This is a genomic window from Actibacterium sp. XHP0104 (assembly GCF_025751515.1).
Classification (GTDB): Bacteria; Pseudomonadota; Alphaproteobacteria; order Rhodobacterales; family Rhodobacteraceae; genus Actibacterium_D.
Genome location: NZ_JAOWLE010000005.1, coordinates 109,998 through 222,246 on the forward strand (window position 1 = coordinate 109,998; position 112,249 = coordinate 222,246).

The window sequence follows — 112,249 nt, forward strand, 5'->3', positions numbered from 1 at the left end:
CATCGGATTAGCCGGCTCCTCTGACGCCCAATCCTTCGCCGAGATCCGCAAGCGCAAGGACAGGTTTTGATCCGTGCTGGGCAACAATAGCGGCAAAAGAGTCGCAGAACCGCACGATGTGACACAGTTGCGCGATTTTCCACAGAAACTCCTTGATGCGCGCCAATAAAAACCAAACCTTAAAGATATGAGGCAACTGTTGAGACCGGGCCTCTGGCCCGTCTCCGCCGAGAGGAAAGGAGCACGCCCGTGCCTTCGTTTTCGACCACACTAGAGCAGTCCATCCATGCGGCACTGGCTTTTGCCAATGCGCGCCGACACGAACTTGCCACGCTAGAGCACCTGCTGCTGGCCCTGATCGACGAGCCCGACGCCGCCAAGGTGATGCGCGCCTGTTCGGTTGATCTGGACGAGCTGCGCGCCACGCTGACCGATTTCATAGACGAGGAGCTTTCCACCCTCGTCACCGAGATCGAAGGGTCAGAGGCCGTGCCCACCGCCGCCTTCCAGCGCGTCATCCAGCGCGCCGCGATCCATGTTCAAAGCTCGGGCCGAACCGAGGTGACAGGCGCCAACGTCCTGGTCGCCATCTTTGCCGAGCGTGAATCGAACGCCGCCTATTTCCTGCAGGAGCAGGACATGACCCGCTATGACGCGGTCAATTTCATCGCCCATGGCGTGGCCAAGGATCCGTCCTTTGGCGAAACCCGCCCCGTCACCGGCGCCACCGACTATGAAGAGGCCCAGCACGCCGAGACCCAGCCCAAGGAAGAGGTCGACAAGAAGGAATCGGCGCTGGCCAAATATTGCGTCGACCTGAACGCCAAGGCCCGCAAGGGCGATGTCGATCCTCTGATCGGGCGCGAGCTCGAGGTTGAGCGCTGCGTGCAGGTGCTGTGCCGCCGCCGCAAGAACAACCCGCTGTTGGTGGGCGATCCGGGCGTTGGCAAGACCGCCATCGCCGAGGGCCTGGCCCGCAAGATCGTCAACGGCGAAACGCCCGAGGTTCTGGCCAAGTCCACGATCTATTCGCTGGATATGGGCGCGCTGCTGGCCGGCACCCGCTATCGCGGCGATTTCGAGGAACGGCTCAAGGCCGTCGTGACCGAGCTTGAAGAGCATCCCGACGCGATCCTCTTTATCGACGAGATCCACACCGTGATCGGCGCCGGGGCCACCTCGGGCGGCGCGATGGATGCGTCGAACCTGCTGAAACCCGCGTTGCAGGGCGGCAAGCTGCGCTGCATGGGCTCGACCACCTACAAGGAATTCCGCCAGCATTTCGAAAAAGACCGCGCCCTGTCGCGCCGGTTCCAGAAAATCGACGTGACCGAGCCGTCGGTGGATGACGCGGTGAAAATCCTGCAAGGCCTCAAGCCCTATTTCGAGGAACATCACCACATCAAATACACCGCCGACGCGATCAAGACCGCGGTCGAGCTGTCGGCCCGCTATATCCATGACCGCAAGCTGCCCGACAAGGCGATCGATGTGATCGACGAGGCCGGCGCGGCCCAGCACCTGCTGGCGGCGGGCAAGCGGCGCAAGACCATCGGCGCCAAAGAGATCGAGGCCGTGGTTGCCAAGATTGCCCGCATTCCGCCCAAGAATGTCAGCAAGGACGATGCCGAGGTTCTCAAGGATCTCGAGGCCAGCCTGAAACGGGTGGTCTTTGGCCAGGACGCCGCGATCGAGGCGCTGTCGAGCGCGATCAAACTGGCCCGTGCCGGTCTGCGCGAGCCGGAAAAACCGATCGGCAACTACCTGTTCGCGGGCCCCACCGGCGTCGGCAAGACCGAGGTTGCCCAACAGCTGGCCAATACGCTCGGGGTCGAGCTGCTGCGTTTCGACATGTCGGAATACATGGAGAAACACGCGGTTTCCCGCCTGATCGGCGCGCCTCCGGGCTATGTCGGCTTTGACCAGGGCGGGATGCTGACCGACGGCGTCGACCAGAACCCGCATTGCGTGCTGCTGCTGGACGAGATCGAGAAAGCCCACCCCGATGTGTTCAACATCCTGTTGCAGGTGATGGACCACGGCAAGCTGACCGATCACAACGGCCGCCAGGTCGATTTCCGCAACGTGGTTCTGATCATGACCTCGAACGCGGGCGCCGCCGAACAGGCCAAATCGGCCATCGGTTTCGGCCGCGACCGGCGCGAGGGCGAAGACACCGCCGCGATTGAGCGGACCTTTACCCCCGAATTCCGCAACCGTCTGGATGCGGTGATCAGCTTTGCCCCGCTGCCCAAAGAGGTCATCCTGCAGGTGGTCGAGAAATTCGTGCTGCAGCTAGAGGCCCAGTTGATGGATCGCGGTGTCAGCATCGAACTGACCCATGCCGCCGCCGAGTGGATCGCCGACAAGGGCTATGATGACAAGATGGGCGCGCGGCCCCTGGCCCGCGTGATCCAGGAACACATCAAGAAACCGCTGGCCGAAGAGCTGTTGTTCGGCAAGCTGGCCAAGGGCGGCCTGGTCAAGGTCGGCGTCAAGGCTGGCAAGCTGGATCTGCGGGTCGAAGAGCCCACGAAACGGCAGATCTCGTCGCGCAAGCCTCCGCTGCTGACAGCGGACTGAGAAATCCCAAACCCCCGCCACCGGCGGGGGTTTTTCTTTGGGTCAACGCTCTGTCAGTTTCAGCTCGATCCGCCGGTTCTGGGCGCGGGCCTCGGGCGTGTCTGCCGGGTTGACGGGGCGGTATTCGCCGAACCCCGTGGCCGCCAGCCGCTCGGCCGGAAAGCCCAGCCGCTCGGTCATGTAGCGCACCACCGACAGGGCGCGACCCTGGCTCAGTTCCCAGTTGTCGCGAAACTGCCCGGTGCCTGACAGCGGCACGTTGTCGGTATGGCCGTCGACGCGGATGATCCAGTCGATGCCGGGCGGGATCTCGTCCGACACGTCGCGCAACAGATCGACCACGCGGGCGATCTGTTCGCGGCCCGCGGGCGACAGATCGGCCGAGGCCGGTTCGAACAGCACCTCGGACGAGAAAACGAACCGGTCGCCGACGATCTGCACGCCTTCGCGCCCGGCCAAAATGGCACGCAGGCGGCCAAAGAATTCCGACCGATAGGTTTCCAGCTGCGCCGCCTCGGATTTCAGCCGCGCGGCCTCTTCCTCCAGGCGCTTGCGCTCGGCCTCTTCCAGCGCGGCGCGGGCGCGCTGCTCGCTGGCCACCTGCGCCAGGGCCGAGTTCAACTGACTGCCCAGCGCCTCGATCTGAACATTGGCGGCGGCATCCTTGGCGGCGGCCTCGTCCAGCAGTGATTGCAGCGCGGCCAGCTGACCGCGCAACGCCACGACCTGCTGGTTCAGCAATTCAACCTTGCGCTGGCTTTCCTCGGACAGGGCCTTTTGGGTTTCCAGCTCACCCCGCGCCACGGCCATCAGGGCCGCGTTCTTTTCCGCCTCGCTCAGCTGTGCGGCCTCGGCGGTCTCGGCGCGCAGCCGCGCGGCGGCCAGCAGGGTCAGGGTATCCTCGGCGCGCTTGCGCTCGGCGTCCAGCGCGAGGGTCAGCGCGGTCAGATCGTCATCGGCCTGCGCCAGCTCTCCCCGCAGCGCGGCGGCGGCGGCGGCCTCGGCGGCCCGGGCGGCTTGTTCATCGGACAGCGAGGTTTCCAGCTCGGCCTGCCGCGCCAACAGGGCCGCGACCTGAGCCTCGAACCCCTCGATGCGGCCTTCGGCGGCCGAGACCTTGGCGCCCAGCGATGCCACAAGCGCGGCCTGCGCATTGGCCTCGGCGCGGGCGCGGGCCAGGTCATCCTCCAGCCCCGCGCCGCGGCGACGTTCCAGCCCCAGCGCATCGGCCAGCGCCGACAGTTCCTGGTTCAGCTCGTTCAGCTCGGTCTTTTGGCCCGAGATGGTTTCGCGCAGCACGAATTGCACGATCATGAAGATCGACAGCACGAACATCAGCACCAGCAGCAGCGCGGTCATGGCATCGACGAAACCGGGCCAGATCGAGCCCTGGAACCGCTGCCCGTTGCGCCGCGTGAGGGCCATCTAGCTGTCCTCGTCCTGCCCGGCGGCAACCCGCAAGACATGGGTCAGCTCGGCCAGGTCGGTGCGCAGATCGGCCAGGGTTTCCTGCCGCCCGGCGGCGATTTCCTCGAGGATGCGCAGCAGCTGCACATCCATCGACCGCAGGCGCATCCGGCTTTCGGCATCGGCGAATATGCCCTCTTCGGGGCGGTCGGCCAGCAGGGTGATCATCTTGTCCTGGCCCTCGGCGATGCGGGTCAGCGCCGCGCGGGTGCCGTCATCGCGGCCGACCTGTTCCAGCGCGGCGGCCACGTCGGCCAGGCGCTCTTCGGCGAGGGTCGCGCGGCGTTCGGACGCCTCGAGCAGCGCGGCCATCTGATCGAGCACGCCGGCCAGCACCCCGGTTTCGCCGCCGTCGCCATCGCCGGCGCCAAAGCCCAGCCGGGTGATGGTCGACAGCCATTCCTCGAGTTCACGGTAGAACCGGTTCTGGCCGTGGCTGGCAAAGAGTTCCAGCAGCCCCACCACCAGCGACCCGGCCAGCCCGAGCAGCGAGGATGAAAACGCAGTGCCCATGCCGCCCAGCTGAGCCTCTAGCCCGGTCATCAGCCGGTCGAACACCTCGACCCCGCCTTCACCGTCCGAGGGCGCCAGCGACCTGATCGTATCGACCACCGCCGGCACGGTTGTGGCCAGCCCGTAGAACGTTCCCAAAAGTCCAAGGAAAATCAGTAGGTTGACGATATAGCGCGTGATATCACGGGCTTCTTCGATGCGGGTTGCGACGGAATCGAGGATCGACCGGGCCGAGGTCGCGCCGATCTGCATCCGCGCGCCGCGCGCCCGCAACAGCGCCGCCAGCGGGGCCAGCAGGCGCGGTGCGCCCTGGGGCGCAGGCCCGCCCTTGTCGCGCGCGAATCCCACGATCCAGTTGACCGAGCTGATCAGCTGCACCACCTGCAGGAAACAGGCCAGCACCCCGATCGCAAAGACCAGCAGAATAACGCCGTTCAGATAGGGGTTGGCCAGAAACACCGGGGCCACGCGCGGATAGGCGACATAGGCCCCAAAGGAAAACAGCCCCACCACCACCAGCATCATCAGAATCTGACGCACGGGTTGCGAGAAATGCGGCTCGGCCTCGCGTTCGGTCATGTCCATCAGACGGCCCCGACCCTGTTGTTGTTGGGCCAAGCTTAGGGGAAGCCCCCGAACGCGACAACTATCAACTTTGCGGTTGGCCCTGCATCAGAATTTCGCGCACACGGGCATCCAGCCAGTCCAGTTCATCATCGGCGATGCCCAGTTCGTGCAGATGGGCGGCGGTGTTGAACAGGTATTCACTGTTGGGACCACGGCCACCATGGGCGGCGGCAATGATCTGCGCCTGTTCTTCCAGCGGCAGACCGCCGCAATACTGCACGTGATCGGGGTCGATGATATAGGTGATCGCCCGCACCCGCCCGCCGCCGCGCAGATCAATGGCCAGGTCGACCTCGAGATAGGCGGCCGAGACCAGCTCGCGCTCGCGCAGTTCGGACAGGCTTTGTTCCTCGGCGCCGGGTTCGACCCGAAAGGCCAGCCCCTGGCAGGTGCCGTGTTGCAGCGCGTCCAGCGCCAGAACCAGGCCGGGGCGCTGATGCGTTCCCCGGTGATGCAGCGATCGCATGCAGAACGAGCGGTGAAACCCGTCAAGCCGCGCGATCTTGCGCTCGGCCACCGGAAAGCCGGGGTTCCACATCAGCGATCCATAGCCGAATACCCACATCTGCTTTGTTCCCATTTGACTGGCCCTCCGTCTTGGGCCCCTGTAAACACCAGCCGCACGCCAAGGGAAAGGGTCTGTCATGCGCAAGCTGATCGTATTGGCCATCATCGGGGCGCTCTTGTGGGGCGGCTATTGGGTGCTGGCCAAGCAGGGGCTGGAAACCGCGTTGGATCAGGGCACCGCCGATGCCCGCGCCGACGGCTGGGTGGTGGATTACGCCGAGCGCAGCCTGCGCGGCTTTCCCAGCCGGCTGGATACCAGCTTTACCGATCTGACCATCGTGTCGCCTTCGGGCGAGGTCACCTGGCGCGCGCCGTTCCTTCAGGTGCTCGCCCTTAGCTATCGGCCCAATCACCTGATCGCGGTCTGGCCGCAGGAACAGACGCTGCGCGTGCCGGCAGGACAGTTCGCGCTGAGCACCGATGACATGCGGGCCTCGGCGGTGTTCCGGCCCGACAGCAGCGTCGCGCTGGACCGGGCCAATATCGCCATCGAGGGCGCACGGCTGAAACAGCCCGACGGCGGGGTATTGGCCGCGCAGGCGATGCGCGGCGCCATTCGTCAGATCAACGACGACGCCCACCAGCATGAGATCGCGATTGAACTGACCGGCCTGGCCCTGCGGCCCGAATGGCTGGCGGCCTGGGGCATCGCGCCCGAGGCCCCCGACGCGCTGGCCCTGTTGCGGGTGACGGCCGACCTGCGCTTTGCCGCGCCGCTGGACCGCACCGGGGTGGCCACGGGCCTGCCCCCGGTCACGGACACGCAAATTACGGCAGTGCAGATCACCTGGGGCGATATGGTGCTGGATCTCGGCGGCGCGATGACCGTTGGGCCAGACGGCATCCCGCGCGGCGAGGCCGTGATGCGCGCCACGGGCTGGCAACGGTTCCTTGAGCTGATGCCGATGCTGCCCGACGACCGTGCGCGGCTGATCCTGGCGTTGAATGCCGTGGCCGATCCTGACGGCACGGTCGAAATTCCCTTTACCGCCCGCGATGACCAGATCTTTGCCGCCGGCCTGCCGATTGGCCCGGCTCCGCGGCTAGTGCGGCCCCGATAGGGTCTAGCGGCAGTACGGCCCCGACCGGTGCCGGGCCGTGTCGAAATGGAAATGATCCTTGTGGAACCGGTCGGCCTTGGGGCCAAGCACGGTGCCAAACGGGCCACAGGCCTTTTTGTGCATCTTGCGCAGCATCTTGCCCTTGGCGCCTTTGCCCCAGTCGTTGAGCACGCTCAGCCGCGTGCCGTTGCTTAGCGTGATGGCCGAGATGTCGATCGCCTTGCCTTTACCGTGTTCGGATATCTTGGCGCCGGCCTGGTTGTTGCGGGTGCGGCAGGAATAATGCGCCGCCACGCTAAGCACGGCCACACCGCCGCCCTTGCGGCCAACCACGGGCTTTACCCCGTCATTGATCCATTTTTTCAGGGCCTTGGCCGTCTTGCAATCCATCACCGAGGGCTGCGACAGTTGCACTCCGGCCACCTGCGTGACCTCGACCGGGTTATCGACGCCACAGCCGCGCAACCGCCCGGCAATGGGCGAGACCTTGCGGCCGCGAATATTGCTGTCGCCGCAGACCGGGCCGTGCTGGCCGCGGGCGGTGACCGTGGGCTGAGGGCGTTGCGCGTAGGTGGCGGGCTGAACCGTGGCCGCGCCACGCGGGCGGGCGCGCGGAACGGGCGACACGGCAATCGCGGCATAGGCGGCCATTGGCAGCGGCGCGCGCTGGGTCACGACCGGGCGGGCGGCCTCGACCACGCCGCGCGGACGGGCGCGCGGGCGCATGTCGCTGGCCGAGGGGCCAAAAACGGGCAGCCAGCGGGTCACGGGGGCGGGGGCGCTGTCGGTCACCGGGCGGGCACGCGGCAAGGTCGAGGTCTGATACCCCGCGCGGGCCATCTCGCTGCCCGCAAGCACACAGATCAAGGTGCAGAATGTGGCTGTTGCTGCCCTCATGCCTCTTTCTTTTTGACGCCGCGCCCGAAATCGGGTGCGTCGGTATCTTGCCCTGCCTGAATGATACCACGTCTAATGGCGCGTGTCCGGGTAAAATAGTCGAACAGGTGGTCGCCCTCGCCGGTGCGGATCGCGCGCTGTAGGGCAAAGAGTTCCTCGGTAAAGCGGCCCAGGATTTCCAGCGTCGCCTCTTTGTTGTTCAGGAACACGTCGCGCCACATGGTCGGGTCGCTGGCTGCGATCCGGGTGAAATCACGGAAACCCGCGGCCGAGTATTTGATCACCTCGCTGTCGGTCACGCGACGCAGGTCATCGGCCACGCCCACCATCGTATAGGCGATCAGGTGCGGCACGTGGCTGGTGACGGCCAGAACCAGATCGTGGTGATCGGCGTCCATCACATCGACATTGGCGCCCATGCCCTGCCACAGCGCCTCAAGCCGTTCGGTCGCCGCCGTATCGGTGCCCTCGACCGGTACGACCAGGCACCAGCGGTTGTCGAACAGCTCGGCAAAGCCCGAGCGCGGGCCGGAATGTTCGGTGCCCGCCAGCGGGTGCGCCGGGATGAAATGCACGCCCTCGGGGATATGCGGCGCGACGGCGTCGATGACCGCGCGTTTCACTGACCCCACATCGGTGACGGTTGCGCCGGGCGCCAGATGCGGGCCGATCTCGGCCGCGACATCGCCCATTGCGCCCACGGGCACGGCCAGCACGACCAGATCGGCGCCTTTCACGGCCTCGACTGCGGTGTCGGTCACGCGGTCGACCAGCCCGATCTCGGCCGCGACCTTACGGGTATCGGCCGAGCGCGCGGTGCCGACGATTTCACCAGCCAGCCCGGCCCGGCGCATCGCCAAGGCCATCGAGCCCGCGATCAGCCCCAGGCCGATCAGCGCAACGCGGTTGTAGATTACGCTCATGTCGCCTGTTCCTTGAACTTGCGCACGGCATGGGCCACGCGGCGGCAGGCGGCCTCGTCGCCCACGGTGATGCGCAGGCAGTTGGGCAGGCCATAGCCCGCCACCATCCGCACGATGATGCCCTGCGATTTGAGGAAAGCGTCACAGGCCTCGGCCTCGGCGGCATCATGGAACCGGGCCAGAATGAAATTCGCGGTCGAGGTGTCCGACGGCACGCCCATCTCGGCCAGCGACTCGGCCAGCCAGGCGCGCATGCGGGCGTTTTCCAGCCGGCAGCGTTCGACGAATTCCACGTCGCGCACGGCGGCCTCGGCCGTGGCCATCTGGGTGTCCGACAGGTTGAACGGCTGACGCACACGGGTCATCACGTCGATCAGCGCCTTGGGGCCATAGCCCCAGCCCACGCGCAGCCCGCCCAGACCGTAGATCTTGGAGAAGGTGCGCGTCATGATCACGTTGTCACGCGCATCGACCAGCGCGGCGCCGCCGTCGAACCCGTCGACATATTCGGTATAGGCGCCGTCATGCACCAGGATCGCGCCCTTGGGCAGCCCGGCAGCCAGGCGCGCGACCTCGTTCCCGCCGATCATGGTGCCGGTGGGGTTGGCGGGGTTGGCGATGAACACGATCTTGGTGCGCTCGGTGCAGGCGGCCAGAACGGCGTCGACATCGACGGTGCGCTCGCGCTCGGGCACGCAGACGGGCGTAGCACCGACCATATGCGCCAGGATCGGATACATCGAAAAGCCGTGCTCGGTATAGATCACCTCGTCACCGGGGCCGGCAAAGCAATGCGCCACGAATTGCAGCACCTCGTCGGACCCCGCGCCGCAGATGATGCGGTCGGCATCCAGCCCATGCACCTGGGCGATGGCCGTGCGCAGCGGGGTGTGATCGGTGTTGGGATAGCGATGCAGCGAATGAACCGAGCGGGCAAAGGCCTCTTTCGCCTTGTCCGAAGTGCCGAACGGGTTTTCGTTCGACGACAGTTTCAAAACGTCGGTCTGGCCGGCAATCTGGGACTGCCCACCTTGATAGAGCTTGATCTCCATGATCCCCGGCTGGGGGGTAATGTCAGACATCGGTCCACTCCTGCTTTCAGGCCTCAATACCGGCGGCGCATCGCCATTGCCAGATGGAATGATCCGCGCCCCGCGGGCTGTTGCGAAAAAATCCGTGAGTGATAGACCGCAGGGACCAAGCGTTTGAAAGGACATGGCCATGGCGCTGTTGCCGGATCTTGAACATGACTGCGGCAGTTGCGCGGCGCTGTGCTGTCTGGCGCTGGCCTTTGACAAGGGTGACATGTTCGCCTTTGACAAGCCCGCCGGCCTGCCCTGCCCCAACCTTGATGCCTGCGGCGACTGCCTGATCTATGACGAGCTAAAGCCGCAGGGCTTTGCCGGTTGCACGGTCTACAGCTGCAACGGCGCGGGGCAGCGTGTGACGCAAGAGCTGTTCGCCGGCGCCACATGGCTGAATGATCCGAAACTGGCCGCGCCGATGATCGACGCGTTTCGGGTGATGCGACAGGTGCATGACCTGATCGCGATGCTGATGGCGGCGGGCAACCTGCCGCTGGAGGATGACCAGCAGGAAGAGCTGGAAGACCTGCTGGAAGAGCTGGTGCCCGAGGACGGCTGGACCACCGACACATTGGCCGCGCTCGAGGCCGGGCCCCTGCCCGCCCGCGCCCAGGCGTTTTTCCGCGGCCTGCGCGATCTGGTCTGACCCAAAGAAAAAGCCCGCCGAAATGGCGGGCTTTCGCAATCTTGTCTGGTGCGGCGAAGATTAGTTCTTCGCGTAGAATTCCACGACCAGGCTCGGTTCCATCATCACCGGGTAGGGCACATCCGCCAGGGTGGGGGTGCGGGTGAAGGTGGCGGTCAGCTTCGAGTGGTCGGCCTCGATGTAGTCCGGAACATCACGCTCGGCCAGCTGGGTGGCTTCCAGGATGAAGGCCAGCTGCTTGGAACGGTCACGCACTTCGATCACGTCACCCTCTTTCACGCGGTACGAAGGGATGTTCACGCGCTGGCCGTTCACGGTCACGTGGCCGTGGTTCACGAACTGGCGGGCGGCAAAGATGGTGGCGACGAACTTGGCGCGGTAGACAACGGCGTCCAGGCGGCGCTCCAGCAGACCGATGAGGTTTTCACCGGTGTCGCCCTTCACACGCTCGGCTTCGGCGTAGATGCGGCGGAATTGTTTCTCGGTCAGGTCACCATAGTAACCCTTCAGCTTTTGCTTGGCGCGCAGCTGGATACCAAAGTCCGACAGTTTGCCCTTGCGGCGCTGGCCGTGCTGGCCGGGGCCGTATTCGCGGCGGTTGACGGGGGATTTGGCGCGGCCCCAGATGTTTTCACCCATCCGGCGGTCAATTTTGTACTTGGCAGACGTGCGTTTGGTCACGGCTGATCTCCTTCGTTGGTCGAGGCCTTGCGGCCACTATGAAGGGCGTTGTCCTTTCCCTTGCGGGAGACAGGCTTCCCCTTGCGGGGGCCACCAACACCAATGAAAACCCGGCCTTTGTGGGGCCGGGAATGCGGGGCTTATACAGCCCGAAAGCCCAGAGTCAATGCCTCAGCCCGACCTCGTGCTGTAAAATCGCCGCCTCGGATGTGCTGAGGTTGCGGCGCGCGAAATCGCCATAGACGAATGGGTCGCGATCCATGCCGGGGCAATGCGCCAAGAGGCCCTCGCGCTGATCGGGATGAATCGAGGCCAGCGAGGTATTGGCGGGGTGAAAGCTTTCGGTTTCGACGCCATTGGCCCAGACCACCTGGTGCCGGTCCAGCATGACATGCACATAGGTGACGCTGCGCAGCTTGTAATCCACCAGGATCGTGCGGTCGTTGATCAGGTCTTCGGCGGCAACCAGAACCTCGGAGGCCTGGAACAGCATCTCGGCGGCGCGGCCCCGGATCAGCAGGCGATGACGCGGCGAGACGATCAGGTCGTGATCGGGGCGGTATTCGTCCAGCGCACCGGCCCGTACCCGGATGGGGCGCAGATGCGGCATGGCGTAAAGCCGGGCGCCGGTCATGACGCGACTGCCGGTCCACAGCACCTCTTGGGCGCCGTTATCCTTGGTCAGAACGTGATCGCCGGGGGCCAGATCCTCGACCGGGCGTTGGCCGGTGGGGGTGTCGATCAGCGTGCCAGCGGCGAAACAGATCACCCCGTCGGGGGCATCGCGGCGGCGCGGCTGTGGGGTGATGTCGTCGCTCAGCGTGCGCACGACCCACAGGTCGCGCCCAAGCGGTGGCAATTCATTGACGAACATCAGCAGGGGCTGTCGCCCAGGCCCGGTGGGCACTTCGGTGGCGGTGTAGGTGTCCTGCCCGTCGGTGACGACAAAGCCGCGATCGGGCATGTCGTCATCCAGCGGATCAGACAGTGTTTTCTGCGGCTCCAACGCCGCGCCGATCAGGCGGTGCACGCTTTTCGCGGCCCGCCTGCGAAGATCTGCCTCGCCCTGCGCACGGTTCAACAACAACAGATCGGCAGGCCCATCAACCCGCGTGGCCTGACCCACGCGACGCCATGTCGACCCAACCTTCAGCACGGCCATGGGGGCCGAGCGTGTACCGTCTACTTCTGTGTGCGACCAGGGGATGACAAACGTGCCTCGAAAGCCCGTTTCCATTCCTGTGCCTGCCTCAATATTTTTTTATTAGCCGGACGTTAGCACACGCAGTTGATCCATGCAAACCCGGTTTGCATGGATCGAACCTTTATTCAATCAGGGGTTGTTTCAGGCTTTCCCGAGAGTCAGGTAAAGCACTTTTCGATGCGATCCAGCGTGCGCATCGCATCCAAAACCTGTTGGGCCGATCCGTTAGGCTCGCGCCCTTCGGTGATGGCGGCGATGAACTCGCGGTCGATCAGCTCGATCCCGTTGCTCGAGACCGCCACGCCCGACAGGTCGACCGGTTTGTCATAGCCATCGAACAGGTCGTCATAGCGGGCGATATAGGTGCCGTTGTCGCAGATATAGCGAAAGAACGTGCCCAGCGGGCCGTCGTTGTTGAACGACAGTGACAGGGTGCAGATCGCGCCCGAGGGCGTTTTCATCCCGATCGACATGTCCATGGCGATGCCCAGTTCGGGGTGATGGGGGCCTTCGAGGCCGAACGCCTCGCTGACAACTTCGCCGGTCTGATACTGGAACAGGTCCACCGTATGGCAGGCATGGTGCCACAGCAGGTGGTCGGTCCAGCTGCGCGGCTCGCCCTTGGCATTCATGTTCGAGCGGCGAAAGAAATAGGTCTGAACGTCCATCTGCTGAACCTTCAGCTCGCCCGCAGCGATCTTGTTGTGAATCCACTGGTGCGAGGGGTTGAAGCGGCGCACCTGCCCCGCCATGCACAGCACACCGGTTTCCTCTTGCACGCGCACGATGGCCTCGCTGTCGGCCAGGCTGTCGGCCATGGGGATTTCCACCATAACCGGCTTGCCCGCGCGCATGCAGGCGATGGCCTGTTCGGCATGCAGCTGCGTGGGCGTCGCGAGGATCACCGCGTCCACGTCATCTCGGGCCAGGCATTCGGCCAGGTCGGTGGCGGCGTGGCCGATGCCGCGTTCGGCGGCCAGGGCGTCGATCTTGGCGCGGGTCGGGCCCATGACCGATGTGATCTGCACCCCCTCGATGGCGGCCAGCGCATCCAGATGCTTGATCCCGAACGCGCCATAGGCGCCTGCTACGCAAATTCGCATGACTGTTCCCTACCTCGGTTTGTTTTCAAGAATGATATGCCCGACCGCCGTGTTCGAGGCGGGCACGTGATAGTGGCGATGCACCTCGGTCACCTCGTCATCCAGCGCGCCGCGCATGACATGCCACATGACCATTTCCACGCCCTCTGATCCGGCCTCGCGCAGGTAGTCCACATGAGGCATCTGCGACAGCCCGACAGGGTCGGATGTCAGCCGGTCAAGAAAGGCCTTGTCCCATTCGGGGTTGATCAGCCCAGCGCGCTTGTATTGCAGCTGGTGGCTCATGCCGCCGGTGCCAAAGATCACCACGTTCAGGTCTTCGTCAAAGCTGTCGATCGCGCGGCGGATCGCCTTGCCCAGGTTGTAGCACCGGTTGCCAGTGGGCGCGGGGTATTGCACCACGTTGACGCACAGCGGGATGACCAGCGCGGGCCATTCGTCGACCTCGCCGAACATCACCGACAGGGGCACGGTCAGGCCGTGGTCGACCTCCATCTCGTTCATGATGGTCAGATCGAATTCATCCAGGATCAGCGACTGCGCGATATGGCTGGCCAGTTTCTGGTGGTTCTTGACCACCGGCACCGGGCGCGGGCCCCAGCCTTCGTCGGCGGGCTGAAACTCGGCCGCGCAACCCAAGGCAAACGTCGGGATGCAGGATGCATCGAACGCGGTGCAGTGGTCGTTATAAACCATGAAGATCACGTCGGGATTGTTCTGCCTGATCCATTCGCGCGATTTTTCGAACCCTTTGAACACCGGCTGCCAATAGGGCTGATCGGTGATGTGGGTATCCATCGCGACACCGATTGCGGGCACATGGCTGCACCCCACGCCTGCGGTTATCCGAGCCATCAGTCCTCTTCCCCCCATTCCGATTTATAGCGATTGCCCTCGATCGAGCGGCCACCGTTCAGCATCATCTCGCGATAGGCGTCGCGGCCCATGCCGGTCATGATCCCGGCCAGATCCTGAAAGTTGATGCCGTCATTCGCGGCCAGCTTGCTGGTGTAATAGATGTTCCCGCCCAGCTCGAGCATGCGGTTCCATTCGCGGTTCAGCACCGCCTGACGCTGATCGGCTGTCATGGGAAAGCGGTCCAGATAGGCCTCTTCACCGGCGTTGAACAGATCGCGGTTCTTTTGCAGGCGCAGGGATATGCAGAACTGGTTGAGGTGATAGCCCTCGCGCCCGCGATCCGCGTCGAAGACGAAGGTGCCGGGAATGTCCTCATAGTCTTTCTTCATGCCCATGGGGCGGTCCTCCTGTCAGGCTTTGCCGGCCTTGATCGCGGCCAGCATTGCATCGGTCAGCGCAGCCAGATCACCCGCGCCGATCGCGTCGGCATTCAGGCCCAGCGCACCGGTGTCACGCTGGCGCGTGGCGGTGGCCTCGGCCATGGTGGCGGCCAGGCCGAGGTCGCGCACTGTCTTGGCGACCTCGTCCATCTCGGCGGCGCGGCGGGTGCCATGGGTGATCGCGCGTTCGATCATGTAGGGCGCGCGCTCGGCCCAGTTGATGCCGGGAAACGTGTCGGCCAGCGAGGCCAGCACCGCCTCTTCGACCCCGGCCTTGCGCGCGGCCAGCATGCATTCAACCGTCAGCGCCTCGATGCCCTTGACCATGATCGAGCGCACCATCTTGCGGGTCGAGGCCAGCCCGACCGCGTCGCCCGCGACCTGCGTGGCCATCGACAGGCCGTTCAACCGCGCGGCCAGTGCCGTGGCGTTGGCCCCCGACAGCAGGCAGGGCGTGCGATGCAGGCGCGGATGCACCGGCGCCATCACCGCCATGTCGAGGTATGTGCCTCCCGCGGCATTGATCAGCGCGGCATTGGCGCGTTTGGTCTCGGGCGCGCAGGAGTTGCAATCCAGCACGCTTACCCCCGCCAGATCCGCCAAGGCCAGCGCCCCCGCCGCCGCGCCCGCCTGATCAGCGGTCACCAGCGAAAATACCAGATCGCACCCGGCCAGATCGCCCGCGCGCTCATGCGCCCGCACCCCCTGCGCCGCCATCCGGTCCAGCATGGCCGGGCGGGTGGCGGGGTGGTCGGTCTTGATGTCATAGGCGCAGATCGACAGGCCGGGGTTGTCACCCATCAGGCCACGGGCAAAGGCCAACCCGGCCTCGCCAAAGCCCAGAAAACCGATGGTCTGCGTTTTTGCATCGCCCGGCATGAATGGCTGCGCCCCTGTTGCTGCTTGTCCAATACCTAGCACCGCCACCGCCACCGCGCCCAATTGAAAAGGCCATGGGGGTATTGAAAAATACTATACCCCCTGCCCGACACCCAAGATCACCCGGCCCGTTCGCGGGCGTATCGGCGCAGGAATTCAATGAATCGCGCCTGCGCCCCGGTCGGGCGCCAGTTGCTGCGATAGGTCAGGCCGATGCTGCGCTGACTGCCCTCTAGCCGCAGCGGCAGCACTCCGATATGGCCGGCGCGCGCATCGACGCTGATCTGGTGGCGCGAGGCGATCGAGACATAATCGCCCTCGGCCAGCAGCCCGCGCAGAAACACCAGCGACGACGACACCACCCGAACCGGGGTTTGCGCGCGTTCGTGGATCCGCAGCGTGTCATACAGATATTGCCCGGCGGGAGTTTCGCGGGGCGGCGCGATCCAGGGATAGGCCAGCGCGTCGTCCAGCGTTGGGTTGGGGTGGTAAAACAGCGGATGACCGGGCCGCGCGACGATCGACAGGTCGTCATCGAACAAAGGCTCTTGGGTCACGTCGTCAGCGGGCGCGGGGTTGCGCATGGCACCGATCAGACAATCGAGGTCGCCCTCGCGCAGGCTGCGCAGCAGTTCGCCATAGCGGCCCTCGACCACGCGGATCTGCACGCTGGGATCGGCCTGCACCATGGCATTCACGGCGCCCGGCACGATCAGCGTGCGCGCCAGCGGCATCGAGCCCAGAACGAAACTTGACTGCCCCTGCCCCAGTTCGACGCCGATTTCCTCGACGCCCTGGCGCAGCTCGGCCTGGGCCAGCTTGGCGCCCAGAACAAAGGCCTGGGCGGCGGCGGTCAGTTCGACGCCGACCACCGTGGCAGTGAAAAAGGGCACGCCGGCGATGACCTCAAGCCCGCGCGCGGTGCGGTGGATCGTGGGCTGCGACAGGCCCAGCGTGCGGGCGGCGACGGCAAAGCTGCCGGTATTGGCGATGGCGATCAGCGCCCGCAATTGCGCCGCCGTGACCAGTTGGTCGAACGGGTTGCGGGCGCGCGCGCCCTCGCCACCGCCCATCCGCACCGAGGCCCGCGCGGCCCGATGCAGATGTGTCAGGGCCGCCTCGGCCCGCGCAGCGAACAGTTCGCCGCTGGGCGTGGGCGACAAATGGCGGCTGCGCCGGATCAACAGGGGCGTGCCCAGGTCCTGTTCCAGCCGGGCGATGGCCTGGGTGGCGGCAGGTTGCGACACGTGACAGGCCAGCGCCGCAGCCGAGACCGAGCCGCTGCGCAGGGTTTCGATGAACACCCGCATATGTCTGATGTTTGGAAAGCCTGACAGCATCCCATTCCGCCGAGGGTATAGCCTAAACTTATTCTAGAAGCTTCATTCGAAATAGGCAATCGCCGCAGCTTGCGGCATGGTCTGGTCAAGACCGGCCCAGATCAAGGAGACCCCCATGTCCGACAGGAAAACCGCCCTCGTCATCAGCGCCCATTCGGCCGACTTTGTCTGGCGGGCCGGGGGGGCCATCGCGCTGCATCAGGCGCGGGGCTATGACGTGACCGTCGTCTGCCTGTCTTACGGCGAACGCGGCGAAAGCGCCAAGCTGTGGAAACAGGACGGCATGACGCTGGAGCGGGTCAAGGCCGCGCGCCGCGACGAGGCCGAGAACGCCGCCGCCGCGCTGGGGGTCAGTGACATCCGGTTTCTTGACCGGGGCGACTATCCGCTGGATCTGGGCCGCGAGACCCTGGAGCAGATGGTGGACATCATCCGCGAGGTGCAGCCGAAGTTCATGTTCTCGCATTCGAAATGGGACCCCTACAATACCGACCACATGCGCACGACCGATTTCGCGCTTGAGGCGCGGATGGTGGCGCAGGCCTGGGGGCACAACCCGGGACAAAAGGTTCTGGGCGCGCCGCAGCTGTACCTGTTCGAGCCGCACCAGACCGAGCAGATGGGATGGAAGCCGAACGTGTTTCTCGACATCACGCCGGTGTGGGACAAGAAATGGGCCGCGATCCAGTGCATGCAGGGCCAGGAACACCTGTGGCATTTCTACGAAAACGTGGCTGAAAACCGCGGCAACCATTTCCGCCGCAACTCGGGCGGCATGTCGGGCGGGCGCGATTGCCGCTATGCTGAAGGGTTCGAGGCCGTCTTCCCCCGCACCGTGGACGAGTTGGACTGATGAGCTATCAACCGGGAACAACGGGCGTCGTCGTCCAGAATATCGAGCGCGTCGACCAGGCGATTATCGACGGGCTGGCCGCCTGTGGCGTGGCCACGGTGCACGAGGCGCAGGGCCGCAGGGGTTTGCTGGCCGCCTATATGCGGCCGATCTATCCGGGCGCGCGGATTGCCGGCTCGGCCGTGACGATCCTGGCGCCGCCGGCCGACAACTGGATGCTGCATGTCGCGATCGAGCAGGTGCAGCCGGGCGATATTCTGCTGCTGGGCACGATCACCCCGTCGGATGCGGGCTATTTCGGCGACCTGCTGGCAACCTCGGCCATGGCGCGGGGGTGTCGGGGGCTGATCATCGACGGCGGCGTGCGCGATGTGCGCGACCTGACGCTGATGGGCTTTCCGGTGTGGTCAAAGGCCGTGCATGCGCAGGGGACGATCAAGGCAACGCTGGGGTCGGTGAGCGTGCCGGTGGTCTGTGCCGATGCGCTGGTCAACCCGGGCGATGTCGTGGTGGCCGATGACGACGGCGTCTGCGTTGTGCGGCGTGAAGAGGCGGCGGAGGTTCTGGAAAAGGCCCGCGCCCGCGAGGCGAACGAAGAGGCCAAGCGCGCCCGGTTCGAGGCCGGTGAGCTGGGGCTGGATATGTACCAGATGCGTGACGAGCTGGCTGCGATGGGGTTGAAATACGTCTGAGCGGCCCGCGGGTGGCGGGTTCGGGAATGGGGGCGCTGCCCCCACACCCCCGGGATATTTGTACAAAGAAGAAATGGGAAAGCGGCCATGTCTGACGGTGTGCGGTGCATGTGGATGCGGGGGGGAACCTCGAAGGGCGGGTATTTTCTGGCCGGGGATCTGCCGGGCGACGTGGCGGCGCGCGATGCGTTTTTGTTGCGTGCGATGGGGTCGCCGGATCTGCGTCAGATTGATGGGATGGGCGGGGGTGATCCGCTGACCTCGAAGGTAGCGGTGGTGCGCAAATCGGCGCGCGAGGGGGTGGATGTGGATTACCTGTTCTTGCAGGTTTTCGTGGACCGGCCCCTTGTGACGGACGCGCAGAATTGCGGGAATATTCTGGCGGGTGTGGGCCCTTTTGCCATTGAGCGCGGGCTGGTTGCGCCCCGGGGGGATGTGACGCCGGTGGTGATTTACATGGAGAACACCGGGCAGGTCGCCGAGGCGCGGGTGGCGACGCCGGGGGGCGTGGTCAGCTATGTGGGCAACGCACGCATCGACGGTGTGCCGGGCAGCGCGGCGCCGGTGCCGATTGAGTTCAGGGACACGGCCGGGTCGTCTTGTGGGGCGTTGCTGCCCACCGGCAATGTGGTGGATGTGGTCGAGGGCATCGAGGTGACGATGATCGACAACGGCATGCCCTGTGTGGTGATGCGGGCCGCTGACGTGGGGATTTCGGGCGGGGAAAGTCCTGAAGAGCTGGAGGCGATAGCCGATTTGCGCGCGCGGCTGGAGGCGATCAGGCTGGCCTGTGGCCCGCTGATGAACCTGGGTGATGTGCGCGAGAAATCAGTGCCCAAGATGGTGATGGTCAGCGCGCCGCGTGCGGGTGGCGCGATTTCGACCCGCACGTTCATTCCGCATCGCTGTCACAAGACGATCGGGGTTCTGGGTGCGGTCAGCGTGGCGACGGCCTGTTTGCTGAAAGGGTCGGCCGCCTATGATCTGGCCGTGCGCGGCAAGGGCGCCGAGCGGGCCCTGCCGATCGAGCACCCGACGGGCGAGATGACCGTGGTGGCGGGCTTGGATGAGGTGGGCGTGGTGCGCTCGGCCGCGATCTTGCGCACGGCGCGCAAGCTGATGGACGGAGAGGTATTCGCATGACTGACGCACAAAAGATGGATGCGGATTGGCTGGTCTTTCATCCCAACCCGAAGACGCCCGATTTCAAGCTGCCTGCGGGCGCGGTTGATGCGCATTGCCATGTCTTTGGCCCCAGCCCGGAATTTCCCTTTGCGCCCGAGCGCAAATACACCCCCTGCAACGCCGGCAAGGATCAGCTCTTTGCCCTGCGGGATCACCTTGGGTTTTCGCGCAACGTGATCGTGCAGGCCACCTGTCACGGCAAGGACAACCGAGCCATGGTCGATGCCTGCCGCGCGGCGGGTGATCTGGCGCGCGGGATTGCCTCGGTCGGGGCGGACATCACCCGCGATGAGATTGCCGAGATGCACGCGGCCGGGGTGCGCGGCGTGCGGTTCAACTTTGTCAAACGGCTGGTCGATGCCACGCCCAAAGAGGTGTTCCTGTCGATTGCCGACAAGATCAGCGAATTCGGCTGGCATATCGTCGTCTATTTCGAGGCGCAGGACCTGGAAGAGCTGATCCCCTTTCTACGGCAGCTGCCGACCATCATCGTGGTCGATCACATGGGCCGCCCCGATGTGGCCAAGGGCGTTGATCACCCCGATTTTCAACGGTTCATCACCTTGATGGCCGACAACGACACTATCTGGACCAAGGTCACCTGCCCCGAGCGCCTGTCGCTGCAAGGCCCGCCTTACGACGATGTGGTGCCGTTTTGCCAAGCTATCGTCGAGCGCTTTCCCGATCGGGTGCTTTGGGGCACCGACTGGCCGCATCCGAACATGAAATCCCACATGCCCGATGACGGCGCGCTGGTCGATTTCATACCGAAAATCGCGCGAACGCCCGAGCAGCAGCAAAAGCTGCTCGTGGACAACCCAATGCGCCTTTACTGGGCGTGACAACAGGAGGAACGGCCATGGAACTAGCTGAGTTCGACCATCACGCCGACATCCCCGGCACCACGATCTTTGACGGCAGGATGGCCATGAAGGGCTATGCCCTGAACAAGATGTGCTATTCGTTCAACGCCGCCGAGGCGCGCGCCGAATATCTGCGCGACCCCGAGGCCTATTTCGACAAGTTCGGCCTGAACGACGAACAGAAGGCGGCCTGTCGCGCCAAGAACGTTCTGGCGATGATCGCGGCCGGGGGCAACATCTATTACCTGGCCAAGTTCGCCGGGATCTACAAGCTGTCGGTTCAGGATGTGGGGGCCCAGCAGACGGGCGTGACCACCGAGGAATTCAAACAGAAACTCTTGGACGCGGGGAAGAAATAGATGGCCAGGATCATCGGAGGCATCACCACCTCGCATATTCCCGCCGTGGGCAACGCGATCGCCCAAGGTCTGTTCGAAGACCCCTATTGGAAGCCGTTTTTTGACGGCTATCCGCCGGTGCATGAGTGGCTGGCCAAGAACAAGCCCGACGTTGTGATCAACATCTACAATGATCACGGGCTGGGGTTCTTTCTCGACAAGATGCCGACCTTTGCCATCGGCGCCGCGCATGAATACCGCAACGAGGACGAGGGCTGGGGCATTCCGCAGCTGCCGCCCTTTCCCGGCGCGCCCGAGCTAAGCTGGCACATCATCGAGGGCATGGTCGCGGACGAATTCGATATCACCTCGTGCCAGGAACTGGCGGTCGATCACGGCTTTACCGTGCCGATGCAGCTGTTCTGGCCGGGGCTGACCGACAACCCCGACATGCCGCCGGCGATTCCGATTTCGGCCAACACGGTGCAGCACCCGATTCCGACGCTGAACCGGGCGCTAGCCTTTGGGCGCTCGCTGCGCCGGGCGGTTCTATCCTACCCCAAAGATCTCAAGGTGGTGGTGCTGGGCACCGGCGGGCTGTCGCATCAGCTGGACGGCGAGCGCGCCGGGTTCATCAACCGTGAATTCGACGAATACTGCATGGACAAGATCGTCACAGACCCCGATGCGCTGACCAAGATCTCGCGTATGGAGCTGGTGGAAAAGGCAGGCGCGCAGGGCACCGAATTCCTGATGTGGATGATGATGCGCGGGGCGTTGGGCGACAAGGTGAACCTGCTGCACAGCAACTATCACATCCCGATCTCGAACACGGGCGCGGGCACGATGCTGTTGGAATGTGTCGACTGAGCTGAGAGCCTACCACAGGCCCGGATTGTTCAGCGCCGGCACGCAGCGCGCTGGCCCGGCAAAGGGCGCGGGGGCGGTCTCGGACAGGGATTGCCCCAGCCAGCCTATGGGCTGGCTAAGCGGTAGCGGCGCGGGGGCGAAATCTTGGGTGATCTGGGCGAACCCGACGCGGGCATAATATGCCGGGTCGCCATAGGTGATCGCATAATCGACACCGCTGTCGCGCAGCGCATCCAGCCCGTGGGTGATCAGCCCCTGCCCCACGCCCCGGCCCTGATGCCCCGGCAGAACCGCAACCGGCGACAGGATGAACACCGTGCGGGTGTCATTATACCGCAGGCGCGAGAACAGGATGCAGCCCACCGGCGTGCCCTGATCAAGCGCGGTGAAAACATGCAAGTCAGGCGTAGGGGTCGTGGCCAGCATCTCGGCGACAAAGGCGCGGATCACCGCGCCCTCGTCCGCACCTTCGGATGCGGCAAAGGTTTCGGCGAACAGGGCGGCGATGTCGTCGTCGGCAATGACGCGGCCTGACAGATACTGCATATCGGATCTCGGGTTGCGACGCGGGCCGCCCATGAATAGCAGGCCCTGCCGACCTGTGCGACCATTCTTCCCTTGCCCCGCCGCGCCTTCCCGCCTAAAGGGGCGGCTTGTTGTCCTTTCCTTTGGCCCGGGGGAAACCGATGATCCAGACGCCCTATTACCTGATCGACAAGGCACGCCTGCTGCCGAACATGGAAAAGATCGCGCATCTGCGCGAGGCGTCGGGGGCCAAGGCCCTTTTGGCGCTGAAATGTTTCGCCACATGGTCGGTCTTTGATTTCATGTCCGAGTATATGGACGGTACGACATCCTCGTCGCTTTACGAGGTACGGCTGGGGCGCGAAAAGTTTCCGGGCGAGACGCACGCCTATTCGGTGGCCTATGCCGATCACGAGATCGACGAGGTTCTGGGCCATTCCGACAAGATCATTTTCAACACCATCGGTCAGCTGCAGCGGTTCGATACCCAAAGCGCGGGCCATATCCGCGGGCTGCGGGTCAATCCGGGCGTTTCGACCTCGGGCTTTGATCTGGCCGACCCGGCGCGGCCCTTCTCGCGGCTGGGCGAGCATGACCCCGAAGAGATCGCCAAGGTCGCCGATCAGATCAGCGGCTTCATGTTTCACAACAACTGTGAAAACGCCGATTTCGACCGGTTCGACGCCATGCTGGGCCATATCGAACAGCGGTTCGGTTTCCTGATCCGTCAGATGGACTGGATCAGCCTGGGCGGCGGCATTCATTTCACCGGCGAGGGCTATCCGATTGATCGCCTGGCCGAGCGGCTGAAACGTTTTGCTGGCGAAAACGGCGTGCAGGTCTATCTGGAACCCGGCGAGGCCGCGATCACCAAATCGACCACGCTGGAGGTCACCGTTCTGGACACGCTTTTCAACGGCAAGAACCTGGCGATCGTCGACAGCAGCATCGAGGCGCATATGCTTGATCTGCTGATCTATCGCGAAAGCGCCAAGATGAATGAGGCCGGCGATCATGAATGGATGGTCTGCGGCAAATCCTGCCTGGCGGGCGATATTTTCGGCGAATTCCGCTTTCCCGCCCCGATCAAACCGGGCGACCGACTTAGCATTCAGGACGCCGCCGGTTACACAATGGTCAAGAAAAACTGGTTCAATGGCGTGAAAATGCCGGCGATTGCCGTTAAAGAATTGGATGGAACCACGCGTCTTGTGCGTGATTTCGGATATGACGAATTCGCGGCAGCCCTGTCGTGATGCAACGCCTGCGGGCACTCAACGGAATACCAAAGGGGGTCTTTTGAGTTGAAAAAGAACGTTCTCATCATCGGCGCTGGCGGCGTCGCTCAGGTCGTGGCGCATAAATGCGCGCAAAACAACGATGTGCTTGGCGATATCCATATCGCCAGCCGGACGCTTTCCAAATGCGAAGCGATCCTTGAGTCGGTCCGTGAAAAAGGCGCGATGAAACAGGCGGGCGTTCTAAAGGCCCATCAGGTGGATGCGATGGACAGCGCCGCCGTGGCCGATCTGATCCGCGAAACCGGCGTGCAGATCGTGATCAACGTGGGCTCTGCCTTCGTGAACATGACCGTGCTGGATGCCTGTATCGAAACCGGCGCGGCCTATATCGATACGGCCATTCACGAAGACCCGACCAAGATCTGCGAAACCCCGCCGTGGTATGCCAACTATGAATGGAAGAAACGCGATCTTTGCGCAGAAAAAGGCGTGACCGCCATTCTGGGCGCGGGGTTCGATCCGGGCGTCGTGAACGCCTTTGCCCGCTTTGCCATCGACATGATGGACGAGGTCAAATCGATCGACATCGTCGATATCAACGCCGGCTCGCACGGCAAGTATTTCGCCACGAATTTCGACCCCGAGATCAATTTTCGCGAATTCACTGGCGTCGTCTACTACTGGGAAGACCAGCAGTGGAAAGAGAAGAAGATGTTCGAAACCGGCCATGACTGGGATCTGCCGGTCGTGGGCACCTGCCGCGCCTATCAGTCGGGCCATGACGAGGTGCATTCGCTGGCCACCAACTATCCGCAGGCCGATGTGCGGTTCTGGATGGGGTTCGGCGATCACTACATCAACGTCTTTACTGTGCTGCAAAACCTGGGCCTGCTGTCCGAGCAGCCGGTGAAAACCGCCGAGGGCCAAGAGGTTGTGCCGCTCAAGGTCGTCAAGGCCGTGCTGCCCGACCCGTCGTCGCTGGCGCCCGACTATACCGGCAAGACCTGCATCGGTGATCTGGTCAAAGGCACCAAGGACGGCCAGCCGTTTGAGGTGTTCGTCTATAACGTCGCCGACCACAAAGAGGCCTATAACGAGGTTGGCAGCCAGGGCATCAGCTATACCGCCGGCGTGCCGCCCGTTGCTGCCGCGATGCTGGTCGCCAGCGGCGAATGGGATGCCAAGACGATGAAAAACGTCGAAGAGCTGGACCCGAAACCGTTCTTTACCATCCTCGACCAGATCGGCCTGCCGACGCGGATGCAGCTTGGTGGTCTGGGCGGCGAAGACAAGGCCTGGAACGAATAAGGCCCCTGCCTGTGAAATTGAACCGGCCCCCGCAGCGATGCGGGGGCCGTTTTTGTCAGGTCTTGAAGATGCGGTAGATCGCCGGGATCACCAGCACCGTCAAGGCGGTGGATGAGGCCAGCCCGAACAGCAGCGAGATTGCCAGCCCCTGAAAGATCGGGTCGGCCAGGATCACCACCGCGCCGATCATCGCCGCGATCGCGGTCAGCAAGATCGGCTTGAACCGGGTCGCGCCGGCCTCGATCAGGATGTCGATGCTGACCTTGCCGTCGGGGTCGGCGTGGCGAATAAAATCGACCAGCAGGATCGAGTTGCGCACGATGATCCCCGCCAGCGCAATGAACCCGATCATCGAGGTGGCCGAGAACGGCGCGCCGAAGATCCAGTGCCCCAGCATGATGCCGAGGAATGTCAGCGGCACCGGCGTCAGGATCACAAGCGGCAGGCGGAAGCTGCCGAATTGCGCCACCACCAGGATGTAGATCCCCAGCAGTGCCACGCCAAAGGCCGCGCCCATGTCGCGGAAGGTTACCCAGGTGACCTCCCATTCGCCATCCCACAGCAGGGTGTTTTCGGCCTCGCTGAGCGGTTGGCCGTGCAGGCTGATCACGGGCGGGGTCAGATCGCCCCAGTCCATCGCGTCCAGCTTTTCCTGCACCGCGATCATGCCGTAAAGCGGGGCCTCGAAATCACCGGCCAGCTCGGCGGTGACCATCTCGGCATAGCGGCCGTTATGGCGGAAAATCGGGTGCGAGGCCTCTTCCTCGACCAGGGTCACCACATCGCCCAGTTCGACCACGCCGCGCCCGCCCGGCAGGGCGTTCGCGGGCACAGGGGTCGGCAGGGTGGTTTCGTCCATCACCCGCATCGCCCGGTCACGCGCGACCACGATCGGGATCGGCGCGCGGCCCTCGCCGCGATGCGAATAGCCCACCGTGGTCTGGCCGTTCAACAGTTGCAGCGTCTGCAACGCGTCGGCCTCTTGCACCAGGTAGAAATCCAGGTCCGAGGGGTTCAGCTCGGCCCGCAGGCGACGGGGCTGTTCGCCGAAACTGTCATCGACATCGACGATGAAGGGCACGTCCTCGAACGCTGCGCGCACCTTGCGCGCCACGGCGCGGCGGGTTTCGGCGTCGGGGCCATAGATTTCGGCCAGCAGGGTCGAGATCACCGGCGGGCCCGGGGGCGGCTCGACCACCTTGATATTGGTGCCCGGCGGCACGTTCAGGTCGGCCAGCATCTCGCGCAGCTCCAGCGCGATGGCGTGGCTGGCACGGTCGCGGTGGTGCTTGGGTTCAAGGTTCAGCTGCACCTCGCCCAGCTCGGGCGTCTGGCGCAGGAAATAGTGCCGCACAAGGCCGTTGAAATTGAACGGCGCCGCCGTGCCCGCATGGGTCTGGGCCGAGATCACCTCGGGCAGGTTCATCGCCACCAGCGCGGCGTCACGCGCCACGGCATCGGTGGCCTCGACCGAGGCACCCTCGGGCAGGTCGATGACGATGGCCAGCTCCGATTTGTTGTCAAAGGGCAGCAGCTTGACGGTCACGTGTTTGGTGTAAAGCGCGCCCAGCGACCCGAAAGACAGCACCACCACGGCCAGCAGAAAGATCCAGCTGATCTTTTTGGTGCGCAGCACCGGGCGGGCGATGCGGGCATAAAGCCTGCCCAGCCGACCGCCCTGCCCGGCATCGCCCGCGTCGTGATGCAAGGGCGCGCGGCCCGCGATTTTCAGCATCAGCCATGGCGTGATGATGACGGCCACGAAGAACGAGAAAATCATCGCCGCGCTGGCGTTGGCGGGGATCGGGCTCATGTAGGGGCCCATCAGCCCCGACACGAACAGCATCGGCAACAGCGCCACAACCACGGTCAGCGTGGCAACGATGGTGGGGTTGCCTACCTCGGCCACGGCGGCGATCGCGGCCTCTAGCCGGGTTTTCTGCGGGTCTTTCGCCCAGTGGCGGGCGATGTTCTCGATCACCACGATGGCGTCATCGACCAGGATGCCGATCGAGAAAATCAGCGCGAACAGCGATACCCGGTTCAGCGTATAGCCCATGATATGCGCGGCAAAGAGCGTCAGCAGGATCGTCACCGGGATGACCACGGCGACCACGACCGCCTCGCGCCAGCCGATGGCGAACAGCACCAGCGCGACGATCGACACGGTGGCGAGGCCCAGATGGAACAGCAGCTCGTTCGCCTTTTCGGCGGCGGTTTCGCCATAGTCGCGAGTGACCTCGACGGCGACGCTGTCGGGGATGATGCGGCCCTTCATGTCGTCTACATGGTGCAGGATCTGCTCGGCCACGGTCACCGCGTTGGCCCCGGCGCGTTTCGCAAGGGCAAGGGTCACGGCGGGCGACAGAATGATGTCGTCGTGGGTTTCGCCGCGGGTCAGGCTAAAGACATGGCGTTCGTCCAGATCGCTGACAAAGCCCACTTCGGCCAGGTCACGCACATAGACGGTGCGCCCGTCGCGGGTAGTGACCTCGAGGTTGGCGATCTCTTCGGGGGTTTTCAGGGTCTGGCCCAGCATCAGCCCGATCTGCTGGCCGCCGTCACGGATGGTGCCCGCCGGCGCGGCAGAGTTCGCGCCCTGCACCTTGCCCGCCAGCTGTTGCAGCGTCACGCCATAAAGCGCCAGCTTTTCGGGGTCGGGCGACACGCGCAGCGCCTGCGTGGTTTCGCCCACCAGATAGGTCAGGCCCACGTTGTCGATCTTGGCCAGCTCCACCTCGACCTCGCGGGCGATGCGGGTCAGATCGGCGCCGGATACGGCGGTGTTGCCGGGCGCCTGGCTGAAGGTCAGCGCCACGATGGCCACGTCGTTGATGCCGCGCCCCACCACCAGTGGTTCGGGGATGCCGGTGGGGATACGGTCGATATTGGCCAGGATCTTGTCGCGCACCCGCAAGATCGCGGTGTCCGCGGACAGGCCGACCTCGAACCGGGCGGTGACCATGACCTGATCGTCGCGGGTCGAGCTATAGACATGCTCGACCTGGTCGATGCCCTTGACGATGGTTTCCAGCGGCTCGGTGATCAGCTTGACCGCATCCTCAGCGCGCAGGCCCGCGGCCTGAACGTGGATATCGACCAGCGGCACGGAAATCTGCGGTTCTTCTTCGCGCGGCAGGGCGATCAGCGCGATCAGCCCCACGGCCAGCGACGCCATCAGAAACAGCGGCGTCAGCGGCGACGAGATAAAGGCCTTGGTCAGGCGCCCGGCAAGGCCCAGCGCGCCGCCGGATTGTGCGTCGTTACTCATGGTCGGTCACCACCTTGTCACCGGCGGCAAGCCCGCTGAGGATTTCGACCATCGCCACATCGCCCATCATCACGCGGCTGCCGGGCACGACGGTGCGCTGCACGGTGTGATCGCCGGCCTGAATGGTCACGAAATCCAGCCCCGCCTGCTGGCTAAGCGCGGTTTCCGGCACCAAAAGCGCCTCATGTTCGCCCACCGGCACACGCACCGGCACGCGGCGGCCGATAAACCGGCCATCAAGGCCGTCGACCTCGACATCGGCCAGAACCCGGCCGCCCGCAATCTGCGGATAGACCTTGACCAGCTTGCCCTGCTGACCGGCGTCTGAGCCGATTTCGATCGTGTCGCCCACGGTCAGGCGGCCGGCAAAGCGTTCGGGCAGCGCCAGGCGCAGGAACACGCCGCCGCCGCCGATCTGGGCCACCTGTTCACCCGGGTTGATGACCGAGCCACGCGCCACCGGCACGGCCAGCACGACGCCATCCACCGGAGACAACACGGCGCCCTCGGCCACCTGCTGTTCGATCACCAGCCGCTGCGCCTGGGTGCTGCGGATCTGGTTATCCAGCACGTTCACCGCGGTGCGCAGCTGATCAAGGTTCTGCACGGTGATCACGCCGCGCTCACGCAGGGATTCTCCGCGCTCCAGGTCGGTGCGGGCGGTGTCCAGCTGGTTTTGCAGCGCGCCCAGCTGGGCGTCGATTGCTTCCAGCTGAAAGCTCAGCTTGTCGTCCTCGACCACCGCGATGCGCTGCCCGGCGGCGACGGCGTCGCCCTCGGTCACCTCAAGCACCATCACCGTGCCGCCAATCCGGGCGCGGGCCGGGATCAGATCACGCGGTTCGACCTCGCCATAGACCGCTTTCCAGTCGGTCACGCGGACCGGGGCAAGCTCGATCACCTCGGCGCGGGCCAGACCGGCGGCCATCAGCGCGGCCACGAATATCAGTATCTTGTTCATCGCGTGTCTCCTGAAGCGGGCTGCGTCAGAGTAAACATGCATGACGCGCGCACCTTGACCCAGCGCAAAGCTGGCGGCTTTGCACACATATATTCGCGATTACGAATGTGTCTAGGGGCCGCCCCCCGGTGAAAACCCGACTGTGGCCCGAAAACCTCGACGTAAGCCCTGTTAAGGTTGTATAAGCGCCCCGATAGTGCCGCGCCACGGGGCGGCTGTACCAGTATACCGGTTGCCCCATGCCGTTTGCCCTGATCGACGAGATGACCGAAGACGCGCTGCGCGGCCTGTTAAGCGGCGCGCAGGGCTGGCGCGGGGTGGTCCGCGATCTGGCCGCACGTTTCCCCGCCGCGCCCCCTCAGGCGATGATATTCGCGCTGACCTCGGCCGGGTCGGGCATCGAAAGCAGCTTTGCCCCCGACAGCGCCGCGCATCCGGCCTCGAACCGGGCCTACCGGCTGGCGGCGCTGGTGGCGGCCGATCTTTACGCCATGCAGATCGTCGGGGCGCGGGCTGAAACGCTGGCCGACTTGCTGGCCTATTGGCGGCGTCATGACGACTATTTCCTGACGCTCTGACGCGGCGGCGGCGCTTGCCAAATGCGGGCAGGGCGTGCACCCTCGGGCCCGTCAAGACAGGGGGCAAAGAGTGCAGACCGAACACAGCCTTACGGGTGCCGTTACAGCACTGCCGCAGGTGACCCACAGCCGAAATCCGGGCATGGCGCTGGATATGGACTGGGTGAAATCGGTGCAGGCCAATACCTCGGCGATCGAACGGCGCTGCGCGACCCTGCCGGGGCGCCGGTCGGTGAAAAAGGATTACCAGGCGGCCTGGCTGCTGCGCGCCATCACCTGTATCGACCTGACCACCCTGTCGGGCGATGACACGGTCGGCCGGGTGCAGCGCCTCTGCGCCAAGGCGCGGCAACCCGTGCGGCAGGATATTCTCGATGCCCTGGGGATGGGCCCTATCCATACCGGTGCGGTCTGCGTTTATCACGATATGGTGCCCACGGCCGTTCAGGCGCTGGCGGGCACCGGCATTCCCGTGGCGGCGGTTTCCACGGGCTTTCCGGCGGGGCTGTCGCCCTTTCCCCTGCGGGTGCAGGAAATCCGCGAAAGCGTCGCCGCCGGGGCCGAGGAAATCGACATCGTGATCTCGCGCCGCCACGTTCTGACCGGCAACTGGCAGGCGCTTTATGATGAAATGGCCGAGTTCCGCGCTGCCTGCGGCCCGGCCCATGTCAAGGCGATCCTCGCGACCGGAGAGCTGGGCACCCTGCGCAATGTCGCCCGCGCCAGCCTTGTCTGCATGATGGCCGGGGCCGATTTCATCAAGACCTCGACCGGCAAGGAAAGCGTGAACGCCACCCTGCCCGTCAGCCTGACCATGATCCGCGCCATTCGCGACTATCACCAGCGCACCGGCCACCGCGTGGGCTATAAACCGGCGGGCGGGATATCAAAGGCCAAGGACGCGCTGGTTTACCTTAGCCTCATCAAAGAGGAACTAGGCAACCGCTGGCTGTTGCCCGACCTTTTCCGCTTTGGCGCGTCCAGCCTTTTGGGCGATATCGAACGCCAGCTCGAACACCATGTCACTGGCGCCTATTCCGCCGGCTGGCGCCACCCGATGGGATGATGCGATGACCGTTTCCGAGATCTTTGACACCATGGATTACGGCCCCGCCCCCGAAAGCGCGGCCGAGGCCTTGGCCTGGCTGGTGGATGGCGGCGACCGGTTCGGCCATTTCATTGACGGCAAGTTCACCGACCCCGCCGACGGGTTCGACAGCCGCAACCCCGCCACGGGCGAGGTGCTGGCCACGCTGACACAGGCCACCCAGGCCGATGTGGATGCGGCCGTTTCGGCGGCCCGGCGCGCGCAGGGAAAATGGGCGAAACTGCCCGGCCATGCGCGGGCGAAATACCTCTATGCGCTGGCGCGACTGGTACAGAAACACGCGCGGCTGTTTGCCGTGCTGGAAACGCTGGATAACGGCAAGCCGATCCGCGAAAGCCGCGATATCGACGTGCCCTTGGTGGCGCGACATTTCTATTACCACGCCGGGCTGGCGCAGCTGATCGACAGCGAATTGCCCGGCCATGTGCCGCATGGCGTCTGCGGCCAGATCATCCCGTGGAACTTTCCGCTATTGATGCTGGCGTGGAAGATCGCGCCCGCGCTGGCGGCGGGCAATACGATGGTGCTGAAGCCCGCCGAATACACCTCGCTAACCGCGCTGCTATTCGCCGATATCTGCCGCGAGGCCGGCTTACCCAAGGGCGTGGTCAACATCGTTACCGGCGACGGCGCCGTGGGCGAGATGATCGTGGCCCATCCCGGCATCGACAAGATCGCATTCACCGGCAGCACCGAGGTCGGCCGCCGCATCCGCGCCGCCACCGCCGGCAGCGGCAAGGCGCTGACGTTAGAGCTGGGCGGCAAGTCGCCCTATATCGTCTTTGACGACGCCGATCTCGACAGCGCGGTCGAGGGACTGGTCGATGCGATCTGGTTCAATCAAGGGCAGGTCTGCTGCGCCGGGTCGCGCCTGTTGGTGCAAGAGGGCGTGGCGGAGCGGTTCTACACCAAACTGCGCGCCCGGATGGAGACCCTGCGCATCGGCAACCCGCTGGACAAATCCATCGACATCGGCGCGCTGGTCGATCCGGTGCAACTGGCCACCGTGAGCCGGCTGGTGGATGAGGGCGCCGAGGGCGGCCAGGTCTATCGCGCGCCCGGCCCGCTGCCCGATCAGGGCTGTTATTATCCGCCCACGCTGATCACCGGCCTGTCGCCCGCCGCAACGCTGATGCAGGAAGAGATCTTTGGCCCGGTGCTGGTCGGCACGACATTCCGCACCCCTGCCGAGGCGGTCGAGATCGCCAACAATACCCGTTACGGGCTGGCCGCGACGGTGTGGACGGAGAACGTGAACCTGGCGCTTGATATCGCGCCGAAACTGGTGGCGGGCGTCGTGTGGGTGAATGCCACCAACCTGTTCGATGCCGCCGCCGGGTTTGGCGGCGTGCGCGAAAGCGGGTTCGGGCGCGAGGGCGGCTGGGAAGGGCTGCATGCCTATCTGAAACCCGACCACGCCACCAAGGTGCTGAAACCCGCGCCCGCGCATAAAAAACCGGATGAGCCGCAGGTCACCGACCCGCTGGATCGCACCGCCAAACTGTATATCGGCGGCAAGCAGGCCCGGCCCGATGGCGGCTATTCGCGCGCCGTGCACGGGCCGCGCGGGGCGATGCTGGGCCATGTCGGCCTTGGCAACCGCAAGGACATCCGCAACGCGGTCGAGGCCGCCCATGCCGCCAAGGGCTGGGCCAAGTCCACCGCGCATCTGCGGGCGCAGATCCTCTATTACATCGCTGAAAACCTGTCTGCGCGAAGCGATGAATTCGCAACCCGCATCCGCTTGATGACCGGCCAGAACGCGGGCCTTGCACGCGCCGAGGTCGAGGCCGCCATCGCGCGCCTCTTCACCTATGCCGCCTGGGCCGACAAGTTCGACGGCGCGGCGCATTCGGTACCCATTCGCGGTGTGGCGCTGGCAATGAACGAACCGGTGGGCGTGATCGGGGCGCTTTGCCCGGATGAGCTGCCGCTCTTGGGGCTGGTGTCGGTGATGGCCCCGGCGATTGCCATGGGCAACACCTGCGTGCTGGTGCCGTCGCAGCCGCACCCGCTGGCCGCGACCGATTTTTATCAGGTGCTTGATACATCCGACCTGCCCGGCGGGGTGGTCAATATCGTCACCGGCGACCATGCCGAGCTGGCCCCCACGCTGGCCAGCCACCTGAATATCGACGCTGTGTGGAGTTTCTCGTCCACCGACCTGTCACGGGTGATCGAAGAGGCCTCGGCCGGGAACCTGAAACGCACATGGGTCAACAACGCCCGCACGCGTGATTGGCTGGGCACAGCGGGCGAAGGGCGCGAATTCCTGCGCGCCGCGACCGAGGTGAAAAACATCTGGGTGCCCTACGGCGAGTGATCAGCGCGCCAAGAGTTCGGCCAGCGTCAGCGCCATGACCTTGGCGCTGTCGACCATATCGTCGATGCCGACCCATTCGTCGGGCTGGTGCGCCAGATCCAGAATGCCCGGCCCATAGGCGATACAGTTCTTCAGCTTGCCGATCCGGTCGATATGTTTCTGGTCATAGGTGCCGGGCGACACGACGTATTCGGGCGCGCGGGCCAGCACCTTTTCGATGGCCTGCGCCACCGTGGTGACCACGGGCGCATCGGGGTCGGTCATGGTGGGCTGCACCTCGAAGAGGTCGCGGATTTCATAGTCGAAATTCGGGCGGGTGGCCTTGATGCGCTCCATCATCCGGGCGACCTCGGCCTTGACCTCGGCAATGTCCTCTTCGATCAGGAACCGCCGGTCCAGCACGATGCGGCAGCGGTCGGCGACGCAGGGCGCGGGCAGGCCGGTGTAATCCTCGTCCTGCTCGGCCTCGCCACCATGGATCGAGTTGATGTTCAGCGTCGATTGCCGCGCGCCTTCGGGCACCACGGGCATGGCCGTGGTTTTGCTGGCCAGCAGCGGGTAAAGCGTGGCCTCCATTTCCTCGAGCACCGCGCCCATGTGGCGAATGGCGCTGTCACCCAGAAACGGCATCGACCCATGCGCGATGCGGCCCTTGGTTTCAACCTCGGCCCACCAGACGCCGCGATGACCCAGGCAGATGCGATCCTTGTTCAGGGGCTCGGGGATGATCACGTGCTGCACGCGGGAGGGGTCGAACCAGCCTTTTTCAGCCAGATAAGCCACGCCGCCATAGCCGCCCGATTCCTCGTCGGCGGTGGCGCTGATTTCGACGGCCCCGGCGAAATCGGGGCAGGTTTCCACGAAAGCCTCGGCGGCGATGATGCTGGCGGCCAGACCGCCCTTCATGTCGCAGGCGCCGCGACCATAGACGCGGCCATCCTTGACCTCGCCGCCAAAGGGATCGACCGTCCAGCCGTGGCCCACCTCGACCACGTCGTGGTGGCTGTTGAAATGCACGCAATCGCCGGGGCGCGTGCCCTCGCGGCGGGCGATGATGTTCCAGCGCGGGTATTTCGCACTGTCGGCGGGGGCGCCTTCGGCCCGCACCAGGTCGATCTTGAAGCCCGATTTGGCCAGCCGCTCGGCCAGGTAGCCGCAGATCTCGCGGTAGTTGCGGCCCGGCGGATTCAGCGTGGGAATACGGATCAGATCGGCGCAGAGCGCGGTCAGATCATCGCGCCGGGCATCGATCGCGGCGGCAAGGCGGGTGTCGAGGGACGTGTTCATGGCGAAACCCTAGCCATAGCGACAATTCGGGGCAATGCATCAGTTGGGCCTTGAGCTTGCCCGCAGACCCCGGCACCATTGCTGCACCTGCAACACAGAGGCCGTCATGCTGGGTTTCATCCGCCTGTTCATCATCGTCATCGTCGCCCAGGCCATCCTTTACGTGGTGGTGTCGGTCTATTCGCGCTCGGTCCGGCGCGAAAAGATGGAAGACAGCGCCGATGAAAAGATTGCCCAGGGTGACCTCGACCCCGGGCTGCGCGATGCCTATATCGAGGGCGGCATGCTGGACTATGAGCAGTCGCTGCGAAAGAAACTGATCTGGGGCGTGATCGTGCTGCCGATGGCGGCGGTTCTGGTCCTGATCTATGTGACAAATTTTGGGTGAGGGCCGGGTTATGCGTTACGTCAAGTGGACGATCATCACCGTTCTGGTGCTGCTGGTATTCGGGTTCTTTCACTACACCCTGCCCCAGCGCGACATCGTGCGGATCGTGAACACCTATGAGGAACGGCAGGATCTGAACGGCTGGACACGCATGTTCTGGTCCAGCCCCGATGACAATTCCGACACGCTTGCCAATCGCGATGTGCAGTTCATCCAGGCGATTCAGGCCAACGGCAAGACCATGGTCTATCGCAACGAGGATACCGGCTGGGGCTGGCCGCCCTATTTCAAGTTCGACACCGCGAACCTGTATGCCGAGGCCAATGACGCGATTTCCAGCAAGGACGCGCCCGAATGGTATGCGATCCGCCATTATGGCTGGCGCAATGAATTCCTGTCGATCTTTCCGAACGCCGTTGGCCTCAAACGCGTCGATGGCCCCGATGTGCGGCTGATCCCTTACGGCAATATCGTCATGCTGACGCTGCTGGCGCTGTTCGTGGGGTTCCTCTACCGGGTCTGGGCGCAGTTCCGCGAACGCACCATCGACCCGTTGCTGGAAGATGCCGGCGAAACCTGGGATGCGGTCGATGAACGCGCCGATGCCGCCCGCGACAAGGCGCGCGGCATGTGGGGCCGTTTGAGGGACCGGATGCGCCGTTAAACGGCGATATTGTCGATCAGGCGCACACCATCCAGCCAGGCCGCGGCCAACAGGCGCGCGGGTTCGCTGTGGGTGCCCAGCGGGGCCAGCCCGTTTTCGGCGCGCAGCTCCAGGTATTCGACCTCGGCGAAACCGGCAGCCAGGATATCGCGCTCGGCCTCGGACAGGGCCTCGTGCACGGGCGTGCCTTGCTTGATCGCCACGCCCGCCGCCTGCATCGCGGCGTAAAGCGCGGGCGCGATCTTGCGGCCGTTTTCCGTCAGGCGCACGTTGCGCGACGACAGGGCCAGCCCGTCAGCCTCGCGCACGGTGGGGCAGCCGGTGATCTCGACCGGGATGTTCAGGTCAGCGGCAAGGCGTTTGACCACCTGCAACTGCTGAAAATCCTTTTCGCCGAAAAAGGCGCGGTCGGCGCTGGTTTGCAGGAACAGCTTGGCCACGATGGTGGCGACCCCGTCGAAATGACCGGGACGCTTGGCGCCGCACAGGCCCTCGGACACGCCCGAAATGGAAATCGTGGTCGAGAACCCGTCGGGATACATCTGATCGACACCGGGCGCATAGATCACGTCGACGCCAAAAGGCGCCAGCTGGGCCATGTCGCTGTCCAGCGTGCGGGGATATTTGTCCAGGTCGTCGGCATTGTTGAACTGGGTGGGGTTCACGAAGATCGTGGTGATCACCCGGTCGGACCCGGCCTTGGCGGCGCGCACCAGGCTAAGATGCCCCTCGTGCAGGGCGCCCATGGTGGGGGTGACGCCGATCACCTCGCCGGCGTTGTGCCAGGCGTCGGTGATCTCTCTCAGCTCGTCCAGCGTATGGACCAGCTTCATTTCTTTTTCTCCGGCGCCTTGTCGGCAAAGATGTGTTCGGGCGCGGGGAAGGTGCGGGCGCGCACCTCGGCGGCATAGGTGGCGATGGCGGTATCGGCATCCTGGCCCAGCGAGCCATAGCGTTTGACGAATTTCGGCTTGAACGCGGTGAACAGGCCCAGCATGTCATCGACGACCAGAACCTGCCCGTCGCATTTCGCGGACGCGCCGATGCCGATGGTCGGAATCGACACGCGATCGGTGATGTCATCGGCCAGGCTGGCGGGGATCTTTTCGAGAACCACGGCAAAGGCGCCGGCCTCGGTCACGGCGTCGGCATCGGCCAGGATGCGCTGCGCGTCCTCGCCCCGGCCCTGCACCAAATAGCCGCCAAGGGTGTTGATCGCCTGGGGCGTCAGACCGATATGGGCCATCACCGGAATGCCGCGCTGGGTCAGAAAGCGGATCGTTTCGGCCATGGCAACGCCGCCTTCCAGCTTGACCGCCGCACAGCCGGTTTCACGCATCACGCGCGCGGCATTGGCAAAGGCCTGCTGGGGGCTTTCCTCGTAGCTGCCGAACGGCATGTCGACGACCATCATCGCCCGGCTGAGGCCACGCGCCACGGCCTGGCCGTGCAGGATCATCATGTCCAGCGTCACGCTAAGGGTCGAGGGCAGGCCATGCAGCACCATGCCCACGCTGTCGCCGACCAGAACGATATCGCAATGCTCGTCGACAAGCTGGGCAATGGGGGTGGTATAGGCGGTCAGCGTCACCAAAGGCTCGGTGCCCTTGCGGGCCTTGATGTCCGAGGGCGTGGGTGCGCGTTTCTGTGCCGTGGCGCTCAAAGGTTGTCCTCCCCTGCGCGAAGTGTGGTTTAGCCTATATAGCGCCGCGCCGCAGAAAAACCAGCCTTTACAGCATAGCCTTGCCGATTCCGCCTATCCGACCACGTTGAAGGCGGGCCCATAGGGATAGCCGGTGATGTTCTCGGCGCCGTCTTCGGTGATGATCAGAATGTCATGTTCACGGTATCCGCCGGCGCCGGGCTGGCCCTGCGGGATGGTCAGCATCGGCTCCATGCTGATGACCATGCCGGGTTCGAGAACGGTGTCGATATCCTCGCGCAGCTCCAGCCCGGCCTCGCGGCCGTAATAGTGGCTGAGCACGCCGAACGAGTGGCCATAGCCGAAGGACCGGTATTGCAGCAGGTCGCGCTCGGCGAAAAAGGCGTTCACGCCTGCCGTCACCTCGGCACAGCTGACACCGGGCCGCAGCAGCGACATGCCCAGCTCATGCGCGCCGACATTGGCCATCCAGATCTCCATGGACGCATCATCGACCGACCCCACGAACAGCGTGCGTTCCAGCGCGGTGTAATAGCCCGAGATCATCGGGAAGGTGTTCAGCGACAGGATATCGCCGCGCTGCAACTGCCGCGAGGTGACCGGGTTATGGGCGCCGTCGGTGTTCAGCCCCGACTGGAACCAGACCCAGGTGTCGCGATATTCGGCGTCCGGGAAACGCGCGGCGATATCCAGCTCCATCGCGTCGCGGCCGGCCATGGCCACGTCGATCTCGCGCGCGCCCTCGCGCACGGCGTCGCGGATGGCATAGCCGCCCACATCGGCCACGGCGGCCCCGGCGCGGATCAGGTCAATCTCGGCGGGCGATTTGCGCATGCGCTGCTGCATGGTGGCGGGCGCGATGTCGATCGTCTGCGACGGGCGCAGGAATGTCTTGAGCTTTTCGGCCTGTTGCAGGGTCAGGTGATCGGCCTCGAACCCGATGCTGCGCCCGATGCCGGCCACATGGGCCACGGCGCGCCAGAAATTGTCGCGCGCCCAGTCGGTATAGGTCAGGTTGTCGCCATGGCAACGCCGCCAGGGCTGACCCGCGTCAATGCCCGCGCTGATCGTGACGCATTCCGTTGCCGTCACCACCAGCGCATAGGGTCGGCCAAAGCTGCAATAGAGAAACCCCGAGTAATAGGCGATGTTCTGCATCGAGGTCAGCACGGCCACATCGGCGCCGGTGCCGTCCATGGCGGTGCGCAGGCCCATCAGGCGGTGATCGTATTCCTCGGCCGAAAAGGGCAGCGGCACCTTGTCGCCATTGTGAAAGCGAAAGAATTCGGGGCGGTCGGACTTGCGGGTCATGCTAGATCTCCAGGCAATGGCCCGGACCTTGCCGGACCAAGGATATCCCGGCGTTCAGGACGGCAGGCGGAGGCTCCGCCAAGCGCGGGGCTGCCCCCGTGGCGACGCCATCGCCAACGCTCGGATCAAAGGATGGCAAGACTGCCGCTGCGGCGCAAGACGGTTTTGCGCGTCGCGCCCCTTGCCGCCCCGGATTTGGCTGCGCAAGATGGGGCCGAACCGAAAGGAAGCCCTCATGCGCCCCGGCGCCCTGAACCTGATCACCGATGTGCCCGGATTGCGGGTCGGCAATGCCGAGGATCACACCGTGAAAACCGGCGTCAGCGTGCTGTTGGGCGATGTGCCCTTCACGGCCGCCGTGCATGTGATGGGCGGCGCGCCGGGCACGCGCGAAACCGATCTGCTCGCGCCCGACAAGCTGGTGCAAGAGGTCGACGCGCTGGTGCTGTCGGGCGGGTCGGCCTTTGGGCTGGATGCGGCCTCGGGCGTGGCGGACGGGCTGCGCGCTATGGGGCGCGGTTTCGCCGTGGGCGATCAGCGCGTGCCGATCGTGCCGGGGGCGATCCTGTTCGATCTGCTGAATGGCGGCGCCAAGGATTGGGCCGAGAACCCTTACAAGGGCCTGGGCCGCGCCGCGCTGGCGGCGGCGGGAACGGTGTTCGATCTTGGCACCATTGGGGCCGGAACAGGTGCCACGGTGGCGGGGCTGAAAGGCGGGCTGGGCTCGGCCTCGGTGGTGCTGGACAATGGCGTGACCGTCGGCGCGCTGGTCGCGGTCAATGCGCTGGGGGCGGTGACGATGGGCGATGGGCCACAGTTCTGGGCCGCGCCCTTTGAGCTGAATGCCGAATTCGGCGGGCTGGGCATGGGCGCGCATGACCCCGCCGCCCGCCCGCGCACCAAGCACGGCCCCGGCGCCAACACCACCATCGCCATCATCGCCACCGACGCGGCGCTAAGCCAGGCCCAGGCCACCCGGCTGGCCGTTGCCGCCCATGACGGCATGGCGCGGGCCATCGTGCCCAGCCACACACCGCTGGATGGCGATCTGATCTTTGCCGCCGCCACCGGCGCGCGCGCCCTGCCCGACCCGGTGTTCGACGCGCTGGACCTGGGCCATGCCGCCGCCACCTGCCTGGCCCGCGCCATCGCGCGCGGCGTGCATGCCGCCCGGCCCGCGCCGGGCGATCCCTTCCCCACCTGGGGCGACACATTTGGCTGAGCGCGCATCCGCGCACCTGGAGGAGAGACCATGTCAGCGACCGATCTGAAATCACGCCTTGCCGATCCGACCCTGCTGGAAACCCGCGCCTATGTGGCGGGCGACTGGATCGCGGCCGATGATGGCAAGACCTTTGCCGTGACCAACCCCGCGCGCGGCGACGTGATCTGCGAGGTGCCCGATCTGGGCCGCGCCGAGACCGCCCGCGCCATCGAGGCCGCCCGCGTGGCGCAGATCGCCTGGGGCCAGCGCACCGCCAAGGACCGCGCCAATATCCTGCGCCGCTGGTTCGACCTGATGATGCAGCACCAGACCGATCTGGCCACGATCCTGACCGCCGAGATGGGCAAGCCGCTTGCCGAGGCCAAGGGCGAGATCGCCTATGGCGCCAGTTTCATCGAGTGGTTCGCCGAAGAGGGCAAGCGCATCTATGGCGAGACCATCCCCGGCCACCAGCCCGACAAGCGCCTGATGGTGATCCGTCAGCCCGTCGGCGTGGTCGGCGCGATCACGCCGTGGAACTTTCCCAACGCGATGATCACCCGCAAATGCGGCCCGGCGCTGGCGGCGGGCTGTGGGTTCGTGTCGAAACCGGCGGCCGAAACGCCGCTGTCGGCGCTGGCGCTGGCGGTGCTGGCCGAACGCGCGGGCGTGCCGGCGGGGCTGTTCTCGGTGGTGACCTCTTCGCGGTCGTCGGACATCGGGATGGAGTTTTCCGAGAACCCGACCGTGCGCAAGATCACCTTTACCGGCTCGACCAATGTCGGGCGCATCCTGTTGCGCCAAGCCGCCGATCAGGTCAAGAAATGCAGCATGGAACTGGGCGGAAACGCGCCCTTCATCGTGTTCGACGATGCCGATCTGGACGAGGCCGTGACCGGCGCCATCGCCTGCAAGTTCCGCAACAACGGCCAGACCTGCGTCTGCGCCAACCGCATCTATGTGCAGGCCGGGGTCTATGACGCCTTTGCCGAGAAACTGTCGCGCGCGGTGGCGGCGATGTCGGTGGGCGACGGGCTGGCCGAGGGCACCGATCTGGGCCCGATGATTACTGAGAAGGCGATTGAAAAGGTCGAGGCCCATATCGCCGACGCCACCGCCAAGGGCGCCACCGTGATGCAAGGCGGCCACCGGATCGACGGCGCGGGCTGTTTCTTTGAGCCCACCATCATCACCGGCGCCACACAGGCGATGGATTTCGCCACCGAGGAAACCTTTGGCCCGCTGGCGCCGCTGTTCAAATTCGACACGGTCGATGACGTGATCGCCATGGCCAATGACACGATCTTTGGTCTGGCCAGCTATTTCTATGCCAAGGATCTAAGCCGCGTCTTTAAGGTGGCCGAGGCGCTGGAATACGGGATCGTGGGCGTCAATACCGGCATCATCTCGACCGAGGTCGCGCCCTTTGGCGGGGTCAAGCAATCGGGGCTGGGCCGCGAGGGGTCGCGCCACGGCATCGAGGATTACCTCGAGATGAAATACATCTGCATGTCGGTCTAGGCGGGGTCAGTCCTCGGGCGTCAGATCCCAGTACCAGGTGCGGTTCTGGCGCCCGCGGCTGGCGTCTTCGACCACCTGCTGGGCGTCGTCGGGCTGCACCTCGCGGCTGAGGCCCTCATAGCTCCAGCGTAGGGTCAGAAAGCCCCCGGCGCTGTCCTCGGCCGTGAATTCATAGCGGAATGCGGGGTTCTCGATGACCACGGGATCGGGGGCGGCAAACTCGATCGGGGCGTTCTTGATCCGCACCACATGTTCGCGCCGATAGGGCGTGCCCAGCGCCAGAGGCAACTGGCGGGGCTGATCCAGACCGCGCGGCAGGTCGGGCAGCAGATCCTCGGCGCCAAAGGGGAAATCGGTGCGCAGCGCCTCGGCATTCAGCGCATTGGGCGGCAGCAGATAGGCCTCGCGCACGGTGACGACGTTTTCGTCCTCGTCATCGAAATAGCGCGGCGGGTGCATCTGGATCAGGCCGGGATAGCGCGACTGGAAATAGCCCATGTAGCGCTCGCCGATATCAGACAGCGAACGATGCGCCCATTCCGACCGGCGGCGGTTGGCAGCGGCGCCGCGATTGTTGGTAACAACATCCAGGCGCACGCCCAGCAGGCCGAAATTATAGGTCTCTTCGACCTCGACCACATAATCCGAGGTGGGCGCGCGGTCGATGGGTTCCAGTTGCGTTTGGCCGGGCCGGATCGGCAGCACATAGCCGTAATCGGGGGCCACCAGGTTTTCATATCTGCCCGCCTCGAAGTTGCGCGTCGGATCGACCCAGCGCGTCTGACCGTTCAGCATCACCCCCACGATCATGTGGTCGAACCGGTTCGAGGGCATGGCCTCGGGCAGGGTATGGCCCTTTTCGGTATGGGCCAGCGCCAGAACGGCCTCGATCCCCATTTCGCGCAGCAGGGTCTGCAACAGCACCGACTTGTCCTTGCAGTCGCCATAGCCGCGCGCGATCACGTGTTCGGGGGTGCGCGCGATATAGCCGCCCGCGCCGATCTCGATGCCGACATAGCGGATCTCGTCCTGCACGATGCGCAGCGCGGCGACGGCCCGGTCCTCGGGGCGGGTGTGATCATGCATGATCTGCTGCATCCGCGCCTGCCAGTCGGTGGGCAGCGGGTGGTGCAGCGTGTAATGCGGCAGGATGCCGTCCACCACATCGCCCCAATCCCCCAGCCCCGACACGCGCACCGTGGGATAACCGCTGGTGCCCGCCGGCAGGTGGCTTTCGGGGCGATAGGGCTCGGGGTCAAGCGCCTCCCACACATGGGCGCGCAGCGCGCCGGCCTGTTCGATGCGCGCGGTCGGGCCTGCACCTTCGATCCGGGTGGCCAGCGGGCGGCCTTCGGGCCAAAGCACCCGCAGGCGCGCATGACCCAGAGGCACCGCATAGGCGAATTGTTCGCCCGCCGACATGGCCAGCTGCGGGATGACGGGGGTCTCGATCCAGACAAAGGCCGCATCGACCGTGTCGCCGGTGCGCAGGCCGGGCACGCTGATATGCACGCTCATCTCGCCATTGATGATGCCCTCGTCCAGGTCTTCTTCGCGCCGAAAGAACCGCGGCTCGACCCGGTCGCGCATGTCCAGCACCTGGTCGCCGCGCACCACGTTCAGCCGCACCAGCTGCAGGGTCTCGGTCTCGGGCATGTAGGTGTAAAGCAGCGTGCCCACGTCCTCTAGCCCGGCGCGGTTCAGCACCTTGGTCGCAAAGCGCACATAGGTATAGCGGTGCCCGTCCTGCCACCAGACCTGGTGATCGCGCATCAGGTGATAGCGGCCCGATTCTGCATGAGCCAGGCGGTCGGGATTCACCTCGGGCAAGGGCAGGTGATCGACCTGCGGCGGCGGATCGGCCACCTCGAACCCGCCCGCAAAGGCCCAAACCGGCCAGACAACCAGCAACAACAGACGGATGATACGCACGCGCCGAACCCTCTTGTAACAGTCCGCGCCAGAATCGCCGTTGATGCGGGCCAAAACAAGGCACGAAATTGATCGTTTTCGTTCCAAGGATTGACCCCCGGCGCGCGTCATACCCATTGTCATGCGCATGAACACGTCAGACGAGGCCCTGGCCCAAGCCGCCGCAGCCGGCGACCGCGATGCCTTCGCGGCGCTGTTGGCGCGGCATTATGACCGGCTGTTCGCCTTTGCCTGTCGCCTGACCGGCACCCGCGATCAGGCCGAGGATCTGACCCAGGACATCTGCGCCGCCCTGCCGCGCAAACTGGCGGGGTTTCGGGCCGAGGCGCGGTTTACCACCTGGCTGTATCGTGTCGCGGTCAATGCCGCGCATGACCGCCGCCGCCGCGCAGCCAGCCATGCCCGCGCCGCCGATGGCTGGGGCGACTGGGAGCTGAACCGCCGCGCCGCGAATGATGAGGACACAGCCGCGCAGGACTGGCTGGCCCAGGCGATGCGCGCCCTGCCCGATGACCTGCGCGACACTCTGGCGCTGGTGCTGGGCGAAGACCTGTCGCAGGCCGAGGCGGCGCAGGTTCTGGACATCTCGCCCGGCACGGTGGCCTGGCGCATGTCCGAGGTGAAACGCCGCCTGCGCGAGATGCATGCAACGGAGGAACGGACATGACAGACGATCTGGACCTTCTGAAACAGGCCCTAAAGGCCACGCCGCCCGCGGATGAGGCCACCAAGGCTGCGCATCTGCGCGCCGCGATGGAAAGTTTCGACCAGCTCCAAGAAACCCGCGATGCGGCGCGTCAGACAGACAGGCGCCCGACGACGGGCGCGCGTTTGTCGCAAGGAGTTGCCCGCATGTTTCATTCCCTGACCACCCGCGCCGGTCTGGCCGCGACCACCGGCATTGCCACCATCGCCGCCGCGTTCATCCTGTTCACCCCCGAAGGCCAGCAGATGACCGCCCCGCCGCAGGTTCTGCTGCCCGAGAAACGCATCGCGCCGCCGCCAGTGACGGTGCTGAACGACGTGGCCGAGGCCGACATGGCGCAGGACACGGCCGCCGGGGCCGCCGCTCCCGCCCCTGAGCCGATGATCATGCAAGAGGCCGCAGAGGCGGAAACCTTCGCCGCCGCGCCGCAGGCCCTGTCGCGCAAGGCCGCGCCCGTGGGCGGGCTGTATGCCGCTCACGATGCGCGTCACCTGATCGCCCCCGCCCCAACCGAGACCGAGGCCTATCCCGGCTTTGATCCCAACCCGGTGAAACTGGTGGCCAAAGACCCGGTTTCGACCTTCTCGATTGATGTCGACACGGCCGCGTATTCGGTCGTACGCTCGTCGCTGATGCGGGGGCAACTGCCGCCCGCCGATTCAGTGCGGGCCGAGGAAATGATCAACTATTTCCCCTATGCCTATCCCGCGCCCACGAATGACGCGCCCTTTGCCACCCATGTCACCGTGGCGCCCGCGCCGTGGAACGCGGGCAAGCAGCTGGTGCATATCGGCATTCAGGGCAAACTGCCCGCGCTGGACGCCCGCCCGCCGCTGAACCTGGTGTTTCTGATCGACACGTCGGGGTCGATGCAATCGGCCGACAAGCTGCCGCTGCTCAAGCAAAGCTTTCGCCTGATGCTGGGCCAGCTGCGCCCCGAGGACGAGGTGGCCATCGTCACCTATGCGGGCAGCGCGGGCCAGGTTCTGGCCCCCACCCGCGCCGAGGATCGCGCCACCATCCTGGCCGCGCTTGACCGGCTCGAGGCGGGCGGATCGACCGCCGGGCAGGCCGGGCTGCAACAGGCCTATGCCATCGCCTCCGCAATGGCCGAGGAAGGCCAGGTCTCGCGCGTCATTCTGGCCACGGATGGCGATTTCAATGTCGGCCTGTCCGATCCCGAGGCGCTGAAATCCTATATCGCCGATCAGCGCGCGGGCGGGGCTTATCTGTCGGTGCTGGGCTTTGGCCGGGGCAATCTGGATGACGCGACGATGCAGGCGCTGGCCCAGAACGGGAACGGTCAGGCGGCTTATATCGACACGCTGAACGAGGCGCAAAAGGTGCTGGTCGATCAGCTGTCAGGCGCGCTGTTTCCCATCGCCGATGACGTCAAGATCCAGGTCGAGTTCAACCCCGCCACGGTCGCCGAATACCGGCTGATCGGCTATGAAACCCGCGCCCTGCGGCGCGAGGATTTCAACAATGACAAGGTTGATGCCGGCGAGATCGGCGCGGGCCATTCGGTGACGGCGATTTACGAGATCACCCCGGTTGGATCAGAGGCCGTGCTGAACGACCCGCTGCGCTATGGCCGCGTCACCGCGCCCGATGGCCCTGCGGATGAGCTGGGCTTCCTGCGCCTGCGCTATAAGGCACCGGGCGCGGCCAGTAGCCAGCTGATCGAGGCGCCCATTCCGGTGGGCAGCCAGGATGCCGGCCCCGAGGCCCGGTTCGCCTTTGCCATCGCGGGCTTTGCGCAACTGCTGACCGACAGCCCCTATCTGGGCGACTGGGGCTGGGAGGATGCCATCGCGCTGGCCAATGGCGCGCGGGGCGAGGACGCGTTCGGATACCGGGCCGAGGCCGTCAACCTGATGCGTCTGGGCCAAAGTCTGCGCAGGCCCTAAAGTGCGCTTGCGGCGGCATGGGAACGGTGGTTTTGTGCCGCCATGCCGCATGATCACAGCCATCACCATCATCACCATATCGACCCCGATTCAGGCGACCGCAAGGTCGCCTGGGCCGTTGCGGTCAACGTTCTGCTGACCCTTGCCCAGATCGTGGGCGGGGTGGTGTCGGGGTCTCTGGCACTGATTGCCGATGCGATCCACAATTTCTCGGATGCGGTGTCGCTGATCATCGCGCTGGTGGCACGCCGCATCGCCCGCCGCCCGCATGACGACAGCATGACATTCGGCTATGGCCGGGCCGAGGTGGTGGCCGCGCTGGTCAATTACACAACGCTGTTCGTGGTGGCCTTTTACCTGATCGCCGAGGCCATCATGCGCCTGCTTGACCCGCCCGGCGTCGAGGGCTGGATCGTGGTGATCGTGGCGGGCATCGCGCTGATCGTCGACGCGGTGACCGCCCTTTTGACCTATCGGATGTCGAAGGACAGCGTGAACATCCGCGCGGCGTTTTTGCATAACGTGGCCGACGCGCTGGGATCGGTAGCGGTGATTTTCGCGGGCACGCTGATCCTGCTCTATGACTGGCGGCTGATCGACCCGCTGGTGACGCTGGGCATCGCGCTTTACATCCTATGGCATGCCGGGCGCGAGGTCTGGCCGGTGGTGCGCATCCTGATGATGGGCAGCCCCGATGCCGGGCTGCTGGCCGAACTGCGCGCGACGATCACCGGCGAGGCGTCGGTCGAGGATCTGCACCACGTGCATGTCTGGCAGATCGACGAGCACCGCACCGCGTTCGAGGGCCATGTCGTGGTGGCCGAAGGCGCCGACTTCGCCCGCATCACCGAGCGGCTGAAGCACCTGCTAGCCGATCGCCACGGCATTCGCCATGTCACGCTAGAGCTGGAAACCCGCGCCTCGGGCTGTGCCGATCAGGCCTGAGGCAGCAGCCAGCCCAGCCCGTCGCCCGTGGCCCCCGCAGGGTTGTATTCGCCGCTGACCCAGCCGCCATATCCGTCTGCATCAAGCATCTCGAAAAACGCCGGATAGTCGATCTCTCCGCCCGTGGGTTCATGCCGTCCAGGCACACCGGCCACCTGCACATGCGCGACATGATCCCTTACCTGCGGCCATTGCGCGCCCACGTCGCCATGAATGCGATAGAGGTGATAGGCGTCGAATTGCAGGCGCAGGTTGGGGGCGTCGACCGCTTGCAGCACGTCCATCGCCAAGGGCAGATCGTTCAGGAAATAGCCGGGAATGTCGTAGGGGTTGATCGGCTCGATCGTCAGGCTTTGGGCGGGGACATGGCGCGCGGCCCAGTCAAGGTTGGCGATATAGCTCTCAAGCGCGGCCACGCCCGCGGCAAGCCCCGACATGATGTGAATATGGCGCGGGGCCAGGACCTCGGCATAGGCCAGGGCCAACTCGAATTCGTCGCGAAACCGCGCCTCTTCGCCCGCAATCGCCGCCACGCCGCGCCCGCCTTCGTCCCAGTCGTGCACGGGGGTATTGAACAGCACCAGTTCCAGCCCAGCCTCTTCGATCAGGTCACGCAGTTCGGTGGGGGCGTGGTCATAGGGGCGCAGCATCTCGACACCGGTGAACCCGGCGCGGGCGGCGGCCATGAACCGCGCCTCGAACGGCAATTCGGTGAACAGAAAGCTGATATTGGCGGCGAAACGCGGCATCAGGGCAATTCGCCCGACGGGATCAGCGGATAGAAATGCCCCGACGACCACAGGCCGAACCAGCTGTCACCATCGACATCGTGATGCTCTCCCAGCTCGACCAGCCGGTAAAAGCTCTTGCGGTCGATCAGCGCCTCGAGATTGGCGCGGATGGTGACATAGGGCGATGGCTCGCCCGTCACAGGGTCGCGGGCCACGCGAATGGGGTGATCGGGGCCGGCCACGGCCATGTCGCCCACATGGGTAAAGAATGTCAGCTTTTGCCCGTTGCCCGCGCCCGCGACCTCGAAATCCTGCACCACGAACGGCGCGTCATCGACGGTGATGCCGACCTTTTCGACCGGCGTGACCAGAAAGTAATTCTCGCCATCCTTGCGCAGGATCGACGAGAACAGCTTCACCAGACCATGCCGGTTGATCGTCGTGCCCTGATAGAACCAGGTGCCGTCGCGCGCGATCCGCATGTCGATGTCACCATGAAAGGGCGGGTTCCACAGATGCACCGGCGGCACGCCTTTTCCCGCGGCCGCCTTGGCCGCAGTCGCCAGATCTTCAACAGTGGGTTTCACGATCATTTGTGCGCCTGCACCTTTTGTCATTTGTGTGCGGGGCAATAGTCCCCTTTAATGCAATCATACGGACCTGCAGGAGAGTTGTCATGAGTGAAGGCGCGGAACTGGTCGCCGAGATCGAGGCCCTGGGCACGAAACTGGCCGACGCCAAGGCCAGCATCACCCGGCGTTTCATCGGGCAGGAGCGCGTGGTCGACCTGACGCTTTCGGCGCTGTTGTGCGGCGGGCACGGGCTGTTGATCGGCCTGCCCGGTCTGGGCAAGACGCGGCTGGTCGATACGCTGTCGACGGTGATGGGGCTGAAAGGCGCGCGGGTGCAGTTCACCCCCGACCTGATGCCCGCCGATATTCTGGGGTCCGAGGTTCTGGAAACCGCGCCCGATGGCAGCCGGGCGTTCCGGTTCATTCAGGGGCCGGTATTCTGCCAGCTGCTGATGGCCGATGAGATCAACCGCGCCAGCCCGCGCACCCAGTCGGCGCTGTTGCAGGCGATGCAGGAGAAATCGGTGACGATCGCGGGCAAGGCGCATCCGCTAGAGCCACCCTTTCACGTGCTGGCCACGCAGAACCCGATCGAACAAGAGGGCACCTATCCCCTGCCCGAGGCCCAGCTTGACCGCTTTCTGGTGCAGATCGACGTGCCCTACCCCGACCGGCAGACCGAGCATGAGATCCTGCTGGCCACGACCGGCATCGAAGAGGCGGCATCGGAAACGGTGTTCAGCGCCGCGGAACTGATCGCCGCGCAGGCGGTGGTGCGGCGGATGCCGGTGGGCGAGGCGGTGGTGAACCTGATCCTAGACCTGGTGCGCGCCTGCCGCCCCGATCAGCCCGAGGCGCCCGAGATCGTGCGCGATACGCTGGCCTGGGGGCCGGGGCCGCGCGCGGCGCAGGCGCTTATGCTGACGGTGCGGGCGCAGGCGCTGTTGCAGGGCCGTCTGGCGCCCTCGCCCGAGGATGTCGTTTCGATGGCCGCGCCGGTTCTGAAACACCGCATGGCGCTGACCTTTGCCGCGCGGGCGCGCAACGTGGCGCTGGACGATGTCATCTCCGCCGCCGTGGCCCATGCCGCCCCGTCCGAGGCCGCCGCGTGACACATCCCGCCGCCCTTCGCGCCGGGGCCGAAGGCCTTGCCGCCGCCCTGCCGCCGCTGCTGGCGCAGGCCGAGCATCTGGCCACCACGGTGATGATGGGCGAACATGGCCGCCGCCGCGCGGGCATGGGCGATGAATTCTGGCAATACCGCCCCGCCCATGCGGGCGACCCCGCGCATCGGATCGACTGGCGCCGCTCGGCCCGGTCGGACCAGCATTTCGTGCGCGAAAAGGAATGGCAGGCGGCGCAAAGCGTTACCCTGTGGGTCGACCCGTCGCAGGCGATGCAATTCGCGGGCGACGGCAGGCATGGAACCAAGGCCGACCGGGCCGGGCTGCTGGCGCTGGCGCTGTCGGTGCTGCTGATCCGGGGCGGCGAACGGGTGGGGCTGGCCGGGTTCGACCTGCCACCGCGCCGGGGCGAATTGCAGCTGATGCGGCTGGCCCAGGCCTTTGTCACCCCGGCGCAGGCCGACGATTACGGCCTGCCCGAGGCGCGCGGGATGCTGCCGCACAGCCGGGCGGTGATGATCTCTGATTTCATGGGCGACATCGCCCCGGTCGAGGCGGCGCTGACCAAGGCCGCCGATCGCGGCGTGCGCGGCGCGCTGGTGCAGGTGCTGGACCCGCAGGAAGAGGATTTCCCCTTCGACGGCCGCACCATCTTTGAAAGCATGGGCGGCAGCCTGCGCCACGAAACGCTCAAGGCCGGCGACCTGCGCGACCGCTATCTGCACCGGCTGGCCGAGCGCAAGGACCGCCTGGCCGCGCTGGCCCGCGTCACCGGCTGGCAGTTCACCACCCATCACACCGGCGAAAGCGCGCAGATGGCGCTGTTGTGGCTTTACCGCGCGCTGGAACGGGTGCGCTGATGTTCACGCTGGGCCCCATCGGGTTTACCACCCCCGCGCTGTTGCTGGCGCTGCTGGCGCTGCCGGTTCTGTGGCTGTTGCTGCGCGCCGTGCCGCCGGCACCGATCCGGCGGCGGTTTCCGGGGGTGGCGCTGCTCTTGGGGCTGACGGATGACGAGCACCAGACCGACAAGACGCCCTGGTGGCTGTTGCTGTTGCGGATGCTTGCGGTGGCGGCGGCGATCATCGCCTTTGCCGGGCCGGTGCTGAACCCGCGCGAGGCGCGTCCGGGCACGGGGCCGCTCTTGATCCTGGCCGATGGCACCTGGGCCGATGCGCGCGACTGGCCGCGCCGGCTGGACCAGATCGCCGCCCTGCTGACCGAGGCCGGGCGCGATGGTCGCCCGGTGGCTCTGGCGCTGGCCAGTGCGCCGCCGACTGGCCCGGTGCAATTTCAGGGCGCCGAGGCCGCACGCACCGGCCTGCCGGGGTTGGCGCCCAACCCGTGGGAACCTAATACCGAGATCGTGGCCTGGGCCGAGGCGCAAGAGGGGCCGTTCGATACCTACTGGCTGTCCGATGACGTCGACCGCGACAGCCGCGCCGATCTGCTGGCTGCGCTGGAACGGCAGGGCCAAGTGCGGGTGTTTCAATCGCCCCGCCCGGTCTATGCGCTGCGCCCGGCGCAGATCATTGATGGCGCGCTGACCCTGCAAGCCCTGCGCGCCGAAACCGGCACCCCCGCCGCGCCCGAGGTGGCCGTGATCGGCACCGACCCCAACGGGATCGAGCGTGAACTGGCCCGCGCCCCCGCCAGCTTTGGCGCGACCGATACGCAGGTCGATCTGGCCTTTGACCTGCCGCCCGAGCTGCGCAACCGCGTCCGCCGGTTCGAAATCGTGGGCGAACGGTCCGCCGCCGCTGTCAGCCTGACCGATGACGGGCTGAAACGGCGCGAGGTGGCGCTGGTCTCGGACCGCGACAGCACCGAGGCGCAGGATCTGCTGTCGCCCCTGCATTACCTTCGCCAAGCCCTGACCCCCAGCGCCGATCTGATCGAGGGCGCGTTGACCGATCTGATCCCGGCCAATCCCGATGTGCTGGTGCTGGCCGATATCGCCACGCTGTCGCAGCTCGAGGAAAAGCAGCTGCTGGAATGGGTGGCGAATGGCGGGATGCTGCTGCGCTTTGCCGGGCCGCGCCTGGCCGCCAGCGATATCAGCCGCGTGACCGAAGACCCGCTGATGCCCGTGCGGCTGCGCGCGGGCGGGCGGATGGTGGGCGGCGCCATGAGCTGGGGCGAGCCGAAAACCCTGCGGCCCTTTGCCGACACCTCGCCCTTTGCCGGGCTGGCCGTCCCCGACGAGGTGCGCGTCAGCGCCCAGGTCATGGCCCAGCCCGACCCGGCGCTGGCCGAGCGCACCATTGCCGCGCTGGCCGATGGCACGCCGCTGGTCACGCGCAAGTCGCTGGGCGCGGGTCAGGTTGTGCTGTTCCATGTCACCGCCAGCGCCGACTGGTCCAGCCTGCCGCTGTCGGTGCTGTTCGTCGAGATGCTTGACCGGCTGGCCATCACCAGCGGCCGTGTCGATCCGGGCGCGGCGGATCTGGCCGGGCAGATCTGGGTGCCCGAGCAGGTGATGGACGGCTTTGGCCAGATCGCGGATGCGGGCGCCATGCCGGGCGTCGCGGGCGAGGATCTGGCCCGCGGGCCGAGGTCAGCCACCCAGCCACCCGGGCTTTATGCCGGGTCCGAACGCCGGGTGGCGATGAACGTGTTCGATGCCGACCGCCCCCTGGCCGCCGCCAGCTGGCCCTCGCGGATCGCGGTCGAGGGCCTGTCGAGCGCGGTGGAAACCCTTCTCAAGGGGCCGCTCTTGATGCTGGCGCTGATCCTATTGCTGGTCGATATATTGGCTGCGCTGTGGCTGACCGGGCGGCTGCGCGGCCCGCGCGCCGGGGTGGCGGCGCTGGTGCTGGCGGGGATGATCGTGCCGCAGGACGCCCCCGCCCAAACCACCGACGATCTGGCCCTGTCGGCCACGACCGAGGTCGTGCTGGCCTATGTCATCACCGGTGACGCGCGGCTGGACGAGATGGCCCGCGCCGGGCTGGTGGGCCTGTCGCAAGAGCTGACCCGCCGCACCGCGATCGAGCCCGCCCCACCCATCGCCGTTAACCTGGAAACCGACGAGCTGGCGTTTTTCCCGCTGCTCTACTGGCCCGTGAACGCCGATCAACCGCTGCCTTCGGCCGAGGCCTATGTGCGGCTGAACCGGTATCTGCGCACCGGCGGGATGATCCTGTTCGACACGCGCGATGCCGGTCTGGGACCGGCGGCGAACAGCTCGGCCGAGGCGCGGCACCTGCAATTCCTGGCCCGCCCGCTGGACATCCCGCCGCTGGAACCCATCCCGCATGACCATGTGCTGACCCGCAGTTTCTACCTGTTGCAGGAATTTCCCGGCCGACATAACGGCCCCGAGGTCTGGGTCGAGGCCGCGCCGCCGGATGCCGAACAGGCCGAGGGCATGCCCTTTCGCAACCTCAATGACGGGGTGACGCCGGTGGTGATCGGCGGCAATGACTGGGCCGCGGCCTGGGCTGTCGGGTCGGACCGCGCGCCGATCTACCCGGTCGGGCGCGGCTTTACCGGCGAGAAGCAGCGCGAGATGGCCTATCGGTTCGGGATCAACCTGGTGATGCATGTGCTGACCGGCAACTACAAATCCGACCAGGTGCATGTGCCGGCCCTGCTGGAAAGGCTGGGGCAATGAGTGGCGCGGTGATCTTTGACCCGCTGCTGCCCTGGCCCGTGGTCTGGGCCGCGCTGGCGGTGCTGCTGGCGGGCACGGTTCTGGCGCTGCGGCGCGGGCTGGCGGGCTGGTGGCTGCGCGGGATGGCGGGCGCCGTGCTGTTGGTGGCGCTGGCCAACCCGTCGCTGCAACAAGAGGAACGCGCGCCGCTGTCCGATATCGTGGTGGTGATGATCGACGAAAGCGCCAGCCAGCGCCTGTCGGACCGCCCCGATCAGACCGAGGCCGCCCTGGCCCGCATCCGGGCCGAGATCGCCGCCCTGCCCAATACCGAGCTGAAGCTGGTGCGCCTGCCCGATGGCGAGGGCGACGAGGGCACCCGGCTGATGAGCGCCCTATCGGCCACGCTGGCCGAACAGCCCCGCGCGCGGCTGGCGGGGGCGATCCTGCTGACCGACGGGCAGGTGCATGACATCGAGATGGCGCCCGAGATGCCCGCGCCGCTGCACGCGTTGCTGACCGGCCATGACAGCGACTGGGACAGGCGCCTGATCGTGCGCAACGCGCCCTCTTTCGCGATCATCGACGAGGAAATCAGCCTGGGCGTTCGGATCGAGGATCAGGGCGCCGCCCCGGCCCCCGGCATGCTGGCGCAGCTGTCGATCACCGTCGATGGCGACGAGCCGCTGATCTTTACCGTGCCCGTGAACCGCGACCTCGAACTGCCCGTCACGCTGCGCCATGGCGGGCCGAACGTGCTGCGCTTTGAGGTTGCCCTTGAAGAGGACGAACTGACCGACCGCAACAATGCCTCGATCGTGACGATCAACGGGGTGCGCGACCGTCTGCGGGTGCTGCTGGTATCGGGCGCGCCGCATCCGGGCGAACGCACCTGGCGCAACCTGCTGAAATCCGACAGCTCGGTCGATCTGGTGCATTTCACCATTTTGCGCCCGCAGGAAAAAGAGGATGGCACCCCGGTGTCCGAACTGTCGCTGATCGCCTTTCCGGCGCGGCCTCTGTTCATGGACAAGATCGACGAGTTCGATCTGGTGATCTTTGACCGCTACAAGCGGCGCGGGCTGCTGCCGTCAGTCTATCTGGACAATGTGCGCCGCTATGTCGAACGCGGCGGCGCGGTGCTGTTCGCGGCGGGGCCCGATTTCGCCGGGGCAGACAGCATCTATCGCTCGCCCCTGGCCGCGATCGTGCCGGCAGAGCCCTCGGCCCGCGTGATCGAAGAGGGATACCTGCCCACCGTCACCGATCTGGGCGCGCGGCACCCGGTGACAGAGGGGCTGCAAGATGATTGGCAGGCCAGCGCGGGCACCGACTGGGGCCGCTGGTTCCGCCTGATCGACGTGCAGCCCCAGCGTGGGCAAACCGTGATGACCGGCCCCGAGGACCGGCCTTTGCTGATGCTTGACCGGGTTGGCGAGGGGCGCGTGGCGCTGTTGGCATCCGATCACATCTGGCTGTGGGATCGCGGGTTCGAAGGCGGCGGCCCGCAGCTGGATCTGCTGCGCCGGCTGGCCCACTGGATGATGCGCGAACCCGAGCTGGAGGAAGAGGCCCTGCGCGCCGAAACCGACGGCCAGTCCATCACCATCACCCGCCGCTCGCTGGAAGACATCCCGCGCAGCGTCGAGGTCACCGACCCCGCCGGTAATGTCAGCCAGATGGCGCTGACCGAGACCACGCCCGGCCGTTATACTGGCACCATTGAGGGCGGCGAGATTGGGCTTTACCGCATCACCGAGGGCGATTTCACCGCCGTCTCGGCCATCGGCCCCCCGGCCCCGCGAGAGTTCGAACAGACGATCGCCAGCGGAGCGGTTTTGGCCCCCGCCGTGGATGCCACGCGCGGCGGCATACGCACCATCGAGGGCGGCCTGCCCGACATCCGCCAGGTGCAGCCGGGCCGCGTCGCCGCCGGGCGCGGCTGGATCGGGATCACCCCGCGCGGCGCTTATCAGACGATTGATCTGCGGGTGTTGCCGCTGGCGCCCGCCTGGCTGTTCCTGCTGCTGGCAGCGATGCTCAGCGTTGGCGGCTGGCTGCGCGAGGGTCGGCGCTAGGTCTCGACCTGCATCAGTGACAGGCGTGATTGCGAGGCGAATTCACGCCGCAGCAGCACGAACAGCGTCACCAGCGCGGCCACGATCAGCGGCGTCGCGCCCACCAGCCAGGCCAGCCCGCCCAGCGCGAAATAAAGGCTGCGCATGCCGCGGTTGAAACTGCGCGCGGCAGTGTTGCTGAGATCGGCCGCCTTGCGGGCGCGCGGCCGCGCTTTCGGATCGTCAGGCTCATTGGGGACCGAGGCCATGACGACCGCGCAATAGCCGAACAGCCGGTGCGCCCAGACGAATTTCAGAAAGGCATTCGTCACCAGCAGCAGCACGGCCAGGATCTTGATTTCCCACACCACGGCCGGCGCGGTGTTCAGCGTCAGGTCACGCGCTAGGCCCAGCAGGCGCTCGGCATTGCCGATCAGCGCCAGCCCACCCCCGATCGCCAGCATCGACCCCGAGGCAAAGAAGGTCGTCCCCTGGCGCAGCGATGACAGGATCTGGCTGTCGAACATGCGCGGCTGGCGGGTGACCATTTCCTGCATCCAGGCATGGCGATAGGCCAGCATCAGCGTTGAGACCGACGGGCGGCTGTTGGGCGGGTTCTCGATCATCAGCCCGATCAGCAGCCATGACAGCGCCCAGATCGCCACCGCGATCGCATCCAGCGGCGTGAACAGGGATATGCTGTGCAACAGGTTCATATCGCGACACTAGCGCGGCTTTTGCGCTTTGCAATCGGATTTGACTGGTTATAATTTCTGACCAGTTCAGGAGGAACCCCATGCAGATGCCCCGGCCCGATGCGGCGGTGATTGGCCGCAAGGCGCAACTGGTTGCGCGGCTGCGGCAGATCCTGCCCGCCGACGCGGTGATCGACGACCCGACCGAAACCCGCGCCTATGAATGCGACGCGCTGACGGCCTATCGCTGCCCGCCCCTGTGCGTGGTCCTGCCCGCCGACACGGCCCAGGTTTCCGCCGTTCTGCGGCTGTGCCATGCCGAGGGCGTGCCCGTGGTGCCGCGCGGATCGGGCACCTCGCTGGCCGGGGGCGCGATGCCGACCGAGGACAGCGTGATCCTGGGCGTGGCGCGGCTGAACGATGTTTTGGAAATTGATCTGCCGAACCGGTTCATCCGGGTTCAGTCGGGCCGCACCAACCTGTCGGTCTCGGGCGCGGTCGAAAGCGACGATTTCTTTTATGCCCCCGACCCGTCGTCACAGCTGGCCTGCGCCATCGCGGGCAATGTGGCAATGAATTCGGGCGGGGCGCATTGCCTGAAATACGGCGTCACCACCAACAACCTGATGGGCGTGACCATGGTGCTGATGGATGGCACCGTGGTCGAGCTGGGCGGCGCGCATCTGGATGCGGGGGGTCTGGATCTGTTGGGCGTCGTCTGCGGGTCCGAGGGGCAGCTGGGCGTCGTGACCGAGGCCACGCTGCGCATCCTGCGCAAGCCCGAGGGTGCGCGGCCGGTTCTGATCGGGTTCGACAGTTCCGAGGTGGCGGGCGCCTGCGTGTCGGACATCATCCGCGCCGGGGTTCTGCCGGTCGCCATCGAATTCATGGACCGCCCCTGCATCCGCGCGACCGAGGCCTTTGCCGGCGCCGGATACCCCGATTGCGAGGCCCTGCTGATCGTCGAGGTCGAGGGATCCGAGGCCGAGATCGCCGCGCAGCTGGCGCTGATCACCGGCATCGCGCGGCAACACAACCCGGTCGAGCTGCGCGAAAGCACCGGCCCCGAGGAAAGCGCCCGCATCTGGCTGGGCCGCAAATCGGCCTTTGGCGCCATGGGGCAGATCAACGATTACATGTGCCTCGACGGCACGATCCCGGTGTCATCGCTGCCGCTGGTGCTACGTCGCATCGGCGAGATGAGTGCCGAGTTCGGGCTGGATGTGGGCAACGTGTTTCATGCGGGCGACGGCAATATGCACCCGCTGATCCTGTTCGATGCCAACAAGCCGGGCGATCTAGAACGCTGCGAGGCGTTCGGGGCCGAGATCTTGAAGCTGTGTGTCGAGGTCGGCGGATGCCTGACCGGCGAGCATGGGGTGGGCGTGGAAAAGCGCGAGTTGATGACCAGCCAGTTCAGCGCCGCCGATCTGGAGGCGCAGATGCGGGTCAAGGATGTGTTCGATCCGGCGTGGTTGCTGAACCCGGCCAAGGTGTTTCCATTGGCGGCCAGCGCGGGGCGGCGGGGTTAGGGGGCTGTCTGCCCCCTCTTGGCCTGCGGCCAATTCACCCCCGAGGATATTGGAGCGAAGAAGAATGATGGAACCTGCGACAGAGGCCGAGCTGGCCCAGGCGGTGGCCGGGGCGGCGGGGCCGCTTTGCATTCGCGGCGGCGGCACGCGCGGGGTTTCTGGCACCGGCGAGGCGCTGTCGGTGGCGGGCTTGCGTGGTGTTGAGCTGTATGAACCGGGCGCGCTGACGCTGGTGGTTCGGGCGGGCACGCCGGTGGCTGAGGTCGAGACCATGTTGGCGGGTGAGGGGCAGAGACTGCCGTTCGAGCCGATGGACATGCGGGCGGTTTTGGGCACCAACGGCGTGCCGACGATTGGCGGGGTGGTGGCGAGCAATGCCTCGGGGCCGCGGCGGATACAGGCGGGCGCCTGTCGTGACAGTTTGATCGGGGTGCGGTTCGTGGATGGGCGAGGCGATGTCATCAAGAATGGCGGGCGGGTGATGAAGAACGTCACCGGCTATGATCTGGTCAAGCTGATGGCGGGCAGTCATGGCACGCTGGGGGTGTTGAGCGAGGTGAGCTTCAAGCTGTTGCCCGCGCCCGAGGTGGCGGCCTGTGTCCTGATCGAAGGGCTGAGCGACGCGGATGCCGTGGCGGCGTTGTCGGCGGCGCTGGGGTCGCCCTTTGAGGTATCGGGCGCGGCGCATCTGCCGGTTGGGCTGGACGGGGCGCCGGTGACGATGATCCGGGTTGAGGGGTTTGCCGCCTCGGTGGCCTATCGCGCCGGGCGGTTGCAGGCGTTGCTGGCGCGGTTTGGTGACAGTGTGGTCGAGGACGACCCGGCGCGGGTGGCGGCCGGCTGGGCTTGGGTGCGCGACGTGCAGGCCTTTGCCGATCTGCCGGGCGATGTGTGGCGCGTATCGGTCAAGCCATCGGACGGGCCGCGTGTGGTTGCAGCCGTGGGGCCGCGGCGCGCGGTCTATGACTGGGGCGGTGGGCTGGTCTGGTTGCTGGTGGCGGAGGGGCGCGATATTCGGCCCGGTCTGGCGGGGATTGCGGGCCATGCGACTTTGATACGGGCCGGGGCCGAGACCCGGGCCCGGATTGCGCGCTTTCACCCCGAGGCGCCGCCGGTTGCGGCGCTAAGCGCGGGCTTGCGGGCGCGGTTCGATCCGCGCGGCATTCTGAACCCGGGGGTAATGGGCTGATGCAGACGAATTTCACGCCCGAACGGCTGCAAGACCCCGGTATCGCGCGCGCCAACCAGATCTTGCGCGCCTGCGTGCATTGCGGGTTCTGCACGGCCACCTGCCCCACCTATCAGGTGCTGGGGGACGAGTTGGACAGCCCGCGCGGGCGGATTTATCTGATCAAGGACATGCTGGAGAGCGGGCGGGCGGCGGATGAAAAGACCGTGAAGCATATCGACCGTTGCCTGTCGTGCCTGGCGTGCATGACGACCTGCCCGTCGGGGGTGCATTACATGCATCTGGTCGACCACGCGCGTGAGCATATCGAAAAGACCTATCGCCGCCCGTGGCGCGACCGGGCGCTGCGCTGGGTTCTGGCGCATGTTCTGCCCTATCCGGGGCGGTTCCGGCTGGCGCTATTGGGGGCCAAGGTCGGGCGGCCGTTCAAGCGGCTGATGCCCGATGCACGGCTGCGCGCGATGCTGGAGATGGCGCCCCGGCAGATCCCGCCGGTCAGCCGCAATGACGACCCTCAGGTGTTTCCGGCCCAGGGCATCCGCAAGATGCGGGTGGCGCTGATGACGGGCTGCGCGCAAAAGGCGCTGAACACCGGTATCAACGATGCCACGATCCGCCTGCTGCGCCGGTTGGGCTGCGAGGTGGTGATCGCGCGCGGCATGGGCTGTTGCGGGGCGCTGACCCATCACATGGGCAAGGTCGATGACAGCCACGCGGCGGCGGCCCGCAACATCAAAGCCTGGGGGGCCGAGATGGATGGCACCGGGCTGGACGCGATCGTCATCAACACCAGCGGCTGTGGCACCACGGTCAAGGATTACGGGCACATGTTTCGCAACGATCCGCTGGCCGATCGGGCGGCGGCGGTGTCGGCCATGGCGATGGATATATCCGAGCTGTTGATGCGGCTCGACATGCCCGAGGGCGCGCCAAAGGGGCTGCGCGTGGCCTATCACGCGGCCTGTTCGCTGCAACATGGGCAGCAGATCAAGACCCACCCCAAGACCCTGCTGAAACGCGCCGGGTTCGAGGTGGTGGAACCTGCTGACAGCCATCTGTGTTGTGGCTCGGCCGGCACTTATAACCTGATGCAGCCCGAGATCTCGGGCCAGTTGAAGGCGCGCAAGGTTGCGACGCTAGAGGCCAAATCGCCCGACGTGATCGCGGCGGGCAATATCGGCTGCATGATGCAGATCGGGTCCGGCACGGATGTGCCGGTGGTGCATACGGTGGAGTTGCTGGATTGGGCCACGGGTGGCCCCGCGCCGCACAGTTTGGGCTGGCCTCGGTCATAATCCCGCCCCATGCTGCGGTTATTCAGGGCAGACCTGCCTGACGGAGATCACATGCGCCGCTTTATTCGCACCCTGCTCTGCCTGCTGCCGATGCTGGCACCCGCCCTGCCCGCCTGGGCTGATGAGACCCAGCTGGTGACACTGGAAACCGCCGATGCCAGCAAGGAATGGCTGGGCGTGGGGCGGCTGAATATCGGCAATTACGGGTTTTGCACGGCGGCGATGATCGCGCCCGACGTGGTGCTGACGGCGGCGCATTGCCTTTATGATCAGAAAACCGGCGCCCTGCTGCCGATGAAGGATTTCCAGTTCCTGGCCGGCTGGCGCAATGGCCGGGCCGAGGCCTATCGCGGCGTGCGCGCCGGTGTGGCGCATCCGGGCTTCAACGCGCTGGATGCCGACCGGGTGTCGCGGGTGTCGTTCGACCTGGCGCTGTTGCAGCTTGATCGCCCGATCACCCTGGCCAATGTGCAGCCCTTTGCCACATCCGACCGCCCGCGCAAGGGCGACGAGATCGGCGTTGTGTCTTATGCCAAGGGCCGGTCCGAGGTGCCTTCGCTGCAAGAGGTCTGCCATGTGCTGGCCTGGCGCGCGGGCACGGTGATGATGTCGTGCTCGGTCAATTTCGGGTCATCCGGCGCGCCGGTGTTCCAGATCCGCGACAACCAGGTGCGCATCGTGTCGGTGGTGTCGGCCATGTCCGATGTCAACGGCCAGCCGGTGTCGCTAGGCGTGGCGCTGGGGTCGACCCTGCCGCAGCTGCAATCGCGGCTGGCTGCGGGCGACAACATCTTTCCCGCCTCGAAACCGGTTCTGCTGCGGTCGGGTCAGGCGCGCAGCCTGAACAGTGGCGGGGCGAAATTCCTGCGGCCCTGAGGGGCTTGAAACCGTCGAAATCCGTTCCCAAATCACTGGTGCGGGCGCCCGATGCGGGCCCGCGTGACAGGAAGGCCCGTCCATCACGGAGGGCCGAACACCCATCGCTCTTGGAGGATGAGACATGCGAGATTTCGATCTTTCGCCGCTTTACCGTGCCACCGTCGGCTTTGACCGTGTGGCCGATCTGATGGACCGGGTTCTGACCGCCGAGGTCGCCCAGCCCACCTATCCGCCCTATAATATCGAGAAAACCTCTGAAAACGGCTATCGCATCTCGGTTGCCGTCGCCGGGTTCTCGGCTGACGAGCTGTCGGTCGATGTGAAAGAGGGCCACCTGATCGTGGCCGCCCGCAAGGCCCCCGATGAGACAGAGCGCACCTATCTGCATCGCGGCATCGCCACCCGCGCGTTCGAGCGCCGCTTTGCGCTGGCCGATCACGTCAAGGTCACCGGCGCCACCCATGCCGACGGCATGCTGCATGTCGATCTGGTGCGCGAGGTGCCCGAGGCGCTGAAACCCCGCCGGATCGAGATCGCCCGTGGCGACACGGTCGAGGCCAAGGCCGTCGAAAACCAGGCCTGATCCGACTTTGATCTGAAACTTGCGCGCGGCCCTATGGCCGCGCGTTTTGCGTCAGTGCGCCTCGGCCCAGTTGGCGCCCTGCCCCGCGTCGACCGTTAGCGGCACGTCCAGCTTGACCGCCGGTTCAGACGCGCCCTCCATGATGGCGCGCACGGCGGCGATGGTGTCATCGACCGCGCCGGTTTCCACCTCGAACAGCAATTCGTCATGCACCTGCAACAGCATCTTGGCGGGCAGGCCGGCAGTGGCATCGGGCATGCGCACCATGGCGCGGCGGATGATATCGGCGGCGGTGCCCTGAATGGGCGCGTTGATCGCGGCGCGTTTCGCGAAACCCGCGCCGGGGCCCTTGGCGTTGATCTCGGGCGTGTGGATCTTGCGGCCAAAGAGGGTTTGCACGAACCCATGTTCCTTGGCGAAATTCACCGTGTCGTCCATGTATTCCTTGATGCCGGGGAAGCGCTCGAAATAGCGGTCGATGAACCCCTGCGCCTCGGACCGAGGGATGCGCAGGTTGCGCGCCAGGCCAAAGCCGGAAATCCCGTAGATCACCCCGAAATTGATCGCCTTGGCCTGGCGGCGAATGTCGGGGGTCATCTGATCCAGCGGCACGTCGAACATTTCAGACGCGGTCATGGCGTGAATGTCGTGGCCCTCGCGGAACGCCTGTTTCAGCGCGTCGATGCCCGCCACATGGGCCAGGATGCGCAGCTCGATCTGGCTGTAGTCGAGGCTGAGGATCACCTTGCCCGGCTCGGCCACGAATGCCTCGCGGATGCGGCGGCCCTCTTCGGTGCGGACGGGGATGTTTTGCAGGTTCGGATCGGTCGAGGCCAGCCGCCCGGTATTCGCCCCGGTCTGCACATAGGATGTATGCACGCGGCCCGTTTCGGGGTTGATGTGGTCCTGCAGCGCGTCGGTATAGGTCGATTTCAGCTTTTGCAGCTGGCGGTAGTCCAGCACCCGCGCGGGCAGGTCGTGTTCGGTCGCCAGATCCTCGAGCACATCGGCGGGGGTGGACCATTGGCCGGTCTTGGTCTTTTTGCCGCCGGGCAATTCCATCCGGCCGAACAGGATTTCGCCCACCTGCGCGGGCGATTGCACGTTGAACGGCCCGCCCGCCAATTCGTGAATCTCGGCCTCGAGCGAGGCCATTTTCTGGGCAAAGGCGTTCGACATCCGGCTTAGCGTGTCGCGGTCAACCTTGATGCCGGCCATCTCCATCTGGGCCAGCACGGGTACCAGCGGGCGTTCGAGCGTCTCGTAAACGGTGGTCACGCGCTCGGCATGCAGGCGGGGCTTGAAGATCTGCCACAGGCGCAGGGTGATGTCGGCGTCTTCGGCGGCGTATTTCACCGCGTCGTCAATGGGCACGCGGTCAAAGGTGATGGCCGATTTTCCCGTGCCCAGCAGCGATTTGATCGGGATCGGCTGGTGCGACAGATAGCGTTCCGACAGCGCGTCCATGCCATGCCCGTGCAGCCCGGAATAAAGCGCGTAGGACATCAGCATCGTGTCGTCGATGGGGGTGACGGTGACGCCGTGGCGGGCAAAGATCTTGGCGTCGTATTTCATGTTCTGCCCGATCTTCAGCACCGCCGGATCGGCCAAGAGCGGCCCCAGCATGGCCAGCGCCTGATCCAGCGGCATCTGCCCCTCAGAGAGGGACGCGCCGCCGAACAGGTCATCCTCGCCGGCCTTGTGGCCCAGCGGGATGTAACAGGCCTGCCCGGCCTCGACGCACAGCGAGATGCCCACCAGTTCAGCCTGCATTTCGTCCAGGCTGGTGGTTTCGGTATCAACCGCCACATAGCCGCGCGCATGGGCGCGGTCGATCCAGACCTGCAAGGCCGCCGCATCGCGGACGCATTCATAGGCGTCGGCATCGAACGGGCGGGCCTCGGGCGCGGGCGGGGCATCGGCGCTGGCCTCGGCGGCTTTCTCGGCAATCACCGGCGCCTCGGCGCCCAGCTTGTCGGCCACGCGCTTGGTCAGGGTGCGGAATTCCATCTCGGCCAGAAAGCTCATCAGCGTGTCTGCATCAGGCTCTCGCACCTCGAGGTCATCAAGACCCACATCCATCGTCATGTGCTGATCCAGCGTCACCAGCCGCTTCGACAGCTCGATCTGATCGCGCATCTCGATCAGGGTCTGGCGGCGCTTGGGTTGCTTGATCTCGTCGGCGCGGTTCAGCAGGGTTTCCAGGTCGCCAAATTCGTTGATCAGCAGCGCGGCGGTTTTCACCCCGATGCCGGGCGCGCCGGGGATGTTGTCGACGCTGTCACCCGCCAGGGCCTGTATGTCGATCACCCGGTCGGGGCCGACGCCGAACTTTTCCTCGACCTCTTCGACGCCGATGCGCTTGTTCTTCATGGCGTCATACATCTCGACGCCGCCGCCGATCAGCTGCATCAGATCCTTGTCAGAGCTGATGATCGTGACGCGCCCGCCCGCCTCGCGCGCCTGGCGCGACAGGGTGGCGATGATGTCGTCGGCCTCGAACCCCTCTTGTTCCAGCGAGGCGATGTTGAACGCGCGGGTGGCCTCGCGCGTCAGCGGCATCTGCGGGCGCAGATCCTCGGGCATCTCATCGCGATTGGCCTTGTAGAGGTCATAGAGGTCGTTGCGGAACGTGTGGCTGCCCTTGTCGAACACCACCGCCACATGGGTGGGGGCGTCGGGGCCGCGGTTGTCCTCGACCATCTTCCAGATCATGTTGCAAAAGCCCGCGACCGCCCCGATCGGCAGCCCGTCGGATTTGCGCGTCAGCGGCGGCAGCGCATGGAAGGCCCGAAAGATAAAGGCCGACCCGTCGATCAGATGCAGATGGCAGCCCTTGCCAAAAGTCATGCGCATTCCCCCGCTGGGCGCAGCCTGGGTTTCGCTCATCGCCGCCGAAGAGCGCCCGTCGGAAAGCGATGGAGTGGCCGGTTAGCCAGCTTTGTTGGCAAAGCTATCGTGGACGAACTTCTTGTCGCAATAGCCGCACTCGACCTCGCCGGTTTCATGCGGGATGGTCAGCCAGACGCGCGGATGGCCCAAGGCGCCTTCGCCCCCGTCGCAGGCAACACGCCATTGGCTGACTACTTCGGTTTCGGGGGCTTCAATGGTCATGGGCGGGCTCCGTTTCTTGCCGTAGCGGCAGGGTCGTCATAAGTCACCGGGCATGATAGCGAAACAACGGGCGCGGGCAAGGCCGGAAGGATGTGTATCATGGGTGAAAACGCGATCGAGATCGAAGGTCTGTGCAAGACCTATGCCGCCGGGGCCGGGCAACCGCCCAAAGAGGCGCTGAAAGGCATTGATCTGAACATTTCCACCGGGTCGATTTTCGGCCTGCTGGGCCCCAACGGGGCGGGAAAATCGACGCTGATCAATATCTTGGCCGGTCTGGTGACGAAAACCGCGGGCAAGGTGCGAATCTGGGGGTTCGATCAGGACGTGAACCCGCGCCAGTCGCGCGCCGCCATCGGGGTGATGCCGCAAGAGCTGAACATGGACCCGTTCTTTACCCCGCGCGGGTCGCTTGAGGTGCAGGCGGGCCTTTACGGCGTGCCGAAATCGGCGCGCAAGACCGACGAGATTCTCGACCTGATCGGCCTGACCGACAAGGCCCATGCCTATGCGCGGTCGTTGTCGGGCGGCATGAAGCGGCGGCTGCTGTTGGGCAAGGCGCTGGTGCATCACCCGCAGATCCTGGTGCTGGACGAACCCACCGCCGGCGTCGATATCGAGCTGCGCCAGATGCTGTGGTCGAACGTGCGCCGCCTGAACCGCGAGCGCGGGATGACGATCATCCTGACCACGCATTACCTGCAAGAGGCCGAAGAGATGTGCGACGAGATCGCCATCATCAACCACGGCAGCCTGATCGCGCGCGATACCACGGCGAATCTGCTCGGGCAGATGGATGCCAAGACGCTGGTGGTGATGCCCGAGGCCCCGGCGCCTGACGCAATCGCCCTGCCCGAGGGGGTGCACCTGAACCGCCGCGCCGATGGCGCGCTGGAGCTGGACTATAACCGGGGCAGAATCGCGGCCGGCGACATCCTGGGCGCGCTGGCTCAGGCCGGCGTCACCCCGCGCGACGTCGCCACGCGCGAGCCGCACCTGGAAGACGTCTTCCTGGAGCTGACCCGCAGCGCGGCCCGTGCCGATTAGTCGAACTTCGGCAGCATCCGGCCCAGGTTACGCCCGGCAAGGATATGCACGTGCAGGTGCTGTACCTCTTGAATAGCGTCCTCGCCCGAATTGGCGACCACGCGGTAGCCATTGCCGCCCTCGCCCGGCTGGATGCCCAGCATGGCGCAGATCTTGCCGATGGTGCGGGTGAAATCGACGATCTCGGCGTCGGACGCCTGTTGCGCGAAATGGTCGTAATTCACATACGGTCCGCGCGGGATCACCAGCACATGATCGGGGGCCTGCGGCGCGATATCGCGAAAGGCAAGGCAGTGCTCGGTTTCCAGAACGGTGTTGTTCGGGATCTCGCCGCGCAGAATCTTGGCAAAGATGTTTTCCGGGTCATAGGCATAGGCCATGGGGTCAGTCCTCAATCGACATAGAGATATTCGGTCGCCGCGATGGCGCGGGCTTTTTCATAGGGCACCGACAGGAACTCGGCCAGCGGCGCGGCGTTTTCGTCGGCTGTCTGGGTTTCGCGGATGCGGTGGAAATGCGGGAAATCCGCATCCCGCAGGCGCTCGCTTTCAAAGGTCACGTCATAGCGGATGGTCGGCAGCAACCGCGCCAGCGTATCGGGCGGCGTGTTGTCATCGGCCAGCCCGACCCGATGCGCGTGCCCGATCAGGTAGTCATCGGTGATGTCGGTCTGAATTTCCAGCAGCTTGGTCGTGCAACGGTCGGCGTAGAAATCCTGCATCAGATCGACATTGCTGGGGTCGATACAGATCATCAGGCGATCGGTTTCGTAATAGTCGAACAGCATCCGCAACAGCGCCCGGCGGTGGCGGGTGCGTTTTTCAAGGGTCGACTGAATGCCGCCCAGATCGGGCAAGGGCGTGGCTTCCTCGTTGAACAGGTACTCGACGCCGGGCAGGTTGCTTTCCTGCTGGGCGCGATGCAGCAACCGCTTGGCCACGTGCCATTTCTTGCACGAAATGATCATCAGCTCGCGGTCGCGGCCCAGGCTGGCCTCGGTCTCCCAGAAACGGGGGGCGAACCGCCGACCCTCGCGCCCGCGACCAGCCACGAAATGATAAAGCCGCCGACCCTCGTTCGAGATCTTCACATCCGCGCCCTGCGCCGCGTAAAGCCGCCCCAACCGGGTTTTCAGCTCGTCCGCCTCGGGCGAGATCTTGCGCGCGAACAGGAAATCCTGGCTCAGCAGCATGTCATAGTGATCGTTGTAGAAGTTCACCGGCATGCCGTAATCGGAAAAGATCAGAAAGGTCAGCGTGCGGCTTTCCAACTGAGCCTCGGGCACCAGGTGGCGCACCAGGGTCTGGAAAAAGGTTTCATCCGGAATCCAGGTGGTGCGGAAAAACCGGATCACATCGCGGCGCTTGCGACAGAACTCCAGCAGCGCCTCGATGGTGCGGCGGCGCAGGCACCACCACTGGCTGCCGATCATGATCTGCAAATCGGCCGGGATCTTGCGCGCGAGGCCCAGCTTTTTCTGCCATTCCATCGACTTGTAGAACAGCGCCTTGCGGGTGCGTTCGTTGAAGTAATGGCGATAGATCAGGCGTTCATCCTTGATGCCGGTCTTGATCCAGTCAGAGCCAAAGAAATCGACGCTTTCGATGTAATCGGCATCCGAGGCATCCAGAAAGCGATGCGCGTATTCGGCCGGCTTGATCGGCATGCAATCACCCGACAGCATGTAGAAATGCGTGGCGCGCGGAAATTCCGCCTCGGCCGCCTCGACCGCGTTCAGCGTGGCCTGAACCAGAGACCACTCTCCCCAGCCGCATTTGATGCGCTTGGCAAAAACCACGTTCGGATTGTCGGCCAGCGCCTCGCGGATCTGGTCGAAATCTGCCGCGCCGACGCTGGCATCGAAATGAATCGAGATGTAATCGCCCACAGCCGTCAGGCGCCGGGCCTGCTGAATGATCGCAGCCGGGTCCTTGTGGCACAGCAATATGTAGGCGATCTTTGCCATCTGCTCGTCAACCTGCCAGGGCACACCTGCCTTGATAGCGTGAACCCCAGTTGAATAAACAGGTTTTCTTTGCTTTTTTCCTGATACAAGCACAAGCAGCATAAGATGCATGCACGGAGGCAGACAAGATGGGGTTTCCCGGCACCTGGATGACGGAAAGCGAAAGCATGGTCTACCGCGTGGTGCCCAAATGCGCCTGCTCGACCATCGGCCAGATCATGTATTACTCGGATCACGGGCGGTTCTTTGACGGCGATATCCATGATGCGACCGACGGGCTGCACAAATGGGCGCGCGAAGACAGCCAGGCCCCGATCGCGGCCAATGTGAAGGCGCATAAATCCTACGCCTTCACCTGCGTGCGCAACCCCTACACGCGTATCCTCAGCTCGTTTTTTGATAAGATCTGCGGCATCCAGCGCAACGGAAAACGCTATCGTGGAAACATGGTGCCGCTGCTGGTGCAACGCTATGGCGTTCAGGTCGGCGACCCCGAAACCGGGTTCGAGTTCGACCAGATCGAAAGCTTTCGCCGGTTTCTGCTGTTCGCCCGCGACACCATCCGCTGGAAACGCCCTATGGATCCCGACATCCACTGGTCGGCCATGTCGGGCCATGTCTCGACCTTCATCGTGAATGGCGGCCGCTACGATCACATCTTCTACACCGAAAAGTTCGATGAGGGCATGCAAACGGTGCTGGACGCCGTCGAAACGGCCCACCCGATCAGCCTGCCCGACATCCCGCGCTTCAACGAATCCGAGGGACACGGCCCCAAACGCGCCCATCCTGTCGAGGACTACTTCGACGACCTGTCGATGCATCTGGTCTATGAAATCTACAAACGCGATTTCAACCTGTTCAAATACGACTTTGAAAACCCGGGCAACAAGATGCCCACAGGCGAGATCGACCTGGACGAGATACACGCCAAGCTGGGCGAATAGCGCCTGCGGCGGGCGGGCAAAGGGGGCTGTCTGCCCCCTCTTGGCCTGACGGCCAATTCACCCCCGTGGATATTTTAACGAAGAAGAAACCAGAATCGGGCTTGATGGCCTAGCGGTACAGGCGGGGACGCCGATGACCGCCGAAGGAGAAGTCGCGCCCCGTGCCAGATTGGCCGGGGCGCATTTCATTTCTTCTTTGCGAAAATATCCCCGCCGGAGGCCCAAAGTTGCGCGCGAAGCGCGCCCGGCCCAACGCCGAGCAAGCGGCGCAGCCGCGCGGGTCGGGGGCGGGAGGCCTCTTAGATCAGGCCGTGCTGGCGGAACAGGGTCTTGAGGTCGGCGTCGGGGCGGGCGCCGAAGTGGCTGATGACCTCGGCCGCGGCGACGCAGCCCATGCGGCCGCTGGTTTCAAGGCTTTGCCCGGTGGCGTAGCCGTAGAGAAAACCCGCCGCGAACTGGTCGCCTGCGCCGGTGGCGTCCACGGGTACGATACGGGTGACAGGCACGATCGCCTCTTCCTCGCCGCGCACCAGCACCACGTCGTGGCCCGAACGGGTGCAGACCACGGTTCCGGCTTCGCGTGCGGCCTGTTCGAGGGCGGCGCTGAGGTCGGTCTCGTAGAGGGCTTCCCATTCGTGTTCGTTGCCGATCACGAAATCAAGTTCGCGCACGAGGCGGCGGAAGTCGTCGCGGTGCCGGTTGACGCAGAACGGGTCTGAGAGGGCAATGCCGGCCTTGCCGCCGGCGGCGCGGCATTTGCGGGCGGCGCTGGTGAAGGCCTCTTTGCCCTTGGGTTTGTCGTAAAGATAGCCTTCGAGGAAAAGGATCTCGGCCTCGCCTGCCACATCATCCGATACGTCTTCGGGGCCCAGTTCAGCCGAGATGCCCAGGTAGGTGTTCATCGACCGCTCGCCGTCAGGCGACACAAAGATCATCGAGCGCGAGGTGGGAAGCTCTCCCCCAGCGACGGGGGCGTTGACGAAGGCGGTGCCGCCGGCCTGCATCTGTTGGGCATAGAACTGGCCAAGCGCGTCATCGCGCACTCGGCCGATAAAGGCGGTTTTCAGGCCGAGATTGCCCAGCCCCGCCAGCGTATTGGCGACCGATCCGCCCGGCGCCTGGGTGCGTTCGCGCATGGCGGCATAGAGCATCTCGCCCCGCTTGCGTTCGACCAGCTGCATGATGCCTTTCTGAATGCCCATGAGGTCGAGAAAGCTGTCATCGGCCTGGGTCAGCACATCGACGACGGCATTTCCGATGCCGACCACCTGATAGGTTTTGGTCACAGGGTTTTCTCCTCAAAGGGGCAGAGATCGCGGATCAGGCAGTTGCCGCACATCGGCTTGCGGGCCTTGCAGGTATAGCGGCCGTGCAGGATCAGCCAGTGATGGGCGTGCTGCTGGAACTCGGCGGGGATGTTGTCTTCGATGGCGCGCTCAACCGCGTCGACGGTTTTTCCCGTGGCGATGCCGGTGCGGTTGCCGACGCGAAAGATATGGGTGTCGACGGCCTGGGCGGGGTAATGGAACCACATGTTCAGCACCACGTTCGCGGTCTTGCGCCCCACGCCGGGCAGCGATTGCAGCGCCGCGCGCGAGCTGGGCACCTCTCCGCCATAGTCATCGACCAGGATCTGGCTCAGCTTGATCACGTTCTTGGCCTTTTGACGGAAAAGGCCGATGGTCTTGATATGCTCGATCAACCCGTCTTCGCCCAGGTCCAGCATCTTTTGCGGGGTGTCGGCGATCTTGAACAGATCGCGCGTGGCCTTGTTCACGCCCACATCGGTGGCCTGCGCCGACAGGGCCACGGCCACGACCAGCGTATAGGCATTCACATGCTCAAGCTCGCCCTTGGGTTCGGGGTCTTGCTCTTGAAAGCGGGTAAAGATCCGGTGGATCGTGTGATAATCGAGTTGCTTTGCCATCCGGGCGTTAATGCCCTGACAGACAATCCCCCGCAATTGAAAAGGCAACGCCTAGGCCACTGTCGCGTTCATTTCCGCCCCGGCTGCCGTCAGGTTCTGCTGTACCTTCGACCATCCGGCGCCATCGGCCGCCAGCACCGCCTTCGGGTCGATCCGCACCGCATAGCCCCGGTTCAGCGCGCCATACGCGGTGTTCTTGACGCAGTGACAGCCATCCAAGCCCGTCAGGATCAGTGTGCCGATCCGGTTTTCCTCCAGGTATCGCTCCAACGCGGGTTCGGAAAACGCATCGCCCATGGATTTCTCGACCTCGATATCGGGCAGCAGGCCCAGGCGCGAGTCCAGCCCGATACCTGCCGACCCCGCGTTGCCACGCCCCTGATTGAACCAGCCGTTCAACAGTCGGGCCAGCCCGGCCTTGTACACCTGCCGTACCGCGATCACCGGCATCCCGGCCAGGCGCGCCGCATCCACCGCCGCTCCAACGCTCTTCATCGCGGTGTCCAGCTGCTCAGCCTCCCACACCGGCAGGGAGGTGAAATCGCTCTGCATGTCGATCACCACCAGCGCGATTCCGGGGCGCGCGGCCCGGTCGATCACCGGACCGTTGGTTGGAGTGCCGATCTTGCGGATCTCCAGCAGGACATAGAGAACAGCAACCACCAGCCCAGCCGCGATAATCCAGAGAACGGACATGTCAAACCTCCTTGGCCAAAACCGCAAAGAACCGGGTCAGGGCAAGCTGCACCTTGTGATAGGCGGCAAGCTCGGCGGGCGAGAAATCTTGTGAAAACCGGGCTAGCTTGGCCATCTCATCCGCCCGGATCGCAGCTATGATGGCCTCGCCTTTCGAGGTCAGCCAATAGCGGTACGACCGCGCGTGTTCAGGATTGGCCCGCCGCTCGATCAGCCCGGCGCGTTGTACTTCTTGCAGAATGCGCGAGACATATTGCCGTTTCATTTGCAACGCGGCGCCTAGTTGTGGCGCCGTGGCGCCGGGGGTCAGCGACAAACCTTCAAGGATGGCGCGCTGCCCGACGGTTACGCCCTCGCGCAAACTCCCCCGCTCAACCGCCGCCGTGATGTTGCGCAAGAGCGGCCGCGTGGCCTGCACCGCCTGATAAAGCTGATCGGTTTCATGTATCATGCGCGCAGTACTCGGCGAGTTCTGCTGATTTGTCAACTAAGTTGACAAATATTTGCACAGGTTCCGGGTCGCGATAACAGCGCCCGCGCGCTACTCTCCAGTTCAGACAAAGAGGTGCCACATGAACGTTCAGACCACGGAAGAGGGCTATCACTATGGCGTCATCCGCCGAGCGATCGAATTGATCGACGCGGGCGACAGCGCCTTGTCGCTGGAAGATCTGGCCGCCCAGATGGGCATGAGCCCCGCGCATTTCCAGCGCACCTTCAGCAAATGGGTCGGCGTGTCGCCCAAGCGGTATCAGCAATACCTGGCGCTGGATCATGCCAAGACCCTGCTGCGCGAGCGTTTCACAACGCTCGAGGCCGCGCATCACGCGGGCCTTTCGGGCAGCGGGCGGCTGCATGATCTGTTCCTGCGGTGGGAGGCTATGAGCCCCGGCACCTATGCCTCGGGCGGCGAGGGGTTGCAGATCTCTTACGGGTGGTTCGACAGCCCCTTTGGCGAGGTTCTGGTGATGGGTACCGAACGCGGCATCTGCGGCATGGGCTTTGCCGATCAGATGGGGCGCGAGGTCTGTTTCGACGATCTGGCGGGGCGCTGGCCCAAGGCGCGGTTCACCGAGGCCCCTGACGCCCTGCGCGCCGATGTCGAGGCGGCATTCGCGCAAAAGGGTGAAACCCGGCTAGCGCTGATCGGCGCGCCCTTTCAGATCAAGGTGTGGGAGGCCCTGCTGAGCGTGCCCACGGGCCAAGTGACCACCTATTCGGAAATCGCGCAATCCATCGGCAATCCGCGGGCCGTGCGGGCCGTTGGCACGGCCGTGGGGCGCAACCCGATCAGCTATCTCATCCCCTGCCACCGGGCCTTGCGCAAATCGGGGGGCCTGGGCGGCTATCACTGGGGCCTACCCGTCAAGCGCGCCATTCTGGCCTGGGAGGCCGCCCGTCGCGAGGCCTGATGCGCAAGAACCCGCTGGATGGGCGGGAAACGGTCGATGTTATCGCATATCACCCTATATTCGGGGCATATCCCGCTTGGGACGAAATGAATGAGGACATCATGATTCGTGTGAAATTTCCGATGGTTCTGGTTGCGGGCGCTGTGGCCTTGACCGCCTGTACCGACATCAACACCCCCAGCAATGACCCCAACCAGCGCACCAAGGAAGGTGCCGCCGTGGGGGCTATCTCGGGGGCCATGGCCGGTATCCTGATCGGTGACGACGCCAAGTCGCGCCGCAAGGGTGCGGTGATCGGTGGTATCGTCGGCGCTGCCGCCGGGGCCGCCATCGGCAGCAACCTCGACAAGCAGGCCGCCGAGCTGGAAGCCAATCTGCAGAACGATCAGATCCGCATCGTCAACACCGGCGACGAATTGATCGTGACCATGCCCGAAGGCATCCTGTTCGACATCGACAGCGCCACCGTCAGCCCGCGCATGCGGTCCGACCTTTACACCCTGTCCGACAGCCTGCTCGACTATCCCGGCACCACCGTCGAGGTCGTCGGCCATACCGACAACACCGGCAGCGCAGCCTATAACCAACAGCTCTCGACCCGCCGCGCGGCGGCGGTTGCCTCGGTGCTGCAAGAGGGTGGCGTGCCCAGCCGCCGGATCGTGGCCTATGGCATGGGCGAAGACCGCCCCGTGGCCTCGAACCTGACGCCCGAAGGCCGGGCGCAGAACCGCCGGGTGGAAATCATCATCACCCCCAACACCTGATCAACCGGCCGGGGCCCCGCGGCCCCGGCCAATTCCGGTTGCCCGGCCGGGTGCGTGGTCATATGGTCTTACCAATCAGGGAGGCCATCCATGCCATTCGAAAAGATCCAGGCCGAGAAACTGTCTCAGGCCGTGCAGGGCCAGATCGAACAGCTGATCCTGCGCGGCATTCTGCGCCCCGGCGAGCGTTTGCCGTCCGAGCGCGAACTTTCCGACAAGCTGGGCGTGTCGCGCCCCTCTCTGCGCGAGGCCGTGGCCGAGTTGCAGGATCGTGGTCTGCTGGTCAGCCGCGCCGGGGCCGGCATCTTCGTGGCCGAGGTTCTGGGCTCGGCCTTTTCGCCGGCTCTGATCCGGCTCTTTGCCGATCATGACGAGGCGGTGTTCGACTATATCGACTTTCGCCGCGATATGGAGGGCCTGGCCGCCGAGCGCGCGGCGCGACTGGCATCCGACACCGATCTCAAGGTGATCGATACCATCTTTCACAAGATGGAGGCCGCCCACAGCAAGCGTAACCCCGATGACGAGGCCCGCCTGGATGCCGAGTTCCACATGTCGATCATCGAGGCCAGCCACAACGTGATCATGCTGCACATGATGCGGTCGATGTTCGAGCTGCTGCGCGAGGGCGTGTTCTATAACCGCCGGGTCATGTTCAAACAGCGCACCACCCGCAGCGCCCTGCTGGACCAGCACCGCGCCATCAACGACGCGCTACAGGCCCGCAACCCCGAGGCCGCCCGCGCCGCCGTGGTGGCCCATATGGATTACGTCCACCGCGCGCTGAGCGACCAGCAGGCATCCGAGCGCCACGAACAGATCGCCCGCCGGCGGCTGGAGCACGAACAAGGGCGGGGTTGAGCCTGCGAACAAAAAACCCGGCCGCTAGGGCCGGGTTTTTCGTATCTGTAAACGGCGGGTTGCCGGATCAGTGCAGTTTGGCTTCGACCTGCTTGATGGCGTCGTCGATCAGCGCGTTGCCGCTGGCGGCGTCCATCTTCTTGCTGATCACGTCGGCAGCAGCGGCGATGGCCACGCTGATGGCGCGATCACGCACCTGGCGCACGGCGCCAGCTTCGGCCGAGGCGATCTGATCTTGCGCAGCCTGAAGGCGGCGGGCGATCGAGGCCTCGAGGTCAGCTTTGGCCTGCTTGGCCGCGTTCTGAGCCTCTTCCTTGGCGTGTTCGACGATACGGGCCGACTGGTCCTTCACTTCCTGCTGCTTGCGCTCGTAGGAAGCCAGGATGGTCTGCGCCTCTTCGCGAAGGGCCTTGGCTTTTTCCAGCTCGTCCCGAATGCCTTCGGCACGCTTGTCCAGCATCCCGCCCAGCATGCCGGGAACCTTGAAATAGGCCAGCACGACGATGAACAGGATGAAGGCCAGCAGCACAACAAAGTTGGTGTTCTGCAGCGAGAAGAACGGGCCGGATGCGGCCAGTGCGGGGCTGGCGGTCAGGGCGAACAGAGCGGTGAGTTTCTTCATCGTCTTACCCTTTCAGCCGTGCATTGACCGCGGCGGTCACGGTGCGGGCATCGGCCGACTGGCCCAGTGCCGCAACGATTTCCTTGGCGGTATCCTTGGCCACCTCGGTCACGCTTTCCAGCGCGCCGGCGCGGATCTCGTCGATACGCTTTTGCGATTCAGCCGATTTGGCAGCAATCTGCGCATCAGCCTCGGCGGTGGCGGCATCCAGGTCAGCCTGGATTTCGGCCTTGGCCTCGGCAATAATTTTCTGTGCTTCGACACGGGCATCGGCGAGCGCCTGGTTATAGGCCCCTTCCGCTTCCTGCGCCTTCAGCTTCAGCTCTTCGGCAGCCGCGATATCGTTGGTGATGGTGCCCTGACGCTCGGCCAGAACCGACCCGATCCGGGGCAGCGCGATGCGCGACAGGATCAGGTAGATCACCACGATGGTGACGACCAGCCAGAACACCTGGTTCGGGTAGGTCGAAAAATCCAGCTGCGGCATGCCGGCAGATTCTGCTGCCGCAGCCGCGCCGTGAGCCGCTTCGTTCGCTGTGTTTGCCATGTCGTCCTCCAGGAACCCAAGTTTACACCGGATGGATCTGTATCAGACCCATCCGGCCGTAAGGATCGGTTCGTAGGATTAGACGGCGAACATCAGCAGAAGCGCGACGAGGAACGAGAAGATCCCCAGGGCTTCCGCGAACGCGATACCGATGAACAGGGTCGCGGTTTGACCACCAGCAGCCGACGGGTTGCGCAGGGCGCCCGACAGGAAGTTGCCGGCCACGTTGCCAACACCGATGGCAGCAGCGCCAGAACCGATTGCAGCCAGGCCAGCGCCGATGTGTGCGAGATCGCCTTCCATTTGATATCTCCTTACGATTTTTGGAAGTTGGATATTCTGTAGTGAACCTTAGTGCGACGGATGCAGAGCGTCCTTGAGATACACGCAGGTCAGAATGGTAAACACGTAGGCCTGGATAAAGGCCACCAGGACCTCAAGGCCATACATTGCGGTGATCGCCAGCACGGCCAGCGGGGCCACTGCGGTGATCTGCGCAAAGCCAGCGAACACCTTGATCACCGCGTGGCCGGCCATGATGTTGCCGGCAAGACGAATGAAGTGGCTGACGGGGCGCACAAAGTACGAAATCAGTTCGATGATCGCCAGGATCGGGCGCAGCGCCAGCGGCGCCGACGAGACCCAGAACAGGCCCAGGAACTTGGTGCCGTTCTTGACAAAGCCAACGACGGTCACGGTGATGAACACGGCCAGCGCCAGCACCACGGTCACGGCGAAATGCGACGTGGTGGTGAACGACATGGGCAACAGGCCCAGGAAGTTGGCGAAGACGATGAACATGAACAGGGTCATGATGTAGGGGAAGAACTTGATCGCGTCCTTGCCGGCCACGTCCTCGACCATCTGGTAGACAAAGCCGTAGGCAAGCTCGGCCACCGACTGGATGCGGCTGGGGATCACGGCGCGGCCGCGGGTGCCAACCACCAGCAGCAGGAAGATCACCACGATGGTCAGACCCATCCACAGCGTCACGTTGGTGGGGGTATACCAGTTGATCGTATCGCCACCGAACAGCGGCTTGACGATGAACTGATCCATCGGGTGGAAAGTCAGACCCGCGCTTTCGCCATGTGCTTCGCTTGCCACGTCTTAGTCCCTCTCGTCGTTCTCGGCCTCGGCCGAACTCTGGTTCTGAAGCTCTTTGGCGGATCGCAGCATCGTCTGCACCCCGGCCACAAAGCCCAGCAGTATGAATATCACCATCAGAAGCGGTTTAGTGCCGAACAGCGTGTCCAGCCCGAATCCGACGCTGAAGCCGATCAAGAGACCGGCAACAAGTTCCGTCACCATCCTCCAGCCCACCTGGGCCTGCGAATAGTGTTCCTCCTGGTGCTTCTTGCCCGGTGCGCGCGCTTTCTTCAGCTCGCCGATCCGCTGATCGAGCGTTTCAAGACGCTCTTTATCCTCCGGATCCACCATGACAATCGCCCCCTTGGACAGTCGCCGCGAACCTAGAAAGCCGGGGGCCCTGAGTCAAGCGCGATCGGCGCCCGAATCCTGCCATGTAACTAGCTGTAAATAAACGATAATGACCGAACGCACCTCGGGGCCCTGTCGCCCCCGGCCCGCCTGTCCGGCGCTAACAGGGGTAAATCCGTTATTCAACCATCTGGTTGATGATCCGGTTTGACCCGCGGCATGTACAGCCTGCGCAGCAGCCGCCCGTCGATGGCGATCAGCCCGGCAAAGATCACCAGCATCCCGATCATCTGCGGCAGGTGCAGCTCTTCCTTGAGGACGAACACCCCCAGCACCACGGCAGAGACCGGCGCAATGAAGGTCACGGTCGAGGTGGCTGTCGCGCCGACACGCGGCAACAGCCAATAGAGCAGGATGAACGCCGCCGAGGTCAGCACGAACCCGATCACGCCCAGCGCCGCCCAAGTTTGGGGCTGGGTAATCTGCGGCACGCCCTCGCGCCACAGCGCCAGCGGGGTCAGGATCAGCGTGGCCAGGGTCAGGCTCCAGGCCGTCAGGGCGGTGGGCGGCATGCCCTTGATAGAGCGGGCATGGTTCATCGCCACGGCGTAGCACAGGGGGGCCAGCGCGGCGAAGAGGATCGCCCACAGCTCTGCCCCGCCGCCCGACCGCAGGGCCGGCAGCGCCAGCAGCGCGATCCCGGCAAAGCCCGCCAGCACGCCCAGAGATTTCAGCGCGGTCGCCTTTTCACCGCCGGGCCACAGGTGCGATACGATCACCACCATCACGGGCGTCAGCGCGTTCACGATACCCGCCGCGCCCGAGCCGATATGCTGTTGTGCCAGCGGATAAACCGAAAGCGGCACGCCATAGAAGAACAGGCCCAGCACCAGCATCTGCCCCAGCTGGCGCAGCGAGACCGGCACCAGCCCCCCAGTCGCGGCCAGCCAGACCCAACAGCCCAGCGCCCCCAGCGCGATGCGCAGCATCGACACCGACAGCGGCCCCAGCTCGCGCAGCAGGATCGCGTTCAGAAAGAACGACGCGCCCCAGCCCATGCCAAGGATAAAAATCAGCACCCAATATCGCAGCGGCATGGCGTGGCCCCTTTCGCGATCGTTCTTTGCGCAGGCCGCGAGGTTGTCAATCGGCGCGCTCTTTTCCTTGGCGTCACTTGCGGCTAGGGTTCGCGCATGGCCCAGCTCGACACGATCTTTGCGGCGCTTGCCGATCCGACCCGCCGCCAGATCCTCGAGATGCTGCTCGAGGATGACATGGCCGTGACCGACGTGGCCGAGCCGTTTGAGATGTCGCTGGCCGCCATCTCCAAGCACCTGACCATCCTGATGCGCGCCGGGTTGATCAGCCAGGAAAAGCGCGGACGGGTGAAATGGTGCAAGCTGGAACCTGACGCGCTGCGCGATGCGTCGGTCTGGATGCAAAGCTTTGGCCAGTTCGAGGCGGTCAACCTGGACGCGTTCGAGAAATTCCTGGCATCTGAACTGGGCGACAGCCCCGAGGCCTAAGCGCGCGCCGTCAGACCCACGATTTGGCCGCCTCTTTCAGTGCGGTGGAAAAGGCCTGCACCTTGGGCGTGCGGTGCAGATCGACATGGGTGACCAGCCACAGCTCGCTGTCCCATTCGGGCCGGGGCGGCATGACCTGCACCAGATCCCCGGCCTGCTCGGCACGCCACAGCGGCACGAATCCGATGCCGCCGCCATGTTGCACCGCATCGAACTGATCGCGCGGATCTGACAGGCGCAGGCGAATGTTGTCGGCGGGCACATTGGCGCGCATCCATTGGCTGAACAGCGCGCGGTGGTTTTCGTCAAGCGGGCCGACGAACCGGTGGGCGGCGAAATCGCCAGGGCCCTTGGGCATGCCGAACTGCGCGACATAGCTTTGATGCGCATAAAGCGCGACCTGCGCGCGGGCCAGAAGCTGCACCACGTTGTCGGGGTCTTGCGGGCGGGCACCGGCGCGGATCGCGACATGGGCCTCGCCATATTCCAGTCGGAACAGCCGTGAATCTGTCACCAGCCGCACCGACAGGTCGCAATGTTCGTTCTGAAAGGCGGTGACCACGGGCAGCAAGAGCGGCGCAAAGCCCTCGACGGCTGTGATGACCAGTTCGCCAGTGACGGCGGCGCCGTGGCCATGCAGACGCCCGGCCAGCTGTTCGAACTGGTCGGCAGTGGCCTGCGCAACGCGCAACAGATCCTGCCCGGCCTCGGTGGCGGTATAGCCGCGGGCGTGGCGCTGAAACAGCTTGACGCCCAGCCGCCCCTCTAACGCGTCGATATGCCGGATCACCGTTGCATGATGCACGCCCAGCGCCTCGGCCGCGCCGCTGACCGTGCCCAGACGCGCAACGTGATAGGCCGTGCGGACCTCATCCCAGTTTTCAATATCCATTTATGTGCACCAGCTCACAACTCATGTTGAATATCGCGAATTGTGTTCATTTCCGCAAGTGTCATCTTGGGAACAGACAGTTACCCAATGGCAGGAGCCACCCAATGACCCGCACCATTCTTCGCATCGACAGCTCGATCAAAGGCCCGCAATCGGTGTCGCGCCAGTTGACCGACAAGGTGATCGCCCGACTGACCGCCGACGCCCCCGACGCCACGGTCGTCACCCGCGACCTGGCCGCCCTGCCCGCCCCGATGATCGACGGCGGATGGCTGGGCGCGGTGTTCACCGATGCCGATCAGCGCAACGCCGACCAGACCCAGGTTGCGGCCCTATCGGACACGCTGATCGACGAGGTGAAAGCCGCCGATACGATCGTGATCGGCCTGCCGATCTACAATTTCAACATGCCCGCCCAGCTGAAGGCTTGGCTGGATCAGCTGACCCGTGCTGGCGTGACCTTTAGATATACCGAAAACGGCCCCGTCGGCCTGGTCGAGAACACCCGCGCCATCGTGGTGATGACCTCGGACGGCACCAAGATGGGGTCCGAGATCGACTTTGCCACGCCCTATCTGAAACACTTGCTGGGCTTTATCGGCATCACCGATGTGCAGTTCGTCGCCGCCGACGCCATGGTGCATGACCGCGAGGCCACGCTGAAAGCCGCGCATGAGGCGGTCGAACGCCTGGCAGCCTGACATGAAAGGCCGGGCGGCCAGAGCCTTGACTCTGCGCTGATCCCGGCCTAAACCGCCCGAGATTTCCGGAAGTGGCCATACTTCCGGTCCTTGGTTAACAAGGATCGCCCCCCGTCAGCGAGGTTTCGCCCACGGGGGACATTGGCGTTTTAGGCGTCGGCCCTTATCTGGGGCGGGCAAGGATCAACGGTCTTAGGAGGGCCAGGCATGTTTGAAAATCTATCCGAACGCCTGTCTGGCGTATTCGACCGCCTGACCAAACAGGGCGCCCTGTCCGAGGATGACGTCAAGACCGCCCTGCGCGAAGTGCGCGTTGCGTTGCTAGAGGCTGACGTTTCGCTGCCCGTGGCGCGTGATTTCGTGCGTGCCGTGCAGGAAAAGGCCACCGGCCAGGCCGTGACCAAATCGGTGACGCCGGGCCAGCAGGTGGTCAAGATCGTCCATGACGAGCTGGTGCATGTGCTGGCCGGCGACGACGAGGCGACCGAGCTTAAGATCGACAACCCGCCCGCGCCGATCCTGATGGTCGGCCTGCAGGGCTCGGGTAAAACCACCACCACCGCCAAGCTGGCGAAACGGCTGAAGGAAAAGAACGGCAAGCGGGTGCTGATGGCCTCGCTCGACGTCTACCGCCCCGCCGCACAAGATCAGCTGGCTGTGCTGGGTGCGCAGATCGGGGTTGATACCCTGCCGATCGTGCCGGGCCAGAAACCGGTGGATATCGCCAAGCGCGCCAAGCAGCAGGCCACGCTGGGCGGCTATGACGTCTACATGCTGGATACCGCCGGCCGTCTGCATATCGACGATGTGCTGATGCAAGAGGTCGAGGACGTTCGCAACGCCGTCAGCCCGCGCGAGACCCTGCTGGTGGTCGACGGCCTGACCGGTCAGGACGCGGTGAACGTGGCCGAACAGTTCGACGGCCAGATCGGCATCTCGGGCGTGGTGCTGACCCGGATGGATGGCGACGGGCGCGGCGGTGCCGCCCTGTCGATGCGCGCCGTTACCGGCAAGCCGATCCGCTTTGTCGGCCTTGGCGAAAAGATGGACGCGGTCGAGGAATTCCACCCCGAGCGTATCGCCGGCCGTATCCTCGGCATGGGCGACATCGTTTCGCTGGTGGAAAAGGCCCAGGAAACCATCGAGGCCGAACAGGCCGAGCGCATGATGAAACGGTTCCAGAAGGGCCGCTTCAACATGAACGACCTGAAGATGCAGCTGGAACAGATGCTGAAAATGGGCGGCATGGAAGGCGTGATGGGCATGATGCCCGGCATGGGCAAGATGGCCAAGCAGGTGCAGGACGCCGGCTTTGACGACAGCATCCTGCGCCGCCAGATCGCGCTGATCAACTCGATGACCAAGGTCGAGCGCGCGAACCCGCAGATCCTGCAGGCCAGCCGCAAGAAACGCATCGCCGCCGGTGCCGGTCTGGATGTGGCCGAGCTGAACAAGCTGCTGAAGATGCAGCGCCAGATGGCCGATGTGATGAAGAAGATGGGCAAGATGGGTAAGGGCGGCATGCTGAAACAGGCCATGAAGGGCATGTTCGGCAAGGGCGGGATGCCCGCCGGCATGGACCCGTCGCAGATGGACGCCAAGGCGCTGGAAGCGGCAGCCAAGCAGATGGGCGGCAAGCTGCCCGGCGGCGGCCTGCCCGGTCTTGGCGGTGGCGCCCTGCCCCCCGGCCTGTCCGGGTTCGGCAAGAAAAAGTAAGAGCCGACCATGAGCACGACCGATATCCCCGTCATCGAAACCCAGCGCCTGATCCTGCGCGGCCCCGAGCCCGAGGATTACCCTGATTTCAAGGCGACGTTCTCGAGCTATCGCTCGCGTTTCATGGGCGGGCCGCTGAACAAGTACGAGGCCTGGATGCTCTATGCGGCCGAGATCGGCCATTGGCGCATTCGCGGATTCGGCATGTGGATGATCCACGACAAGGCCACCGACGAGACGCTGGGCATGGCCGGCGGCTGGCAGCCCGCGGGCTGGCCCGAACGCGAAATCGCCTGGATCATCTGGCCCGACAAGGCCGGCCATGGCTATGCGCTTGAGGCCACCCATGCCACGCGCAAGTATTTCTACAAGCATTGCGGCTGGGAAGGTGCGGTCAGCTATATCGACCCCAAGAACCTGGACAGCATCCGCCTGGCCGAGCGCCTGGGCGCCAAGAAAGACCCGCTGGCCCAGACCATCGACGGCAATGACGCGGTCTATCGTCATCCGTCGCCCGAGAAGATGCGGTCGAGCCAGATCGCCGACGGGATCGAGCTGGAAATCAGCCATTACTGCGACCCGCTGTTCAAGCCGAAAGGATGGGCCATTGACTGATCCTGCGACCCGCGCCGCGGAACTTTTGAAAGAGCACCGCGAAAGCATCGACCGGCTGGACGCGATCTTGGTCTATACGCTGGGCGAACGCTTCAAGCACACCCAGTCGGTGGGCAAGCTCAAGGCCGAGCATGACCTGCCGCCCAGTGACCCGGCCCGCGAGGCCAAACAGATTGCCCGGCTCGAAGAGCTGGCCGTTCAGGCCGATCTTGATCCGGAATTCGCCAAGAAATTCCTGAATTTCATCATTCAGGAAGTCATCAAACACCACGAACAACACCAGAAATAGGCGGCCCGCCCGCCCATCGCCAAATTCCAAGGAGAACCTGACAATGGCACTTAAAATTCGTCTCGCCCGTGGCGGCTCGAAAAAACGCCCCTTCTACCGCATCGTTGCCGCCGACTCGCGCATGCCGCGTGACGGCCGTTTCATCGAGAAGCTGGGCACCTACAACCCGCTGCTGCCCAAAGACAGCGAAGAGCGCGTGAAAATGGACATCGAGCGCGTGCAGTACTGGCTGAGCCAGGGCGCCCAGACCACCGACCGCGTCGCCCGCATGCTGGAAGCCGCAGGCGTCAAAGCCAAGGCCGAGCGCAACAACCCCAACAAGGGCACCCCGGGCAAGAAAGCCCAGGACCGCGCCGAAGAGAAAGCCGCCAAGGCCGCCGAAGCTGCCGAAGCCGCTGCCGCCCCTGCTGAAGAGGCTGCCGCCGACGAAGGCGCCGAATAATCGGCCCTTTGGCGAAAGGACAGGCAATGAGCCCCCGTTACTGGATCGGCGTTGCCCACAGCAAACAGGCAGAAGCCGCCCGTATGGGCGGCTTTTGTGCGTTTTCCCACGGCAAGGAAAGCGCGGTGCGCCGCCTCGGCCCCGGCGACATGTTCGTCTATTACGCACCCAAGACCGATTTCGACGGCGACCCGGTTCAGGCTTTTGTTCAGCTGGGCCGTGTCACCGACAGCGCCCCGGTCGAGCGATTGCTGCCGGGCACAGACTTTCGTCCCTGGACACGCGGCGCCACCTATGAGGACGTGCGCGAGGTGCCGGTGCGCCCGATGCTGGAAAGCTTTGGCTTTATCCGCTCGCCCCGGCATTGGGGTATGGCTTTTCGGCGCAGTTTGTTCGAAATTCCCCAAACGGATTTTGAACTTATCGCAGCAGCGATGCGAGGAACGGCATGAGCGACGACAGGCTTTGCGTAGGCGCCATTGGTGGCGCATTCGGGGTGCAGGGCGAGGTGCGGCTGAAAAGCTTTTGCGCCGATCCCGAGGCCATTGCCGATTACGCCCCGCTTTACACCGAGGATGGCACGCGCACGTTCGATCTGCGGATCACCCGCGCGATCAGCGGCGGCTTTGCCGCGCGCATGACGGGGATCACGACCAAGGAAGAGGCCGACGCGCTGAAGGGCACGCGCCTCTTTGCCGATCGCGACGCCCTGCCCGACCTGCCCGATGACGAATTCTATCACGCCGACCTGATCGGGCTTGAGGTACTGGATACCGGCGGCCGGGCGCTGGGCGTTGTGCGCTCGGTTCAGAACCACGGCGCGGGCGATTTGCTAGAGGTGTTCGGCCCCGGCATGAAGGCCACGGTTCTGCTGCCCTTTACCGCCGCTGCGGTGCCGACGGTTGACCTCAAGGCTGGGCGCGTGATCGCCGACCCGCCCGAGGGGCTGTTTCCGGAATGACCGCGCGCGGGTCGAAATCTCATGGCCGATTGTCGATCTCGGCCAGCGTGCAGCCGCGCGACCTGATGACCGACCGACCGCGCGTGCGCGGGGCCTGGACGGCGCGGATCATCACGCTGTTTCCCAATGCCTTTCCCGGCGTGCTCGAGGAATCTCTGACCGGCAAGGCGCTGGATACCGGCACCTGGGCGCTGGAAACCATCGACCTGCGCCCCTTTGGCGAGGGCAAGCACCGCAATGTCGACGACACGCCTGCGGGCGGCGGCGCGGGCATGGTGCTGCGCGCCGATGTGGTCGGTGCCGCGCTGGAGCAGGCCGCGATCGGCACGCCCGAGGACCGGGCGCGCTGGCCCGTTGTCTATCTGTCGCCACGCGGGCGGCGCTTTGATCAGGCCATGGCGCGCCGCTGGGCCGAGGCCGACGGCATCACCCTGCTCTGCGGCCGGTTCGAGGGTGTCGACCAGCGCGCGCTGGATCATTACCGGGTCGAAGAGGTCAGCCTGGGCGATTTCGTCCTGACCGGCGGCGAGATCGCCGCGCAGGCGATGATCGACGCCACGGTGCGGCTGTTGCCGGGCGTGCTGGGCAACCAGGCCTCGACTGAAGAGGAAAGCCATTCAAGCGGCCTGCTGGAGCATCCGCAATACACCCGCCCCGCCGTGTGGAAAGGCCGCCCGATCCCCGAGGTTCTGCAATCGGGCCATCACGGTAAGATCGAGGAATGGCGGCGCGAGCAGTCCCACGCCCTGACCCGCGAGCGCCGCCCCGACCTGTGGGCCGCCCATCAGGCGCGCGAGAGCGGCCGCGAATGACCCATGTGATCGTGCATGCGGGCTTTCACAAGACCGGCACGACCAGCCTGCAACAATGCCTGCGCGCCCATCGCAAATTGCTGAAACCGCATGTGGCGCTGTATTTCGGCGCGCGCCTTGGCCCGGTGCAGCATCGCGGGCGGCATTACGGCTATAGCCCCACCGACGAGATGCTGGGCAAGTTCCGCCGCGCCCTGCGCCGGTTTCTGCGCGACGTGCCCGAGGCCGATCAGATCGTCCTGTCGCGCGAGGCGTTCAGCGGCGCTCTGCTGGGCGAAACCCGTGTCGATGGCAGCCGCATCACCTGTTACCACCCCACTTCCGTGCCGCTGGCGCGCGCGTTGGCGGGCGGGCTGCGTGAGCGGTTCGGCGACGGGGTGCAGATGACATTCGTCTATTCGACCCGCGACAATGACAGCATGATCGCCAGCGCCCACCGGCACCTGCTGCGCCTGCGGCGGATGACCGACGATCTGGATGCCTTTGCCGCCAGCCTGGAGTTCGACATCGCGTCCGAGCTGAATGCCCTGCGCGCCGCCCTGGGCGACGTGCCGCTGGTCGAGGCGCCGCTGGCGCAATACGGCCCCAGCCCCGCCGGCCCCGCGACGGCCATTCTTGACCTGCTGACCCTGCCCGACGCGCTGCGCGCCGGCATCACCTGGGACACGCACAACCGCCCCGGCCAAAGCGCCGAATTGTCTCAAGAACTGCTGCATCTCAACCGCACCGTCACCGATGACGCCGCGCTGGCGGCAGCCAAGCGCGACCTGTTGCTGGACCGCGAGGGCATCCGCCCCGATTAATCACCCGCCGCCCCTTGCCATATGGGCAAATCGTCGTATAAGGGCGCCCTTGAGCAACGATTGGCGGAAAGATTCTCTTTCGGCCCGTTGTTCGTTTCCCGGCCCTGTGGCCGCGGATCGCAAGCGGGCTTCTCCGCCCGTCCCCTGCGCCGCAGCGTCGCCTGACCGGGATCACAAGGAACGTCGCCCTGACCTCTGGCGGGCTTGACCGGCAACATGGCCGGCAGGGACCCGGAAGGAGACCAAGAGCTCTGAGGACGCGGAAACCAACTTCACGGGCAAAACCGTGAGCATATAGGAGTGAAAGCGATGGATCTGATCGCGCAACTCGAAGCCGAGCAGATTGCTCAGCTGGACAAGACCATCCCGGATTTCAAAGCCGGTGATACCATCCGCGTCGGTTACAAAGTGACCGAAGGCACCCGCACCCGTGTGCAGAACTACGAAGGCGTCTGCATCAGCCGCAAAAACGGCGCGGGCATTGCCGGTTCGTTCACCGTGCGCAAGATTTCGTTCGGCGAAGGCGTGGAACGTGTGTTCCCGCTGTACTCGACCAACATCGACAGCATCGAAGTTGTGCGTCGTGGCCGCGTTCGCCGCGCCAAGCTGTACTATCTGCGCTCGCGCCGCGGCAAATCGGCCCGTATTGCCGAGGTTTCCAACTACAAACCCAAAGCTGACGCCGAAGCGTAAGGAGCGGACCGATGAAAAAAGACATCCATCCCGATTACCACCTGATCGACGTCAAACTGACCGACGGCACCGTGGTGCAGATGAAATCGACCTACGGGTCGGAAGGCGACACCCTGGCTCTGGACATCGACCCGTCGGTGCACCCCGCCTGGACCGGTGGCTCGCAGCGCCTGATGGACGCTGGCGGCCGCGTGTCGAAGTTCAAGAACAAATACGCCGGCCTGGGCTTCTAAGACCCGGCTGCCCGTTGGGGCAAAGCGTGATATTGCAACGCCTCGCAGCACCCGCTGCGGGGCGTTTTCTTGTGGCCCCGCGCCGCATTTTCGGCATTCTGGGCGGGCAGGCAGGATAAAGGCGCGCGATGGACTGGTTTTCCAAGATCTTCACCTCGATCCCCTGCGGCATCGCCGACTGGACCCAGATCTGGGGCGATCCGCTGTTGTCGGGCACGGTGTTCATGATCGGCTATGGCCTGGCCGGGGTGCTGATGCTGCGCATCGCGGCGCGCACGGTGGGGCGCGAGCGCTGGCTATGGCGCATCTGCGGCTGGCTGTTCGTGTTTCAGGTGGCAAACACCCATCTCGACATGCATGCGCTGGTGGTGTCCTACGGGCGCTGCCTGGCCCGCGCGCAGGGCTGGTATCAGGGGCGGCACGACATTCAGCTGGTGGTGCTGATCGGCGCGCTGGCGCTGGCGGCGGCGATCATCCTGGGCGGGCTGGTGGTGTTCTATCGCAACATCCTGGGCAACGCGCTGTTGGTGCTGGGGGTGACGGTCGCGCTGGGGCTGACGGTGGTCAAGGCGATCAACTATCACCACATCGAACATTTCTATGTCGGCGTGTTTGGCCAGTTTCGCGGCGCCGATCTGATCGAGCTGTCGGGCGTCGCGTTGGCCCTGATCGCGGCCCTGCTGAAATGGCGCGGGCTGCGCGATTCCGTTGCTGCGGCTGCAGAAAAATAGCGCCAGACGCAAGATCATTCCGCGCCCTTGGGGCAACATCTTGGTCTTTCCAATTCGGGCTGTGGCAGATACTGTGTATGGGATCACGGACCAACGCGTGAAGCATTGAGGGACAGTCATGGCGCATATCATCGTCGTGGGTAACGAAAAGGGCGGTGCGGGCAAGTCTACCGTGTCGATGCATGTGGCCACCGCGCTGGTGCGCATGGGCCACCGCGTAGGCTGCCTTGACCTTGACCTGCGGCAGCGCAGTTTCGGCCGTTACATCGACAATCGTCGCGCCTTTGTCGCCCGCGAGGGGCTGGACCTGCCGGTGCCCGATTACCGCGACCTGCCCGAGATCGACCGTGACGAGCTGGACCCCGGCGAAAACATCTATGACCGCCGCCTGTCGATGGCCGTGGCCGGGATGGAGGAAGAGGTCGATTTCATCCTGATCGACTGCCCCGGTTCGCACACGCGCCTGTCACAGGTCGCACATTCGCTGGCCGACACGCTGATCACGCCCCTCAACGACAGTTTCATCGACTTTGACCTGCTGGCCCGCATCGAACAGCCTTCGGGCAAGATCCTGGGCCCCTCGATCTATTCCGAAATGGTCTGGAGCGCGCGCCAGCTGCGGGCGCAGGCCGGGCTGCCCGCCATCGACTGGGTGGTGCTGCGCAACCGCCTGGGCGCCCAGCAGATGCACAACAAGAAAAAGATGGGCGACGCGCTGGTCAACCTCTCGCGCCGCATCGGCTTTCGCGTGGCGCCCGGCTTCAGCGAGCGGGTGATTTTCCGCGAACTCTTTCCCAGCGGCCTGACCCTGCTGGATCTCAAGGATATCGGGGTCAAGGGGCTGAACCTGTCGAACGTCGCCGCGCGGCAGGAATTGCGCGACCTGATGATGGCCGTGAACCTGCCCGGCGTGACGGTCGATTTCTGACCGGGCCTAGTTTGGCCGCGTGTCGCAGAACCACAGACAGCCGTCCATCTTGGCATCCCCCACCTGAAAATCGCGCACCCCCGTCCAGTTGGTGGTGCTGACCTCTTGGGCATTGATGCGCTGCATGCCGCGTGCAAGGGCGGTGGCAATCGCCCGGATCGGGCCGTCGAAAAAGCTGACGATCCAGCGCACCAGCCAGCCGATCAGAACATCCAGCACGCCGGGCAGATTGGCGGTATGGCTTTCCTTGGGGTTGGGGTCGGGCTTGAACGTCACCTGTCCCTTGGCCGCGTCAAAGGCAAAGGGCATGGTGATATCCAGCGTGCAGGTCAGCACCGCGCCCAGGCCCAGCTCGGTCTTGGTGGTGGCAACGCAGGACAGCGCGGACGGTTTCAGCGAGAACACGAGCCCGGTCAGCACTGGCTCGTAGGTCGACAGCCCATATTTCTGCGGCGGCAGCGGGATCGGGCGGGCATTGAGGATCTTGCCCGATTTCATCACGAAATGGGTACGCGGGCGGAAATCGGTTTCCAATGTCGGCAGCAGCAGGCGCTCGGTGAACATGCGGGGCGAGATCACCAGATAGGCCGACCCTGCGCGCGCGATCAGCGACGGGTCGAACCGGGTGATCTTGCCCGGTGGTTTCGACAGCGCGCCCAGCACCGCCATGTATTGCCGCCCCTCGGATGTCACCACGTGGCACCAGTCGGTATAGGGCGTGGCCAGCACGCCGGCGCTGGTGGTGCCGCGGGTTTCGACCGAGGCAAAGACATAGCTGACATCGGCCCCATGCGCCGACAGGCAGGCGGCGGCGGCGCTGCGCAGCACGGCCTTTTGCAGTTCGGTCAGCTTGCCCTTGGGGTCGTCGATATCCAGCGGCAGCACCGGGTCGTCGGGGCCGCGTTGATCGTGGGGCGTAAAGTCGAACATCAGGTCGGTCTTGCCCGACCCGTCCGGCGCGGGCAGCAGCCGCAGCGCCAGCTTGACGATCAGATCCACCCCCGACACATCGACCGAGCGGCGCTGACGCGGCAGGCCCTTCATATGACCCGACTGTACCGGGATGCGCAATTGCAGCTGTTGCAGCGACCCGCCGGGCATGATCTCCCACGCGCCGAACCGGCCATTCAGGTGCAGATTGCCCTCGCGATAGTCGAACAGGGTGATCAGTTCGTTCTGGCGGGCGGCTAGCGAGGCGTTGACCAGCTTTACATCGGTGATCGAGGCCACGTCCCATTCGTTCAGCGTCATCATGGCGCGCGCTCCTGCATGCGTGTGGCAAAGCGGGCCTGAAAGGCGGCGGCGGGCGTGGCACCCGCTGCGGTGCGCAGGGCCGGGTCGGCGGTATAGGTGCCCCCGATCTGAAGCGCGCCGTTCAGCCCGGCCACGGTCGGGTCGAACTTGGTGCCGGTGGCAAAGGTCACGGCGTCGGTCGCATTGGCCACCAGCATGTCCACGGGTGGGCCGTCGCCCTCGCCCACCAGTTCTGCAATTTCCATGGCGGTGATCGTGCCGATGCTGCCCACCAGCGCGATGTAAAGCGCGCCCATCACCAGTGTGCTGGTGCCGAAGGTGCCCAGCCACAGCAACAGCCCGGCGATGGCCGCGATGATGCCCAGGATGATCTCGGTGATGACGGCGCCCTTGGTTTTCTCGGTCGAGTTTTCCGACTTGAACGGCTGGGTTTCATAATACCCCAGCGTCTTGCCGCCGCTTTTGCGCTTGATCAGGCCAAAGCCGTAATGCCCGGTCGAGGTGCAGACCGAATAGACCCCCGGCACGATCTTGGTCTTGGTGATGCTGAATACGCTCAGCTCGGTCTCGCCCAGATCGACATCCAGCTTGACCAGATCGGGGTCGTATTTCTTGCCGTCGTTCTCGATCTCTTTCAGATGCGCGGTGTGCTTGATCGACAGACCGGTGTCATCGCCCGCATACTTGATGTTGTCGGCCTCGAGCCCCTCAAAGGCCCGCGGCAGCGCGCCGCCCAGCATGTCGCGCAGATAGCGCCGTTTCGAGATCAGATAGGCCGCTCGGGTGCCCGGCGGGATGGCGTCGGCCTCGACCTGATAGATCAGCCCGTCGGCCGAGCGCCCCCCGGTCTGGCACAGCACGCCCAGCACGCTTTGTTCGGGGTCGCGGGCGTTATAGCCAAAGGCATAGGCCACGTGCGTGGGTTTGAGCCAGGCAAAGGCCGCGTTCTGGTCGACGACCTTGTGGATGTTCACCGTGGCAAAGACCTGGGTGAACTGGTGCAGGTTCTGGTCCAGCCACTGGCCCAGCGCCATCATCACATAGGCCTGATCAACAACGCCGCCGGTATCGTCCAGCTCGACCCGTGTCACCTCGGCGGCATGGCGGTGGGCGCGCTCGGCCCGCAGCTTGACCACCAGCAGAAACAGCCGCGTGTCGCCCTTTTCATTCGGGTCATGCGGCAGCAGTTCGAGATGCACATCGACCATGGCGCGGCCGGTATCATAATGCCGCGTCTGGCCGTGATCGGTCAGGGTGATGTCGGTCAGGGGCAGTTCCATCGACAGGGTCGGGCCGTCGCTGTCGGGCAGGATGCGCCAGGCGCCGAACCGGGCGCTGACCGAGATGGCCTTTTGCGCCAGCGCCTCGAACCCCGGCGGGCTGGTGCCGGCCTGGGCAATCGCGGCGTTCAGTTCCGAGATATGGATCGCGGCGACCGTATCCCATTTGTTGGTGGTCACCGACTGGCCGGTGGTGGTGAAGAAATCGCTGGGCAGATGTTTCATCGGGGGCCTCGCTGTCATGAGAACGGGGGCCGCGTGCACGGCCCCCGAGGGTGGATCAGAAGGCGAAGTTCGGATCGCCGATGGTTTGGAAGCTGCCGTTGAATTGCACCGCCTTGACCGTGTATTCGGTCTGAGCCTCGGGCCAGGTGACGGGCTCCATCACGGTGGCGGCGAATTCCTTGTATTGCGGCAGTTCCTTGGCGGCATCCTTGTCGGCCATCTTGGCCAGGATTTCCTCGACGGTCAGAGCGGCGGTCATGATATAGATCGCCACCGCGCGGCCACTGGTCATCGCGCCCAGAATCCAATTGCCCAGCGTGGCCTCGCCGCCCTCTTCCATGGCCTGGGCGGCCTGCGCCCCCTCTTCGGCCATGTCGGCGGCGGCCTCTTCATCGACCGCGCCATCGGCGACGATATCGGCGATCTGCAAGGCGCCATCGGCGGCCTCTTCGACATCTTGCGCGATGAACCGCAACCAGCCGGCCCGTGCCAGCGGGAACAGCAGCGTCAGCACATTGGCAAAGATCACGATCCATTCGACCGTTTCGGCATATTTGGTCTTTTTCGCATAGGCGGTGTGGGTCGCGACCTTCAGCTCTGCGCTGCCAGAGCCGGGGATCAGATCGAACACCTGGTTTTCGTTCAGCCGCGCCACGTTGCGGGTCTGGAAATGGTGGTGGATGTTCAGCCAGTATTCCCCCAGCGGCTTGTAATAGGGGTGGCGCAGATCCTCGAACAGGACGTCCAGATAGGTTTCCTCCATCTTGACGATCATGGTCCGGGCATCGACGCGGCAGGCGCAATCCTCATCCCCGACCTTCATCTTGTCGATGCGCAGGTCTTCGTTGTTGGTGATTGCGGTCTGGTTATCGGTCAGCTCGAAGTAATCCTCGGGCCATTTCTTCATCGGGTTGTTCTTGACCGGCCCCGAGAACATGTAGCCCATGCCGCCGATCAGCATTTTCGACAGGAACCGTTCCTTGGAAATCAGGAAGGACGAGCGTTCGCCATCGGGGATGGTTTCGCGGGTGATGATCTGATCGGGCGAGGGCGTGCGATCCTCGGTCATGCACAGAACGCCCAGGATGCCGGTCGCGACCGAGACCGTGTCGTCGATCACCGCGTAGCTGGTATAGGTCGGCTGCAGCCACTGGAATTTGCCCTCGGTAACCTTGGCGCCGATATTCACCGTCGCAAAGGTGTGGCTAAATTGATCGAGGTTCTTGTTCAGCCAGCTGCCCATCAACGAGATCAGCCAGGTGCGCACATACAGGTCGCTGTCGCTGCCCGAGTAGTTGCATTCCTCAACCGTCACGACGGCATTCTTGCCATCGGGCATTTTCAGCCGCAGCGCATGCAGCGTGCCGCCATCGGGGCCGGGCGCGTGCGGGATCGATTCCATCTGCACACGGATGATGTATTCGACATCGGTGCGCACCTCGTCCGCGTCGCCCGTATGTTTGAACGTGACCGAGGGCACCGGCAGTTTCATGAACACGTTATGGCCCGCGCCTCCGACGGTCAGCTCCCAGTCAGAGAACGTGCCCTCGATCGAGAAATCCTCGTTCGGGCCTTGCTCGGCATGCACCAATGTCTCTTGGAAAACGTCCGGGCTGGACCCGGCTTTCTTGATGGCCGAGTTCACGTCGGCATAGCGGATGGCATAGACGGTGTCCCAGCCGTTGAGGATATCGTTGCTGCCGCTGGTGGGGTTCGCCGTGGGCGCGGTTTGCATCTTGTTCATCTCTGAAACTCCCTGATGTGGTGATGGGAACAGACTGTCAGAGATGAAAAAGGCCCGCTGTGTCACTCGTCACAGCGGGCCGAAAATGTGTTTGGGGGAAAATGAACGGGCGGTCAGGCCTTGCGCCGCTTGTTGCGCAAAACACTCATGGCACCAACGGCCCCAAGCAAAAGCAGCCCTGCGGGGGGCAGCGGAACGGCCGCCGAAACCGGGTCGGCCGTAATGGTGTATTGCAGCGTATAGCTGGTCAGCGGCACGACGGCCGAAGTCGGGAAATAGTTGCCGTCATCCAGCGGGATCAGCCAGCTGGACAGATGCGTGGCGCGCCCGTCACCCGCCATCACAGGCGACTGGCTGCCGACCCAGGCCGAATGGCCCACGGTCATTTCGATCACCAGCGAATAGATGCCGGCGGTCAGGTCGAGACCCGAAAACGGGGTCAGGCTGGTGGTGGTCAGGCCGGTGCCGACAATCGCGCTGACCGCTTTCAGCCCGGCGATCGATCCGGTCGGGCCGACCGGGCTTTGCGTCAGGTAGGCCAGGCCGGAACAGCCCGTGGGCGTGAAACAAAACAGATCGAACGAGAACGCCGCGTTGGTCAGGTCGGCATTCAGCGAGAATGTCGCCGCCGCCCCGTCCGAGGCCGCCAAGGGCAGCGTGTCGGGGCCCAGCGATTCGTAACCGTCCTGCGGGCCCTGGATATCCAGCGCGACGGTCGAGGCGGTGGCGGGGGAAGCCAGAACAAAAAGCCCCGCAATCAGGGCCGCGATACTATTGATACGAAAACCGAAAGTCACTTTGTCTTCCCCCTTTGCCGCGGATTTCCCGCGACCCAATGATCTGACGCCGGAAACCCGGCAGAAAATAAACTCTGCCGATGGTCGCCCCGGAATCATGTTAAATCAAAGCGGAATCTGCATAATTTGACTGTGACGCGCGTCACAGTTTGCGCATTGTTTGCCATTGCCAACCAATCGCGGCACATATGTGAACATTGTTTACGATACGGGAAATCTGATGCCCCCCGATACCGAAAAATCCGAGGCAACCTATCTGGCCGGGCCTCTGTTCGCCGCTTTTTCCGAGAAGGGGCGCCAGGAATTGCTGGCGCGCGGGGTGATGCGCGACTGGGCGCGGGGCGAAACCGTGTTTCTGCGCGGCGATCCGGGCGATTATTTCGTCTATGTGCAGGATGGCATCGCCGAGGTTTCGATCACTTCGCTGAACGGGCGCAAATCGGTGCTGAACCACATGCGCGCGGGCGAGATCCTGGGCGAGGTGGCGCTGTTGGACGGCGGGCCGCGCAGTGCCGATGTGGTGGCGCACAGCCGTCTGCGAGGCATCGTGGTGCAGCGTCAGCAGGTGCTGCAATACCTAGGCGAAACGCCCGAGGCGGCGATCGAGATGATCGAGCATCTGTGCGGCAAGGTGCGCAACGCCTCTGACATGTTCGAGACCCATTCGATGACCTCTGCCGCCGCGCGGCTGGCGCGCTGTGTGTTGCAATTCGCGCGCAAATGGGGCGCGACCGATGCCGAGGGCCATGTGACGATCACGCAGAAATTCTCGCAGTCCGATCTGGGCGAGTTCTCGGGCCTGGCGCGCGAAAACGTCAATCGCTACATCAGCGCCTGGGCGCGCGAAGGCATCATCGGCTTTGACCGGGGGCGGATCACGCTGTTCGACCCCGACCGGCTGCACGATCTGGCGGAATACTGAGCTAGCCCAGCGCGTAGGCGGTGGTTTCGCCCGTGATGCCTTTCAGTTCCAGCGCGCGCCGGGGCAAATCCTGCCCCTGCCCCGCGGCCTGCACGGCCGCCTCGGACAACAGCGCCTCGCCCGCCTGCGCGGCCCCGGCCAGGCGCGCGGTCAGGTTGACCCCATGCCCAAAGATCGAGATGTCGCGGAAAAGCCCGCGCGCCGCCTGCACGGTGCCGATGAAGATCGGGCCGGTATGCACGCCCACGCCAAAGGGAATGGCCTTGCCATCGGCGCCGGTGATCGCGGCGCCCTGCTGCACCAGCCTGCGCGCGGCGGTCTGCGCCTTGGCGGCGTGATCAAGGCCGGAAAAACCGGGCGGCCAGACGGCCACGACGCAATCGCCGTAAAAGGCCAGGATGAACCCGTCGGATTTCACGATCGTGTCGGTCACCGCATCCAGAAAGCTGTTGATGCGCCCGCTGACGGCGGCGGGTTCGGCGCCCTCGGCGAACTGGGTCGAATTGCGGATATCGACAAAGATCACCGACATCTCGACCTCGGCCCCGCCAGGAAAGGCCTCGAGAAACCCGTCACAGGCATTGCAGAAATTGGGGTTGCGGTTTGAGCGGCCCTTGCCCTTGAAGCGCAGATAGAAACCGCCCAGCCCCTCGAACGGGGCAAAGCACAGCTTGCAGCGCGGATCGCGCGGAAGGCGGGCGTGGAACCTGTGCTGCTTGTTCAGATCGGGGTGACCGGGGCCAAAGATCGTGTGCCACAGGTCCTGGTTGCCCGACTGGGGCTGGTAATTCTCGCTCATGCGGTCTCCTCGCGGCCGTGGCGGTATTCTTCGGGCATCTCGCTGATATGACAACAGGTCTCGCCACAGGGGAAAACCGCGGGGCTGTTGCAGACGATGGTGCAGTGCATAAAGCTGTGGCCCGCCGTCACCTGCCGCACCGGGCCAAGGGCGCGATACATGACCTCGATCTTGTCGCCATTTCGGAACGGCACATCGCAGGGAATGGTCGGCGCGCCGGTATCCGCATCAGTCAGCCGCACCGCCGGCACGGTGACGATGACGCCCGCCTCTAGCATCGGCTTGTCCAGCCAGGCGGGGGCCTCAGACAGGCTCATGACATGGTCGTAATCGGGGCCGTAGGCGGCGGGCTGGAACGGGTCGGAGGCCAGCGCCGCGTGTTGCAGGTTGGTCATGTGGGCCTCTTTGCCCTCGCCCCACAGCCAGTAGGTGGCATAGGGCGGCAGCGTGGCGTTATGCGAAAACGGCCGGAACATCTGCACGCGCTCGACCGTGACCAGCACGTTTTCGATGGCGGGGGTGGCGCGGTCGCGGCTCCAGGGAAAGAAATGCTCGCCCGGGTCTTCGGTCGGCCAATAGATGCCCTGAAAGATATCGGCCCAGAACTCGGTCCGCCGCCCCGAGGCCAGATCGGGGATCGAGAATTCCTTTTGCGGGCCGATACTGTCGTCGTTTTTCTGGTTGCACAGGAAAAAGCAGTCGGACGGATAGGCGCGGCGCAGCTTGCGCAGGGCGGCGGCGTCCTTGGGTTTCAGCTTTAGCTTGAGCACGATCTGATACTTGTGCACCTCGCAGTGATACTGCGTCATGTGCACGCCAAAGAACGTCTTGTCGCCAACCATGACAAAGGCGTGCTGATGCGGAAAGTTCCAGACATCGGGGTGCTCTTCGGGCGGGGCCATCGTAACCATGGGGCGCGTCCTTTCGTTGCTATTGCGGCGGGGTCAGGCCGTGGCGCTGCATGACCTGTTGGGCCGCGCGGGTGGCGGTGCGGCGCAGGATGCGCATCAGGGTGGGCACGAAACTGCCCTCGCTGGTGGCGGTCAGCCAGGGGTTTTGCGTGGTCGAGATCAGGAACCGCAGGCTGTCGCCCGGCGTGGGGTCAACGCCACAGCGGCGGGCATAGGCCGATACGAAATCCTGGCCATAGGCCTGAGGCGCAAAGGCCGAGGCGGTGACGAACATCTCGACCTCGGGCGGGCGACCGGCGTGATAGGTCTGCACGCTCATCATGTGGAACATGGCGTCGTTCATTTCGTTCATCAGGGCCATGTCGCGGTTCGGCCCGTCGATGGTGCGGAAATTGAACGCATAGTTCAGGATCGACAGATCGCCGCCCAGTTCCTTGAAGATCGCCCGCACCTTTTCATCCAGCGTGAATTTCTCGATCAGCGCGTCATTGTCCAGATCGACGATCTCGCGCCGGATATAGTCGATCTGCGCGGCAATCTCGGACGGCGTGCCACCGGCGCGCTCAACTGGCAGCGGCTTGAACGGCGTCACCGTAAAGATGTCACCCGCATCGGGCATCGCCACCAGCGCGGCGTGAAAACGTTTGTTGTTGAAGATGCAGCGCCCTAGCAGCCGGCCATAACCCGAACGATCGGTGGGGATCATGCTGTGCGACAGGTAGACCCCCGCCGCCGCCGCGCCGGGTTTCGAGCCTTCGATGCCATAGACGCCCACGGTGGGTTCGGTGCCGCCATGGAACACCACGTCGGCGGTATAGGAAATCAGGTCGCGCATATCGCCGTTGCGATAGCACAACCCGCCCGCCGGATAGGGGATGAACCCCGATTTATGCGGGTCGAGGGTGATGCTGTCGGCACGCGGATAGGCGGCGATCTGGCGGCGGACGTAATCGCTGAGCTGCTGGTCGGGCATCCGGTCGAACGCATTGGGCGCGCGGAATTCGTCGCCCGGCTGGGGCGGCGGGGCCTCGCGCAGCATCGCGGCGAAATAACCGCCCCAGGCGCCATCGACATGCAGGGCGAATTCAAGGCCCATCTGGCGGTATTCGTCTCGGATATCGGCGATCTCGGCCAGCGGGTCGACGGCGCTTTCCTCGGTGCTGCCGACAACGGCGACGACCTGCAGAACGGGCCGCTTTTCGGCCAGGCAGCGATCCAGCGCGCGGCGCAGGGCGACGGTATCCATGCGCCCGTCGGCATCCAGCGCGATCGGCCAGACGGCGCTGGCCCCGATACCGATCATGGCGGCGGTCTTGGGCCAGGAATAATGCGCGGTGGCGGGCACCATAACCACGGGCGACCCGTTGGGCATCTCAGACAGGTGGCGGCGGTAGAAATCGAGGATGCCGATATTTTGCAGCGCGTATTTCGGCAGCGTCGCCTCGATATCGGCCGAAGTCACACCGGTGGTGGACACCATGCGCCGGGTCAGGCCGATCGCCTGGTCGACGGGCAGGTTCAGCAGCTGCCAGGTGTCCAGTTCCAACAGCCGGGCGCGGGTGCCGTCGGTGGTTTGAACGGTCAGGTTGCGGGCATCCGACAGGCGTTCTTCGGCGCGAATGGCGGCGGCGACGGCCACGGGCAGATAGGTCAGGTTGCGCGCGGCCCACATGGCCTCGCCATTGGCGATCGAGCCGTCGCAAGTGATATGCCCCCAGGGCGCAATGGCGCCGGTCGCGCGGGCATCAGACGTGGGGATTTCGAACCCCAGCATCCGGCACAGATCCTCGCCCACCTCGATTTCCAGATGGGTGGTGACCGGCGAGGCCTCGGTCGCGACGTTGTTCTGGTTATACAGCATCGCGGCGAAATAGCCGACCGATCCGGGCAGCGTGATATCCCAATACATATGCGACTGGTTGCGATAGCTGGCCAGCGGCAGAGACCCGTTCAGCGCGCGCAGCATGTCATTCAGCCGATCCCCCAACAGGGCAAGCGTCTGCTGGTGCGGCTTGGCGGCGCGTTCTTCGGCGCTGACAAATTCGGGATCATTCGGCATATAGCGCCGCCGCGCCTCGGCATGCGAGGCCACGGCGCGGGTCACCAAATGGGTCAGGGCATCATGATTCTCGGCCTTGGGGCCAAGAAACCAAGCTGCGGGCGATGTGCCTCCGGGGCGTCCCAGCTTTAGGTTTTTCATGGCACCATCCCCCGTTTCCGCGCCCCGTTTCACGGCAAGGGCGGCCAATCGTTACGAGGGCAATGCTAGGGGCAAAGCCAGTTTCTGCAAATAGTTAATGGCAGATCATGCGCTGATCAGGCTGCCCGGTTGCAGCAACCCTATGACCTGGGCGACGACAGGGCGGGGCCATACTGGTTGGCCTCGGGTCGCCCACGCCGTGCGAGCCAAACGATGCTGAGAATCAAGCTGGCGAACATCGAAATCAACGACACAAAGAGCAAGGCCGTCGGCGGTTGGGGCACGGACACGGTTTCGCCAAGAGAGGGCACTGCGGTCCGCACCTGTTCAGATACCGGAACATCCACCTGGAACGCCAGCACAGTTATTACCACCAACAATATAGCCACACCCCAACACAACGCCAGATGCCAACCAGGGCGCCCGATGTCATGCAGACGCCTGTTCGCTGCAGCGAGGAATGGAAGAAAAACCGCGAGTTGAATAAATGTTGAAAATGGGCCGGGACCGTATTTTACCGTGTTCTGCAGACCCTGTGTTGTGCCTTGAGAAGTTGTTACAACGACAAACTTGGCTTCAATTACTGGTCCAAAAACCATGACATTCGCAATCGACGCGATGATCGAAACCAAAAAGATGCCAAGCACGAATTTCCAAAACTCTGCCCTAGATGCTCGTCCTGAAAACACAATGTACTTCCGCAAACACGTCTTTACCGCCTCAACCAGTGTCATCATTCACTCCAACCCGACCCCGAAAACACACCTTAAAGTTGTTGTTCCTGCGATACAAGGCGCCTTGATGCCGGGAAGCAACTGACAGCTGCGCCTGCGCCTATGACCGCGTTTAGAGACTACGTCTATCTAGCAAGGCGTTTGCCGTGATCGACCACAGCCGCAAACACAAAAGTCCGATTAGCGCGGCTGGTGACAGAAACCCTGACCAAGCGCTAACTAGAACGTAGGTTTCCATAGGCTCCGGGTAGTGGATGTATCGCCGTGGCGTCGGCAAAATGAAGGTAAGCACTCCTTGAAATGAGGTGCGGCCAATCAATGCGACATGCAGACCCCAGAAAAGGATTCTGGTCAGGGTCGGGTATGCCCTCGTCCAGGAAGGGATAAGCACCGGCGTCTATCCAGTCCTGCCCAAGAATCCCGAATTCGCGCGCATCGGAGCCGAGGCAGCGGCGCTTTACGAGTTGCTGAACCCTGGAACGATTCTTGACACGGGTGCGGGTGGCAGCCCCGCAAAACAGCGCGCTTTACAGGATTTCATTGAAGCCGTTGGCGAAGCGTACGCACGCGGAGATTTACGGCTTCAGGAAGGCGAGCTGGCGCAAGGCTGGGTCGAGGTTTTCCCGGAACTTTCGGAAGGCGAGCGCCGTTTGGGGCAACTGCCGGGCTTCACTCCGGAACGGATCGAGCAATGGCTTGAAACCTACCCAATTGAAGACCTCGGCTTGCCGAACAACACTGGCTCCCCCATTCCCGGCGATCCGACCGACAACAGTATTTCAACTCCGGTGCCGGAGGAGACTGGTCCGAACATCGTTGAAGCCCGACCTGGAAACACAACAATCCCTGACGGCAACAGCTTTCTGCCTTATGGCGCGAAGGGCGATGGGCAAGAACACATCACCGACAAATCAGTTATCGCTCTCGCGGCCATCGTCATCTACTGGCTTTGAAACTCAATGTGTCCAGACCCTAGGAAATTGTGGCGTTAGGGTGCATCATTCAGGCGTTCATATAAGTATATAATTTGATGATGTGTCTCGAATCTGTACCTTAGGGATTAAATGATCAACCATTTGAATTTAAATCAATATTAGGAAAGCGTATTTGACCAAACTGACATTAGAAAATCACCTCGAACGAGACACTCGCCTAGATTGCTGGAGCGTCCACGGTATCGGCCCTTATTCCCATTCAACTGACGACTGGGTCAAAATGGTTTTAGACGTATCCCTTGAGGTTGATCTGCCGCCGTTTTTAGTTGAGATGTTTGATCGTGCTCAGGCCAGTATGGTCTACGGATGCTATTACTATCCACTCTTCACGCTTGGAATAGAGGAGCTTTTCCGCTTCGGTGAGAGCGCGTTCCGCGAGGCTGTCAAAGAAGCTGAACCATGCAGCAGCCTCAACAGGAAGAGATACGCTGATCTCCAGAAGTGGGCTTCTGAAGCAGGTTTGATCGATACTGCTACCGCTAGTCGCTGGAATGCATCGCGCCGGCTACGCAATTCAGTCAGCCACAAGGATGGTGCATTTTTGTTAGGCCCTAATGATGCGTTGGAACAATTGGATATCACCAAAGAGCTAGTAGAGTCGCTGTTTATTAATTGTCGAGACTATGCGAGGCGAAATCTCAGAACTCAAATCAATGAATGACCGCGATGGCATTGTCAGATTAGGGTCAAGACCCATTGATTATCTGGGATCGGCATGATTCACGACTCGAAAGCCGAGCGGTGAACATGCGTGATCTTTTCTGGCTGATACAAACGGCACAACCGGATCGAGATCATGTTCGGCAGGCTCAAGGATTGGCGACCCGTTACGACAGGTGCCCAAAGTCTTCCTGTCAGCTATCGCTCTCGCGGCCATCGTCATCTACTGGCTTTGAAACTCAATGTGTCCAGACCCTAGGAAATTGTAGCGGAGTCTTTGACCCTGCCGCTTTTGTTTCGTGGGCCAGAGGGGTTTGGACGAGCCAAACGCCCCTGTCGAATAGCATTACCTCGCTCCCTCCTGCGTTCGCCACGTAGCAGATCAACGCAACAGGCCACACGGGCAAAAACGGGGATTGGGTCACGTTATGACACGTGGGTCAGGTTCGTCTGACGTTCCACTAAAGGGGGAAGTGGCGGACTGGGGAGGATTCGAACCCCCGACCCCTTGATTCGTAGTCAAGTACTCTATCCAACTGAGCTACCAGTCCGTGGAGGCGTGATTTAGACGCGCGCGCCGGGCATTGCAAGGGGGTAAGGGCAACTTATTGGGCCGCGTCGGAAATTATTTCGACGCCCTTCGGCAGGCGGATCAGAAAGTGCGTTCCCGCATCATTGCTGCTGACCAGTTCCAGCCGCCCGCCATGGCCGCGGATCAGTTCGGCCGAGATCGCCAGCCCCAGCCCGGTGCCGCCCTTGCGGATGCCGCCCTGGAAGGGCTGGAACAGGTGCTCGCGCGCCTTGGGCGGCAGGCCGGGGCCGGTATCGGTGATGTTGATCTGCCATTCATGATCGGTTTCGTCGGCGCGAATGCCGATCTCTCCGGTCTTGCCGCTGGCGACGATGGCCTGGCGCGCGTTGCGGATCAGGTTGGACAGCACGCGGAACAGCTGTTCGCCATCGGCGCGCAGCACCAGCCCGGCGGGCACGTCCTCGGCAAAGCTGATGTCGTGCTCGCCCGCGGCTAGGCGTTCGCTATCGACCACGTCATTGATGATGGCGGCCAGCGGCACCCGGTCGAGGCGCGGGGCGGGTTCCTCGGCCTTGCCAAAGGCCAGCGTGGTTTCGCACAGGTTCACCGCCCGGCTGATCGAGCCTACCAGTTTCGGCGCGGCGCGCTTGACGGCGGGGTCTTCGCTGCCCTCCATCCGGTCGGCGAACAGCTGGGCCGTAGTCAGGATGTTGCGCAGATCGTGGCTGATCTTGGCGACGGCACCGCCCAGCTGCGCTAGGCGCTGTTTTTGCTTCAACGCGCCGGTCAGCTGGGTTTCCATGGTTTGCAGGGCGGCCTCGGCCTCGCGCAGTTCGACCACCCGCGACGAAGGCGTGATGATGCGCCGGGCATCCTCGGGGGCGTCGGCATAGGCTTGCATCGCCTGCACCACATTGCGGATCGGAACCACCAAGATGCGCCGCACCGCCAGGAACAGCAGAAAGGCCGTGATCACCGAGATCACCGCCGACAGGGCCAGGATGCGCAGGCCATAGTCGATCATCGCCATGCGCAGCGGCGCGGTGGACATGGTGACCTCGATCAGCAGACCGGCCTGCTGCACCGGCTCGCCGATCACGCGGATCACCCGATCCTGGGTATCGACCAGCCGCACCAGCGCATCGCGCATCAGCACCCAGGCCGATGGATCGCGCAGGTCATAGCTGGTGGCGATCGGGCCGGGGATGGGCGAGGACAGCACCAATTGCCGCGACTGGTCGCGGCGCAGCACCACGTTATAGACCCCGGCATTGGTCAGCAGCTCGGCCTCAAGGTCGTCGTCGATCATGTCTTCGGTGGCCAGTGTCGCCAGTGATGCGATCTGCGCGCGTTCGAGATGCGACAGCAGGTAATCTTCGCGGAACCGGGCGATCGAGGGCACAAAGATCAGCACTTCGGCCAGCATGACGAAGGCAACCGTCAGCAGCAGGAAGCGACCTGATAATGTGTTCAGAGCCATCGTTTCACCCGTGGGTCGTCAGGGCAGAACCGCCTGCACCGCGCGCACAACCCGCTTTAGCATAGGATTATCAAATAGTTTCGGAGAGAAATAGGCACCCGCTGCGCGCTTGTTAACCTCTGCGATCGTCGGATAGGGCGCGACCATGGCGGCGATGGCCCCCATTTTCATGCGATTTGCCACGGCCAAGGCCCAGACGCCGATCAACTCACCCGCCCCCGCACCGGCGATCGACACGCCGACGGGGCGGCCCTTGACCACCATCACCTTGATCAGCCCGTCGGTCTTGCCGCCCGCGATCGCGCGGTCGTTGCCCGCGAAATCGAACCGCGCGACGGTCAGCGCATCGCCATGGGCGGCGCGGGCCTCGGCCTCGGTCAGGCCGATCTGCGCCAGTTCGGGGTCGGTATAGGTGACGCGCGGAATGTGATCGGCGCGCGCCTTGGCGGGCAGGCCCAGCAGGATGGGCCGGATCACCAGCCCGGCGTGATAGCCCGCCACATGGGTGAACTGCATTCCGCCCGCCACATCACCGATGGCATAGATGCGCCGGTTGGCGGTGCGCAACCCGGCATCGACCTCGACGCCCGCGCGGGTGGTTTTCACACCTGCCGCCGCAAGGTTCAGCCGGTCGATATTGGGTTTGCGCCCGACCGCGACCAGCATATGGGTGCCGCCAATGCGCTGCCCGTCCGAGGTTTCGACACTAATCGCCCCGGCCTGACCGGTGATCTGCGCGGCCTGCGCGCCCTCGATGATCTGCACGCCCTCGGCCCGCAGACGGGTCAGCACGATTTCGGCCATTTCCGGGTCATCGCGGTTCAGCGCCCGGTCGCCCTCGATCACCGTGACCTTGCAGCCCAGCCGCACATGGGCCTGGGCCATTTCCATGCCGATGGGGCCGCCACCGATGATGATCAGGTGATCGGGCCTCTCGCGCAGATCGAACAGGGTTTCATTGGTCAGATAGGGCACATCCGCCAAGCCGGGAATCGGCGGCACGAAAGGCGATGACCCGGTTGCGATGACGAACCGCCGCGCCTCGATCACATGATCACCGGCCTGCAATTGGGTTTCCGAGATGAACGCCCCGAATTCACGGATGACCTGCACGCCCAGGCCCTCGAACCTTTCCTGGCTGTCATGCGGTTCTATCGTGGCGATCACCTGCGCGACATGATCCTTGGCGGCGGCATAGTCGATCTGCGGTTCGGCCCCGGTCACGCCAAAAGCGTCGCCCCGCATCGCCTGCGCCCGCGCTCCGGCGGCGATCAGCGCCTTGGAGGGCACACAGCCATAGTTCAGGCAATCGCCGCCCATCTTGTGGCCCTCGACCAGCACCACGCGCGCGCCCATCTGCACCGCGCCCGCCGCCAGCGACAACCCGCCGGAACCGGCGCCGATCACGCAAAGGTCGGTTTCGATCCGGTTCATGATTTGCCTCCGCGAATGGCCTTGATGACGATGGGCAGCGCCGCCAGCGCGCAAAGGCCCAGGATCGGCCCCAGAATATGGGGTTCAAATATGATGCCCAGGTTCGGGGTTTCGCCGCGAGCGAAAACCTCGCCCAGCCCTGCGCCGACCCAAGTGTAGACCACGCCGCCCGGAATGATGCCCAGGAACGTGGTGACGATGAACCGCAGCGGCGACACGCCGACCAGCGCCGGCAGGATGTTGGCGACAAAGAACGGCACCGCCGGCACAAGGCGGATCAGGAACAGCATCGACAGCTCGTTCTCGCGGATGGCCTCGCGAATCTGGTGAATGCGGCCCTGGCTGGCATCCATCCTGGCGACCAGCCGTTCGCCCAAGCCCCAGCGCACCGCCAGAAAAATCAGCGTCGCGCCGATGGTCGCGGCGGTGATGTTGAACAAAGCGCCCGGAAAGACGCCGAACAGGAAACCGCCCGTCAGCGTGGCGATGGTGGCTCCGGGCAGCGAAAAAGCCACGATCACCACATAGATCGCCACAAAGCCCAGCACCGCCAGCAGGTAATGCTGATCGCGCAGCGCGATCAGGGCCTCGCGATTCTCGGCCAGGGCGTCGAACGACAGATGCTCGCGCAGGGTAAACGCCCCCACCAGCGCAACAGCGGCGATGATGATCAGGGGCAGTCGCCGGGCCAGGGCTGATTTTGGGGCGGTTCGCTCGGGTGTCATCGGGCATCCTGTTCTTGGTTGCCTTCAACATGCTGTGCAGCGATGAAATGCGACAGCCCCCTCACGCGCGGTTGATGTGTGGTGAAGCATTTCGGCCCGAAACAGGGGGTATTGCGGGGGGTTCGTAACATTTGCCCCGGCGAAAGACGCCCATTCGCCGAAAATGTTGCAGAAAACCGGGGGGAGGCGAATTGACAGCCGCCCACCAACCCCCTAAAGGACGGGCTTCGAACACCAACGGCCTTCGAATCCATTCCGGGTTTGGGCCTGACTTGACGGAGCCTACGCGATGAAACGCACCTATCAACCGAGCAACCTTGTTCGCAAGCGCCGCCACGGCTTCCGCGCGCGCATGGCCACCAAGGCCGGCCGCAAGATCCTGAACGCACGTCGCGCACGGGGCCGGAAGTCGCTCAGCGCATAATCCTTGCCGCAAGGCAAAAGGACAAAGACATGACACCGCCGGAGGCAAATGTGGCCAACCCGAACCCGGGCGCCGCTGAAACGCCCCCGGCGGTTTCGTCATGTCTGCAGGTTCTCACCCAACGATCCGATTTTCTAAACGCCGCCCGCGCCCGCCGTCAGGCGGTGAAGGGGTTCGTGTTGCAGGCCCGCAAACGGGCCGAGGGTGAGGCTGGGACCGGCATCCGCGTCGGGTTCACCTGTTCCAAGAAAGTCGGCAATGCCGTGGCCCGCAACCGGGCCAAGCGCCGCCTGCGGGCGCTGGCGCGCGAGGTTCTGGTGCATGAGGGCAAGCCCGGTTGGGATTATGTGCTGATCGGTCGCGCCGGGGCGACGGCGGAACGGTCTTATATGGATCTGCAAAGCGATCTGCGCTTTGCCCTGAAAAAGATCCACGGAGCCGGCCAATGACCCCGCTTGCCCATATCGCCGCCCTGCCCGTTCGGGCCTATCGCCTGATATTTTCGCCCTGGGTCGGCCATGGCTGCCGATATCAGCCCACGTGCAGCGCCTATGCGCTGGAGGCGCTGGAAAAACACGGCGCGATCAAGGGCAGCTGGCTGGCCCTGCGCCGCATCGGCCGCTGTCACCCCTTGGGCAGTTCCGGCTATGACCCGGTGCCCGACCGCAAGCCGCGCGACTGATCCTTAGAAAATTCCCATCGCCACGCCCGCCCCGATCGCCTGGCCCAGCGCCCGGCAGTCATCCAGCGTATCATCGGGGATGGCTTTGGGCGCCAGGATAGCCTCGGGCGTTTGGGCATGGGTGCAGACGATCATCGCCGGCTGCACTTCGCGCAGGCGCCAGCCGGTGGCGATGCGCGCCAGTTGCCGCGCCGCGCCCTGCCCGTCGGTGCCGGCACAGATCATCTGGGCATAGGGGCGCCCCTCGATCCGACCCAGAACCGGGTAAAAGCAACGGTCAAAGAATTCCTTCATCGCGCCCGACAGCGTGGCCAGGTTCTCGGGGGCGACAAATATATAGCCATCGGCGCGCAGCAGGTCGTCGGGCGTGGCCTGATCGGCGGCCAGCAAAACGGTTTCCACCTCACCCCGCGCGCCCTCGGCCGCGGCCTGCGCCATCTGTGCGCTGCCCCCGGTGCGCGAATGGTAAACGATCAGCAACTGCGCCATCCCGGCCCTCCTGCCGCGACGCTAGCGGGTTTTCCGGCGCGCGCCAACGCCCATGCCCTTGCCCGACTCGGGCAAGCCCAGTACACGCGCGCCATGTTAGATGATCTTGACGATATCCATCCGCTGTTCCACGGCGCGCCCTCGACCACCGAGTTCAAAAAGCTGCGCAAGCGCATCGTGCGCTATACCCGCGAGGCGATCGAACAATACGGCATGATCGAGCGCGGCGCGCGCTGGCTGGTCTGCCTGTCGGGCGGAAAGGACAGCTATACCCTGCTGGCCGCCTTGTATGAGCTGAAATGGCGCGGGCTGCTGCCGGTCGATCTCTTGGCCTGCAACCTCGATCAGGGGCAGCCGGGGTTTCCGGCGACGGTTCTGCCCGAGTTCCTTGAAAAGATGGGCGTGCCGCACCGGATCGAATATCAGGACACCTATTCGCTGGTGATGGACAAAGTGCCCCAGGGCCGCACCTTCTGCGCGCTGTGCTCGCGCCTGCGCCGCGGCAATCTTTATCGCATCGCGCGCGAAGAGGGCTGTTCGGCGGTGGTTCTGGGCCATCACCGCGATGACATTCTTGAAACCTTTTTCATGAACCTCTTCCACGGCGGGCGTCTGGCCACGATGCCGCCCAAGCTGGTCAACGAAGAGGGTGATCTCTTTGTCTATCGCCCCCTTGCCCATGTGGCCGAGGAAGACTGCGAGAAATTCGCCCGCGCGATGAACTATCCGATCATCCCCTGCGACCTGTGCGGCAGCCAGGACGGGCTGCAACGCCAGCAGGTGAAACAGATCCTGGACCAGTGGGAAAAGAACAGCCCCGGCCGCCGCCAGGTGATGTTCAGGTCGCTGATGAACATTCGACCCAGCCATATGCTTGACCCAAAACTGTTTGACTTTCAGGGGCTTGAGCGTAGTTCGGTCGAATTTGAGGAAAATCCGCAAGACATTCCCCTGCTGCGTTAACCGGCCCGTTTACCCCTTGCCATAGGCTTGCCCCGCTGGCCCATCGGGCCCAACCGGGAGAGGTGAAATGCGCATGGCGGTTCGGTGGCGGGATGCAAGGGCGTTGATGGCTCATCTGATGGCGCGGCCTCAGGCGCTGGCCTTTGTGCCCGCGGCCTCGTTGGCGGCCTATTGGATGGGGGGCGAGGCGGCGCTGATCCTGACGACGCTGGCGTTGCCGCTGCTGTTGTCGCTGTCCGGCCCCGCGGCGCCCCGCGCGGCCGAGGCGGGCACCGGCCTGACCGACCGCGCCACGCTGACCGCCGCGCTTGACGCCTGGCTGCTGGATCAGCACGGCACCGACAAACACCCCGCCGCGATGGCGATCGCCCCTGACGGCCTGGGCGAATTGCGCGCCCGGCTGGGGAACCGCGCCGTCGGCACCGCCTCGGACCGCGTGGTCGATCGTATCCGTGCCACGCTGCGCGGCGACGATCTGGTCGCCCGCGATGCGCGGGGCCATTTCGTGATCGCGCTGGCCCCGATGCGGCGCGCCGACCTGGAAACGCTGTTGCAGATCTCGGGCCGTATTCTGGATGCGCTGCGCGAACCGGTCAGCATTGATGGCACCACGATCTACCTGTCGGGCGTCGTCGGATTCTGCCCTGCCGAGCGCAGCCCCGATGCCGGGGGGACGGCGCTGATCTCGGCCGCCGAAACCGCCATGGCCGAGGCCCGATCCCATGGCGCGGGCGCGATCCGATCGTTTTCCGCAGAGATGCAGCGCAGCATCATCCGCCGCCACGATCTGCGCGGAGAACTGGACCGCGCCCTGGCCGAAAGGCAGATCAAACCGTGGTTTCAGCCCCAGCTTTGTACCGATACCGGCCGTGTCTCGGGTTTTGAGGCCCTGGCCAGATGGGTGCATCCGAAAAAGGGTATCATCCCGCCGGCCGAGTTTCTGACTGCGCTGATCGAGACCGGCCTGTCGGCCCGACTGACCGACAGCATGCTGACGCAATCGCTGACCGCGATCCGGTCGTGGGACCGGGCCGGGTTGAACGTGCCCTGCGTGGGTGTGAACTTTTCGGGCGACGAGTTGCGCAACCCCGACCTGGTCGAAAAAATCCGGTGGGAACTTGATCGGTTCTCGCTTTCGCCCGACCGGCTGACGGTCGAGATCCTGGAAACCGTTGCGGCCGATGCCGATGACGACATGATCGTGCGCAACATCGCCGCGCTGGCCGATCTGGGCTGTGGCATCGATATCGATGACTTTGGCACCGGCAACGCCTCGATCGCCTCGATCCGGCGGTTCGCGGTGCGCCGGCTAAAGATCGACCGGTCTTTTGTCACCCGCGTCGACCGCGACCCCGACCAGCAGAACATGGTCTCGGCCATCCTGACCATGGCCGAACGCCTGGGTCTGGACACGCTGGCCGAGGGCGTGGAAACGCCCGGCGAACACGCCGTTCTGGCACAGCTGGGCTGTGGCCATGTCCAGGGCTATGGCATCGCCCGGCCAATGCCGTTCGAGGAAACCATCGCCTGGATGAACCGGCACCACGAAAAACTGGACCACGCCGCCCATCTGGGGCAACAGCGAGGATAGAAGTTTTACAGGAAAAACAGGGAAAATCGCTTGACCTTCCGGGCGGGCTTCTGTTGAACCACCATCACCTTCAAAAGGACGGATGGCGGCCCTCATGGACGATCAGAACAAGAACCTAATCCTGGCTTCGGTGCTCAGCTTTGTGGTGATCCTCGTATGGTTCATCTTCTTCCCGCCGGAAGAGCAGGCCCCGGCGCCGATCGAAAACGCTGCCGTCAGCACCGATGGTGTTGCGGCGCTGCCGCCGGCCCTGGCCGCCGCGCCCAGCGCCGTCACCACCCAGGCCCCCGCCCCCGTGGCGGCCGCGGCCCCGCGCCTGATGATCGACACGACCCGGCTTAAGGGTTCGATCTCGCTGGCGGGCGGCCGGATCGACCAGCTGGTTCTGAAGGATTACCGCGAAACGCTGGAGCCGGATTCGGCCAATATCGGCCTGCTGTCCCCCGTGGGCACCGAACATCCCTATTACGCGCTTTACGGCTGGGCGCCGGGCGGCACGCTGGACATCGCCGATGTACCCGGCCCGCTGACGGAATGGGTGGTCGAAGGCAACGACAAGCTGACCGAAGCCACCCCTGTTACGCTGAGCTGGGATAACGGCAAGGGCCTGATCTTCCGCCGCACGATCTCGGTTGATGACGGCTATATGTTCACCATGGCGCAGTCGGTTGAAAACACTGGTGAGACGCCCGTGCGCATGGCGCCCTATGGCCTGATCGCCCGCCACGGCGAGCCCGACAGCAAGAAATTCTTTATCCTGCACGAGGGCGTCGTGCGTCAGAATGACAACACGCTGGAAGAGATTTCCTATAAGGACATGGCCGATCTGGACTATGTCGAACGTGAAGGCGCGCGCGCCGAAGTGGCCGACATCACCGAGAATGGCTGGATCGGCTTTACCGACAAGTATTGGATGACCACGCTGGTCACCAAGCCGGGGCAGCCCTTTACCTCGGTCGCGAAATACGTGGCCTCGGCCGAGATCTACCAGGTCGAAGCCCGGATGCCCGTCATGGACGTGGCCCCCGGCGCGACCGCCTCGGTCGAGACGCTGCTGTTTGCCGGCGCCAAGGAATGGGAAGAGATCAACGGTTACGAAGAAGACCTGGGCATCGTCAATTTCGTCGATTCGATCGACTGGGGCATGTTCTTCTTCCTCACCAAACCGATCTTCAAGGTTCTGCATTTCCTCAATGGCGTGATCGGCAACATGGGTTGGGCGATCATCGCGCTGACCATCTTCATTAAGGCGATCCTGTTCCCGCTGGCCTACAAATCCTACGTCTCGATGGCCAAGATGAAGGAACTGCAGCCCGAGATGGAGAAGATCAAAGAGCGCACCGGCGACGACCGCATGAAAATGCAGCAAGAGATGATGGCACTCTACAAGAAGGAAAAGGTGAACCCCGCTTCGGGCTGTCTGCCGATCCTGCTGCAGATCCCGATCTTCTTCTCGCTCTACAAGGTGATCTTTGTCACGATCGAACTGTATCAGGCGCCCTGGCTGGGCTGGATCCGCGACCTGTCGACCCCCGATCCGTCGTCGATCCTGAACCTGTTCGGCCTGCTGCCCTTTACCCCGCCGGCGCCGGAATCGATGCTTGCGTTCATCTCGCTGGGCATCCTGCCGATCCTGCTGGGTCTGTCGATGTGGTTGCAGCAAAAGCTGAACCCGACACCGACCGACCCCGTGCAAAAGATGATCTTTGCCTGGATGCCTTGGGTGTTCATGTTCATGCTGGGCAATTTCGCCTCGGGCCTGGTGCTGTACTGGATCACCAACAACACCATCACCTTCATCCAGCAGTACACGATCATGCGCAGCCACGGGCACAAGCCAGACCTGCTGGGCAACATGACCGCCGGGCTGCGCAAGCGTAAGGCGGAAAAGAAATGATCCTGTTGCTGGCAGGATCGACGAACGGGGGGGGGCTGTGATGCAGCTCCCCTTTCCTGTTGCGTCCGAACCTGATGAGTTCACCGCCGAAAAAGGCCGCAAGCTGTTCGCGGGTGAGACCGATTTCCTGAAAGGCGTGGTCGCGATGGACGGCCTGCCCGCCCCCGACCGGCTAGAGGTGTGTTTCGCCGGCCGCTCGAACGTGGGCAAATCCAGCCTGATCAACGCGCTGACCGGCCGCAAGGGGCTGGCGCGCGCGTCGAACACGCCGGGCCGCACGCAGGAAATCAACTTTTTCACCACGCTGGGCGGCCCCTACCTGGTCGACCTGCCCGGCTATGGCTATGCCGAAGCGCCGGTCAAGATCGTCGAAAAGTGGCAGCGCCTGCTCAAGGCCTATCTGTCGGGGCGTCAGACGCTGCGCCGGGCCTTTGTGCTGATCGACGCGCGCCACGGCATCAAAAAGGTCGATGACGAGATCCTGACCCTGCTGGATCAATCGGCCGTGACCTTTCAGGTGGTGCTGACCAAGGCCGACAAGGTCAAGGCCAACGACCGCGAAAAGGTGCTGGAACAGGTGCGCGGCGCCCTGTCGAAACACCCCGCCGCCTATCCCGAACTGGTGGTGACCAGCTCGGAAAAAGGCGATGGCATCGCGACCCTGCGCGCGATCATTGCCACGCTTGAATAATCCCCTATCCTTGCTGCAAACCGCCGAGGACAAATCATGAAAAAGCAGACCGCCATGAACCGCGACTGGATCGCCACCGCCCGCACCCTTTCCCAGGCCCTGCCCTATTTGCAGCGCTATGATCAGGCCACCGTCGTCATCAAGTTCGGCGGCCATGCGATGGGCGATGACGAGTCGATGGATACCTTTGCCCGCGACATCGTTCTGATGCAGCAGGTCGGCGTGAACCCGGTGATCGTCCATGGCGGCGGCCCGATGATCAACGAGATGCTCGACAAGCTTGAGATCAAGTCGGAATTCGTCAAGGGCAAGCGCGTCACCGACGAAGCTACCGTCAAAGTTGTTGAAATGGTGCTATCGGGGCTGGTGAACAAACGCATCGTTCAGGCCATCAATCGCCAGGGCGGCAAGGGCGTCGGCCTGTCGGGCAAAGATGCCAATCTGATGATCTGCGAGCAGACCAACCCCGATTTGGGCTTTGTCGGCACGCCGGTGGAAATGAACCCCGAGGTGATCCGCCAGCTGCACGCGGCCGAGATGATCCCGGTCGTGGCGCCCCTGGGCGCGGGCCGCAATGGCGAAACCTACAACGTCAACGGCGATACCGCCGCCGGGGCCGTGGCTGCTGCGCTCAAGGCCGACCGGCTGCTGCTCTTGACCGACGTGCCCGGCGTCAAGGATGCCAGCGGCGAGGTCGTGACCGAACTGACGCCCGAGCAGATCCGCGGCATGATCGACGACGGCACGGTTGCCGGCGGCATGATCCCGAAAACCGAGACCGCGCTTGAGGCGATCGAGGGCGGCGTGCGCGCCGTGGTCATTCTGGACGGCCGTGCGCCCAATGCCTGTTTGCTGGAACTTTTCACCGAACACGGGGCGGGCTCGCTGATCCGCACACCGCGCTGAACAGCCTTGCCGCGATCGACACCCGGCTGGCCCGTGACGGGCTGGCCGTGTTCGGCGCGTTTCATCCCGATGCCGACGACAATGCCCCCGAAGGCTGTGCCACGCTGATCTTGATCGGCCCGCGAGAGCCGGGGTTCTGGCCGCGTTTCAGCGCCAGCCCCGAATATGCCGACGGCGCTGCCGACCCGCTGGATCGTTGGTCAAAGCGGATGATCGGGGCCGTCGCCGCCGAGACCGGCGGGCGCGCGATCTTTCCGTCAGACGGGCCGCCCTGGCCGCCCTTTATCGACTGGGCGAAACGCAGCGGCCGGGCCTGGGCCTCGCCGGTGACGTTGCTGGTGCATGACGTGGCCGGGCTGATGGTGTCGTATCGCGGCGCCCTGGCGCTGCGTCAGCGCCTTGAGCTGCCCCCGCCCCCGCCCTGCCCCTGTGACAGCTGCCCAGACCAGCCCTGCC

The 112,249-nt window shown here is 64.5% G+C and carries 113 protein-coding genes, 1 tRNA gene and 1 pseudogene (2 of these 115 only partly in view); 63 read left to right on the forward strand and 52 right to left on the reverse strand.

What is annotated here, in order from left to right; genetic code table 11:
• Both gloB and clpA read left to right on the forward strand, forming a co-directional pair.
• Positions 1–70, forward strand: the 3' portion of a protein-coding gene (gene gloB, locus OE856_RS09580) for a hydroxyacylglutathione hydrolase (RefSeq protein ID WP_263715866.1). The gene continues 698 nt to the left of window position 1, outside the view; 70 of the gene's 768 nt are visible here — the last part of the coding sequence; its start codon lies beyond the left edge, outside the window; the stop codon is at positions 68–70.
• A 179-nt stretch (positions 71–249) separates the two neighbouring features.
• Positions 250–2,583, forward strand: coding sequence for an ATP-dependent Clp protease ATP-binding subunit ClpA (gene clpA / locus OE856_RS09585; RefSeq protein WP_263715867.1), 2,334 nt, complete (start codon positions 250–252; stop codon positions 2,581–2,583).
• Between the two features lie 42 nt (positions 2,584–2,625).
• On the opposite strand, the gene OE856_RS09590 is transcribed toward clpA, so the two are convergent.
• The 3 genes from OE856_RS09590 to OE856_RS09600 form a co-directional block, all read right to left on the reverse strand.
• Complete coding sequence (locus OE856_RS09590; protein WP_263715868.1) at positions 2,626–4,008, reverse strand: peptidoglycan -binding protein; 1,383 nt, start codon at positions 4,006–4,008, stop codon at positions 2,626–2,628.
• Positions 4,009–5,148 (reverse strand): biopolymer transporter ExbB, encoded by a 1,140-nt coding sequence (locus OE856_RS09595; protein WP_263715869.1) that lies wholly within the window; start codon positions 5,146–5,148, stop codon positions 4,009–4,011. It lies immediately after the preceding gene.
• A 64-nt stretch (positions 5,149–5,212) separates the two neighbouring features.
• Positions 5,213–5,770, reverse strand: coding sequence for a gamma-glutamylcyclotransferase (locus tag OE856_RS09600; protein ID WP_263715870.1), 558 nt, complete (start codon positions 5,768–5,770; stop codon positions 5,213–5,215).
• A gap of 64 nt (positions 5,771–5,834) precedes the next feature.
• Here OE856_RS09600 and OE856_RS09605 point away from each other — a divergent pair, with 64 nt between their 5' ends.
• Entirely contained in the window at positions 5,835–6,818 is a 984-nt protein-coding gene (locus OE856_RS09605) for a DUF2125 domain-containing protein (RefSeq protein ID WP_263715871.1), read from the forward strand.
• A 3-nt stretch (positions 6,819–6,821) separates the two neighbouring features.
• Here OE856_RS09605 and OE856_RS09610 read toward each other — a convergent pair whose 3' ends face one another.
• From OE856_RS09610 to hisC, 3 genes are read right to left on the reverse strand one after another with little or no spacing between them, the layout of a single operon-like run.
• Positions 6,822–7,715, reverse strand: coding sequence for an extensin family protein (locus OE856_RS09610; protein WP_263715872.1), 894 nt, complete (start codon positions 7,713–7,715; stop codon positions 6,822–6,824).
• Positions 7,712–8,638: a prephenate/arogenate dehydrogenase family protein gene (locus OE856_RS09615; RefSeq protein WP_263715873.1), complete on the reverse strand. Its 927-nt coding sequence runs from the start codon at positions 8,636–8,638 to the stop codon at positions 7,712–7,714. The genes OE856_RS09610 and OE856_RS09615 overlap by 4 nt, the downstream gene beginning before the upstream one ends.
• On the reverse strand, positions 8,635–9,720 hold the full coding sequence (gene hisC / locus OE856_RS09620) for a histidinol-phosphate transaminase (RefSeq protein WP_263715874.1): 1,086 nt from the start codon (positions 9,718–9,720) through the stop codon (positions 8,635–8,637). Before hisC ends, OE856_RS09615 begins: the two co-directional genes overlap by 4 nt.
• A 139-nt stretch (positions 9,721–9,859) precedes the next feature.
• On the opposite strand from hisC, the gene OE856_RS09625 reads away from it, so the two are divergent.
• Entirely contained in the window at positions 9,860–10,369 is a 510-nt protein-coding gene (locus OE856_RS09625; protein WP_263715875.1) for a hypothetical protein, read from the forward strand.
• Positions 10,370–10,429: 60 nt separating this feature from the next.
• Here the strand turns inward: OE856_RS09625 and rpsD are convergent, their stop codons facing one another.
• The 7 genes from rpsD to OE856_RS09660 form a co-directional block, all read right to left on the reverse strand.
• Positions 10,430–11,050 (reverse strand): 30S ribosomal protein S4, encoded by a 621-nt coding sequence (gene rpsD, locus OE856_RS09630; RefSeq protein WP_263715876.1) that lies wholly within the window; start codon positions 11,048–11,050, stop codon positions 10,430–10,432.
• 163 nt (positions 11,051–11,213) lie between these two features.
• The gene (locus tag OE856_RS09635; protein WP_318527636.1) at positions 11,214–12,212 is read right to left on the reverse strand and encodes a Hint domain-containing protein; all 999 of its coding nucleotides are present in this window, start codon (positions 12,210–12,212) and stop codon (positions 11,214–11,216) included.
• Positions 12,213–12,412: 200 nt separating this feature from the next.
• The gene (locus OE856_RS09640) at positions 12,413–13,357 is read right to left on the reverse strand and encodes a Gfo/Idh/MocA family oxidoreductase (RefSeq protein ID WP_263715878.1); all 945 of its coding nucleotides are present in this window, start codon (positions 13,355–13,357) and stop codon (positions 12,413–12,415) included.
• A 9-nt stretch (positions 13,358–13,366) separates the two neighbouring features.
• The gene (locus OE856_RS09645; RefSeq protein ID WP_263715879.1) at positions 13,367–14,212 is read right to left on the reverse strand and encodes a class III extradiol dioxygenase subunit beta; all 846 of its coding nucleotides are present in this window, start codon (positions 14,210–14,212) and stop codon (positions 13,367–13,369) included.
• On the reverse strand, positions 14,212–14,610 hold the full coding sequence (ligA, locus tag OE856_RS09650; protein WP_263715880.1) for a protocatechuate 4,5-dioxygenase subunit alpha: 399 nt from the start codon (positions 14,608–14,610) through the stop codon (positions 14,212–14,214). Before ligA ends, OE856_RS09645 begins: the two co-directional genes overlap by 1 nt.
• A gap of 15 nt (positions 14,611–14,625) precedes the next feature.
• Complete coding sequence (locus tag OE856_RS09655; RefSeq protein ID WP_263715881.1) at positions 14,626–15,534, reverse strand: NAD(P)-dependent oxidoreductase; 909 nt, start codon at positions 15,532–15,534, stop codon at positions 14,626–14,628.
• Between the two features lie 119 nt (positions 15,535–15,653).
• Positions 15,654–16,844, reverse strand: coding sequence for a LysR family transcriptional regulator (locus OE856_RS09660; protein ID WP_263715882.1), 1,191 nt, complete (start codon positions 16,842–16,844; stop codon positions 15,654–15,656).
• Positions 16,845–16,989: 145 nt separating this feature from the next.
• Here OE856_RS09660 and OE856_RS09665 point away from each other — a divergent pair, with 145 nt between their 5' ends.
• From OE856_RS09665 to OE856_RS09690, 6 genes are all read left to right on the forward strand, one after another.
• The gene (locus OE856_RS09665; RefSeq protein WP_263715883.1) at positions 16,990–17,727 is read left to right on the forward strand and encodes a PIG-L deacetylase family protein; all 738 of its coding nucleotides are present in this window, start codon (positions 16,990–16,992) and stop codon (positions 17,725–17,727) included.
• The gene (gene ligK / locus OE856_RS09670) at positions 17,727–18,419 is read left to right on the forward strand and encodes a 4-carboxy-4-hydroxy-2-oxoadipate aldolase/oxaloacetate decarboxylase (protein ID WP_263715884.1); all 693 of its coding nucleotides are present in this window, start codon (positions 17,727–17,729) and stop codon (positions 18,417–18,419) included. The genes OE856_RS09665 and ligK overlap by 1 nt, the downstream gene beginning before the upstream one ends.
• 87 nt (positions 18,420–18,506) lie before the next feature.
• Positions 18,507–19,562, forward strand: coding sequence for a 4-oxalomesaconate tautomerase (locus OE856_RS09675; RefSeq protein ID WP_263715885.1), 1,056 nt, complete (start codon positions 18,507–18,509; stop codon positions 19,560–19,562).
• On the forward strand, positions 19,559–20,446 hold the full coding sequence (locus OE856_RS09680) for an amidohydrolase family protein (RefSeq protein WP_263715886.1): 888 nt from the start codon (positions 19,559–19,561) through the stop codon (positions 20,444–20,446). The genes OE856_RS09675 and OE856_RS09680 overlap by 4 nt, the downstream gene beginning before the upstream one ends.
• A gap of 17 nt (positions 20,447–20,463) precedes the next feature.
• Positions 20,464–20,826, forward strand: coding sequence for a protocatechuate 4,5-dioxygenase subunit alpha (locus OE856_RS09685; protein ID WP_263715887.1), 363 nt, complete (start codon positions 20,464–20,466; stop codon positions 20,824–20,826).
• Positions 20,827–21,675, forward strand: coding sequence for a class III extradiol dioxygenase family protein (locus tag OE856_RS09690; RefSeq protein WP_263715888.1), 849 nt, complete (start codon positions 20,827–20,829; stop codon positions 21,673–21,675).
• A gap of 9 nt (positions 21,676–21,684) precedes the next feature.
• Here OE856_RS09690 and OE856_RS09695 read toward each other — a convergent pair whose 3' ends face one another.
• Positions 21,685–22,221 (reverse strand): GNAT family N-acetyltransferase, encoded by a 537-nt coding sequence (locus tag OE856_RS09695; RefSeq protein WP_263715889.1) that lies wholly within the window; start codon positions 22,219–22,221, stop codon positions 21,685–21,687.
• A 143-nt stretch (positions 22,222–22,364) separates the two neighbouring features.
• On the opposite strand from OE856_RS09695, the gene OE856_RS09700 reads away from it, so the two are divergent.
• A complete protein-coding gene (locus OE856_RS09700) occupies positions 22,365–23,456 on the forward strand; it encodes a carboxynorspermidine decarboxylase (protein WP_263716063.1) in 1,092 nt (363 codons plus the stop codon).
• A gap of 48 nt (positions 23,457–23,504) precedes the next feature.
• A complete protein-coding gene (locus OE856_RS09705; RefSeq protein WP_263715890.1) occupies positions 23,505–24,749 on the forward strand; it encodes a saccharopine dehydrogenase family protein in 1,245 nt (414 codons plus the stop codon).
• Between the two features lie 55 nt (positions 24,750–24,804).
• On the opposite strand, the gene OE856_RS09710 is transcribed toward OE856_RS09705, so the two are convergent.
• Both OE856_RS09710 and OE856_RS09715 read right to left on the reverse strand, forming a co-directional pair.
• The gene (locus OE856_RS09710; protein WP_263715891.1) at positions 24,805–28,020 is read right to left on the reverse strand and encodes an efflux RND transporter permease subunit; all 3,216 of its coding nucleotides are present in this window, start codon (positions 28,018–28,020) and stop codon (positions 24,805–24,807) included.
• Positions 28,013–28,981, reverse strand: a complete 969-nt coding sequence (locus OE856_RS09715) for an efflux RND transporter periplasmic adaptor subunit (RefSeq protein WP_263715892.1) — start codon at positions 28,979–28,981, stop codon at positions 28,013–28,015. The genes OE856_RS09710 and OE856_RS09715 overlap by 8 nt, the downstream gene beginning before the upstream one ends.
• A 239-nt stretch (positions 28,982–29,220) precedes the next feature.
• Here OE856_RS09715 and OE856_RS09720 point away from each other — a divergent pair, with 239 nt between their 5' ends.
• The 3 genes from OE856_RS09720 (at position 29,221) to OE856_RS09730 (ending at position 32,990) form a co-directional block, all read left to right on the forward strand.
• A complete protein-coding gene (locus tag OE856_RS09720; protein WP_263715893.1) occupies positions 29,221–29,559 on the forward strand; it encodes a hypothetical protein in 339 nt (112 codons plus the stop codon).
• 70 nt (positions 29,560–29,629) lie between these two features.
• Positions 29,630–30,625: a deoxyribose-phosphate aldolase gene (gene deoC / locus OE856_RS09725; protein ID WP_263715894.1), complete on the forward strand. Its 996-nt coding sequence runs from the start codon at positions 29,630–29,632 to the stop codon at positions 30,623–30,625.
• 4 nt (positions 30,626–30,629) lie between these two features.
• Positions 30,630–32,990 (forward strand): aldehyde dehydrogenase family protein, encoded by a 2,361-nt coding sequence (locus OE856_RS09730; protein ID WP_263715895.1) that lies wholly within the window; start codon positions 30,630–30,632, stop codon positions 32,988–32,990.
• Here the strand turns inward: OE856_RS09730 and OE856_RS09735 are convergent, their stop codons facing one another.
• Positions 32,991–34,277, reverse strand: a complete 1,287-nt coding sequence (locus OE856_RS09735) for an acetylornithine deacetylase/succinyl-diaminopimelate desuccinylase family protein (RefSeq protein WP_263715896.1) — start codon at positions 34,275–34,277, stop codon at positions 32,991–32,993.
• A 106-nt stretch (positions 34,278–34,383) separates the two neighbouring features.
• On the opposite strand from OE856_RS09735, the gene OE856_RS09740 reads away from it, so the two are divergent.
• Both OE856_RS09740 and OE856_RS09745 read left to right on the forward strand, forming a co-directional pair.
• A complete protein-coding gene (locus OE856_RS09740; protein ID WP_263715897.1) occupies positions 34,384–34,665 on the forward strand; it encodes a hypothetical protein in 282 nt (93 codons plus the stop codon).
• A gap of 10 nt (positions 34,666–34,675) precedes the next feature.
• The gene (locus tag OE856_RS09745; protein WP_263715898.1) at positions 34,676–35,329 is read left to right on the forward strand and encodes a DUF1523 family protein; all 654 of its coding nucleotides are present in this window, start codon (positions 34,676–34,678) and stop codon (positions 35,327–35,329) included.
• Here the strand turns inward: OE856_RS09745 and panC are convergent.
• From panC to OE856_RS09760, 3 genes are all read right to left on the reverse strand, one after another.
• Positions 35,326–36,162: a pantoate--beta-alanine ligase gene (gene panC / locus OE856_RS09750; RefSeq protein ID WP_263715899.1), complete on the reverse strand. Its 837-nt coding sequence runs from the start codon at positions 36,160–36,162 to the stop codon at positions 35,326–35,328. The genes OE856_RS09745 and panC overlap by 4 nt on opposite strands.
• A complete protein-coding gene (gene panB, locus OE856_RS09755) occupies positions 36,159–36,992 on the reverse strand; it encodes a 3-methyl-2-oxobutanoate hydroxymethyltransferase (protein WP_263715900.1) in 834 nt (277 codons plus the stop codon). Before panB ends, panC begins: the two co-directional genes overlap by 4 nt.
• Positions 36,993–37,085: 93 nt before the next feature.
• Positions 37,086–38,303: an aminopeptidase P family protein gene (locus OE856_RS09760; RefSeq protein WP_263715901.1), complete on the reverse strand. Its 1,218-nt coding sequence runs from the start codon at positions 38,301–38,303 to the stop codon at positions 37,086–37,088.
• A 235-nt stretch (positions 38,304–38,538) separates the two neighbouring features.
• Here OE856_RS09760 and OE856_RS09765 point away from each other — a divergent pair, with 235 nt between their 5' ends.
• Both OE856_RS09765 and OE856_RS09770 read left to right on the forward strand, forming a co-directional pair.
• A complete protein-coding gene (locus OE856_RS09765) occupies positions 38,539–39,525 on the forward strand; it encodes a P1 family peptidase (RefSeq protein ID WP_263715902.1) in 987 nt (328 codons plus the stop codon).
• Between the two features lie 30 nt (positions 39,526–39,555).
• On the forward strand, positions 39,556–41,028 hold the full coding sequence (locus OE856_RS09770; protein WP_263715903.1) for an NAD-dependent succinate-semialdehyde dehydrogenase: 1,473 nt from the start codon (positions 39,556–39,558) through the stop codon (positions 41,026–41,028).
• A 6-nt stretch (positions 41,029–41,034) separates the two neighbouring features.
• Here OE856_RS09770 and OE856_RS09775 read toward each other — a convergent pair whose 3' ends face one another.
• Positions 41,035–42,960, reverse strand: coding sequence for a DUF3857 domain-containing transglutaminase family protein (locus tag OE856_RS09775; protein WP_263715904.1), 1,926 nt, complete (start codon positions 42,958–42,960; stop codon positions 41,035–41,037).
• A 127-nt stretch (positions 42,961–43,087) separates the two neighbouring features.
• On the opposite strand from OE856_RS09775, the gene OE856_RS09780 reads away from it, so the two are divergent.
• Genes OE856_RS09780 through OE856_RS09790 form a run of 3 tightly spaced genes read left to right on the forward strand, consistent with a single transcriptional unit; the run spans position 43,088 to position 46,521 of the window.
• Positions 43,088–43,627 carry an RNA polymerase sigma factor gene (locus OE856_RS09780; RefSeq protein ID WP_263715905.1) on the forward strand — a complete coding sequence of 180 codons (540 nt, stop codon included), beginning with the start codon at positions 43,088–43,090 and terminating at the stop codon, positions 43,625–43,627.
• On the forward strand, positions 43,624–45,576 hold the full coding sequence (locus OE856_RS09785; protein ID WP_263715906.1) for a vWA domain-containing protein: 1,953 nt from the start codon (positions 43,624–43,626) through the stop codon (positions 45,574–45,576). The genes OE856_RS09780 and OE856_RS09785 overlap by 4 nt, the downstream gene beginning before the upstream one ends.
• 42 nt (positions 45,577–45,618) lie before the next feature.
• On the forward strand, positions 45,619–46,521 hold the full coding sequence (locus OE856_RS09790) for a cation diffusion facilitator family transporter (protein ID WP_263715907.1): 903 nt from the start codon (positions 45,619–45,621) through the stop codon (positions 46,519–46,521).
• Here the strand turns inward: OE856_RS09790 and OE856_RS09795 are convergent.
• The gene (locus tag OE856_RS09795) at positions 46,512–47,270 is read right to left on the reverse strand and encodes a hydroxypyruvate isomerase family protein (protein ID WP_263715908.1); all 759 of its coding nucleotides are present in this window, start codon (positions 47,268–47,270) and stop codon (positions 46,512–46,514) included. The two genes, OE856_RS09790 and OE856_RS09795, sit on opposite strands and share 10 nt — an antisense overlap.
• Entirely contained in the window at positions 47,270–47,845 is a 576-nt protein-coding gene (locus OE856_RS09800) for a DUF1285 domain-containing protein (protein ID WP_263715909.1), read from the reverse strand. The genes OE856_RS09795 and OE856_RS09800 overlap by 1 nt, the downstream gene beginning before the upstream one ends.
• 83 nt (positions 47,846–47,928) lie before the next feature.
• Here OE856_RS09800 and OE856_RS09805 point away from each other — a divergent pair, with 83 nt between their 5' ends.
• Genes OE856_RS09805 through OE856_RS09820 form a run of 4 tightly spaced genes read left to right on the forward strand, consistent with a single transcriptional unit; the run spans position 47,929 to position 54,621 of the window.
• On the forward strand, positions 47,929–48,936 hold the full coding sequence (locus OE856_RS09805; protein ID WP_263715910.1) for an AAA family ATPase: 1,008 nt from the start codon (positions 47,929–47,931) through the stop codon (positions 48,934–48,936).
• Complete coding sequence (locus OE856_RS09810) at positions 48,933–49,808, forward strand: DUF58 domain-containing protein (protein WP_263715911.1); 876 nt, start codon at positions 48,933–48,935, stop codon at positions 49,806–49,808. Before OE856_RS09805 ends, OE856_RS09810 begins: the two co-directional genes overlap by 4 nt.
• On the forward strand, positions 49,808–52,564 hold the full coding sequence (locus OE856_RS09815) for a DUF4159 domain-containing protein (RefSeq protein ID WP_263715912.1): 2,757 nt from the start codon (positions 49,808–49,810) through the stop codon (positions 52,562–52,564). The genes OE856_RS09810 and OE856_RS09815 overlap by 1 nt, the downstream gene beginning before the upstream one ends.
• Positions 52,561–54,621: a hypothetical protein gene (locus OE856_RS09820; RefSeq protein ID WP_263715913.1), complete on the forward strand. Its 2,061-nt coding sequence runs from the start codon at positions 52,561–52,563 to the stop codon at positions 54,619–54,621. Before OE856_RS09815 ends, OE856_RS09820 begins: the two co-directional genes overlap by 4 nt.
• Here the strand turns inward: OE856_RS09820 and OE856_RS09825 are convergent.
• Positions 54,618–55,316 carry a DUF599 domain-containing protein gene (locus OE856_RS09825; RefSeq protein ID WP_263715914.1) on the reverse strand — a complete coding sequence of 233 codons (699 nt, stop codon included), beginning with the start codon at positions 55,314–55,316 and terminating at the stop codon, positions 54,618–54,620. The two genes, OE856_RS09820 and OE856_RS09825, sit on opposite strands and share 4 nt — an antisense overlap.
• Before the next feature lie 80 nt (positions 55,317–55,396).
• Here OE856_RS09825 and OE856_RS09830 point away from each other — a divergent pair, with 80 nt between their 5' ends.
• The 5 genes from OE856_RS09830 to OE856_RS09850 all read left to right on the forward strand — a co-directional run bounded on the left by OE856_RS09830 (position 55,397) and on the right by OE856_RS09850 (position 60,773).
• Entirely contained in the window at positions 55,397–56,827 is a 1,431-nt protein-coding gene (locus OE856_RS09830; RefSeq protein WP_263715915.1) for an FAD-linked oxidase C-terminal domain-containing protein, read from the forward strand.
• Between the two features lie 67 nt (positions 56,828–56,894).
• Entirely contained in the window at positions 56,895–58,016 is a 1,122-nt protein-coding gene (locus tag OE856_RS09835) for an FAD-binding protein (RefSeq protein ID WP_263715916.1), read from the forward strand.
• Positions 58,016–59,311, forward strand: coding sequence for a glycolate oxidase subunit GlcF (gene glcF / locus OE856_RS09840; protein ID WP_263715917.1), 1,296 nt, complete (start codon positions 58,016–58,018; stop codon positions 59,309–59,311). Before OE856_RS09835 ends, glcF begins: the two co-directional genes overlap by 1 nt.
• A 51-nt stretch (positions 59,312–59,362) precedes the next feature.
• Complete coding sequence (locus tag OE856_RS09845) at positions 59,363–60,187, forward strand: trypsin-like serine peptidase (protein WP_263715918.1); 825 nt, start codon at positions 59,363–59,365, stop codon at positions 60,185–60,187.
• Between the two features lie 124 nt (positions 60,188–60,311).
• Complete coding sequence (locus tag OE856_RS09850) at positions 60,312–60,773, forward strand: Hsp20 family protein (RefSeq protein WP_263715919.1); 462 nt, start codon at positions 60,312–60,314, stop codon at positions 60,771–60,773.
• Between the two features lie 51 nt (positions 60,774–60,824).
• Here the strand turns inward: OE856_RS09850 and polA are convergent, their stop codons facing one another.
• Both polA and OE856_RS09860 read right to left on the reverse strand, forming a co-directional pair.
• Complete coding sequence (gene polA, locus OE856_RS09855; protein WP_263715920.1) at positions 60,825–63,629, reverse strand: DNA polymerase I; 2,805 nt, start codon at positions 63,627–63,629, stop codon at positions 60,825–60,827.
• A gap of 75 nt (positions 63,630–63,704) precedes the next feature.
• The gene (locus OE856_RS09860) at positions 63,705–63,887 is read right to left on the reverse strand and encodes a zinc-finger domain-containing protein (RefSeq protein WP_263715921.1); all 183 of its coding nucleotides are present in this window, start codon (positions 63,885–63,887) and stop codon (positions 63,705–63,707) included.
• A 99-nt stretch (positions 63,888–63,986) separates the two neighbouring features.
• On the opposite strand from OE856_RS09860, the gene OE856_RS09865 reads away from it, so the two are divergent.
• Complete coding sequence (locus OE856_RS09865; RefSeq protein ID WP_263715922.1) at positions 63,987–64,934, forward strand: ABC transporter ATP-binding protein; 948 nt, start codon at positions 63,987–63,989, stop codon at positions 64,932–64,934.
• Here OE856_RS09865 and OE856_RS09870 read toward each other — a convergent pair.
• Both OE856_RS09870 and OE856_RS09875 read right to left on the reverse strand, forming a co-directional pair.
• On the reverse strand, positions 64,931–65,314 hold the full coding sequence (locus OE856_RS09870) for an HIT domain-containing protein (protein WP_263715923.1): 384 nt from the start codon (positions 65,312–65,314) through the stop codon (positions 64,931–64,933). The genes OE856_RS09865 and OE856_RS09870 overlap by 4 nt on opposite strands.
• A gap of 11 nt (positions 65,315–65,325) precedes the next feature.
• On the reverse strand, positions 65,326–66,900 hold the full coding sequence (locus OE856_RS09875) for a beta-1,6-N-acetylglucosaminyltransferase (protein WP_263715924.1): 1,575 nt from the start codon (positions 66,898–66,900) through the stop codon (positions 65,326–65,328).
• A gap of 128 nt (positions 66,901–67,028) precedes the next feature.
• Here OE856_RS09875 and OE856_RS09880 point away from each other — a divergent pair, with 128 nt between their 5' ends.
• Complete coding sequence (locus OE856_RS09880; RefSeq protein ID WP_263715925.1) at positions 67,029–67,847, forward strand: sulfotransferase family protein; 819 nt, start codon at positions 67,029–67,031, stop codon at positions 67,845–67,847.
• 299 nt (positions 67,848–68,146) lie between these two features.
• Here OE856_RS09880 and OE856_RS09885 read toward each other — a convergent pair whose 3' ends face one another.
• From OE856_RS09885 to OE856_RS09900, 4 genes are read right to left on the reverse strand one after another with little or no spacing between them, the layout of a single operon-like run.
• Positions 68,147–69,133, reverse strand: a complete 987-nt coding sequence (locus OE856_RS09885; protein WP_263715926.1) for an adenosine kinase — start codon at positions 69,131–69,133, stop codon at positions 68,147–68,149.
• A complete protein-coding gene (gene nth, locus OE856_RS09890) occupies positions 69,130–69,774 on the reverse strand; it encodes an endonuclease III (RefSeq protein ID WP_263715927.1) in 645 nt (214 codons plus the stop codon). Before nth ends, OE856_RS09885 begins: the two co-directional genes overlap by 4 nt.
• A 51-nt stretch (positions 69,775–69,825) precedes the next feature.
• Positions 69,826–70,470 (reverse strand): cysteine hydrolase, encoded by a 645-nt coding sequence (locus OE856_RS09895; RefSeq protein WP_263715928.1) that lies wholly within the window; start codon positions 70,468–70,470, stop codon positions 69,826–69,828.
• Between the two features lies 1 nt (position 70,471).
• The gene (locus tag OE856_RS09900) at positions 70,472–70,921 is read right to left on the reverse strand and encodes a MarR family winged helix-turn-helix transcriptional regulator (protein WP_263715930.1); all 450 of its coding nucleotides are present in this window, start codon (positions 70,919–70,921) and stop codon (positions 70,472–70,474) included.
• A gap of 121 nt (positions 70,922–71,042) precedes the next feature.
• Between OE856_RS09900 and OE856_RS09905 the strand changes: the two genes are divergently transcribed.
• The 3 genes from OE856_RS09905 to OE856_RS09915 all read left to right on the forward strand — a co-directional run bounded on the left by OE856_RS09905 (position 71,043) and on the right by OE856_RS09915 (position 73,507).
• Positions 71,043–71,882, forward strand: coding sequence for a bifunctional helix-turn-helix domain-containing protein/methylated-DNA--[protein]-cysteine S-methyltransferase (locus OE856_RS09905; protein ID WP_263715931.1), 840 nt, complete (start codon positions 71,043–71,045; stop codon positions 71,880–71,882).
• A gap of 101 nt (positions 71,883–71,983) precedes the next feature.
• Positions 71,984–72,646, forward strand: a complete 663-nt coding sequence (locus OE856_RS09910) for an OmpA family protein (RefSeq protein ID WP_263715932.1) — start codon at positions 71,984–71,986, stop codon at positions 72,644–72,646.
• Positions 72,647–72,736: 90 nt separating this feature from the next.
• Complete coding sequence (locus OE856_RS09915) at positions 72,737–73,507, forward strand: FadR/GntR family transcriptional regulator (protein ID WP_263715933.1); 771 nt, start codon at positions 72,737–72,739, stop codon at positions 73,505–73,507.
• A gap of 67 nt (positions 73,508–73,574) precedes the next feature.
• Here the strand turns inward: OE856_RS09915 and OE856_RS09920 are convergent, their stop codons facing one another.
• The 6 genes from OE856_RS09920 to OE856_RS09945 form a co-directional block, all read right to left on the reverse strand.
• Positions 73,575–74,129: a F0F1 ATP synthase subunit B gene (locus OE856_RS09920; protein ID WP_263715934.1), complete on the reverse strand. Its 555-nt coding sequence runs from the start codon at positions 74,127–74,129 to the stop codon at positions 73,575–73,577.
• A 4-nt stretch (positions 74,130–74,133) separates the two neighbouring features.
• On the reverse strand, positions 74,134–74,676 hold the full coding sequence (locus tag OE856_RS09925) for a F0F1 ATP synthase subunit B' (RefSeq protein WP_263715935.1): 543 nt from the start codon (positions 74,674–74,676) through the stop codon (positions 74,134–74,136).
• A 78-nt stretch (positions 74,677–74,754) separates the two neighbouring features.
• Entirely contained in the window at positions 74,755–74,979 is a 225-nt protein-coding gene (locus OE856_RS09930; RefSeq protein WP_035251977.1) for a F0F1 ATP synthase subunit C, read from the reverse strand.
• Positions 74,980–75,027: 48 nt separating this feature from the next.
• Positions 75,028–75,783, reverse strand: coding sequence for a F0F1 ATP synthase subunit A (locus OE856_RS09935; protein ID WP_263715936.1), 756 nt, complete (start codon positions 75,781–75,783; stop codon positions 75,028–75,030).
• Positions 75,784–75,786: 3 nt separating this feature from the next.
• On the reverse strand, positions 75,787–76,116 hold the full coding sequence (locus tag OE856_RS09940; protein WP_263715937.1) for an AtpZ/AtpI family protein: 330 nt from the start codon (positions 76,114–76,116) through the stop codon (positions 75,787–75,789).
• Positions 76,117–76,298: 182 nt separating this feature from the next.
• Positions 76,299–77,213, reverse strand: a complete 915-nt coding sequence (locus tag OE856_RS09945; RefSeq protein ID WP_263715939.1) for a DMT family transporter — start codon at positions 77,211–77,213, stop codon at positions 76,299–76,301.
• A 96-nt stretch (positions 77,214–77,309) separates the two neighbouring features.
• On the opposite strand from OE856_RS09945, the gene OE856_RS09950 reads away from it, so the two are divergent.
• Entirely contained in the window at positions 77,310–77,642 is a 333-nt protein-coding gene (locus OE856_RS09950) for an ArsR/SmtB family transcription factor (RefSeq protein WP_263715940.1), read from the forward strand.
• A 10-nt stretch (positions 77,643–77,652) separates the two neighbouring features.
• Here OE856_RS09950 and OE856_RS09955 read toward each other — a convergent pair whose 3' ends face one another.
• On the reverse strand, positions 77,653–78,528 hold the full coding sequence (locus OE856_RS09955; RefSeq protein ID WP_263716064.1) for a LysR family transcriptional regulator: 876 nt from the start codon (positions 78,526–78,528) through the stop codon (positions 77,653–77,655).
• A 110-nt stretch (positions 78,529–78,638) separates the two neighbouring features.
• On the opposite strand from OE856_RS09955, the gene OE856_RS09960 reads away from it, so the two are divergent.
• The 13 genes from OE856_RS09960 (at position 78,639) to OE856_RS10020 (ending at position 87,458) form a co-directional block, all read left to right on the forward strand.
• Positions 78,639–79,235, forward strand: a complete 597-nt coding sequence (locus OE856_RS09960) for an FMN-dependent NADH-azoreductase (RefSeq protein WP_263715941.1) — start codon at positions 78,639–78,641, stop codon at positions 79,233–79,235.
• A gap of 207 nt (positions 79,236–79,442) precedes the next feature.
• Positions 79,443–80,951 (forward strand): signal recognition particle protein, encoded by a 1,509-nt coding sequence (gene ffh / locus OE856_RS09965; protein WP_263715942.1) that lies wholly within the window; start codon positions 79,443–79,445, stop codon positions 80,949–80,951.
• Between the two features lie 9 nt (positions 80,952–80,960).
• Entirely contained in the window at positions 80,961–81,566 is a 606-nt protein-coding gene (locus OE856_RS09970; protein WP_263715943.1) for a GNAT family N-acetyltransferase, read from the forward strand.
• Positions 81,559–81,855: a chorismate mutase gene (locus tag OE856_RS09975; RefSeq protein WP_263715944.1), complete on the forward strand. Its 297-nt coding sequence runs from the start codon at positions 81,559–81,561 to the stop codon at positions 81,853–81,855. The genes OE856_RS09970 and OE856_RS09975 overlap by 8 nt, the downstream gene beginning before the upstream one ends.
• 43 nt (positions 81,856–81,898) lie before the next feature.
• A complete protein-coding gene (gene rpsP, locus OE856_RS09980) occupies positions 81,899–82,297 on the forward strand; it encodes a 30S ribosomal protein S16 (protein ID WP_263715945.1) in 399 nt (132 codons plus the stop codon).
• A 26-nt stretch (positions 82,298–82,323) separates the two neighbouring features.
• Positions 82,324–82,749 carry an EVE domain-containing protein gene (locus OE856_RS09985; RefSeq protein ID WP_263715946.1) on the forward strand — a complete coding sequence of 142 codons (426 nt, stop codon included), beginning with the start codon at positions 82,324–82,326 and terminating at the stop codon, positions 82,747–82,749.
• Positions 82,746–83,258, forward strand: a complete 513-nt coding sequence (gene rimM, locus OE856_RS09990; protein WP_263715947.1) for a ribosome maturation factor RimM — start codon at positions 82,746–82,748, stop codon at positions 83,256–83,258. The genes OE856_RS09985 and rimM overlap by 4 nt, the downstream gene beginning before the upstream one ends.
• Positions 83,255–84,070, forward strand: a complete 816-nt coding sequence (gene trmD / locus OE856_RS09995) for a tRNA (guanosine(37)-N1)-methyltransferase TrmD (protein ID WP_263715948.1) — start codon at positions 83,255–83,257, stop codon at positions 84,068–84,070. The genes rimM and trmD overlap by 4 nt, the downstream gene beginning before the upstream one ends.
• Positions 84,067–84,873, forward strand: a complete 807-nt coding sequence (locus OE856_RS10000) for a hypothetical protein (protein WP_263715949.1) — start codon at positions 84,067–84,069, stop codon at positions 84,871–84,873. The genes trmD and OE856_RS10000 overlap by 4 nt, the downstream gene beginning before the upstream one ends.
• 309 nt (positions 84,874–85,182) lie before the next feature.
• Positions 85,183–85,566, forward strand: a complete 384-nt coding sequence (gene rplS, locus OE856_RS10005) for a 50S ribosomal protein L19 (protein ID WP_263715950.1) — start codon at positions 85,183–85,185, stop codon at positions 85,564–85,566.
• An 11-nt stretch (positions 85,567–85,577) separates the two neighbouring features.
• Positions 85,578–85,799 carry a 50S ribosomal protein L31 gene (gene rpmE, locus OE856_RS10010; protein WP_263715951.1) on the forward strand — a complete coding sequence of 74 codons (222 nt, stop codon included), beginning with the start codon at positions 85,578–85,580 and terminating at the stop codon, positions 85,797–85,799.
• Positions 85,800–85,927: 128 nt separating this feature from the next.
• Complete coding sequence (locus OE856_RS10015) at positions 85,928–86,530, forward strand: hypothetical protein (RefSeq protein WP_263715952.1); 603 nt, start codon at positions 85,928–85,930, stop codon at positions 86,528–86,530.
• A gap of 118 nt (positions 86,531–86,648) precedes the next feature.
• Positions 86,649–87,458 carry a division plane positioning ATPase MipZ gene (locus tag OE856_RS10020; protein ID WP_263715953.1) on the forward strand — a complete coding sequence of 270 codons (810 nt, stop codon included), beginning with the start codon at positions 86,649–86,651 and terminating at the stop codon, positions 87,456–87,458.
• A 6-nt stretch (positions 87,459–87,464) separates the two neighbouring features.
• On the opposite strand, the gene OE856_RS10025 is transcribed toward OE856_RS10020, so the two are convergent.
• From OE856_RS10025 to OE856_RS10040, 4 genes are all read right to left on the reverse strand, one after another.
• A complete protein-coding gene (locus OE856_RS10025) occupies positions 87,465–88,712 on the reverse strand; it encodes a TULIP family P47-like protein (RefSeq protein ID WP_263715954.1) in 1,248 nt (415 codons plus the stop codon).
• Positions 88,709–90,217 (reverse strand): TULIP family P47-like protein, encoded by a 1,509-nt coding sequence (locus tag OE856_RS10030; protein WP_263715955.1) that lies wholly within the window; start codon positions 90,215–90,217, stop codon positions 88,709–88,711. Before OE856_RS10030 ends, OE856_RS10025 begins: the two co-directional genes overlap by 4 nt.
• Positions 90,218–90,272: 55 nt before the next feature.
• A complete protein-coding gene (locus OE856_RS10035) occupies positions 90,273–91,961 on the reverse strand; it encodes a TULIP family P47-like protein (protein ID WP_263715956.1) in 1,689 nt (562 codons plus the stop codon).
• A 113-nt stretch (positions 91,962–92,074) separates the two neighbouring features.
• Entirely contained in the window at positions 92,075–92,758 is a 684-nt protein-coding gene (locus OE856_RS10040; RefSeq protein WP_263715957.1) for a hypothetical protein, read from the reverse strand.
• Between the two features lie 220 nt (positions 92,759–92,978).
• Between OE856_RS10040 and OE856_RS10045 the strand changes: the two genes are divergently transcribed.
• Positions 92,979–93,680 carry a Crp/Fnr family transcriptional regulator gene (locus tag OE856_RS10045; protein WP_263715958.1) on the forward strand — a complete coding sequence of 234 codons (702 nt, stop codon included), beginning with the start codon at positions 92,979–92,981 and terminating at the stop codon, positions 93,678–93,680.
• Position 93,681: 1 nt separating this feature from the next.
• Here OE856_RS10045 and OE856_RS10050 read toward each other — a convergent pair whose 3' ends face one another.
• The 4 genes from OE856_RS10050 to OE856_RS10065 form a co-directional block, all read right to left on the reverse strand.
• The gene (locus tag OE856_RS10050) at positions 93,682–94,479 is read right to left on the reverse strand and encodes an adenylate/guanylate cyclase domain-containing protein (RefSeq protein ID WP_263715961.1); all 798 of its coding nucleotides are present in this window, start codon (positions 94,477–94,479) and stop codon (positions 93,682–93,684) included.
• On the reverse strand, positions 94,476–95,390 hold the full coding sequence (locus OE856_RS10055; RefSeq protein ID WP_263715962.1) for a hypothetical protein: 915 nt from the start codon (positions 95,388–95,390) through the stop codon (positions 94,476–94,478). The genes OE856_RS10050 and OE856_RS10055 overlap by 4 nt, the downstream gene beginning before the upstream one ends.
• 19 nt (positions 95,391–95,409) lie before the next feature.
• A complete protein-coding gene (locus tag OE856_RS10060) occupies positions 95,410–97,590 on the reverse strand; it encodes a pyridoxal phosphate-dependent decarboxylase family protein (RefSeq protein WP_263715963.1) in 2,181 nt (726 codons plus the stop codon).
• Positions 97,591–97,730: 140 nt separating this feature from the next.
• Positions 97,731–98,324: a DUF805 domain-containing protein gene (locus OE856_RS10065; protein WP_263715964.1), complete on the reverse strand. Its 594-nt coding sequence runs from the start codon at positions 98,322–98,324 to the stop codon at positions 97,731–97,733.
• Positions 98,325–98,629: 305 nt separating this feature from the next.
• On the opposite strand from OE856_RS10065, the gene OE856_RS10070 reads away from it, so the two are divergent.
• The 3 genes and pseudogenes from OE856_RS10070 to OE856_RS10080 form a co-directional block, all read left to right on the forward strand.
• Complete coding sequence (locus tag OE856_RS10070) at positions 98,630–99,277, forward strand: hypothetical protein (protein ID WP_263715965.1); 648 nt, start codon at positions 98,630–98,632, stop codon at positions 99,275–99,277.
• Positions 99,278–99,431: 154 nt separating this feature from the next.
• Entirely contained in the window at positions 99,432–99,980 is a 549-nt protein-coding gene (locus OE856_RS10075; protein ID WP_263715966.1) for a hypothetical protein, read from the forward strand.
• A gap of 108 nt (positions 99,981–100,088) precedes the next feature.
• A pseudogene (locus OE856_RS10080) lies at positions 100,089–100,215 on the forward strand (IS5/IS1182 family transposase); the annotation flags it as partial.
• A 238-nt stretch (positions 100,216–100,453) separates the two neighbouring features.
• On the opposite strand, the gene OE856_RS10085 reads toward OE856_RS10080, so the two are convergent.
• From OE856_RS10085 to OE856_RS10100, 4 genes are all read right to left on the reverse strand, one after another.
• A tRNA-Arg gene (locus OE856_RS10085) sits at positions 100,454–100,530 on the reverse strand.
• Positions 100,531–100,584: 54 nt separating this feature from the next.
• On the reverse strand, positions 100,585–101,991 hold the full coding sequence (locus OE856_RS10090; RefSeq protein WP_263715967.1) for a sensor histidine kinase: 1,407 nt from the start codon (positions 101,989–101,991) through the stop codon (positions 100,585–100,587).
• A gap of 18 nt (positions 101,992–102,009) precedes the next feature.
• Positions 102,010–103,425 (reverse strand): dihydrolipoyl dehydrogenase family protein, encoded by a 1,416-nt coding sequence (locus tag OE856_RS10095; RefSeq protein ID WP_263715968.1) that lies wholly within the window; start codon positions 103,423–103,425, stop codon positions 102,010–102,012.
• Positions 103,422–104,150 (reverse strand): TVP38/TMEM64 family protein, encoded by a 729-nt coding sequence (locus OE856_RS10100; RefSeq protein ID WP_263715969.1) that lies wholly within the window; start codon positions 104,148–104,150, stop codon positions 103,422–103,424. Before OE856_RS10100 ends, OE856_RS10095 begins: the two co-directional genes overlap by 4 nt.
• A 289-nt stretch (positions 104,151–104,439) precedes the next feature.
• Between OE856_RS10100 and rpmH the strand changes: the two genes are divergently transcribed.
• The 3 genes from rpmH to yidD are packed head-to-tail and all read left to right on the forward strand — an operon-like array spanning position 104,440 to position 105,256.
• Positions 104,440–104,574 (forward strand): 50S ribosomal protein L34, encoded by a 135-nt coding sequence (gene rpmH / locus OE856_RS10105; protein WP_005980833.1) that lies wholly within the window; start codon positions 104,440–104,442, stop codon positions 104,572–104,574.
• A 29-nt stretch (positions 104,575–104,603) separates the two neighbouring features.
• The gene (rnpA, locus tag OE856_RS10110; RefSeq protein ID WP_263715975.1) at positions 104,604–105,023 is read left to right on the forward strand and encodes a ribonuclease P protein component; all 420 of its coding nucleotides are present in this window, start codon (positions 104,604–104,606) and stop codon (positions 105,021–105,023) included.
• Positions 105,020–105,256 carry a membrane protein insertion efficiency factor YidD gene (gene yidD, locus OE856_RS10115; RefSeq protein WP_263715976.1) on the forward strand — a complete coding sequence of 79 codons (237 nt, stop codon included), beginning with the start codon at positions 105,020–105,022 and terminating at the stop codon, positions 105,254–105,256. The genes rnpA and yidD overlap by 4 nt, the downstream gene beginning before the upstream one ends.
• Positions 105,257–105,259: 3 nt before the next feature.
• Here yidD and OE856_RS10120 read toward each other — a convergent pair whose 3' ends face one another.
• Entirely contained in the window at positions 105,260–105,745 is a 486-nt protein-coding gene (locus tag OE856_RS10120) for a flavodoxin family protein (RefSeq protein WP_263715977.1), read from the reverse strand.
• Positions 105,746–105,838: 93 nt separating this feature from the next.
• Between OE856_RS10120 and ttcA the strand changes: the two genes are divergently transcribed.
• The 6 genes from ttcA to OE856_RS10150 all read left to right on the forward strand — a co-directional run.
• The gene (gene ttcA / locus OE856_RS10125) at positions 105,839–106,708 is read left to right on the forward strand and encodes a tRNA 2-thiocytidine(32) synthetase TtcA (protein WP_263715978.1); all 870 of its coding nucleotides are present in this window, start codon (positions 105,839–105,841) and stop codon (positions 106,706–106,708) included.
• Positions 106,709–106,814: 106 nt separating this feature from the next.
• Entirely contained in the window at positions 106,815–108,299 is a 1,485-nt protein-coding gene (locus OE856_RS10130; RefSeq protein WP_263715979.1) for a putative bifunctional diguanylate cyclase/phosphodiesterase, read from the forward strand.
• A gap of 94 nt (positions 108,300–108,393) precedes the next feature.
• Positions 108,394–110,196, forward strand: coding sequence for a membrane protein insertase YidC (yidC, locus tag OE856_RS10135; protein WP_263715980.1), 1,803 nt, complete (start codon positions 108,394–108,396; stop codon positions 110,194–110,196).
• 40 nt (positions 110,197–110,236) lie between these two features.
• A complete protein-coding gene (gene yihA / locus OE856_RS10140; protein WP_263715981.1) occupies positions 110,237–110,887 on the forward strand; it encodes a ribosome biogenesis GTP-binding protein YihA/YsxC in 651 nt (216 codons plus the stop codon).
• A 36-nt stretch (positions 110,888–110,923) separates the two neighbouring features.
• Positions 110,924–111,793 carry an acetylglutamate kinase gene (argB, locus tag OE856_RS10145; protein ID WP_263715982.1) on the forward strand — a complete coding sequence of 290 codons (870 nt, stop codon included), beginning with the start codon at positions 110,924–110,926 and terminating at the stop codon, positions 111,791–111,793.
• Positions 111,794–111,840: 47 nt separating this feature from the next.
• Positions 111,841–112,249: the 5' portion of a ferredoxin gene (locus OE856_RS10150; RefSeq protein ID WP_263715983.1), read on the forward strand. 191 nt of this gene lie beyond the right edge of the window; only the first 409 of its 600 coding nucleotides appear in the window; the start codon lies at positions 111,841–111,843; its stop codon lies off the right edge, out of view.

Coding starts and splice junctions, on each gene's coding strand:
- OE856_RS09590 (WP_263715868.1), bottom strand. CDS start 4,008: ATGGCCCTCACGCGGCGCAACGGGCAGCGGTTCCAGGGCTCGATCTGG.
- OE856_RS09595 (WP_263715869.1), bottom strand. CDS start 5,148: ATGGACATGACCGAACGCGAGGCCGAGCCGCATTTCTCGCAACCCGTG.
- OE856_RS09600 (WP_263715870.1), bottom strand. CDS start 5,770: ATGGGAACAAAGCAGATGTGGGTATTCGGCTATGGATCGCTGATGTGG.
- OE856_RS09605 (WP_263715871.1), top strand. CDS start 5,835: ATGCGCAAGCTGATCGTATTGGCCATCATCGGGGCGCTCTTGTGGGGC.
- OE856_RS09610 (WP_263715872.1), bottom strand. CDS start 7,715: ATGAGGGCAGCAACAGCCACATTCTGCACCTTGATCTGTGTGCTTGCG.
- OE856_RS09615 (WP_263715873.1), bottom strand. CDS start 8,638: ATGAGCGTAATCTACAACCGCGTTGCGCTGATCGGCCTGGGGCTGATC.
- hisC (WP_263715874.1), bottom strand. CDS start 9,720: ATGTCTGACATTACCCCCCAGCCGGGGATCATGGAGATCAAGCTCTAT.
- OE856_RS09625 (WP_263715875.1), top strand. CDS start 9,860: ATGGCGCTGTTGCCGGATCTTGAACATGACTGCGGCAGTTGCGCGGCG.
- OE856_RS09635 (WP_318527636.1), bottom strand. CDS start 12,212: ATGGCCGTGCTGAAGGTTGGGTCGACATGGCGTCGCGTGGGTCAGGCC.
- OE856_RS09640 (WP_263715878.1), bottom strand. CDS start 13,357: ATGCGAATTTGCGTAGCAGGCGCCTATGGCGCGTTCGGGATCAAGCAT.
- OE856_RS09645 (WP_263715879.1), bottom strand. CDS start 14,212: ATGGCTCGGATAACCGCAGGCGTGGGGTGCAGCCATGTGCCCGCAATC.
- ligA (WP_263715880.1), bottom strand. CDS start 14,610: ATGGGCATGAAGAAAGACTATGAGGACATTCCCGGCACCTTCGTCTTC.
- OE856_RS09655 (WP_263715881.1), bottom strand. CDS start 15,534: ATGCCGGGCGATGCAAAAACGCAGACCATCGGTTTTCTGGGCTTTGGC.
- OE856_RS09660 (WP_263715882.1), bottom strand. CDS start 16,844: ATGCGGGTGTTCATCGAAACCCTGCGCAGCGGCTCGGTCTCGGCTGCG.
- OE856_RS09665 (WP_263715883.1), top strand. CDS start 16,990: ATGTCCGACAGGAAAACCGCCCTCGTCATCAGCGCCCATTCGGCCGAC.
- ligK (WP_263715884.1), top strand. CDS start 17,727: ATGAGCTATCAACCGGGAACAACGGGCGTCGTCGTCCAGAATATCGAG.
- OE856_RS09675 (WP_263715885.1), top strand. CDS start 18,507: ATGTCTGACGGTGTGCGGTGCATGTGGATGCGGGGGGGAACCTCGAAG.
- OE856_RS09680 (WP_263715886.1), top strand. CDS start 19,559: ATGACTGACGCACAAAAGATGGATGCGGATTGGCTGGTCTTTCATCCC.
- OE856_RS09685 (WP_263715887.1), top strand. CDS start 20,464: ATGGAACTAGCTGAGTTCGACCATCACGCCGACATCCCCGGCACCACG.
- OE856_RS09690 (WP_263715888.1), top strand. CDS start 20,827: ATGGCCAGGATCATCGGAGGCATCACCACCTCGCATATTCCCGCCGTG.
- OE856_RS09695 (WP_263715889.1), bottom strand. CDS start 22,221: ATGCAGTATCTGTCAGGCCGCGTCATTGCCGACGACGACATCGCCGCC.
- OE856_RS09710 (WP_263715891.1), bottom strand. CDS start 28,020: ATGAGTAACGACGCACAATCCGGCGGCGCGCTGGGCCTTGCCGGGCGC.
- OE856_RS09715 (WP_263715892.1), bottom strand. CDS start 28,981: ATGAACAAGATACTGATATTCGTGGCCGCGCTGATGGCCGCCGGTCTG.
- OE856_RS09720 (WP_263715893.1), top strand. CDS start 29,221: ATGCCGTTTGCCCTGATCGACGAGATGACCGAAGACGCGCTGCGCGGC.
- OE856_RS09730 (WP_263715895.1), top strand. CDS start 30,630: ATGACCGTTTCCGAGATCTTTGACACCATGGATTACGGCCCCGCCCCC.
- OE856_RS09735 (WP_263715896.1), bottom strand. CDS start 34,277: ATGAACACGTCCCTCGACACCCGCCTTGCCGCCGCGATCGATGCCCGG.
- OE856_RS09740 (WP_263715897.1), top strand. CDS start 34,384: ATGCTGGGTTTCATCCGCCTGTTCATCATCGTCATCGTCGCCCAGGCC.
- OE856_RS09745 (WP_263715898.1), top strand. CDS start 34,676: ATGCGTTACGTCAAGTGGACGATCATCACCGTTCTGGTGCTGCTGGTA.
- panC (WP_263715899.1), bottom strand. CDS start 36,162: ATGAAGCTGGTCCATACGCTGGACGAGCTGAGAGAGATCACCGACGCC.
- OE856_RS09760 (WP_263715901.1), bottom strand. CDS start 38,303: ATGACCCGCAAGTCCGACCGCCCCGAATTCTTTCGCTTTCACAATGGC.
- OE856_RS09765 (WP_263715902.1), top strand. CDS start 38,539: ATGCGCCCCGGCGCCCTGAACCTGATCACCGATGTGCCCGGATTGCGG.
- OE856_RS09770 (WP_263715903.1), top strand. CDS start 39,556: ATGTCAGCGACCGATCTGAAATCACGCCTTGCCGATCCGACCCTGCTG.
- OE856_RS09780 (WP_263715905.1), top strand. CDS start 43,088: ATGAACACGTCAGACGAGGCCCTGGCCCAAGCCGCCGCAGCCGGCGAC.
- OE856_RS09785 (WP_263715906.1), top strand. CDS start 43,624: ATGACAGACGATCTGGACCTTCTGAAACAGGCCCTAAAGGCCACGCCG.
- OE856_RS09790 (WP_263715907.1), top strand. CDS start 45,619: ATGCCGCATGATCACAGCCATCACCATCATCACCATATCGACCCCGAT.
- OE856_RS09795 (WP_263715908.1), bottom strand. CDS start 47,270: ATGCCGCGTTTCGCCGCCAATATCAGCTTTCTGTTCACCGAATTGCCG.
- OE856_RS09800 (WP_263715909.1), bottom strand. CDS start 47,845: ATGATCGTGAAACCCACTGTTGAAGATCTGGCGACTGCGGCCAAGGCG.
- OE856_RS09805 (WP_263715910.1), top strand. CDS start 47,929: ATGAGTGAAGGCGCGGAACTGGTCGCCGAGATCGAGGCCCTGGGCACG.
- OE856_RS09815 (WP_263715912.1), top strand. CDS start 49,808: ATGTTCACGCTGGGCCCCATCGGGTTTACCACCCCCGCGCTGTTGCTG.
- OE856_RS09820 (WP_263715913.1), top strand. CDS start 52,561: ATGAGTGGCGCGGTGATCTTTGACCCGCTGCTGCCCTGGCCCGTGGTC.
- OE856_RS09825 (WP_263715914.1), bottom strand. CDS start 55,316: ATGAACCTGTTGCACAGCATATCCCTGTTCACGCCGCTGGATGCGATC.
- OE856_RS09830 (WP_263715915.1), top strand. CDS start 55,397: ATGCAGATGCCCCGGCCCGATGCGGCGGTGATTGGCCGCAAGGCGCAA.
- OE856_RS09835 (WP_263715916.1), top strand. CDS start 56,895: ATGGAACCTGCGACAGAGGCCGAGCTGGCCCAGGCGGTGGCCGGGGCG.
- glcF (WP_263715917.1), top strand. CDS start 58,016: ATGCAGACGAATTTCACGCCCGAACGGCTGCAAGACCCCGGTATCGCG.
- OE856_RS09845 (WP_263715918.1), top strand. CDS start 59,363: ATGCGCCGCTTTATTCGCACCCTGCTCTGCCTGCTGCCGATGCTGGCA.
- OE856_RS09850 (WP_263715919.1), top strand. CDS start 60,312: ATGCGAGATTTCGATCTTTCGCCGCTTTACCGTGCCACCGTCGGCTTT.
- polA (WP_263715920.1), bottom strand. CDS start 63,629: ATGCGCATGACTTTTGGCAAGGGCTGCCATCTGCATCTGATCGACGGG.
- OE856_RS09860 (WP_263715921.1), bottom strand. CDS start 63,887: ATGACCATTGAAGCCCCCGAAACCGAAGTAGTCAGCCAATGGCGTGTT.
- OE856_RS09865 (WP_263715922.1), top strand. CDS start 63,987: ATGGGTGAAAACGCGATCGAGATCGAAGGTCTGTGCAAGACCTATGCC.
- OE856_RS09870 (WP_263715923.1), bottom strand. CDS start 65,314: ATGGCCTATGCCTATGACCCGGAAAACATCTTTGCCAAGATTCTGCGC.
- OE856_RS09875 (WP_263715924.1), bottom strand. CDS start 66,900: ATGGCAAAGATCGCCTACATATTGCTGTGCCACAAGGACCCGGCTGCG.
- OE856_RS09880 (WP_263715925.1), top strand. CDS start 67,029: ATGGGGTTTCCCGGCACCTGGATGACGGAAAGCGAAAGCATGGTCTAC.
- nth (WP_263715927.1), bottom strand. CDS start 69,774: ATGGCAAAGCAACTCGATTATCACACGATCCACCGGATCTTTACCCGC.
- OE856_RS09895 (WP_263715928.1), bottom strand. CDS start 70,470: ATGTCCGTTCTCTGGATTATCGCGGCTGGGCTGGTGGTTGCTGTTCTC.
- OE856_RS09900 (WP_263715930.1), bottom strand. CDS start 70,921: ATGATACATGAAACCGATCAGCTTTATCAGGCGGTGCAGGCCACGCGG.
- OE856_RS09905 (WP_263715931.1), top strand. CDS start 71,043: ATGAACGTTCAGACCACGGAAGAGGGCTATCACTATGGCGTCATCCGC.
- OE856_RS09910 (WP_263715932.1), top strand. CDS start 71,984: ATGATTCGTGTGAAATTTCCGATGGTTCTGGTTGCGGGCGCTGTGGCC.
- OE856_RS09915 (WP_263715933.1), top strand. CDS start 72,737: ATGCCATTCGAAAAGATCCAGGCCGAGAAACTGTCTCAGGCCGTGCAG.
- OE856_RS09920 (WP_263715934.1), bottom strand. CDS start 74,129: ATGAAGAAACTCACCGCTCTGTTCGCCCTGACCGCCAGCCCCGCACTG.
- OE856_RS09925 (WP_263715935.1), bottom strand. CDS start 74,676: ATGGCAAACACAGCGAACGAAGCGGCTCACGGCGCGGCTGCGGCAGCA.
- OE856_RS09930 (WP_035251977.1), bottom strand. CDS start 74,979: ATGGAAGGCGATCTCGCACACATCGGCGCTGGCCTGGCTGCAATCGGT.
- OE856_RS09940 (WP_263715937.1), bottom strand. CDS start 76,116: ATGGTGGATCCGGAGGATAAAGAGCGTCTTGAAACGCTCGATCAGCGG.
- OE856_RS09945 (WP_263715939.1), bottom strand. CDS start 77,213: ATGCCGCTGCGATATTGGGTGCTGATTTTTATCCTTGGCATGGGCTGG.
- OE856_RS09950 (WP_263715940.1), top strand. CDS start 77,310: ATGGCCCAGCTCGACACGATCTTTGCGGCGCTTGCCGATCCGACCCGC.
- OE856_RS09960 (WP_263715941.1), top strand. CDS start 78,639: ATGACCCGCACCATTCTTCGCATCGACAGCTCGATCAAAGGCCCGCAA.
- ffh (WP_263715942.1), top strand. CDS start 79,443: ATGTTTGAAAATCTATCCGAACGCCTGTCTGGCGTATTCGACCGCCTG.
- OE856_RS09970 (WP_263715943.1), top strand. CDS start 80,961: ATGAGCACGACCGATATCCCCGTCATCGAAACCCAGCGCCTGATCCTG.
- rpsP (WP_263715945.1), top strand. CDS start 81,899: ATGGCACTTAAAATTCGTCTCGCCCGTGGCGGCTCGAAAAAACGCCCC.
- OE856_RS09985 (WP_263715946.1), top strand. CDS start 82,324: ATGAGCCCCCGTTACTGGATCGGCGTTGCCCACAGCAAACAGGCAGAA.
- rimM (WP_263715947.1), top strand. CDS start 82,746: ATGAGCGACGACAGGCTTTGCGTAGGCGCCATTGGTGGCGCATTCGGG.
- trmD (WP_263715948.1), top strand. CDS start 83,255: ATGACCGCGCGCGGGTCGAAATCTCATGGCCGATTGTCGATCTCGGCC.
- OE856_RS10000 (WP_263715949.1), top strand. CDS start 84,067: ATGACCCATGTGATCGTGCATGCGGGCTTTCACAAGACCGGCACGACC.
- rplS (WP_263715950.1), top strand. CDS start 85,183: ATGGATCTGATCGCGCAACTCGAAGCCGAGCAGATTGCTCAGCTGGAC.
- rpmE (WP_263715951.1), top strand. CDS start 85,578: ATGAAAAAAGACATCCATCCCGATTACCACCTGATCGACGTCAAACTG.
- OE856_RS10015 (WP_263715952.1), top strand. CDS start 85,928: ATGGACTGGTTTTCCAAGATCTTCACCTCGATCCCCTGCGGCATCGCC.
- OE856_RS10020 (WP_263715953.1), top strand. CDS start 86,649: ATGGCGCATATCATCGTCGTGGGTAACGAAAAGGGCGGTGCGGGCAAG.
- OE856_RS10025 (WP_263715954.1), bottom strand. CDS start 88,712: ATGATGACGCTGAACGAATGGGACGTGGCCTCGATCACCGATGTAAAG.
- OE856_RS10030 (WP_263715955.1), bottom strand. CDS start 90,217: ATGAAACATCTGCCCAGCGATTTCTTCACCACCACCGGCCAGTCGGTG.
- OE856_RS10035 (WP_263715956.1), bottom strand. CDS start 91,961: ATGAACAAGATGCAAACCGCGCCCACGGCGAACCCCACCAGCGGCAGC.
- OE856_RS10045 (WP_263715958.1), top strand. CDS start 92,979: ATGCCCCCCGATACCGAAAAATCCGAGGCAACCTATCTGGCCGGGCCT.
- OE856_RS10050 (WP_263715961.1), bottom strand. CDS start 94,479: ATGAGCGAGAATTACCAGCCCCAGTCGGGCAACCAGGACCTGTGGCAC.
- OE856_RS10055 (WP_263715962.1), bottom strand. CDS start 95,390: ATGGTTACGATGGCCCCGCCCGAAGAGCACCCCGATGTCTGGAACTTT.
- OE856_RS10060 (WP_263715963.1), bottom strand. CDS start 97,590: ATGAAAAACCTAAAGCTGGGACGCCCCGGAGGCACATCGCCCGCAGCT.
- OE856_RS10065 (WP_263715964.1), bottom strand. CDS start 98,324: ATGACACTGGTTGAGGCGGTAAAGACGTGTTTGCGGAAGTACATTGTG.
- OE856_RS10090 (WP_263715967.1), bottom strand. CDS start 101,991: ATGGCTCTGAACACATTATCAGGTCGCTTCCTGCTGCTGACGGTTGCC.
- OE856_RS10095 (WP_263715968.1), bottom strand. CDS start 103,425: ATGAACCGGATCGAAACCGACCTTTGCGTGATCGGCGCCGGTTCCGGC.
- OE856_RS10100 (WP_263715969.1), bottom strand. CDS start 104,150: ATGACACCCGAGCGAACCGCCCCAAAATCAGCCCTGGCCCGGCGACTG.
- rpmH (WP_005980833.1), top strand. CDS start 104,440: ATGAAACGCACCTATCAACCGAGCAACCTTGTTCGCAAGCGCCGCCAC.
- rnpA (WP_263715975.1), top strand. CDS start 104,604: ATGACACCGCCGGAGGCAAATGTGGCCAACCCGAACCCGGGCGCCGCT.
- yidD (WP_263715976.1), top strand. CDS start 105,020: ATGACCCCGCTTGCCCATATCGCCGCCCTGCCCGTTCGGGCCTATCGC.
- OE856_RS10120 (WP_263715977.1), bottom strand. CDS start 105,745: ATGGCGCAGTTGCTGATCGTTTACCATTCGCGCACCGGGGGCAGCGCA.
- ttcA (WP_263715978.1), top strand. CDS start 105,839: ATGTTAGATGATCTTGACGATATCCATCCGCTGTTCCACGGCGCGCCC.
- OE856_RS10130 (WP_263715979.1), top strand. CDS start 106,815: ATGGCTCATCTGATGGCGCGGCCTCAGGCGCTGGCCTTTGTGCCCGCG.
- yidC (WP_263715980.1), top strand. CDS start 108,394: ATGGACGATCAGAACAAGAACCTAATCCTGGCTTCGGTGCTCAGCTTT.
- yihA (WP_263715981.1), top strand. CDS start 110,237: ATGCAGCTCCCCTTTCCTGTTGCGTCCGAACCTGATGAGTTCACCGCC.
- argB (WP_263715982.1), top strand. CDS start 110,924: ATGAAAAAGCAGACCGCCATGAACCGCGACTGGATCGCCACCGCCCGC.